This is a genomic window from Streptomyces sp. R818, assembly GCF_056172735.1.
Window position 1 is genome coordinate 505,959 of sequence record NZ_JAOCNE010000014.1, and the last position, 111,651, is coordinate 617,609.

General features: G+C 72.5%; 113 protein-coding genes, 1 pseudogene and 1 riboswitch (2 of these 115 running past the window's edge). Of the genes and pseudogenes, 65 read left to right on the forward strand and 49 right to left on the reverse strand.

Annotation, left to right across the window (positions count from 1 at the left end; genetic code table 11):
* From N5I75_RS33960 to N5I75_RS33975, 4 genes are all read right to left on the reverse strand, one after another.
* Positions 1-311, reverse strand: partial view of a beta-N-acetylhexosaminidase gene (locus tag N5I75_RS33960; RefSeq protein WP_476683987.1) — the 5' portion only. The gene continues 1,219 nt to the left of window position 1, outside the view; 311 of the gene's 1,530 nt are visible here — the first part of the coding sequence; the start codon lies at positions 309-311; its stop codon lies off the left edge, out of view.
* Between the two features lie 64 nt (positions 312-375).
* Positions 376-1,224, reverse strand: a complete 849-nt coding sequence (locus N5I75_RS33965) for a carbohydrate ABC transporter permease (protein ID WP_476683988.1) — start codon at positions 1,222-1,224, stop codon at positions 376-378.
* Positions 1,221-2,189 (reverse strand): carbohydrate ABC transporter permease, encoded by a 969-nt coding sequence (locus tag N5I75_RS33970; protein ID WP_476683989.1) that lies wholly within the window; start codon positions 2,187-2,189, stop codon positions 1,221-1,223. Before N5I75_RS33970 ends, N5I75_RS33965 begins: the two co-directional genes overlap by 4 nt.
* A gap of 54 nt (positions 2,190-2,243) precedes the next feature.
* Entirely contained in the window at positions 2,244-3,512 is a 1,269-nt protein-coding gene (locus N5I75_RS33975) for an extracellular solute-binding protein (protein WP_476683990.1), read from the reverse strand.
* 195 nt (positions 3,513-3,707) lie between these two features.
* On the opposite strand from N5I75_RS33975, the gene N5I75_RS33980 reads away from it, so the two are divergent.
* Positions 3,708-4,583, forward strand: a complete 876-nt coding sequence (locus N5I75_RS33980; protein ID WP_476683991.1) for a GntR family transcriptional regulator — start codon at positions 3,708-3,710, stop codon at positions 4,581-4,583.
* A gap of 19 nt (positions 4,584-4,602) precedes the next feature.
* Complete coding sequence (locus tag N5I75_RS33985) at positions 4,603-5,043, forward strand: OsmC family protein (RefSeq protein ID WP_476683992.1); 441 nt, start codon at positions 4,603-4,605, stop codon at positions 5,041-5,043.
* 12 nt (positions 5,044-5,055) lie between these two features.
* On the opposite strand, the gene N5I75_RS33990 is transcribed toward N5I75_RS33985, so the two are convergent.
* The 4 genes from N5I75_RS33990 to N5I75_RS34005 form a co-directional block, all read right to left on the reverse strand.
* Positions 5,056-6,036: a GlxA family transcriptional regulator gene (locus tag N5I75_RS33990; protein WP_476683993.1), complete on the reverse strand. Its 981-nt coding sequence runs from the start codon at positions 6,034-6,036 to the stop codon at positions 5,056-5,058.
* Complete coding sequence (locus tag N5I75_RS33995) at positions 6,033-6,680, reverse strand: HD domain-containing protein (protein ID WP_476683994.1); 648 nt, start codon at positions 6,678-6,680, stop codon at positions 6,033-6,035. The genes N5I75_RS33990 and N5I75_RS33995 overlap by 4 nt, the downstream gene beginning before the upstream one ends.
* Positions 6,681-6,844: 164 nt before the next feature.
* Positions 6,845-8,554 (reverse strand): chitinase, encoded by a 1,710-nt coding sequence (locus tag N5I75_RS34000; RefSeq protein WP_476683995.1) that lies wholly within the window; start codon positions 8,552-8,554, stop codon positions 6,845-6,847.
* A gap of 190 nt (positions 8,555-8,744) precedes the next feature.
* The gene (locus tag N5I75_RS34005; protein ID WP_476683996.1) at positions 8,745-9,245 is read right to left on the reverse strand and encodes a mycothiol transferase; all 501 of its coding nucleotides are present in this window, start codon (positions 9,243-9,245) and stop codon (positions 8,745-8,747) included.
* Between the two features lie 193 nt (positions 9,246-9,438).
* On the opposite strand from N5I75_RS34005, the gene N5I75_RS34010 reads away from it, so the two are divergent.
* On the forward strand, positions 9,439-9,852 hold the full coding sequence (locus N5I75_RS34010) for a hypothetical protein (protein ID WP_476683997.1): 414 nt from the start codon (positions 9,439-9,441) through the stop codon (positions 9,850-9,852).
* A 21-nt stretch (positions 9,853-9,873) separates the two neighbouring features.
* On the opposite strand, the gene N5I75_RS34015 is transcribed toward N5I75_RS34010, so the two are convergent.
* The gene (locus N5I75_RS34015; RefSeq protein WP_476683998.1) at positions 9,874-11,106 is read right to left on the reverse strand and encodes a GNAT family N-acetyltransferase; all 1,233 of its coding nucleotides are present in this window, start codon (positions 11,104-11,106) and stop codon (positions 9,874-9,876) included.
* Positions 11,107-11,382: 276 nt separating this feature from the next.
* Between N5I75_RS34015 and N5I75_RS34020 the strand changes: the two genes are divergently transcribed.
* Positions 11,383-12,420 carry a MerR family transcriptional regulator gene (locus N5I75_RS34020; protein ID WP_476683999.1) on the forward strand — a complete coding sequence of 346 codons (1,038 nt, stop codon included), beginning with the start codon at positions 11,383-11,385 and terminating at the stop codon, positions 12,418-12,420.
* Here the strand turns inward: N5I75_RS34020 and N5I75_RS34025 are convergent.
* Positions 12,395-13,768: a cryptochrome/photolyase family protein gene (locus N5I75_RS34025; protein WP_476684000.1), complete on the reverse strand. Its 1,374-nt coding sequence runs from the start codon at positions 13,766-13,768 to the stop codon at positions 12,395-12,397. The two genes, N5I75_RS34020 and N5I75_RS34025, sit on opposite strands and share 26 nt — an antisense overlap.
* Positions 13,769-13,919: 151 nt before the next feature.
* On the opposite strand from N5I75_RS34025, the gene N5I75_RS34030 reads away from it, so the two are divergent.
* Both N5I75_RS34030 and N5I75_RS34035 read left to right on the forward strand, forming a co-directional pair.
* Complete coding sequence (locus N5I75_RS34030; RefSeq protein WP_476684001.1) at positions 13,920-14,090, forward strand: hypothetical protein; 171 nt, start codon at positions 13,920-13,922, stop codon at positions 14,088-14,090.
* Between the two features lie 183 nt (positions 14,091-14,273).
* On the forward strand, positions 14,274-14,723 hold the full coding sequence (locus N5I75_RS34035) for an ATP-binding protein (protein ID WP_476684002.1): 450 nt from the start codon (positions 14,274-14,276) through the stop codon (positions 14,721-14,723).
* A 27-nt stretch (positions 14,724-14,750) separates the two neighbouring features.
* On the opposite strand, the gene N5I75_RS34040 is transcribed toward N5I75_RS34035, so the two are convergent.
* On the reverse strand, positions 14,751-15,599 hold the full coding sequence (locus tag N5I75_RS34040; protein WP_476684870.1) for a SigB/SigF/SigG family RNA polymerase sigma factor: 849 nt from the start codon (positions 15,597-15,599) through the stop codon (positions 14,751-14,753).
* A gap of 97 nt (positions 15,600-15,696) precedes the next feature.
* Here N5I75_RS34040 and N5I75_RS34045 point away from each other — a divergent pair, with 97 nt between their 5' ends.
* From N5I75_RS34045 to N5I75_RS34055, 3 genes are all read left to right on the forward strand, one after another.
* Positions 15,697-17,127, forward strand: a complete 1,431-nt coding sequence (locus tag N5I75_RS34045) for an FAD-binding oxidoreductase (RefSeq protein WP_476684003.1) — start codon at positions 15,697-15,699, stop codon at positions 17,125-17,127.
* Positions 17,128-17,307: 180 nt separating this feature from the next.
* Complete coding sequence (locus tag N5I75_RS34050; RefSeq protein ID WP_476684004.1) at positions 17,308-18,627, forward strand: polysaccharide deacetylase family protein; 1,320 nt, start codon at positions 17,308-17,310, stop codon at positions 18,625-18,627.
* Between the two features lie 65 nt (positions 18,628-18,692).
* A complete protein-coding gene (locus N5I75_RS34055) occupies positions 18,693-19,568 on the forward strand; it encodes a universal stress protein (protein WP_476684005.1) in 876 nt (291 codons plus the stop codon).
* A gap of 3 nt (positions 19,569-19,571) precedes the next feature.
* On the opposite strand, the gene N5I75_RS34060 is transcribed toward N5I75_RS34055, so the two are convergent.
* Together N5I75_RS34060 and N5I75_RS34065 are read right to left on the reverse strand one after the other, a co-directional pair.
* The gene (locus N5I75_RS34060) at positions 19,572-19,769 is read right to left on the reverse strand and encodes a ferredoxin (RefSeq protein WP_476684872.1); all 198 of its coding nucleotides are present in this window, start codon (positions 19,767-19,769) and stop codon (positions 19,572-19,574) included.
* A gap of 5 nt (positions 19,770-19,774) precedes the next feature.
* Complete coding sequence (locus N5I75_RS34065) at positions 19,775-21,013, reverse strand: cytochrome P450 (RefSeq protein WP_476684006.1); 1,239 nt, start codon at positions 21,011-21,013, stop codon at positions 19,775-19,777.
* A 740-nt stretch (positions 21,014-21,753) separates the two neighbouring features.
* On the opposite strand from N5I75_RS34065, the gene N5I75_RS34070 reads away from it, so the two are divergent.
* The 3 genes from N5I75_RS34070 to trpS all read left to right on the forward strand — a co-directional run bounded on the left by N5I75_RS34070 (position 21,754) and on the right by trpS (position 25,361).
* Entirely contained in the window at positions 21,754-22,794 is a 1,041-nt protein-coding gene (locus N5I75_RS34070; protein ID WP_476684007.1) for an NAD(P)-dependent alcohol dehydrogenase, read from the forward strand.
* Positions 22,795-22,930: 136 nt separating this feature from the next.
* The gene (locus N5I75_RS34075) at positions 22,931-24,154 is read left to right on the forward strand and encodes a cytochrome P450 (protein ID WP_476684008.1); all 1,224 of its coding nucleotides are present in this window, start codon (positions 22,931-22,933) and stop codon (positions 24,152-24,154) included.
* A gap of 184 nt (positions 24,155-24,338) precedes the next feature.
* Complete coding sequence (gene trpS / locus N5I75_RS34080; protein WP_476684009.1) at positions 24,339-25,361, forward strand: tryptophan--tRNA ligase; 1,023 nt, start codon at positions 24,339-24,341, stop codon at positions 25,359-25,361.
* 21 nt (positions 25,362-25,382) lie between these two features.
* Here trpS and N5I75_RS34085 read toward each other — a convergent pair whose 3' ends face one another.
* The 5 genes from N5I75_RS34085 to N5I75_RS34105 all read right to left on the reverse strand — a co-directional run bounded on the left by N5I75_RS34085 (position 25,383) and on the right by N5I75_RS34105 (position 29,772).
* Entirely contained in the window at positions 25,383-26,660 is a 1,278-nt protein-coding gene (locus N5I75_RS34085) for a cytochrome P450 (RefSeq protein WP_476684010.1), read from the reverse strand.
* Entirely contained in the window at positions 26,657-27,271 is a 615-nt protein-coding gene (locus tag N5I75_RS34090) for a GTP-binding protein (protein ID WP_398206748.1), read from the reverse strand. The genes N5I75_RS34085 and N5I75_RS34090 overlap by 4 nt, the downstream gene beginning before the upstream one ends.
* A complete protein-coding gene (locus tag N5I75_RS34095) occupies positions 27,252-27,611 on the reverse strand; it encodes a DUF742 domain-containing protein (RefSeq protein WP_476684011.1) in 360 nt (119 codons plus the stop codon). The genes N5I75_RS34090 and N5I75_RS34095 overlap by 20 nt, the downstream gene beginning before the upstream one ends.
* Complete coding sequence (locus N5I75_RS34100) at positions 27,608-28,027, reverse strand: roadblock/LC7 domain-containing protein (protein ID WP_476684012.1); 420 nt, start codon at positions 28,025-28,027, stop codon at positions 27,608-27,610. The genes N5I75_RS34095 and N5I75_RS34100 overlap by 4 nt, the downstream gene beginning before the upstream one ends.
* A gap of 101 nt (positions 28,028-28,128) precedes the next feature.
* Positions 28,129-29,772: a sensor histidine kinase gene (locus N5I75_RS34105; protein WP_476684013.1), complete on the reverse strand. Its 1,644-nt coding sequence runs from the start codon at positions 29,770-29,772 to the stop codon at positions 28,129-28,131.
* Positions 29,773-30,489: 717 nt separating this feature from the next.
* Between N5I75_RS34105 and N5I75_RS34110 the strand changes: the two genes are divergently transcribed.
* Together N5I75_RS34110 and N5I75_RS34115 are read left to right on the forward strand one after the other, a co-directional pair.
* A complete protein-coding gene (locus N5I75_RS34110) occupies positions 30,490-30,987 on the forward strand; it encodes a peptidylprolyl isomerase (RefSeq protein ID WP_476684014.1) in 498 nt (165 codons plus the stop codon).
* 180 nt (positions 30,988-31,167) lie between these two features.
* Complete coding sequence (locus N5I75_RS34115) at positions 31,168-32,496, forward strand: S28 family serine protease (protein ID WP_476684015.1); 1,329 nt, start codon at positions 31,168-31,170, stop codon at positions 32,494-32,496.
* A 6-nt stretch (positions 32,497-32,502) separates the two neighbouring features.
* Here the strand turns inward: N5I75_RS34115 and N5I75_RS34120 are convergent, their stop codons facing one another.
* A complete protein-coding gene (locus N5I75_RS34120) occupies positions 32,503-34,683 on the reverse strand; it encodes an FUSC family protein (RefSeq protein ID WP_476684874.1) in 2,181 nt (726 codons plus the stop codon).
* A 226-nt stretch (positions 34,684-34,909) separates the two neighbouring features.
* Positions 34,910-36,553 carry a penicillin-binding transpeptidase domain-containing protein gene (locus N5I75_RS34125; protein ID WP_476684016.1) on the reverse strand — a complete coding sequence of 548 codons (1,644 nt, stop codon included), beginning with the start codon at positions 36,551-36,553 and terminating at the stop codon, positions 34,910-34,912.
* A 190-nt stretch (positions 36,554-36,743) separates the two neighbouring features.
* On the opposite strand from N5I75_RS34125, the gene N5I75_RS34130 reads away from it, so the two are divergent.
* The gene (locus N5I75_RS34130; protein ID WP_476684017.1) at positions 36,744-37,991 is read left to right on the forward strand and encodes an alpha/beta hydrolase family protein; all 1,248 of its coding nucleotides are present in this window, start codon (positions 36,744-36,746) and stop codon (positions 37,989-37,991) included.
* Between the two features lie 11 nt (positions 37,992-38,002).
* On the opposite strand, the gene N5I75_RS34135 is transcribed toward N5I75_RS34130, so the two are convergent.
* Positions 38,003-38,875, reverse strand: a complete 873-nt coding sequence (locus N5I75_RS34135) for an SGNH/GDSL hydrolase family protein (RefSeq protein WP_476684018.1) — start codon at positions 38,873-38,875, stop codon at positions 38,003-38,005.
* Between the two features lie 166 nt (positions 38,876-39,041).
* Positions 39,042-39,203: a hypothetical protein gene (locus tag N5I75_RS34140; RefSeq protein ID WP_476684019.1), complete on the reverse strand. Its 162-nt coding sequence runs from the start codon at positions 39,201-39,203 to the stop codon at positions 39,042-39,044.
* 335 nt (positions 39,204-39,538) lie between these two features.
* Here N5I75_RS34140 and N5I75_RS34145 point away from each other — a divergent pair, with 335 nt between their 5' ends.
* The 3 genes from N5I75_RS34145 to N5I75_RS34155 all read left to right on the forward strand — a co-directional run bounded on the left by N5I75_RS34145 (position 39,539) and on the right by N5I75_RS34155 (position 41,988).
* Entirely contained in the window at positions 39,539-39,748 is a 210-nt protein-coding gene (locus N5I75_RS34145) for a hypothetical protein (protein WP_476684020.1), read from the forward strand.
* A gap of 31 nt (positions 39,749-39,779) precedes the next feature.
* On the forward strand, positions 39,780-40,262 hold the full coding sequence (locus tag N5I75_RS34150; RefSeq protein ID WP_476684021.1) for an N-acetyltransferase family protein: 483 nt from the start codon (positions 39,780-39,782) through the stop codon (positions 40,260-40,262).
* Positions 40,263-40,455: 193 nt separating this feature from the next.
* The gene (locus N5I75_RS34155; protein ID WP_476684022.1) at positions 40,456-41,988 is read left to right on the forward strand and encodes an MFS transporter; all 1,533 of its coding nucleotides are present in this window, start codon (positions 40,456-40,458) and stop codon (positions 41,986-41,988) included.
* A 206-nt stretch (positions 41,989-42,194) separates the two neighbouring features.
* Here N5I75_RS34155 and N5I75_RS34160 read toward each other — a convergent pair whose 3' ends face one another.
* The gene (locus N5I75_RS34160) at positions 42,195-43,007 is read right to left on the reverse strand and encodes an alpha/beta fold hydrolase (protein ID WP_476684023.1); all 813 of its coding nucleotides are present in this window, start codon (positions 43,005-43,007) and stop codon (positions 42,195-42,197) included.
* Positions 43,008-43,144: 137 nt separating this feature from the next.
* On the opposite strand from N5I75_RS34160, the gene N5I75_RS34165 reads away from it, so the two are divergent.
* Positions 43,145-43,969, forward strand: a complete 825-nt coding sequence (locus N5I75_RS34165) for a Cof-type HAD-IIB family hydrolase (RefSeq protein WP_476684024.1) — start codon at positions 43,145-43,147, stop codon at positions 43,967-43,969.
* An 18-nt stretch (positions 43,970-43,987) separates the two neighbouring features.
* On the opposite strand, the gene N5I75_RS34170 is transcribed toward N5I75_RS34165, so the two are convergent.
* Positions 43,988-44,509 carry a hypothetical protein gene (locus tag N5I75_RS34170; RefSeq protein WP_476684025.1) on the reverse strand — a complete coding sequence of 174 codons (522 nt, stop codon included), beginning with the start codon at positions 44,507-44,509 and terminating at the stop codon, positions 43,988-43,990.
* Between the two features lie 135 nt (positions 44,510-44,644).
* On the opposite strand from N5I75_RS34170, the gene N5I75_RS34175 reads away from it, so the two are divergent.
* The 5 genes from N5I75_RS34175 to N5I75_RS34195 all read left to right on the forward strand — a co-directional run bounded on the left by N5I75_RS34175 (position 44,645) and on the right by N5I75_RS34195 (position 49,433).
* Positions 44,645-45,139: an HIT family protein gene (locus tag N5I75_RS34175; RefSeq protein WP_476684026.1), complete on the forward strand. Its 495-nt coding sequence runs from the start codon at positions 44,645-44,647 to the stop codon at positions 45,137-45,139.
* Positions 45,140-45,417: 278 nt separating this feature from the next.
* A complete protein-coding gene (locus N5I75_RS34180) occupies positions 45,418-46,572 on the forward strand; it encodes a S1 family peptidase (RefSeq protein WP_476684027.1) in 1,155 nt (384 codons plus the stop codon).
* 37 nt (positions 46,573-46,609) lie between these two features.
* Positions 46,610-47,413, forward strand: a complete 804-nt coding sequence (locus N5I75_RS34185) for an NPP1 family protein (protein WP_476684028.1) — start codon at positions 46,610-46,612, stop codon at positions 47,411-47,413.
* 217 nt (positions 47,414-47,630) lie between these two features.
* Positions 47,631-48,956: a lipase family protein gene (locus tag N5I75_RS34190; RefSeq protein ID WP_476684029.1), complete on the forward strand. Its 1,326-nt coding sequence runs from the start codon at positions 47,631-47,633 to the stop codon at positions 48,954-48,956.
* A gap of 66 nt (positions 48,957-49,022) precedes the next feature.
* Entirely contained in the window at positions 49,023-49,433 is a 411-nt protein-coding gene (locus N5I75_RS34195; protein WP_476684876.1) for a RidA family protein, read from the forward strand.
* A gap of 20 nt (positions 49,434-49,453) precedes the next feature.
* Here the strand turns inward: N5I75_RS34195 and N5I75_RS34200 are convergent, their stop codons facing one another.
* The 5 genes from N5I75_RS34200 to abc-f form a co-directional block, all read right to left on the reverse strand.
* On the reverse strand, positions 49,454-50,932 hold the full coding sequence (locus tag N5I75_RS34200; RefSeq protein ID WP_476684030.1) for a SulP family inorganic anion transporter: 1,479 nt from the start codon (positions 50,930-50,932) through the stop codon (positions 49,454-49,456).
* Positions 50,929-51,507 (reverse strand): carbonic anhydrase, encoded by a 579-nt coding sequence (locus tag N5I75_RS34205; RefSeq protein WP_476684878.1) that lies wholly within the window; start codon positions 51,505-51,507, stop codon positions 50,929-50,931. Before N5I75_RS34205 ends, N5I75_RS34200 begins: the two co-directional genes overlap by 4 nt.
* Positions 51,508-51,596: 89 nt before the next feature.
* Complete coding sequence (locus N5I75_RS34210) at positions 51,597-51,944, reverse strand: hypothetical protein (protein ID WP_476684031.1); 348 nt, start codon at positions 51,942-51,944, stop codon at positions 51,597-51,599.
* Between the two features lie 197 nt (positions 51,945-52,141).
* Positions 52,142-53,776: an ABC-F family ATP-binding cassette domain-containing protein gene (locus tag N5I75_RS34215; RefSeq protein ID WP_476684032.1), complete on the reverse strand. Its 1,635-nt coding sequence runs from the start codon at positions 53,774-53,776 to the stop codon at positions 52,142-52,144.
* On the reverse strand, positions 53,769-55,415 hold the full coding sequence (gene abc-f, locus N5I75_RS34220; RefSeq protein WP_476684033.1) for a ribosomal protection-like ABC-F family protein: 1,647 nt from the start codon (positions 55,413-55,415) through the stop codon (positions 53,769-53,771). The genes N5I75_RS34215 and abc-f overlap by 8 nt, the downstream gene beginning before the upstream one ends.
* A 326-nt stretch (positions 55,416-55,741) precedes the next feature.
* On the opposite strand from abc-f, the gene N5I75_RS34225 reads away from it, so the two are divergent.
* The 3 genes from N5I75_RS34225 to N5I75_RS34235 are packed head-to-tail and all read left to right on the forward strand — an operon-like array spanning position 55,742 to position 59,658.
* On the forward strand, positions 55,742-56,614 hold the full coding sequence (locus N5I75_RS34225; protein WP_476684034.1) for an ABC transporter ATP-binding protein: 873 nt from the start codon (positions 55,742-55,744) through the stop codon (positions 56,612-56,614).
* The gene (locus N5I75_RS34230; protein WP_476684035.1) at positions 56,611-57,585 is read left to right on the forward strand and encodes an ABC transporter substrate-binding protein; all 975 of its coding nucleotides are present in this window, start codon (positions 56,611-56,613) and stop codon (positions 57,583-57,585) included. Before N5I75_RS34225 ends, N5I75_RS34230 begins: the two co-directional genes overlap by 4 nt.
* A 3-nt stretch (positions 57,586-57,588) precedes the next feature.
* Entirely contained in the window at positions 57,589-59,658 is a 2,070-nt protein-coding gene (locus N5I75_RS34235) for an iron ABC transporter permease (RefSeq protein WP_476684036.1), read from the forward strand.
* Positions 59,659-59,678: 20 nt separating this feature from the next.
* On the opposite strand, the gene N5I75_RS34240 is transcribed toward N5I75_RS34235, so the two are convergent.
* On the reverse strand, positions 59,679-60,155 hold the full coding sequence (locus N5I75_RS34240; RefSeq protein WP_476684037.1) for a peroxiredoxin: 477 nt from the start codon (positions 60,153-60,155) through the stop codon (positions 59,679-59,681).
* A gap of 84 nt (positions 60,156-60,239) precedes the next feature.
* On the opposite strand from N5I75_RS34240, the gene N5I75_RS34245 reads away from it, so the two are divergent.
* Positions 60,240-60,437: a hypothetical protein gene (locus tag N5I75_RS34245; protein WP_476684038.1), complete on the forward strand. Its 198-nt coding sequence runs from the start codon at positions 60,240-60,242 to the stop codon at positions 60,435-60,437.
* 14 nt (positions 60,438-60,451) lie between these two features.
* Here the strand turns inward: N5I75_RS34245 and N5I75_RS34250 are convergent, their stop codons facing one another.
* Both N5I75_RS34250 and N5I75_RS34255 read right to left on the reverse strand, forming a co-directional pair.
* Complete coding sequence (locus N5I75_RS34250; RefSeq protein WP_476684039.1) at positions 60,452-60,679, reverse strand: ribbon-helix-helix domain-containing protein; 228 nt, start codon at positions 60,677-60,679, stop codon at positions 60,452-60,454.
* A 120-nt stretch (positions 60,680-60,799) separates the two neighbouring features.
* Complete coding sequence (locus N5I75_RS34255; RefSeq protein WP_476684040.1) at positions 60,800-61,546, reverse strand: IclR family transcriptional regulator; 747 nt, start codon at positions 61,544-61,546, stop codon at positions 60,800-60,802.
* A gap of 190 nt (positions 61,547-61,736) precedes the next feature.
* Here N5I75_RS34255 and N5I75_RS34260 point away from each other — a divergent pair, with 190 nt between their 5' ends.
* The 11 genes from N5I75_RS34260 (at position 61,737) to N5I75_RS34310 (ending at position 68,699) form a co-directional block, all read left to right on the forward strand.
* The gene (locus tag N5I75_RS34260) at positions 61,737-62,867 is read left to right on the forward strand and encodes an amidohydrolase/deacetylase family metallohydrolase (protein ID WP_476684041.1); all 1,131 of its coding nucleotides are present in this window, start codon (positions 61,737-61,739) and stop codon (positions 62,865-62,867) included.
* 73 nt (positions 62,868-62,940) lie between these two features.
* Complete coding sequence (locus N5I75_RS34265) at positions 62,941-63,342, forward strand: hypothetical protein (protein WP_476684042.1); 402 nt, start codon at positions 62,941-62,943, stop codon at positions 63,340-63,342.
* A gap of 23 nt (positions 63,343-63,365) precedes the next feature.
* Entirely contained in the window at positions 63,366-63,734 is a 369-nt protein-coding gene (locus N5I75_RS34270) for an SFCGS family glycine-rich protein (protein WP_476684043.1), read from the forward strand.
* Positions 63,731-64,066, forward strand: a complete 336-nt coding sequence (locus tag N5I75_RS34275; protein ID WP_476684044.1) for a DUF4312 family protein — start codon at positions 63,731-63,733, stop codon at positions 64,064-64,066. The genes N5I75_RS34270 and N5I75_RS34275 overlap by 4 nt, the downstream gene beginning before the upstream one ends.
* 4 nt (positions 64,067-64,070) lie before the next feature.
* Positions 64,071-64,859 (forward strand): DUF4311 domain-containing protein, encoded by a 789-nt coding sequence (locus tag N5I75_RS34280; RefSeq protein WP_476684045.1) that lies wholly within the window; start codon positions 64,071-64,073, stop codon positions 64,857-64,859.
* Between the two features lie 13 nt (positions 64,860-64,872).
* Positions 64,873-65,616: a DUF4310 family protein gene (locus N5I75_RS34285; protein WP_476684046.1), complete on the forward strand. Its 744-nt coding sequence runs from the start codon at positions 64,873-64,875 to the stop codon at positions 65,614-65,616.
* Between the two features lie 37 nt (positions 65,617-65,653).
* Positions 65,654-66,763: a DgaE family pyridoxal phosphate-dependent ammonia lyase gene (locus N5I75_RS34290; protein ID WP_476684047.1), complete on the forward strand. Its 1,110-nt coding sequence runs from the start codon at positions 65,654-65,656 to the stop codon at positions 66,761-66,763.
* Entirely contained in the window at positions 66,760-67,023 is a 264-nt protein-coding gene (locus N5I75_RS34295) for an HPr family phosphocarrier protein (protein WP_476684048.1), read from the forward strand. Before N5I75_RS34290 ends, N5I75_RS34295 begins: the two co-directional genes overlap by 4 nt.
* Positions 67,020-67,625 (forward strand): bifunctional 4-hydroxy-2-oxoglutarate aldolase/2-dehydro-3-deoxy-phosphogluconate aldolase, encoded by a 606-nt coding sequence (locus N5I75_RS34300; protein ID WP_476684049.1) that lies wholly within the window; start codon positions 67,020-67,022, stop codon positions 67,623-67,625. The genes N5I75_RS34295 and N5I75_RS34300 overlap by 4 nt, the downstream gene beginning before the upstream one ends.
* Before the next feature lie 77 nt (positions 67,626-67,702).
* Entirely contained in the window at positions 67,703-68,224 is a 522-nt protein-coding gene (gene msrA / locus N5I75_RS34305; protein WP_476684050.1) for a peptide-methionine (S)-S-oxide reductase MsrA, read from the forward strand.
* Positions 68,225-68,288: 64 nt separating this feature from the next.
* Complete coding sequence (locus tag N5I75_RS34310; RefSeq protein WP_476684051.1) at positions 68,289-68,699, forward strand: hypothetical protein; 411 nt, start codon at positions 68,289-68,291, stop codon at positions 68,697-68,699.
* A gap of 74 nt (positions 68,700-68,773) precedes the next feature.
* Here the strand turns inward: N5I75_RS34310 and N5I75_RS34315 are convergent, their stop codons facing one another.
* Positions 68,774-70,138 (reverse strand): FAD-dependent oxidoreductase, encoded by a 1,365-nt coding sequence (locus tag N5I75_RS34315; protein WP_476684052.1) that lies wholly within the window; start codon positions 70,136-70,138, stop codon positions 68,774-68,776.
* 192 nt (positions 70,139-70,330) lie between these two features.
* On the opposite strand from N5I75_RS34315, the gene N5I75_RS34320 reads away from it, so the two are divergent.
* A complete protein-coding gene (locus tag N5I75_RS34320) occupies positions 70,331-70,987 on the forward strand; it encodes a maleylpyruvate isomerase N-terminal domain-containing protein (RefSeq protein WP_476684053.1) in 657 nt (218 codons plus the stop codon).
* A 16-nt stretch (positions 70,988-71,003) separates the two neighbouring features.
* Positions 71,004-71,759: an SDR family NAD(P)-dependent oxidoreductase gene (locus N5I75_RS34325; RefSeq protein ID WP_476684054.1), complete on the forward strand. Its 756-nt coding sequence runs from the start codon at positions 71,004-71,006 to the stop codon at positions 71,757-71,759.
* Positions 71,760-71,779: 20 nt separating this feature from the next.
* Here N5I75_RS34325 and N5I75_RS34330 read toward each other — a convergent pair whose 3' ends face one another.
* Entirely contained in the window at positions 71,780-72,604 is an 825-nt protein-coding gene (locus N5I75_RS34330; protein ID WP_476684055.1) for an aldo/keto reductase, read from the reverse strand.
* Between the two features lie 274 nt (positions 72,605-72,878).
* On the opposite strand from N5I75_RS34330, the gene N5I75_RS34335 reads away from it, so the two are divergent.
* The 3 genes from N5I75_RS34335 (at position 72,879) to N5I75_RS34345 (ending at position 74,051) form a co-directional block, all read left to right on the forward strand.
* Positions 72,879-73,076, forward strand: a complete 198-nt coding sequence (locus N5I75_RS34335) for a hypothetical protein (RefSeq protein ID WP_476684056.1) — start codon at positions 72,879-72,881, stop codon at positions 73,074-73,076.
* A 66-nt stretch (positions 73,077-73,142) separates the two neighbouring features.
* The gene (locus N5I75_RS34340) at positions 73,143-73,697 is read left to right on the forward strand and encodes a DoxX family protein (RefSeq protein WP_476684057.1); all 555 of its coding nucleotides are present in this window, start codon (positions 73,143-73,145) and stop codon (positions 73,695-73,697) included.
* A 36-nt stretch (positions 73,698-73,733) separates the two neighbouring features.
* On the forward strand, positions 73,734-74,051 hold the full coding sequence (locus N5I75_RS34345) for a hypothetical protein (RefSeq protein WP_476684058.1): 318 nt from the start codon (positions 73,734-73,736) through the stop codon (positions 74,049-74,051).
* A gap of 66 nt (positions 74,052-74,117) precedes the next feature.
* On the opposite strand, the gene N5I75_RS34350 is transcribed toward N5I75_RS34345, so the two are convergent.
* Both N5I75_RS34350 and N5I75_RS34355 read right to left on the reverse strand, forming a co-directional pair.
* The gene (locus N5I75_RS34350; RefSeq protein ID WP_476684059.1) at positions 74,118-74,555 is read right to left on the reverse strand and encodes an SRPBCC family protein; all 438 of its coding nucleotides are present in this window, start codon (positions 74,553-74,555) and stop codon (positions 74,118-74,120) included.
* 30 nt (positions 74,556-74,585) lie between these two features.
* Positions 74,586-75,350, reverse strand: a complete 765-nt coding sequence (locus N5I75_RS34355; protein ID WP_476684060.1) for a hypothetical protein — start codon at positions 75,348-75,350, stop codon at positions 74,586-74,588.
* A 295-nt stretch (positions 75,351-75,645) separates the two neighbouring features.
* Here N5I75_RS34355 and N5I75_RS34360 point away from each other — a divergent pair, with 295 nt between their 5' ends.
* Positions 75,646-77,658, forward strand: coding sequence for a SpoIIE family protein phosphatase (locus N5I75_RS34360; protein WP_476684061.1), 2,013 nt, complete (start codon positions 75,646-75,648; stop codon positions 77,656-77,658).
* Positions 77,659-77,672: 14 nt separating this feature from the next.
* Here the strand turns inward: N5I75_RS34360 and N5I75_RS34365 are convergent, their stop codons facing one another.
* The 3 genes from N5I75_RS34365 to N5I75_RS34375 all read right to left on the reverse strand — a co-directional run bounded on the left by N5I75_RS34365 (position 77,673) and on the right by N5I75_RS34375 (position 79,574).
* On the reverse strand, positions 77,673-78,179 hold the full coding sequence (locus tag N5I75_RS34365) for a hypothetical protein (protein ID WP_476684062.1): 507 nt from the start codon (positions 78,177-78,179) through the stop codon (positions 77,673-77,675).
* 240 nt (positions 78,180-78,419) lie between these two features.
* Positions 78,420-78,497, reverse strand: a complete 78-nt coding sequence (locus tag N5I75_RS34370; protein WP_370443954.1) for a 50S ribosomal protein bL37 — start codon at positions 78,495-78,497, stop codon at positions 78,420-78,422.
* A 105-nt stretch (positions 78,498-78,602) separates the two neighbouring features.
* On the reverse strand, positions 78,603-79,574 hold the full coding sequence (locus N5I75_RS34375; RefSeq protein ID WP_476684063.1) for a sporulation protein: 972 nt from the start codon (positions 79,572-79,574) through the stop codon (positions 78,603-78,605).
* A gap of 182 nt (positions 79,575-79,756) precedes the next feature.
* Between N5I75_RS34375 and N5I75_RS34380 the strand changes: the two genes are divergently transcribed.
* The 4 genes from N5I75_RS34380 (at position 79,757) to N5I75_RS34395 (ending at position 84,254) form a co-directional block, all read left to right on the forward strand.
* Entirely contained in the window at positions 79,757-81,121 is a 1,365-nt protein-coding gene (locus N5I75_RS34380) for a hemolysin family protein (protein ID WP_476684064.1), read from the forward strand.
* A gap of 5 nt (positions 81,122-81,126) precedes the next feature.
* A complete protein-coding gene (locus N5I75_RS34385; RefSeq protein ID WP_476684881.1) occupies positions 81,127-82,155 on the forward strand; it encodes a hemolysin family protein in 1,029 nt (342 codons plus the stop codon).
* A gap of 62 nt (positions 82,156-82,217) precedes the next feature.
* Positions 82,218-82,793 (forward strand): TerD family protein, encoded by a 576-nt coding sequence (locus N5I75_RS34390; RefSeq protein ID WP_476684065.1) that lies wholly within the window; start codon positions 82,218-82,220, stop codon positions 82,791-82,793.
* A gap of 255 nt (positions 82,794-83,048) precedes the next feature.
* Entirely contained in the window at positions 83,049-84,254 is a 1,206-nt protein-coding gene (locus tag N5I75_RS34395; protein ID WP_476684066.1) for an alanine--tRNA ligase-related protein, read from the forward strand.
* Here N5I75_RS34395 and N5I75_RS34400 read toward each other — a convergent pair.
* Entirely contained in the window at positions 84,251-85,015 is a 765-nt protein-coding gene (locus N5I75_RS34400; protein ID WP_476684067.1) for a DUF4097 family beta strand repeat-containing protein, read from the reverse strand. The two genes, N5I75_RS34395 and N5I75_RS34400, sit on opposite strands and share 4 nt — an antisense overlap.
* 159 nt (positions 85,016-85,174) lie before the next feature.
* Between N5I75_RS34400 and N5I75_RS34405 the strand changes: the two genes are divergently transcribed.
* Positions 85,175-85,588 (forward strand): hypothetical protein, encoded by a 414-nt coding sequence (locus N5I75_RS34405; protein ID WP_476684068.1) that lies wholly within the window; start codon positions 85,175-85,177, stop codon positions 85,586-85,588.
* A gap of 10 nt (positions 85,589-85,598) precedes the next feature.
* Here N5I75_RS34405 and N5I75_RS34410 read toward each other — a convergent pair whose 3' ends face one another.
* Positions 85,599-86,327: an aspartate/glutamate racemase family protein gene (locus N5I75_RS34410; protein ID WP_476684069.1), complete on the reverse strand. Its 729-nt coding sequence runs from the start codon at positions 86,325-86,327 to the stop codon at positions 85,599-85,601.
* A 28-nt stretch (positions 86,328-86,355) separates the two neighbouring features.
* Positions 86,356-86,455: riboswitch (TPP riboswitch) on the forward strand.
* Between N5I75_RS34410 and N5I75_RS34415 the strand changes: the two genes are divergently transcribed.
* The 5 genes from N5I75_RS34415 (at position 86,454) to N5I75_RS34435 (ending at position 91,888) form a co-directional block, all read left to right on the forward strand.
* Complete coding sequence (locus N5I75_RS34415; RefSeq protein WP_476684883.1) at positions 86,454-87,854, forward strand: purine-cytosine permease family protein; 1,401 nt, start codon at positions 86,454-86,456, stop codon at positions 87,852-87,854. (Overlaps the previous riboswitch by 2 nt.)
* A gap of 30 nt (positions 87,855-87,884) precedes the next feature.
* On the forward strand, positions 87,885-88,616 hold the full coding sequence (locus N5I75_RS34420; RefSeq protein WP_476684070.1) for a response regulator transcription factor: 732 nt from the start codon (positions 87,885-87,887) through the stop codon (positions 88,614-88,616).
* The gene (locus N5I75_RS34425) at positions 88,603-90,540 is read left to right on the forward strand and encodes a sensor histidine kinase (protein ID WP_476684071.1); all 1,938 of its coding nucleotides are present in this window, start codon (positions 88,603-88,605) and stop codon (positions 90,538-90,540) included. The genes N5I75_RS34420 and N5I75_RS34425 overlap by 14 nt, the downstream gene beginning before the upstream one ends.
* A 181-nt stretch (positions 90,541-90,721) precedes the next feature.
* Positions 90,722-91,186 carry an LPXTG cell wall anchor domain-containing protein gene (locus tag N5I75_RS34430; protein WP_476684072.1) on the forward strand — a complete coding sequence of 155 codons (465 nt, stop codon included), beginning with the start codon at positions 90,722-90,724 and terminating at the stop codon, positions 91,184-91,186.
* Positions 91,187-91,411: 225 nt separating this feature from the next.
* A complete protein-coding gene (locus N5I75_RS34435; protein WP_476684885.1) occupies positions 91,412-91,888 on the forward strand; it encodes a class F sortase in 477 nt (158 codons plus the stop codon).
* 1 nt (position 91,889) lies between these two features.
* Here the strand turns inward: N5I75_RS34435 and N5I75_RS34440 are convergent, their stop codons facing one another.
* Together N5I75_RS34440 and N5I75_RS34445 are read right to left on the reverse strand one after the other, a co-directional pair.
* A complete protein-coding gene (locus tag N5I75_RS34440; RefSeq protein ID WP_476684073.1) occupies positions 91,890-93,053 on the reverse strand; it encodes an epoxide hydrolase family protein in 1,164 nt (387 codons plus the stop codon).
* A 127-nt stretch (positions 93,054-93,180) separates the two neighbouring features.
* Positions 93,181-93,447 carry a GlsB/YeaQ/YmgE family stress response membrane protein gene (locus tag N5I75_RS34445; RefSeq protein WP_476684074.1) on the reverse strand — a complete coding sequence of 89 codons (267 nt, stop codon included), beginning with the start codon at positions 93,445-93,447 and terminating at the stop codon, positions 93,181-93,183.
* A 303-nt stretch (positions 93,448-93,750) separates the two neighbouring features.
* On the opposite strand from N5I75_RS34445, the gene proP reads away from it, so the two are divergent.
* The gene (proP, locus tag N5I75_RS34450) at positions 93,751-95,313 is read left to right on the forward strand and encodes a glycine betaine/L-proline transporter ProP (protein WP_476684075.1); all 1,563 of its coding nucleotides are present in this window, start codon (positions 93,751-93,753) and stop codon (positions 95,311-95,313) included.
* Positions 95,314-95,416: 103 nt separating this feature from the next.
* On the forward strand, positions 95,417-95,827 hold the full coding sequence (locus tag N5I75_RS34455; protein WP_476684076.1) for an ATP-binding protein: 411 nt from the start codon (positions 95,417-95,419) through the stop codon (positions 95,825-95,827).
* A gap of 15 nt (positions 95,828-95,842) precedes the next feature.
* On the opposite strand, the gene N5I75_RS34460 is transcribed toward N5I75_RS34455, so the two are convergent.
* From N5I75_RS34460 to N5I75_RS34470, 3 genes are read right to left on the reverse strand one after another with little or no spacing between them, the layout of a single operon-like run.
* Entirely contained in the window at positions 95,843-97,951 is a 2,109-nt protein-coding gene (locus N5I75_RS34460; protein WP_476684077.1) for a xanthine dehydrogenase family protein molybdopterin-binding subunit, read from the reverse strand.
* A 60-nt stretch (positions 97,952-98,011) separates the two neighbouring features.
* On the reverse strand, positions 98,012-99,001 hold the full coding sequence (locus tag N5I75_RS34465; protein WP_476684078.1) for an FAD binding domain-containing protein: 990 nt from the start codon (positions 98,999-99,001) through the stop codon (positions 98,012-98,014).
* Positions 98,998-99,531: a 2Fe-2S iron-sulfur cluster-binding protein gene (locus tag N5I75_RS34470; RefSeq protein ID WP_476684079.1), complete on the reverse strand. Its 534-nt coding sequence runs from the start codon at positions 99,529-99,531 to the stop codon at positions 98,998-99,000. The genes N5I75_RS34465 and N5I75_RS34470 overlap by 4 nt, the downstream gene beginning before the upstream one ends.
* A 487-nt stretch (positions 99,532-100,018) precedes the next feature.
* Between N5I75_RS34470 and N5I75_RS34475 the strand changes: the two genes are divergently transcribed.
* The 8 genes and pseudogenes from N5I75_RS34475 to N5I75_RS34510 all read left to right on the forward strand — a co-directional run bounded on the left by N5I75_RS34475 (position 100,019) and on the right by N5I75_RS34510 (position 107,386).
* Positions 100,019-100,354 (forward strand): hypothetical protein, encoded by a 336-nt coding sequence (locus N5I75_RS34475; protein ID WP_476684080.1) that lies wholly within the window; start codon positions 100,019-100,021, stop codon positions 100,352-100,354.
* A 103-nt stretch (positions 100,355-100,457) separates the two neighbouring features.
* Positions 100,458-101,711 (forward strand): ABC transporter substrate-binding protein, encoded by a 1,254-nt coding sequence (locus N5I75_RS34480; RefSeq protein ID WP_476684081.1) that lies wholly within the window; start codon positions 100,458-100,460, stop codon positions 101,709-101,711.
* Entirely contained in the window at positions 101,708-102,643 is a 936-nt protein-coding gene (locus N5I75_RS34485) for a carbohydrate ABC transporter permease (RefSeq protein WP_476684082.1), read from the forward strand. The genes N5I75_RS34480 and N5I75_RS34485 overlap by 4 nt, the downstream gene beginning before the upstream one ends.
* Complete coding sequence (locus tag N5I75_RS34490) at positions 102,643-103,506, forward strand: carbohydrate ABC transporter permease (RefSeq protein WP_476684083.1); 864 nt, start codon at positions 102,643-102,645, stop codon at positions 103,504-103,506. The genes N5I75_RS34485 and N5I75_RS34490 overlap by 1 nt, the downstream gene beginning before the upstream one ends.
* A 234-nt stretch (positions 103,507-103,740) precedes the next feature.
* Positions 103,741-103,905, forward strand: coding sequence for a hypothetical protein (locus N5I75_RS34495; protein WP_476684084.1), 165 nt, complete (start codon positions 103,741-103,743; stop codon positions 103,903-103,905).
* Positions 103,906-103,958: 53 nt separating this feature from the next.
* On the forward strand, positions 103,959-105,176 hold the full coding sequence (locus tag N5I75_RS34500) for a Gfo/Idh/MocA family protein (RefSeq protein ID WP_476684887.1): 1,218 nt from the start codon (positions 103,959-103,961) through the stop codon (positions 105,174-105,176).
* Between the two features lie 115 nt (positions 105,177-105,291).
* Positions 105,292-105,630, forward strand: a pseudogene (locus N5I75_RS34505) (PRC-barrel domain-containing protein); the annotation flags it as partial.
* A 247-nt stretch (positions 105,631-105,877) separates the two neighbouring features.
* A complete protein-coding gene (locus N5I75_RS34510) occupies positions 105,878-107,386 on the forward strand; it encodes an aminotransferase class I/II-fold pyridoxal phosphate-dependent enzyme (RefSeq protein WP_476684085.1) in 1,509 nt (502 codons plus the stop codon).
* Positions 107,387-107,420: 34 nt separating this feature from the next.
* On the opposite strand, the gene N5I75_RS34515 is transcribed toward N5I75_RS34510, so the two are convergent.
* The 3 genes from N5I75_RS34515 to N5I75_RS34525 all read right to left on the reverse strand — a co-directional run.
* Complete coding sequence (locus tag N5I75_RS34515) at positions 107,421-109,454, reverse strand: CocE/NonD family hydrolase (RefSeq protein ID WP_476684086.1); 2,034 nt, start codon at positions 109,452-109,454, stop codon at positions 107,421-107,423.
* A gap of 21 nt (positions 109,455-109,475) precedes the next feature.
* Positions 109,476-110,774, reverse strand: coding sequence for an ATP-grasp domain-containing protein (locus tag N5I75_RS34520; protein ID WP_476684087.1), 1,299 nt, complete (start codon positions 110,772-110,774; stop codon positions 109,476-109,478).
* A 64-nt stretch (positions 110,775-110,838) separates the two neighbouring features.
* On the reverse strand, positions 110,839-111,651 hold the 3' end of the coding sequence (locus tag N5I75_RS34525; RefSeq protein ID WP_476684088.1) for a thiamine pyrophosphate-requiring protein. 984 nt of this gene lie beyond the right edge of the window; 813 of the gene's 1,797 nt are visible here — the last part of the coding sequence; its start codon lies beyond the right edge, outside the window; it ends in the stop codon at positions 110,839-110,841.

Sequence of the window (111,651 nt, forward strand, 5' to 3'; positions counted from 1 at the left end):
GTCTGGATCCCGCGCAGCAGCCCCGTCGGATGCGCGGCCCGTAACAGCACCGCGTCCGGCGCCACCGTCAGGCCGTACCCCTCCTCACCGAGCCCGCCGAGCTGCGGGTCGAGGGCGAGCACGAACGAGCCGTCGGTGGAGGTGGCGAGCGGAAGGCCGGTGGCCGGGGCGAGGAGCGTACGGAGCAGGGCGGCGGCGGGTTCGGCGCCGGGGGAGACCCGGACCGTCGTGCCGGGCTCGATCGTGAAGTGGCCGGGGCGGTGGGAGAGCTGGGTGGGCAGGGGGAGCAGCGAGGGGCGGTGAGCGGGCACGGCGGACCTCCGGGCGACGGGGGAGGGAGGGGAGCACGGGCGGGCGTTCGAGGAGGGGCGGCGCTCAGCCCTTGACGGCGCCGGCCGCGAAGCCGGACGTGACGTGCCGCTGAAGGAGCAGGAAGATCACCAGCGCGGGCAGCGCGAACAGGGTGGAGGCGGCCATCGTGGCGCCCCAGTCGGTGCCGAACGTGTTGTGGAACGAGGACAGCCACACCGGCAGCGTCCGGTGGTCCTGCTGCTTGATGATGAGGAAGTTGGCGTACGCGAACTCGTTCCAGGCGGTGATGTAGCCGAACAGCGAGGTCGCCATCAGGCCCGGCGCGAGCAGCGGGAACGCGATGTGCCGGAAGGCGCCGGCCCGCGTGCAGCCGTCGACCTGCGCCGACTCCTCCAGCTCGGCCGGGATCGTGGCGATGAAACCGCGCAGGACCACGATGGTGAACGGCAGCGTGATCATGAAGTAGACGAGGGTCAGGGTCGGCAGCCGGTCCAGCATCCCGGTGTCGCGGGAGATGATGTAGATCGGGATGATCAGCGACTCCCACGGCGCCATCTGCGCGATGAACACCATCAGCATGAACTGCCGCCGCCCGTGCCAGCGCATCCGGGCCACCGCGAACGACGCACCGAGCGCGACGAGCAGGGCGAGCAGCACCGCGCTGAGCGTCACCAGCACGCTGTTGCGCCAGAACAGGCCGAACCCGTCGGCGTCGACCGCCCGCCGGAAGTGGTCGAGCGTCCAGCTCTGCGGCAGGAGGCGCGGGTGGTCGGACTGGATGTCCCGGTTCGGCTTGAACGCCGTCGTGACCATCCAGTAGACGGGGAAGAGGCAGACGACGATCGTGGCCGTCGCGGCGAGGTGCAGCGGGAGGCGGCGCAGGGCGCGCCCGGTCGGGGTCGTCGCGGTCACAGCTCGCCCTCCTGACGGAACATCTGCCGGAAGTAGGCGACCAGGACGCCCGACATGAGGAGCACCGTCACCATCGAGGCCGCGGAGCCGAGGTCGTAGCGCTGCCCGGAGAGGGCGGTCTGGACGGCGTACACCGGCAGGATCGTGGTCGCGTCGCCGGGGCCGCCGCGCGTCATCACCCAGATCTGCACGAACGCCTTGAACGTCCAGATCACTTCGAGCGAGAGCACCAGCATGAAGATCGGCCGCACGATGGGCAGCGTCACCGAGCGGAAGATGCGGAGCCCCGACGCGCCGTCGATGCGCGCGGCCTCGTACAGCTCGGACGGGACCGTGGTCAGCGCCGAGTAGAGGGTGATCGCGGCGAACGGCACCGACTGCCACACCACGAGCGTGACGAGGATGGCGAACGCGGCCGGGCCGTGCGCCAGCCACGGGTACCCCTCGAAGGACGAGAACCCGAGGCCGGTCAGGGCGTGGTTGACGATGCCGAACTCCGAGTGGAACAGCCACTGGAACACGGTCGTCGCGGCGACCACCGGCATCGCCCAGGTCAGCACGAGCGCGCTGAGCACGGCGGTGCGCCAGGCGCGGCCGAGCCGCTCGACCATGAGCGCCACGAGCGTGGAGATCCCCATGATCAGGACGACGTTGACCGCCATGAACAGGAACGTGCGGCGGACGACGGTCCAGAACCGGGGGTCGGAGAGGAGCGTCGTGTAGTTGTCGAACCCGGTGAAGTGCGCGTCACCGAGGATCAGTTGGCGCAGGCCGAAGTCCTGGAAGGAGATCAGGACCGCCCGGCCGAGGGGATAGACCAGCAGGTACAGCATGCCGAGGACGGCGGGCGCCACGAGCAGGTACGGCCAGACGCCGGACATGGTGGCGCGTCGGGACGGGCCCTCGGGGCGCCGGGGCGGCCGGGTGAGGGGGCGGGGCGCGGTCCGCTCGCGGACGACCGACACGGCGCACACTCCTTTCGTGTTCTTACCGAGGGTTCGTTCTGTCGAAGTGGCGGTTCAGGAGCCGGAGTTCATCGCCGACGTGATCGCCTCGGACGCCTTCTTCGCCTCGTCGGCCGGATTCCCGCCCGCGAGGACCGCCGTCATGTAGTCCTTGATCGGGTTCTTCGCCTCGACGGCGGCCCAGCCGGGGGTGTTCGGCGTCGCGTGCCCCTCGGCCGCGCCGACCGCCATCGCGGAGGCGCCCGGATCGGTGGCGACCGCGCTCGCGAGCGTCGTCTTGTTCGGTACGTAGCTCATCGCGACGGCGAGCTTCTTCTGCCAGGCGTCGCCGGTCAGCTCCTTGACGAAGGTGTAGGCGGCGTCGTGGTGCTGCGACACCGTCGGGATGACGAGGTCGGAGCCGCCGGTGAAGACCGCGCCGGGCTTGTCCGCCGTCTTGCCCGGGATCGGGAAGAAGCCGAGCTTGCCCTTGAGCGCGGCATTGCTCTGGATGACGACGTTGGCGCCGCCCGGCGAGCTGATGACCTGCGCGACCTGCCCCTTCGCCATGACCTCGGCCTGCGGCGGCTGCGCCTCGTCGGAGTCCTTCGGGCCCTTGCCGAGCGCTTGCAGCCGCTTGTAGAAGGCCATGCCGCGCAGCGCCTCCGGTGTGTCGAGGGTGCCCTTCCACGTGTCCCCGGACTCGGTGGCGAGGTCGCCGCCCTCGTCCCAGACGAAGCCGGAGTACGTGTACCAGTTCTGGCCGGGCAGATAGATCCCTTGCTGCGCGCCCTTGTTCAGCTTCTTCGTCGCGGCGATCCACTGCTCACGGGTCTTGATCTTCGCGGCGTCGACGCCGGCCTTCTTGAACAGGTCGGTCCGGTAGATGACGACGCGGTTGGCGGCGTAGTACGGGATGCCGTACTGCTTGCCCTCGTACGCGCCCGGCTCGGCGAGGCCCTTCAACCAGTCCTCGCCGCCGAGTTCGCCGACCTTGTCGGAGAGGTCGAGCAGGCCGCCGCTCTGGGCGAACTGGGCGACCTGCGTGTTGCCGGTCTCGATCACGTCCGGGGCGTCGTTGCTGGCGAGGGCGGCCGTGACCTTCTCGCCGATGCCGTCCCACTCCTGGATCTGGATGCGCACGTCGATGTCCGGGTGGGCGGCCTCGAAGCCCTTCTCGAACTCCTTCTGGAAGTCGGCCGAGACGCTGTCGCGCATCAGCCACACGTCGATGCCGGTCCGCCCGCCGTCCCCGGCTTTCCCGTCGTCGGAGGACGAACTACAGGCGCTGAGCCCGGCGACCGCGACGAGCGCGGACAGACCGGCGAGCATTCGGAGCTTCACGGTTCACCTCTGGGAGCCGGACCTGACCAGTTGACCAACTGGTCAGGTGACCTCTGGTGGTGGAGAAAGCTGGCATAGACCACTGGGCGCGTCAACCCCCTGGGAAATGCGGACCAGTTGGGAAGTTGTTGTCGATCAAGGCTGCCCCGTGGTCAACTGGTCAGGTAACTGGTTGTACGGGACGAGGGGGCGGCAGTGAACGCCGACGGGACCATCGAGAACCCCGCCGCGCCGGGGGCGGTGCTCAAGAGGGAACGGGTGCGCGACCACATCCTGGAGCTCATCGAGTCGCAGCGCCCCGGTGACGCGATCCCCTCCGAGCGGACGCTCTGTGCCCGCTTCGGGGTCTCCCGGCCCACGCTGCGCGCCGCCGTCGACGAACTGGTCGCGTCCGGCCTTCTCGTCCGCGAACACGGCCGGGGGATGTTCGTCGCCCCGGAGAAGATCACGCAGGAGCTGGTCGCGCGGGAACAGGCACTGTCCGTGCCGCAGGCGGCCGGTGCCTGGTCGAGTCGGCTCCTGGAGTTCACCACCATCCAGGCGGGCGCCCGCGTCGGCCGCAAGCTGCGGCTCTCCCCGGCGGCGAAGATCGTGTACGTGGCCCGGCTGCGGCTCGTCGACGGGGCGCCGATGGCCATCGAGCACCTGCACATCCGCGCCGATCTGGTCCCGGGGCTGAGCGCCCAGGAACTGGAGAGCGGTGACCTCTACGCCCATCTGCGCGAACATCACGACGTTCACGTCCGCGAAGCCGTCCAGGCCATCGAGCCGACGGTCGTGACCCGGGCCGAGGCGGACCTCCTCGACGTGCCCGAGCTGTCCCCGGCGCTGCTCTTCGAGCGGCTGACCTCCGACACGTCGGGGCAGCCCGTCGAGTACGTCCACTCGCTCTACCGCGGCGACCGCTACCGCATCGTCTCCCGGCTCACGCTCGGCCCGGCCGCGACCAGCGCCGGGACGAGCGCCGCCGGGCCGTCCGCCGGGCACCACCCGGGCATCCCGCCCGGCGACTTCGCGCACGGCGACACGGTCGCCTCGTCGACGCGCGGCGATGTGCAGCAGGCGCCCTGAAGGTCGTTACGGTTCCGCCATGGCCGACTACCGCATCGAAACCGTCCGCAACGGCGAGCGCGACTGGACCGCGCGCAACGCACGCGGCGCCGAGGTCCGCATCGCCCCCGCCGACGCCGAGGGCGCGCAACCCTCCTTCACCCCCGTCGAACTCCTCCTCGCCGCGCTCGGCGGCTGCGGCGGCCTCGTCGTCGACCGCACCGCCCGCACCGCCGACCACGACGACCTGCGCATCGTCGTCGAGTCGGTCTCCCGCCCCGAGGACGACGGCCGCGTCGGCACGGTCCGCGTCTCCTACGAGATCGACCTCCCCGAAGGCGACACCCGCACCGCCGAACTCCTGGAGAAGGGCATCCGCCTCACCCACGACAAGTACTGCACGGTCAGCCGCACGGTGGAGCACGGGGCGCGGGTGGAGGCGTGGGGGCCGGACGGGACGGTGCTTTTCATGGGCGGGTGATAGGCGGGCTGTTCAGCCCGACCCCTCCCTCGTCGTGCGGAAGCGCGCCCGGTACTCCGTCGGGGGTACCCCCAGTGTCTGCTGGAATGCCCTGCGCATCGTTTCCGCCGAGCCGAAGCCCGCTGCTCTCGCCACCGACTCGACCGGGGCCGTGTCGCCTTCCAGCAGGGCCCGGGCCGCTTCCAGGCGTACTGATTCGACGTACTGGCCCGGCGTCATCCCCGTCTCCGCGCGGAACAGGCGGGTCAGGTGGCGGACGCTGACGCCGGCGGCGCGGGCCACGGCGTCGAGACCGGACGCGGCGGCCGGGTCCGCGCCGACCGCGTCCATCGCCGTACGGACCGCCGGATGCCGGGCGGAGACCGGGCCGAGGCGCGCGCTGAACTGGGACTGGCCGCCGGGGCGGGCCATGAAGACGACCAGTTCGCGCGCCACGTCCCGGGCGACGTCCGCGCCGTGGTCCTCCTCGACCAGGGCGAGCGCCAGGTCGATGCCCGCCGTCACCCCGGCCGACGTGATCACGGCGCCGTCCCGGACGAACACCGGGTCGTCCTCGACCGTGACCGCCGGATACGCCGCCGCCAGCTCCGGCGCGAGCCGCCAGTGCGTGGCCGCGCGGCGGCCGTCGAGGACCCCGGCCTCGGCCAGCAGGAACGCGCCCGCGCAGACCGACGCCGTCCGCCGGGCCCGGTCGGCGACGCGGGACGTGAACGCGATCAGGTCCGTGTCGTGCACGGCCCGCCGCCAGTCGGAGCGGCCCGGCACCACCACCGTGCCGACCCGGCGCGGCAGCCCGTCGAGGCCGCCGTCCACGCCGACCCGCACCCCCGACGAGGTCCGCACCTCCGCGCCGTCCGGCGACACGATCCGTACGTCGTAGGCGGCGCCGTACAGATTGGCGGTGGTGAAGACCTCGGCGGGGCCGGTCACGTCGAGCAGCTGCACCGCGTCGAAGGCGACGATCGCCACCACTTGGGAGGCGGTCGCGCTCACTGCTCCCACTGCGAGTCCAGGATCGTCCGGACGAAGTCGCCGCGCTCGAACCCCGGCACGTAGTGCGCGAGGACGTCCGCCTTCACGTTCCCGAACGTCGTCCCGGGCTTCGGCGCCACCCCGTCGGTGAACGCCTGGAGAATGCGCCGCTTGAAGTCGGGGCGCGGGTGCAGCGCCACGATCTCCGCCCGGTCGGACGCCGACAGGTCGTCGTAGCCGATGCCGAGCACGTCGTACTCGACGCCCGCCGTCACCAGCGCCACCTCGGGCTCCATGAACTCGGGCACGCCCGGCGTCGTGTGCAGCGCGATCGCCGTCCAGACCCGGCGCACGCTGTCCTCGGGGACACCCCGCGCGGCGAGGAAGCGGCGTGCCTCGTCGGCGCTGTCCACCTCGAAGCGCCGCCCGCTGGCGTGGAACCGCTCGGACAGCCCCAGATCGTGGAAGAGGGCGCCGACGTAGAGGAGTTCGGGGTCGAAGGACAGGTCGCGGTTGCGGCCCCGCAGCGCCCCGAAGAGGAAGACGCGCCGCGAGTGGTGGTAGATCAGCTCGCTGGTCGTGTCGCGCACCAGCTCGTCCGCCTCGCGCGCCAGCCTCGTGTCCGGCACCCGTACGCCCGCGACCGTCTCCGTGTTCCCGCTCACCGTGCTCACCGTGTTCACCTGGCCCTTTCGCCATGTCGCCCGACAGCCGAGAAGTGCCGCCGGATGATCCGGCGGCACTCCTCAGCTTCCGCCTCCGCCGAGACGGACGCCATGTCCGTGGGGCCAGGTGTCCCACAGATACGGACATCGGGGCAGGGCGCCCGCTACGGCAGGCTGTGCACCTTCGGCCCGACCGCGTTCGACCAGGCGTTGCCGGCCGTCGCGTCCCAGTTCGTCGACCAGGTCATCGCGCCCCGCAGCCCCGGGTAGGTCTTCGCGGGCTTGAAGGAGCCGCAGCCGGTGCCGCGCGTCAGGCAGTCGAGCGCGTTGTTGACGATGGTCGGGGAGACGTAGCCGCTGCCCGCGCCGCGCGTCGACGCCGGGACGCCGAGGCCGACCTGCGACGGGTCGAGACCGCCCTCCAGCTGGATGCAGGCGAGCGCGGTGAGGAAGTCCACCGAGCCCTGGCTGTAGACCTTGCCGTCGCAGCCGAGCATCGAACCGCTGTTGTAGTACTGCATGTTGACGACCGTGAGGATGTCCTTCACGTTCAGCGCGGTCTTGAAGTACTCGCCCGACGTGGACTGCATGTCGATCGTCTGCGGCGCCATCGTGAGCACCAGCTTCGAGCCCGCCTTCGCGGAGAGCTGGCGCAGCGCCTTCGTCATGTAGGTCGAGTTGAGGCCGTTCTCCAGGTCGATGTCGACGCCGTCGAAGCCGTACTCCTGCATCAGCGCGTACGCGCTGTTCGCGAAGGCGGTCGCGGAGGCGTCGCTGTTGACGGAGATGCTGCCCTTCTCACCGCCGACCGAGATGATCACGGACTTGCCGGCCGCGTGCTTGGCCGAGATGTCCGCCTTGAAGTCGGCGGCGGAGGCGTATCCGACGGCCGGGTCGAGGTTGAAGGTGATCTGCCCCGGCGTGGTCGTGGCGTCGGCGAAGGAGACCGCGATGATGTCGTACTGCGACTGCACGTCCCGCAGCTTCTGGACGGTCGCCCCGTTGTCGAAGTTCTGCCAGTAGCCGGTCAGCGCGTGCTTGGGCACGGAGCCGCCGCCCGGGTTGCCGCCGGTCGCGGCCGTCTTCGCGGTCACGGCGGCCGACTTGGCCGACTCGCCGGCCGAGTTCACGGCGCTGACCTGGAAGCTGTACGAGGTACTGGCCGCGAGCCCGGTGACGGTGGCGGAGGAGCCGGTGACCGAGGCGACCTTCGTGCCGTCGCGGTAGACGTTGTAGCCGCTCGCCGTGGACGCCGGGGTCCAGGACAGGTCGACGGACGTGGAGGTGGTCGCGCCGACGGTGAGCCCCGCGGGCACCCCGGGTATCTCGACCGGGTCGCTGCCGCCGCCCCCGTCGGGCCCGTAGACGCTCAGGTCGTCGACGTAGTAGGCGCTCTGCCCGTACCAGCCGTGCGTGTAGACCGTCACCGACGTCGTGTTCGCGCCGGTCTTGAAGCTGGTGGTGAGCTGCTGCCAGGAGGAGCTGCCCGGCGTCCAGGTGGAGACGTCCGTCGTGCCGGTGCCGCTCGCGCCGAGGTAGGCGTAGCCGCCCTGCACCCAGCTGCTGAGCGTGTACGTCGAGTTGGGCTTGACCGCGACGGTCTGCGAACACTTGGCGTTGTCCTGGCCCGCCGGGGTGGCCCTCAGCGCCTTGGCGCCGCCGTGCACGGGCGAGGAGACGGCCGCGCCGCTGCCTCCGGTGCAGGTCCAGTTGGCCAGGTCCGCCTCGAAGCCGGCGTTCTTGGCGACGTTGACGTCCGCGGCCTGCGCGGGAGCGGCGAGGGCGGTGATGCCGAGCGCCGCGGCCGAGGTGACGGCGAGCGCGCCGCCGAGCAGGCGACGAACGCCGGGTCTGCCATGACGTGCACGGTCCACGGGGTGCCTCCGGGGGAAGAGGTGGGGAAGGGGAAGTGAACGGTGGCCACCGCTGTGCGCCAAAGCTGGTCCAGACCAATCGAGTTGTCAAGACCTTTGGCACGCCTTGCCCCTCGCCCCGTGCCCCGGACGCGCGAACGGCGCCGGACGAGGCGTCCGGCGCCGTTCGCGTGCAGGTGAGGGGCGGCCGTCAGAGCAGCCCGCGTACGTAGGCGGCCTGGCCCGCGTGCTGGAGGTCGTCCGAAAGCACGCTGACGAGCCGCGCGCCGAGCGAGACCGGCGGGTCCCAGTTCTCGTCGACGATGCGGCCGAGATCGTCGTCCTTCAGGCCGCCGAGGAAGCCGAGCGTCCGCTCGTGCACCGCGTCGTAGTAGCCGAGCAGCAGCTCGCCGGAGTCCACCCGCACCTGGCCGACCTGTTCCGGCGTGTGGCCGTAACCGGTGTCGGCCACGGGCAGCGGCAGGGCGAAGCGGTCGGCCCACCCCTCGGGCCCCCAGACCTGCTCGCCGCCCGACGCGTCGGCGACGTGGTCGTCCTGCACGCGCGTGAGGTGCCAGATCAGCCAGGCGATGGAATTCGCGCCGTCACCGGGCCTTTTGTGGAGATCGTCGGGGGAAAGCCCCTCGACGACGGCGTGCACGACTTCCCTGATCCGGCCATAACCTTCGATGAGTACGTCATGTGAGCGCATGGAGTGCAGTTTCGTCCACCCCGCCTGTTTCGGCCAACGGCGCGCCGGAATGCGGGGCGAGACTGGCGTGAAAAGCGTGGTGACAGTGCGTTCGAAGTGCCGATACTTCACAGGAGAGACGGTTGAATTTTGTTCGAAAGCTGATCAATTTCCGCCCGGCGTCCTTTCGCGGCTCCGGGCAATGGGGGAGATCGTGCACGACGAATTCCTGTGCCACGTCACCGCATACGGAATCTGCGGCGGACGACGCGTCGGAGTTCCCCTCGGCACTTATCGCGCGCCCACGCTGCCGCTCGCTCTGTGGTGGCTGCGCGACCGCGCCACCTGGATCGCCGAACGCCTCGATCCGCACCCCGGCCTGTCGCACGTGCCCGAGGGCGCCCTGATGCCGCTCACCGACGACACCACGGACGTGCCCGCCCTGCTGCGCGCCTGGTGCGCGGACACCGTCCAGCAGCAACGCGTCGCCGAGGAGCTGGCGGGCGGCCGGCTCGTGCGCGTGGCCACCCGCGACGAGACCACCGAGTACGAGCTGCTCGCCGAGTCCGTGGACGCGCTGCGCATGGCCCGTACGACCGCGCACAGCCACGCCCACGCCTCGGTGTGAGGGACCGCCCGCGAGAGGCGCTCAGAACCCGTCGACCGTGTGCGGCAGCAGCTCGGTCCGCAGCGCGGCGTCGAGCATCGCCGCCGCGTCCTGCTTGTACTCGCCGACCAGACCCGCCCGCACCAGGGCCTGGACGGACGTGGCGCCCATGTAGACCGTCGCGAGGTCCCGCGCCTCGACGACGAGATCCGGGTCGTCCCCGGTCGGCGCGTACGAGAAACCGTCCGGCGACGCGATGAGCCGGAACCTGCCCGCGTTCGCCGCCACCCGCTCGTCGCGGACCGCGAGGACGAGGTCGACGGGTGCGGCCCAGGTCCGGGCCTCGAGGGCGGCCCGTACGTCGACCAGGCGCACCCACAGCGCGGGGAACATCTCCGTGACCCGCACCTGGTCCGGATCGGCCGCGAACAGCGGCAGCGGGTCGTCGACGGGCCGGCCCCAGGACCGTACGGTGCCGGTCAGATCGATGGCGGTCAGATAGCTCCACAGCGTGGCGGCCGCCTCCGGGGTGTCGGCCTCCAGGTCGTCCACCCGGACCAGACCCGGTGTACGGGCCTCCTCGTCCCCGGACTTGGTGCGGTAGACCGCGTACCCGGCGACCGGGTCGCCGAGCGCGACGACGCGCGGCGGCGACAGCTCGTCGTCGTCCTCGTCCTTCTCGACGAGCCACTCCTCGCGCCACCACGCCTCCGTACGGGCCGGACGGCCCGCCCGCCGCGTGCGCGTCCGCTCGTAGTACGGGCCGAGCAGCGCGGGTGCCTCCGCCGGGTCGACCAGGCGCAGCGGGCGGGGGTCGGGCGCGATCCGCAGCGCCAGGGGGCGCCGCGAGTCGATCCGGACGCTCGCGCCGTACGTGCCCGGGCCGAAGCCGAACCGGCCGTAGATGGACGCCTCCGACGCCCACAGGGCGACGAGCGGGGCGCCCTCGCGCGCGCAGCGGGCGAACAGCTCGTCCACCATCCCGGAGAGCACACCGCGGCGCCGGTGGGTGGGCGCGACCGACACGAACGTCAGGCCGGGGCAGGAGAGTTCGCCGCCGCCGGGCACGGAGACGGAGAAGCGGTGCGCGGCCGCGAAGCCGACCAGCTCCGAACCGTCGTAGGCGCCGATGCGCAGGAGACCGGCCAGGGACTCGCGGTGGTGCTTGCGCCGCTCGTCCGGCGGTGACTCGTGGAAGACCAGATAGGCGAGCGCGAGGGCGCGTTCGATGTCGGACTCGGGCAGCTCACGGATCTGGACGGATCGGGCACTCATGATCACAAACCCTAACCGGACCCTGACCGCGGGGCGCGGCGCGCGCTTCCGGGATGTCGCCGTGGACGGCGCCGGGCGGGGCGCCGTCCACGGGACGATCCTCGGCGGCGCCGACACCGTCGAGGACGTACAGGAGATGACGCGTTCGGACGGAACCAGCGGCGAACCAGAGGCAACCGGGCGGATCGGCGCCGTCCCCGTCCGCGGAGCGGTCATCTTCGGCATACTCGCGGTCGAACCGAAACTCGCATCGTTTGTGCGTCGTATCGTGGGCCGATGGACGTGGAGCGGGACGAGCAGGGCACGAACGGCGCGGTGCCGACAGTACCGGGGGTCACCACCGGTGCCCTCGCCCGGCGCCTGGGGGTCGCGCCGACGACCCTGCGCACCTGGGACCGGCGCTACGGGCTCGGGCCCGCCCAGCGCGCCGACGGCCACCACCGGCGCTGGTCGGTGGAGGACGTGGCGGTCGTCGAGGAGATGTGCCGCCTCACCGCGACGGGCCTGCCGCCCGCCGAGGCCGCGCGGCAGGCCGCCGCCCGGCGCGGCACCGGCGTCCTCCCGGTTGCGCTCCCGGCCCAGCGCCGCACGCCGGAGCGCCCCTCGCAGGCCACGCTCGAACGCCAGCACCGCGGCCTGTCCCGCGCGGCCACCCGGCTCGACGCGCCCGGCGTGCGGTCCCTGCTCACCGAGGCCGTGGAGCGGCACGGCATGGTCCACGCCTGGCAGGACGTGATGGTGCCGGTCCTGCACGCGATCGGCCGCAAGTGGGAGGAGGCGGGCGACCGTTACGTGGAGGTCGAGCACTTCCTGTCCTGGCACGTCTCGGGCATGCTGCACCGCGGCCCCGTCGCGCCCGTCACCCTGGCCGTGCCGCCCGTCGTCCTCGCCTGCGTCCCCGCCGAGCAGCACTCGCTGCCGCTCGAGGCGCTCAGCGCGGCCCTCGACGAGGTCGGCCTTCCGCAGCGGATGTTCGGGGCGGCCGTGCCCGTCGAGGCGGTCACCGCCGCCGTGCGCCGCACGGGCCCGCGCGCCGTCGTGCTCTGGGCGCAGGCCCGCTCCACCGCCAACCTGCCGCTGGCCCGCCAGCTCGCCGAGAGCCGGTGGGGCGTGCGCGGCGCCCGCGGCGGGCCCGCCGTCGTGCTCGGCGGGCCCGGCTGGGCGGGGCGCACGGTGCGCGGCGCGCTGCGCCCCTCGACGCTGCCCGAGGCGCTGGCCGCCATCGAGCGGCTCTACCCGGAGCTGGGCGCGCCCCGGTTCGGCGCGCCCGGGCCCGGCGCGGCTCAGCTCAGCTCAGGCTCCGGGCGCGTTTGAACCGGGCGAGACCGTCGGGGAGTTCGAGCAGCGGCTCCGGATAGTCGTACGCGGCCCGCTCCTTCGCCGGCAGCTTCCACGGCTCGTGCACGGCGGAGCCGGAGAGCCCGGCGAGCTCCGGCACCCACCGGCGCACGTACGCCCCGGACGGGTCGTACCGCTTGCCCTGCGTCACCGGGTTGAGCACCCGGTTGGGCCTGCTGTCCGTGCCCGTGCCCGCCATCCACTGCCAGTTCATCTGGTTGTTGGCGATGTCCCCGTCCACGAGCAGGTGGAGGAAGTGGCGGGCGCCGATCCGCCAGTCGACGTACAGCGTCTTGGCGAGGAAACTCGCGGTGAGCAGGCGGGCGCGGTTGTGCATCCACCCCTCGTGGCGCAGCTGCCGCATCCCCGCGTCGACCACCGGATAGCCCGTGCGCCCCTCCTGCCACGCCCGGATCTCCTTGCGCGCGGAACGCTCCGAGCGCCAGCGGTCGTGGTGGGTGCGGTAGTCGTCGTGCGCGGCCGCGGGCCGGGCGGCGAGGACCTGGCGGTGGAAGTCCCGCCAGGCGAGCTGCCGTACGAACGCCTCGGCGCCCGGACCGCTCGCCTTCCTGGCCCGCTGCACCGCCTCCGTCGGGCTGATCGTGCCGAAGTGCAGGTCGGGGGAGAGCCGTGAGGTGGCGTCGCCCGCCATGTCGTCGTGCTGGTCCTCGTACTGGCCGATGCCCGAGCGCAGCCAGGCGGCCAGGCGCGCCCGGCCCGCCCGTTCGCCGCCCTCGGCGAGCGCCGGTGACACGCCCTCGACGGCGCCGCGTTCGGGCAGCTGCTCCGAGCCGATGTCGTCCGGCACGGTGACCTTGCGCGGCGCCCGGCCGACCTCACGGGTGTGCTGCTCGGCCCACTTGCGGTGGTAGGGCGTGAAGACGGCGAAGTGGTCCTTGCCCGCCGGGGTGAGCGCGCCCGGCGTCACGCACGTCACCACCGCGTCGTGGACGACCAGTTCGCATCCGGTGCCGTCGAGCGCCGCGCGGAGCCGGTCCTCGCGGCGGTGGGCGTAGCCGCTGACGTCGCCCGCCAGGTGCACGGCGCTCGCGCCGCATTCTGTGACGACCTTCGCGACCTCCTCCGCCACGGCGCCGGAGCGCAGCACGAGCCGCCCGCCGCGCTTGCACAGGGCCGCGTCGAGGTCGCGCAGGCAGTCGGCGAGGAACGCCTCGCGGTTCGGCGCCACGTACCCGGTCGCGGCGATCCCGGTGTCCCGGACGAACAGCGGCACCACCGCGTCGGCGGCGCTCAGTGCGGCAAGGAGCGGTGGATGGTCGTGGACCCGCAGGTCGGCGGTGAAGAGGACGACATGGACACGCACGGAGCGGCTCCCGGCTGAGCGGTGACATTGCGACGTCCTAGAGGTACTGCATGTGCGCCGCAAAAGCGGGCAAGCGGAGTGCAGGGAGGACGGACGGTCACCGAGTGAGAACCGTCCGTACGGTGGAGACGGGCGTGGAGGTGTCGGCGCTATGCGGACAACGGTGTTGCGGCGATTTCCCGCGGGGGCGCCCCGCGGTTCCTGGCCGGCGGAGGAGTACGCCGCGCAGCTGCGTGCTCAGGGACGGTCCGCGACGGTGGTGATGGACCTGGATTCGGACGCGTTCCTGGTGGTCACCGGCGACAACGAGGTCCCCGGCTGACCCGGCCGCCGGCCGCGCCAGGGCAGCGCGAGGCGCCGGCGAGCCCTGACTGTGCCCCGTCCTGAAGGGCGGGGCGCAGTGCTGTCAGTCACATCGGAAGCCGTAGGACTGCACTGCCCCACTCGGGGTATCAGCATGGCTGCGGGGGCCTGACCACCTCAGGCCCGGTCGAGAGAGACGCGGATGACCGAGTATTTGGACGGGGCAGTGATCCCTATTGGCTTCGACACGCCTGTCGAACCGCTGCGGCGGATGAGCCACTACTCCGGGGAGGCGGGCTGCATAGCGCAAGCCCGGAGTTTTGCCGAGACGTTTCTGGCGCAGCTGACCCAGGAGTGGTGTGTCGACGTCGACCGCAGGATCGCGGGCGACGTCCTCCTCGTCGTCAGCGAACTGGTCACCAACGCGGACCGGCACGCCCACGGTCCGTACGTGCTGGAGCTGGAGGGGACCGCGCGGCAGATCACCGTCGCGGTGTACGACAGCAGCGGCACCGTCCCGCGGCGCTACCCACGGGACCCGGGGCGCATCGGCGGCCACGGTCTGGAGATCGTGAGCATGCTCGCCGACGTCACCGTCGAGCGGGTGCCGGTCGGCAAGCGAGTGAAGGCCGTACTGACGCTCCCGGAGTAGCGTGGTCGGCTTGTCCGCTCCGGCGCCTCAGGTCTGAGCGAGCATCCCGGACCTCAGCCGGGTCACGATCCGCGTGATCAGCCGTGAGACGTGCATCTGGGAGCAGCCGAGGCGTGCGCCGATCTCCGCCTGGGTCAGCTCCTCCACGAACCGCAGACGCAGCAGCCTGCGGTCGCGCTCGGACAGCCGGGCGAGGAGCGGGGCGAGCGTGTGGAAGTCCTCCACCAGCTCCATGGCCGGGTCCTCCGCGCCGATGAAGTCGGCGAGGACCGACTCGTTGTCCTCGTCGTCGAGGGAGCCGAGCGCCGCGTCGAGGGACGCCGACGTATAGCCGTTCGAGGCCAGCCGGGCCTCGCGGACGTCGGTCTCCGGCAGGTTCATGAGCACGGCCAGCTCGGCGGTGGTGGGCTCGCGGTCCAGGCGGGTGCGGAGCTCCTCGCGGGCCTTCGCCAGCTCCAGGCGCAGCTCCTGCAGGCGCCGCGGCACGTGCACGGCCCACGTCGTGTCGCGGAAGAAGCGCTTGATCTCGCCGCTGATGTACGGCAGCACGAACGAGGTGAACTCGACCTCGCGGGAGATCTCGAACCGGTCGATGGCCTTGATCAGACCGATCATGCCGACCTGGACGACGTCCTCCATGTCGTCGCCGCGGTGCCGGTAGCGCCCCGCCGCGAAGCGGACGAGCGACATGTTCATCTCGATCAGCGTATTGCGGGTGTACTGGTACTCCCGCGTGCCCTCCTCCAGCTCCGCGAGGCGGCGGAAGAAGAGGCGGGAGAGCTCCCGTGCGTCCTGCGGTGTCACGCGCGTGGGGTCGGGGACGCGGGGGAGCGCCGTCCCCTCGTCCGAGGCGTGCGTCGCGTGCGTCCCCCTCATGGTGGAGCCCATCGTCCCTCCCGGCCGTTCGGCGGCGCGAAGCGCTGTCCCATCATGGTGTCCGGGGGTTACCCGGCGATCCGCCGGTCATGCGGACATGTTCTGGAGGTACGACATCAACACGGCAGGAACAGCAGGCACGGTGCGCGAACTCGTGGACGCGCTGCCCGGCTCCACCCTGGTCACCGACGCGGACGTCCTCGCGACGCTCGGCCGCGACGACGCCGAGTGGGCGCCGGTGGGCCGCCCGCTCGCGGCGGTCCGCGCCACCTCCACCGAGGAGGTCCAGGCAGTGGTGCGGGCCTGCGCCGAGCGGCGGATACCCGTCGTCACACGCGGCGCGGGCACCGGACTGTCGGGCGGCGCCAACGCGGTCGACGGCTGCGTCGTCCTCGACGTCTCGAAGATGAACCGCGTCCTGGAGATCGACACCGAGAACCTGCTCGCCGTCGTCCAGCCCGGCGTGGTCAACAACGACCTGAAGGCCGCCGTCGCCGAGCACGGCCTGTGGTACCCGCCGGACCCGGCCAGCGCCCCCTGGTCGACGATCGGCGGCAACGTCTCGACCAACGCGGGCGGCCTGTGCTGTCTCAAGTACGGCGTCACCCGCGACTACGTCCTCGGCCTCGAAGTCGTCATGGGCGGCCCGGCGGGCGAGTACGGCAGCCGCGTCCGGCTCGGCCGGCGCACCACCAAGGGCGTCAGCGGCTACGACCTGACAAGCCTGTTCGTCGGCTCCGAGGGCACCTTCGGCGTCATCACCGAGATCACCCTGCGCCTGCGGCCCGCGCCCGCCGCCGAACCGCGCACCGTCGTCGGCGCGTTCGACAGCCTGGTCGCCGCCGGTGCCGCGGTCGCCCTCGTCACCAAGCGCGGCCTCGCCCCCGCCGCCCTCGAACTCCTCGACCGCGCCTGCATGGAGGCCGTCGAGGAGTGGAAGCACCTGGGCATCGAGCCGGGCGCCGAGGCCATGCTGCTCGCCCGGATCGACGCGGCGGGCGACGCGGGCGCCGCGGAGGCCGCCGCCGTCGCCGACGCCTTCCAGGAGGCCGGCGCGCTCTGGGCCGAGCAGTCCACCGACGCCGTCGAGGCGGAAGCCCTGTTCGACGTACGACGGCTCGCCTATCCCGCGCTCGAACGGCTCGGCCCCGTCCTCACCGAGGACCTCTGCGTGCCCCGCTCGGCGGTGCCCGGGATGCTCGCCACCATCGAGGAGATCGGCCGCCGGCACGGGGTGCGCATCGCCACCATCGCGCACGCGGGGGACGGCAACCTGCACCCCCTGCTGATCACCGAGCCCGGCGACGAGGCGGCCCGGGTCGCCGCGCAGGCCGCGTTCGAGGAGCTGCTCCGGGCGGCGATCGCCGTCGGCGGCACCGTCACCGGCGAGCACGGCGTGGGCCTGCTCAAGCGCGGCGGCATGCGCGCCGAGCTGGGCCCCGAGGTCTGCGCGATGCAGCGCGCCGTGAAGCGGACGCTCGACCCGCTGGACCTGTTCAACCCGGGCAAGGTAGTCGGCGAGGACTGACCGACCCGGCATCCGCCCCTCCCCACCCCTCCTTCTCACCCGTTGGCGCATCCCCTCACCCGTTCGCCCGGCGCGTCGCACCAAAAATCCGTTTCGTCCGTTTATCGGATTTACGGTGCGAAGGTCGATGTCAAGGGGGGACACACAACGCGCCCTCGCCCGGCGCGGATGGGGATGCGCATGAGTGGAATCAGCCGCAGAGGAGCAGCACGCCTGGGGCTCGGGATCGGTCTCGGCGCCGCGGCCACGGCCCTCACCGGATGCGGCCGCGGCGAGTCCGGTGGCCGGCCCCCGGCGGGACCGGGGCAGCGGCAGGAAGGGCCCGAAGGGGCGCCGAAGAAGGTCGCGCCGCGGCTGATCGGCGACGGCTCGACCTCGTACACCGGCAAGCAGCCGCGCCAGCCCGCCGCGGCGACGCCCCTGGAGGCGGGCGAGCAGCCACCGCAGTTCGTCGTCTTCTCCTGGGACGGCGCGGGCGAGGTCGGCAACGGCCTCTTCCCGCGCTTCCTGGAGCTGGCCCGCGAGCACGACGCGCACATGACCTTCTTCCTCTCGGGCCTCTACCTGCTGCCCGAGGAGCGCAAGCGCCTCTACCGCCCGCCGAACAACCCGGTCGGCGCCTCCGACATCGGCTACCTGACGAACGAGCACGTCAAGGAGACCCTGAAGTACGTGCACCAGGCGTGGCAGGAGGGCCACGAGATCGGCACGCACTTCAACGGGCACTTCTGCGGCGGTGCCGGATCCGTCGGCAACTGGAGCGCCGCGCACTGGCGCAGCGAGATCGAGCAGGCCCAGGCGTTCGTCAAGACCTGGCGCTCCAACACCGGCTGGCACGAGCACCCCTCCCTGCCCTTCGACTACGACCAGGAGCTGATCGGCGGCCGCACGCCCTGCCTGCTCGGCCAGGAGAACCTGCTGCCCGTCGCCCGCGAACTCGGCTGGCGCTACGACGCCTCCTCGCCCGGCGGCGAACAGCGCTGGCCCGACAAGAAGCACGGGGTGTGGGACCTGCCCCTGCAGGCCGTCCCGTTCCCCGGCCACCGCTTCGAGGTCCTGTCGATGGACTACAACATCCTCGCCAACCAGTCCAAGAACTCCACCCGCGCCCCGTCCTACAACTACCCGGGCTGGCGCACCCAGGCGACGCAGGCCTACCTGTCCGGCTTCCGGCGGGCCTACGAGACGAACCGGGCCCCGTTCTTCATCGGCAACCACTTCGAGGAGTGGAACGGCGGCATCTACATGGACGCCGTCGAGGAGACGCTCAAGCGCGTCGCCGACCACAAGGACGTACGGCTCGTCTCCTTCCGGCAGTTCGTCGACTGGCTCGACGCGCAGGACCCCGCGGTCCTCGCCAAACTGCGCGGCCTGGACGTGGGGGAGCGGCCGCCCGGAGGCTGGAACCGCTTCCTGCGCCCCGACAAGCCCGGGAAGAGGGGTGAGCGCGAGAAGTCCGACGAGCCCGCCGGGGCCACCGGCGCCCGCGTCGCCACGTAGGGCAAGATCGGCGGTGGACGGCGGCGGCAGCACGGCGCGGCCACGGACTGTGAGGAGGCCCCACCATGACCCGGCCGATCACCGCGGGAGTGGACGGATCACCCGAGAGCGAGGCCGCGGCGGCCTGGGCGGCGCGCGAGGCGGTGCGGCGCGGGACGCCGCTGCGCCTGGTGCACGTCGGCACGCCCGCGCCGGAGCCGCTCGCGCTCGCCGCCGACGCGGACACGCAGGCCCGCTGGGCCCGTGACCTCCTGGAGGAGACCGAACAGGAGATCGCCGAGCGCCACCGCGGCCTCGCCGTCACCACCGACGTCCTCGACGCGGACGGCGCCGCCGACGCGCTCCTCGCCGTGGCCCGGGACGCGGAGCTGCTCGCGCTCGGCTCGCGCGGGCACGGTCCGCTCCTCGGTTTCCTGCTCGGCTCCGTCGGCCAGCAGGTCATCGCCCGCACCGAGCGGCCCGTCGTCCTGGTCCGCGCGGACGACAAGGCGTTCACCGAGGCGGCCGGGCACGAGGTCGTCGTCGGGCAGGAGGGCGAGCCGGAGGACAGCGCCGCGGCCCTGGGGTTCGCCTTCCGCACGGCGGCGGCCCGCGGCGCGAGCGTCCGCGCCGTGCGCGCCTGGAGTCTGCCGCCGGTCTTCGCGTACAGCGCCGCCTCCCTCGAACTGCTCGACGAGGCGGGCGGCATGGAGCCGTACGAGAAGAAGGCGCTCGGCGCGGCCCTCGCCCCGTGGCGGGAGCGGTTCCCCGACGTGCACGTCGTCGAGCACGTCGAGATCGGCAGCGCGGGGCAGGTGCTGCTCTCGGTGGCGCCGCGGGCGCAGCTCCTGGTCGTCGGCCGCCGCGCCCGCCGCACCGCCGTCGGCGCCCGCATCGGCTCGGTCGCCCACGCGGTGCTGCACCACGCGCCGTGCCCGGTGGCCGTGGTGCCGCACCTGTAGGGATCACTCCTGGGTGACGGAGACCGCCCCCACCGGGCAGGCCCGCACCGCCTCCTTGACCATCGGGTGCTCCCCGGCGCGTTCGGCGCCGCCGGGGAGCACTTCGCTGAACCCGTCGTCGTCCTGGGTGAACACGTCAGGGGCGGTGAGCGCGCACATGCCCGCGCCGACGCAGCGCTCCTTGTCGACCTCGATCCGCACGGCGCTCACCACGCCACGGGCAGTTCGAGCATGCCCTGAATGGTGTCGCCGGGTTTGAACGGGATCTCCTCGGCGGGCGCCGCGAGGCGGAGCCCGGGCAGCCGGTCGAAGAGGGTGCGCAGCGCGATGTCCAGCTCGGCGCGGGCGAGGTTCTGGCCGAGGCACTGGTGGATGCCGAAGCCGAACGCGAGGTGGTGGCGGGCCGAGCGGTCCCAGTCGAGGTCATCCGCTCCCGGGAACGCGCCCTCGTCCCGGTTGATGAGGGACGTCGAGAAGACCACGCCCTCCCCGGCCCGGATGATGCGCCCCTCTACCTCCAGGTCCTCGCGGGCGACGCGCAGCAGCCCGTCCGCGATGGAGAGGTAGCGCAGCAGCTCCTCCACGACGACGGCCGTGGTCGTCTGCCCGGACCGCAGCGCGGCGAGCTGCTCGGGGTGGCGCAGCAGCGTGAACGTGCCGAGGGAGATCATGTTCGCCGTCGTCTCGTGGCCGGCGATGAGCAGGATCACCGCGTAGGCGATGAGCTGGTCGCGGTCGGGCGGTCCGTCCGGCCCGTCCCGGTGGATCAGTTCGTCGAGCAGTCCGTCGCCGGGCTCGCGCCGCTTGCGGTCGATCAGGTCGCCGAGGTAGCCCTCAAGATCGACCCTGGCCCTCTCGACATCGGCCGCGGCCGGTCCGCGGAGGAGGCGCCGCGAGCGCTCCTCGAAGAACTCGTGGTCGGCGTAGGGCACGCCGAGCAGCGAGCAGATCACCATCGACGGCACCGGCAGGGCGAACGCCGAGACCAGCTCGGCCGGTGGCCCCTGCCGCTCCATCGCGTCGAGGAGCCGGTCCACGGTCTCCTGGATGCGCGGGCGCAGCGCGGCGATCCGCTTCACGGAGAAGCTCGGGATCAGCAGGCGGCGCTGGGCGTTGTGCTCGGGATCGTCGACGCCGAGCAGCGCCACCCGGCGCGCCTTGGTCTGCGCGAGCCGCTCGGTCGTCGCCGGGAAGTCGTCCCGCGTCCGGTCGCTGGAGAGCCGGGGGTCGGCCAGGAGCTGCCGGGCCAGGGCGTGCCCGGTGACGACGTGGGCCGAGGTGCCGTCGAAGAGGGTGATCCGGCCGAGGGGGGCCGTCTCGCGCAGCGGCGCGTACGCGGTGGGCGGGTGGTAGGGGCAGCCCCGGTCCTGCGGGAAGGCCACCTGGGCCGCGGTGGCCGGGGGGTGCAGGTCCTGGCGGGCCGGTTCCGTCGTGGATTGCGTCATGGATCGGATCGCCTCGCAGTGCTCGTCCGTGCGCGCGGAGCTGGTCGTTCCGCGCTCCACCACCATTGGATGCCTGAGGCATCTACCCGGTCGACGGGAAGACCGGCCAGTTCCGCCGGACGGGGGAACTGGCCGGTGCCTTTCGCACACGTTCGACCGGGGGCGGCGTCCGCCCGGAACCGCCGCCCGCCGTCGCGGCACTCGCGGGGGACGCCGACGCGAGCGTTGTCGGCAGGCGCGGTCGGTCCCCGGATCCGCAGGTCATGCCGGTCCACCGGCGCACGGTCGGCGCGCGGCGAGCCGGGCGGCGCGGTGCGCTGGTGTGGCCGCCGGCAGTCCGGGCGAAAGGGGCGAAGGCCGTGGCCGACGGCGGCGCGTGCGCCGTGCCCTCGGCCGGTTACGGACGGGGCGGCGGCCGGATCACCCCGGCACACCGACCGGAATCATGCCGTCCGTACGGGCCTCCGCTGCGTCCGCGGGGTGGTCAGGGTCCGCATCGGGAGCGATATGCGGCCGATGTTCCTGTGTGTCCGACCTCACGCGGCACACCTTGATCGCGTGTACCGGACGCCGTTGGTTCGCTGTTAAACTTATGAGCGAGGCCCCGACCGTTCTCCCCCGTACGGTCGGGGTCTTTTTATGTCGTCGTGCGTGTCCCATCGGGACATGTGTCTCATTGGGACGCGAAAGAGTTACGGTGGAGGCGCGGGGGACCGCGAGAGCGACGAAGGAGTCGAGCCATGAAGGCGCTTCAGTACCGGACCGTAGGGGCAGCACCCGAGGTCGTCACCGTCCCCGATCCCGAGCCCGGCCCCGGGCAGGTCCTTCTGAAGGTCACCGCCGCCGGTGTCTGCCACTCCGACATCGCGGTCATGAGCTGGCCCGCCGAGTCCTTCCCGTACGAGCTGCCGCTCACCCTCGGCCACGAGGGCGTCGGCACCGTCGCCGCGCTCGGCGCGGGCGTCAGCGGCCTGGAGGAGGGCGACTCCGTCGCCGTCTACGGGCCCTGGGGCTGCGGCACCTGTGCCCCCTGCGCGCAGGGCAAGGAGAACTACTGCCTGCGCGCCGACGAGCTCGGCATCCGCCCGCCCGGCCTCGGCGCCCCCGGCTCCATGGCCGAGTACATGCTGGTGGACGACTCCCGCCACCTCGTGCCGATCAACGGGCTCGACCCTGTCGCCGCCGTCCCGCTCACCGACGCGGGCCTCACCCCGTACCACGCGATCAAGCGCTCGCTGCCCAAGCTCGTGCCCGGCTCGACCGCCGTCGTCATCGGCACCGGCGGCCTCGGCCACGTCGCCATCCAGCTCCTGCGCGCCATGTCCGCGACGCGCGTCATCGCCCTCGACGTCTCCGAGGACAAGCTCGCCCTGGCCCGTACCGTCGGCGCGCACGAGGCGATCCTGTCCGACGCCGGGGCGGCCGGGAAGGTCAAGGAGCTGACCGGCGGCATCGGCGCCGAGGCCGTCTTCGACTTCGTCGGCGTCCAGCCCACCGTCGAGCTGGCGGGCGCCGTCGCCGCCATCGAGGGCGACGTCACCATCGTCGGCATCGGCGGCGGCACCCTGCCCGTCGGCTTCGGCGCGACCAACTTCGAGGTCAGCGTCACCGCCCCGTACTGGGGCAGCCGCGGCGAGCTGATCGAGGTCCTCGACCTCGCGCGGGCCGGCGCCGTCTCCGTGCACACCGAGACCTACTCGCTCGACGAGGCACCCCTCGCCTACGAGCGCCTGCACGAGGGCAAGGTCAACGGGCGCGCGGTGATCCTGCCCAACGGCTGACATCAGCCGCCATGCCGTCAGTTTTCGGCCACGCACTTCGTGTAACCGTCAACTGACGGCGTGGAGGGGGCTGTTCCGGGTGGCGGGCGATCCCTAGCCTTGGCGGGATCGTCCGTTCACCCACTCAGGGAGCTCCATGTCCACCGCGCAGGTCCCCGACATCCTCTCGCCGGAGTTCGCCGAGAACCCCTACCCCGCGTACCGCGAGATGCGCGCGAACGCGCCCCTCTTCTGGCACGAGCCCACCCAGAGCTGGATCGTCTCGCGGTACGCCGACGTGGAACGCGTCTTCAAGGACAAGGCGGGCCAGTTCACCACCGACAACTACGACTGGCAGCTGGAGCCCGTCCACGGCAAGACGATCCTCCAGCTCAGCGGCCGTGAGCACGCGGTGCGCCGCGCCCTCGTCGCCCCCGCCTTCCGCGGCAGCGACCTCCAGGAGAAGTTCCTCCCCGTCATAGAGGCCAACTCCCGCGCGCTGATAGACCAGTTCCGGCACACCGGCGCCGCCGACCTCGTCCACGACTACGCGACCCGGTTCCCGGTCAACGTCATCGCCGACATGCTCGGCCTCGACAAGGCCGACCACGCCCGCTTCCACGGCTGGTACACCGCCGTCATCGCCTTCCTCGGCAACCTGTCCGGTGACGCCGACGTCACGGCGGCGGGGGAGCGCACCCGTGTCGAGTTCGCCGAGTACATGATCCCGATCATCCGGGCGCGCCGCGAGAACCTCGGCGACGACCTGCTCTCCGCGCTGTGCGCCGCCGAGGTCGACGGCGTCAAGATGAGCGACGAGGACATCAAGGCGTTCTGCAGCCTGCTCCTCGCCGCCGGCGGCGAGACCACCGACAAGGCCATCGCCAGCATTTTCGCCAACCTCCTCGTCAACCCGGAGCAGCTGGCCGCTGTGCGCGAGGACCGCTCGCTCATCGAGCGCGCCTTCGCGGAGACGCTGCGGTTCACCCCGCCCGTCCACATGATCATGCGTCAGTCGGCGGTCGACGTGGAGGTGTCGGGCGGCACCATCCCCGCCGGGGCCACCGTCACCTGCCTGATCGGCGCCGCCAACCGCGACGAGGACCGCTACGCCGACCCGGACCGCTTCGACCTCTTCCGCACCGACCTGACGGCCACGACCGCGTTCTCGGCCGCCGCCGACCACCTCGCCTTCGCACTCGGCCGGCACTTCTGCGTCGGCGCGCTGCTCGCCAAGGCGGAGGTGGAGATCGGCGTCAACCAGCTCCTCGACGCCATGCCCGACGTCCGTCTCGCCGACGGCTTCGACCCGGTCGAGCAGGGCGTGTTCACGCGCGGCCCGCAGTCGCTGCCGGTGCAGTTCACGCCGCTGGCACCCTAAGAGCCTCACCGGCGGGTGTTAAGCTCGTCGTATGTCCGACTTCTCGTGTCTGTGCTGGTGGCGCCTCACTTAGAGGCGGCCACAGCCATGCACGAACCAAAGGGCCGTCCCCGGACGGCCCTTTTCTCTTCCTCCAGTGAGGTCATGCCGTCCCGAGGGCGCCCATGACCTCAGGGAGAGACCCATGACCAGCACCGAAGAACTCATCCGCAAGGAGCCCGGCCGCTACCGCGTCCTCACCGGCGACCGCCCCACCGGACGCCTCCATCTCGGCCACTACTTCGGCACCCTGCACAACCGCGTCCGCCTCCAGGACCTCGGCGTCGAGACCTTCGTCCTCGTCGCCGACTACCAGGTCCTCACCGACCGCGACGTGGCCGAGCACCTCAAGGAGTACGTGGAGGAGCTCGTCCTCGACCACTTGGCCATCGGCATCGACCCCGACCGCTCCACGATCTTCGCGCACAGCGCCGTGCCCGCGCTCAACCAGCTCCTGCTGCCGTTCCTCAGCCTCGTCTCCGTCTCCGAGCTGAGCCGCAACCCCACGGTCAAGGACGAGATCGCGCACTCCCGGCAGGCGGCGGTCAGCGGGCTGATGTTCACCTACCCGGTGCACCAGGCCGCCGACATCCTCTTCTGCAAGGCGAACGTCGTCCCCGTCGGCCAGGACCAGCTGCCCCACCTGGAGATCACCCGCACCGTCGCCCGCCGCTTCAACGAGCGCTACGGCCACGGGGAGCAGGTCTTCCCGCTGCCCGAGGCGCTGCTGTCCACCGCGCCGCTGCTGCTCGGCACCGACGGCACGAAGATGAGCAAGAGCCGGGGCAACGCCATCGCCCTGTCCGCCGACGCCGACGAGACCGCCCGCCTCATCCGCGGGGCCAGGACGGACGCCGAGCGCCACATCACCTACGACCCCGAGGGGCGGCCCGAGGTCTCCTCGCTCGTCCTGCTCGCCGCGCTGTGCGAGGGCGCCGACCCGCTCCAGGTCGCGGAGGAGATCGGCGCCGGGGGAGGGGCCGCGCTGAAGCGCCGCGTCACCGACGCCGTGAACGGGTACCTCGCGCCGATCCGGGCCCGCCGCGCGGCCTACGCGGAGGACCGCGGCTACGTCAGAAAGGTGCTGCGGGCCGGGAACGAGCGGGCGAACGCGATCGCCGACGCCACCTTGCGGGACGTGCGTGCCGCGATGCGCGCCGATTACTGACGCCGCGGCACGCACCCCGGGTCACTGCACGACCGGCGTGAAGCTGACCGGCAGCTCCGTGAGGCCCCGCATCCAGATCGAGGGCCGCCACTTCAGCTCCGCCGGGTCCACCGCGAGGACGAGGTCCGGCAGCCGGTCGAGGAGCGTCTCCACCGCCGTACGGGCGATGACGTCGGCGAGCAGGGGAGCCGGGTAGGGGCAGCGGTGCTCGCCGTTGCTGAACGACAGGTGCGCCGCGTTCTCCGCGCCCACGTGGGACTCGGGCCAGATCTGCGGGTCGGTGTTGGCGGCGGCGAGCCCGAGGACCAGGCAGTCGCCCGCGCGGATCTGCCGCCCGCCGAGCTGCGTGTCGCGCACCGCCCAGCGGCCGATGAAGTTCTGCGTCGGGGTGTCCAGCCACAGCACCTCGTTCAGCGCCTCGCCGACGCTGAGCCGCCCGCCCGACACGTTCAGGGCGAACCGCTCGTCCGTGAGGAGCAGGCGCAGGGTGTTGCAGATCCAGTTCGCCGTCGGGTTCTGGGCCGCCGCGATCACCGAGATCAGGTCCTGCACGATCTCCTCGTCGGTCAGGCCCGCCGGGTCCTGGATCATCCGCGAGGTGACGTCGGCGCCCGGCCGCTCCCGCTTCTCCTTGACCAGCTGCGTGATGCGCTCGCCGACGCGGACGTACGCGGCCACCGGGTCGTCGCCCTCGGCCGCGTCCAGGGAAATCTTCAGGTCGTCGACCAGGTCCTGGGTCTCGGTGCCCGAGAGCGGCATCCCGCACATCCGCACCGCCGCGAGCATCGCCAGGGCGTGCGCGAACGCGTCCATCAGCTCGGCCTGGCCGCTGCCCGCGAAGGCGGAGATCAGCCGGTCGGCGATGAGCCCGCACTCCCGGGCCAGCTCGAACTGGTCGACCTGTTCGAGGGCGTTCGTGATCACGCCCGCGCGCCGCCGGTGCTCAGCGCCCTCGGTGAAGAGCACCGAGGGCTGGTAGCCGACGAACGGCAGGAGCGGCCAGTCGGCGGGGATGTGCTCCCACTGGTTCCAGCGCCGCGAGTCCCGCGCGAACAGCTCGTCGTGCGCGGTCACGTAGCTCACCTCGGAGTAGCCGAGGACCAGCCAGGCGGGCACGTCCCCGTCGAGCAGCACCGGCGCGACCGGGCCGTGCTCGCGCCGCAGCGCCCGGTAGAGCTGGGACGGCGTCTGCTGGTACTCCAGGCCGCTGAGCGGCACGGCGCCCGCGTGGGCGGGGCAGCCGGGGGGCGCGGCGCCGGGGGCGGCCTCGGTCGAGGGGAGCGGGCTCTGCTCGGTCACGGTGTCGTCTCCTGGGCCATGGCCAGTGCGTAGAGGTGGTCCACGAGGGTGATGAGCACGTCCTTGCCCGACGAGCGGACCCGGGCGTCGCAGTCGATCATCGGCACGTGCTCCGGCAGGGCGAGGGCCTGCCGTATCTCGTCGAGGGAGTGGCGCACGGGCTCGTCGTCGAACCGGTTGACGGCGACCACGAACGGCGTGCCGTGGTGCTCCAGGCGGTCGATCGCGTACCAGGAGTCGTCCATGCGGCGGGTGTCGACGAGGACGACGGCACCGAGCGTCCCGGAGAACAGCCGGTCCCACAGGAACCAGAACCGCTCCTGTCCTGGCGCGCCGAACAAGTACAGGACCATCCGGTCGTTGAGGCTGATGCGGCCGAAGTCGAAGGCGACCGTGGTCGTCGTCTTCGACGCGACGCCGGTCGTCTCGTCGACGCCGACCCCGGCCTGCGTCATCACCTCTTCGGTGTTGAGCGGCCGGATCTCGCTGACGGAGCGCACCAGCGTCGTCTTGCCGACGCCGAACCCGCCGACCACGACGATCTTCAGGCCGGTGTCCGCGAGGGCGCCGAGCGGCGTACGGGCGGGCAGTTCAGAGGTTGCGGAGCCCACTGAGCACCTCCTTGAGAAGGTCGGAATCGGGGAGCGAGGCGACGGTGGCGGCCGCGCGCGGATGCCGGGCGGTGACCTTGCCACCGGCCAGGAGATCGCCCAGGAGGATCCGGACGACCGTGATCGGCAGCTTCAGCTCGGCCGCGATCTCGACGACGGCGGCGGGGCGACGGCACATCTCCAGGATGCGGACGTGCTCGGACTGCATCCCCGCGACCGGCTCGCACTCGCTGACCACGAGCGTCACCAGGTCGAACGACTCGTCGTCGACGCGGCTGCGGCCCCCCGTGACCGTGTAGAGCCGGTCCGGGTCGCCGGTGTCGACCGGCCGCCGCGTCATGAGGCGCCGCCCCCGGGCGCCGACTGGCGCGGCTCGGCCCGCAGGTGCTCACCGATCTGCTCGACCAGCTCCGTCATCTGGTGCCCGACGACGCCCGGGTCGGCGTCCTCGTCGGCGACGACCGCCAGGTGCGCGCCCTCACCCGCGTCCACGATGAACAGCAGCCCGCCGTGGAACTCCGTCATCGAGTGCCGCACGCCGCCGCTCCCGTCGCCGAACTCGACCGAGGCGCCCTGGGCGAGCGCCTGGATGCCGGAGCAGATCGCCGCGAGCTGGTCGGCCTGGTCGAGGGTGAGGTGCTCGCTCCAGCAGAGCTTGAGCCCGTCCCGGGACAGGACGAGGGCGTGCCGGGTGCCGGGGGTGCGCTGGAGCAGGCTCTCCAGGAGCCAGGTCAGGCTGGTGTCAGTGGTCTGCATGGCGGGGTCGGGCGGCTTGTCGTCCGGCGGGGCCGGACACCGCCCGTGCCTCCAATCTCACGGTGTCGAGCGGGGGGTTACGAGATGTCGGGGGGCGCGGCCTACTCGGGGGTGTCGGCGTCCTTGCCCTTGCGGCCGCGGTGGAAGGCGCCGAAGCGGGTGCCCGCGTCCCGCCCCGGCGGGGTCGCCCGGTCGGCGGCGGGTTTGGCGGACTGCCGCCCGCGCTCCTGCTCGGCGGCGGCCATGGTGCGGCCCGGCGGCCGTACCGGCAGCCCGTTCGGGGTGGCCGACGCGGGCTCGGCGGGCCGGGGTTCGCCCGGCCCCGGGAGCGCGGCGGGTTCGGCGGCGCGCTCGTGGGTCTCGGCCGGGGCCGGGCGCGGCGCGGGCAGTCCGGGGGACTGCACGACGTCGCGCTGCTGGGCCATGAGCTGGGGCGGCAGCAGGACGACGACGCCGGTGCCGCCGCGCGAGGAGGGGCGGTAGTTGACGTCGATGCGGTACTTCGCGGCGAGCCGGCCGACGACGGCGAGCCCGAGCCGGGTGCCCTGCAGCGAGGCGAGGTCGGTGAGCTGCCCGGACACCGCCTGCTCGGCGCGGCGCATCGCCGCGTCGGCCATCTTCAGGCCGCTGTCCTCGATGGTCACGACGAGCCCGGCGGAGCGTTCCTCCACGTAGACGTGGACCTCGTCGATGGGCGGTGAGAAGTTGGCCGCGTTGTCCATCAGCTCGGCGAGCAGGTGCATGACGCCCTCGGCCGCGAACCCGGCGATCGCCGCGTCCGTCGCGCAGTGCAGCCGCACCCGCTGGTAGGCGGCGATACGGCCGACGGCGCCGCGCAGCACGCTCTCCATCACGATCGGCTTGTTCCAGGCGCGGCTGGAGCGGCCGCCCATGAGCAGCGCGAGCCGGTCGGTCAGGAGGCCGAGCTGGGACGTGGCGTGGTCCAGGCGCAGCAGGTCGCCGAAGACCTCCTCGCCGTGGCGCTCCTGCATCGAGCGCAGGTCGGCGAGCATGCTGACGGACTTCGCCTGGACGCGGCTGAGCGCCTTGGCCGAGGCCGCCTGCGCGGCGGCCGATCCGCGTTCACTGACGGCGAGTTCGCGCAGGAACGCCTCGGCGGGGACGCGGAGCAACGGGCTGCGCGGCCAGTCGAGCTCGGCGAGGACGGTGTCGGCGGACGAGCCCTCGCGCAGCCGGGCGACCGCGGCGGGAAACGTTTCCGCGGTCAGCCGCCGCACCTCCCGCCCCGCGTGCTCCAGTTCGCCCCGGGCGGTGTCCCGCTCGGCCGCGGCGTGCGCGGCCTCCCGGACGGACGTCTCGACGGCGGCGATGAACTCGTCCAGTATCCGGCGCAGTTGCGGGTCGGAGGGGGTCGTGACCGGGCCCGGGGTCGCCGTCTCCCGCAGCTGGCGCAGGACGCCGGGCAGCGTCACGTTCACGAGCTGCGCCGACTCGGCCGCCTGCTGGGTCAACCGGCCCTGCGCCTGCGCCAGTTCGGCCCGGGCCCGGGCGCCGGAGCGTCGGGCGCGGCCGAGCAGGACAGTGCCCGCGACGACGGCGACGGCCAGGCACACCCAGGCGACCGCGGCCGTCCACACCGCCCAGGTGCGGGCGGCCGACGGGGCGAGGGCCGCGGCGGCGCCGGCGGCGGCCGCCGCCACCACGAGCACGGCGAGCGCCGGGCCGAGCGGGGAGCGTTCCGCCTTGGCCATCGCGTGCGGGCTGGGGGGTGCAGGCACTGACATTCCGCGGGTCCCTCGGTCCTTGAGTGGGAAGCGACGAGCCGACCGGTCGAGTCGGCTGCGGGTCCGGCCGGCGGGCGCCGAAAGGGACGCCGATCTTCCGGACCGTACGGCGTTCATGCTAGTCATGCCGTCGGCCGAGCAGACCGGACAAGCCGGATAGTCCGCCTCACCGGTGACTTCGTCGTGAAGTCGCCGTCGGGCGGCCGGGGCGTGCTACCCCCTGAGCCGCCCGTTCCGACCTCGGAAACCCGGCGATTCCGGGCCGTCCGCGGCGGCGACGCGCCCCGCCGAGCGCACCTGATCACGCCCGGCGGGCGCCGTGACCCAGTCGTGACCGAACGGTTTCGGCCATCGTCGGCGGGCCTGCGGCGCCTCCTGACCCCACGACCGGGCGGCCGGTGTCGGAACCCGCGAAAAAATTCCGCGGAAGTCGTGCATGTACCCGCCGAACCGGGGCACCCGCAGGGTGAGCGGCTCCAGCACCCCAACCCCCCGGGCGCTCGAGTCTGTGGCCCCGTCGCCTCCTCTCCCCCCCTGTGAGGCGACGGGGCCTTCTCATGGGACCGTGGCCGTGGCCGCAGGCCGGGCCGGCGTGGCGTCCGCGTGCTCCTTGCCGATCTGGCACTCTCCGCGCATCATGCGTCACACGGTGTACGGACACGGCCGCATTGCCGGGGCGAATCGGCGATCCGGGGGTCGTGATGCAAGGATTGCGCCATGGCTATCCAGACCTACTTCGACATCACGATCAACGACGAGCCCGCCGGGCGGATCACGTTCAACCTCTTCGAGGACGTCGTCCCGAAGACCGCGGAGAACTTCCGCGCCCTCTGCACCGGTGAGAAGGGCTTCGGCTACGCGGGCTCCTCCTTCCACCGCGTCATCCCGCAGTTCATGCTGCAGGGCGGCGACTTCACCGCCGGCAACGGCACGGGCGGCAAGAGCATCTACGGCGAGAAGTTCGCCGACGAGAACTTCCAGCTCAAGCACACCAAGCCGGGCCAGCTCTCGATGGCCAACGCCGGCCCGAACACCAACGGCTCGCAGTTCTTCATCACGACCATCGTCACCGACTGGCTCGACGGCAAGCACGTCGTCTTCGGTGAGGTCGCGGACGAGAAGAGCATGGAGCTCGTGAAGAAGATCGAGGCCCTCGGCTCCCGTTCCGGCGCCACCTCGGCCAAGATCACCATCGCCGCGTCCGGCCAGCTCTGACCGGCTGCCGCTGACACGACGCCCGGAGCCGGGACCCGCCGCACAGGCGGGTCCCGGCTCCGGGCCTTTTCGCGCGCCGTTTATTCCGCGCGACCCCAACTCCCTCCTGCGCCGCTCGGGTTAAGGTCTCGGTCACCGCACCAGAGATCCACTCCACTCGTCCCGACCCGGGAGGCCTTCGTGCGTCTGCGCACCCTGCCCACGCTGCTGTTGTCCGCCGCCCTCACCGCGGGCGCCCTCGCCGCGACCGCCGCACCGGCGAGCGCCGCGACCCGCGCCACAGCGTCCTTCGAGGACCGGCTGCGGGCGATACCCGGTGTCACCGTCACCGGCGTCACGGACAAGGAGGGCTTCCCCCTCTACTCCCTGTCGATCACCCAGCCGATCGACCACGACCACCCCCGCGCGGGCACCTTCCAGCAGCGCTTCACGCTCTGGCACAAGTCGGCCGCGAAGCCCGTCGTCTTCTACACCGGCGGCTACGGCCTCTCCTCGACGACCCGCGAGCCCACCACGCTCCTCGACGCCAACCAGCTCAGCGTCGAGCACCGCTTCTTCGGCCCGTCCGTCCCGGCCGGCGGCACCCCGTGGAAGAAGATGACCGTGCAGCAGGAGGCCGCCGACGAGCACGCCATCGTGCGCGCCGTGCGTCCCCTGTACGAGAAGTCCTCGAAGTGGCTCGCCACCGGCGGCAGCAAGGGCGGCATGACCGCGACCTACCACTACCGCTTCTACCCGCGCGACTACGACGGCGTCGTCGCCTACGTCGCCCCGAACGACGCGGACAACCGAGACGACAGCACGTACGACCGCTTCTTCAGAACGGTCGGTACGAAGGAGTGCGCCACCGCGCTCGACGCCGTCCAGCGCGAGATGCTCGTCCGCCGCGACACGCTCCTGCCGAAGTTCGAGAAGACCGCGCAGGACGCCGGGTACACCTTCACCCACACCCTCGGCACCACCGACCGCGCCTACGAGTTCGCCGTCCTGGACCAGGTGTGGAACTTCTGGCAGTCCGGGACCATCGACGACTGCCCGACCGTCCCCGACGCGAGGACCGTCTCCGACGACGACCTCTACCAGTGGTCCCTCGACCACGGCCTGTCCATCTACGAGGACTCCACCCTCGGCGCCAACGGCTCCGGCCCCTACTACCGGCAGGCCGCCGCCCAGCTCGGCTGGGCCGACCTCGCTTTCAAGCACCTCAAGGGCGTGCGCCACTACCCGGACATCTACCAGCCGAACTCGGTGCTCCCCGCCGACATGCGCACGAGCTACGACGGCGCGGTCGTCAAGGGCGTCGACAAGTGGGTGCGGACGCAGTCCCAGCGGATGCTGTTCGTGTACGGGCAGAACGACCCGTGGAGCGCGGAGCAGTTCAGCCCGAGCAAGCGCGACTCGTACAAGTACATCGTGCCGAACTCCAACCACAACGCCCGGATCTCCGCGCTCCCGGCGGACCAGCGGGACGCGGCGACCGCGACCATCAAGCGCTGGGCCGGGCAGTAACGGCCGCTACTTGCGCGGCCCCACCGGCACGTCCAGCGGCCTGGCCAGACCGGTGATGCCCTCGTCGAGGCGTTGCAGGTGACGCAGGACGCGGAAGGTGACGGTGTTCGCGGCCGGGACGCCGAGGCCGTCGGTCTCCAGCATCGCGGCGATGCTCGCCCCCGATTCGACGCTGCCCGTCGTGTCCGTCTCGTTGACGTGCGCGACGAGCACGTCGATGTTGTGGGCGATACGGCGCGCGGCCCGGCCCAGGCGCGGGTCGGCGCCGACGCGCTTGCTGTACGGGACCAGCTCGGCGGTGGCCGCGAGGGAGCGGGCGTGGTACGCCGAGGTCTCCAGGAGCGCCACCAGATAGCGGACGGTCTGGCGGCGCTCCCGCAGCGGCGTGATCGGGTGGGTCAGGGGCCGGGTGGAGCCCCGGAGGTCGTCGAGGGCGGTGTCCAGGTCGCGCGCCTTGTCCAGGAGATCGGCCGCGGGCCCGCCGCTGAGCTGGCTCACCGCGCCCGCGACGACGTCGCCGAGGCGTTCGAGGACGGTGGCGAGCAGTTCGTCGGTGCGGCTGTCGGTCTTCACCGGGAGGACGAGGACCGCCGCGATGATGCCGCACGCCGCGCCGAGGGCCGTCTCCTCGATGCGCAGGATCAGCACGTCGAAGCTGTAGGTGTTCAGGAGCGTGTAGAGCAGCCCGAGCATCGCCGTCACGAAGAACGACATCAGCGCGTACGACAGCGGCGCCGTGAAGAACATCGCGAACACGCAGAGCAGGACGAGGACGAACGCGAGCCAGGTGTGGTTGCCCACGGCGCCCGCGAGCACCACACCGGCGACGACGCCGAGGACGGTGCCGAGCAGGCGCCGGTAGCCCTTGACGACGATCTCGCCGGTCGACGCGGTGTTGAGGAAGACGACCCAGCACGTCAGGACGGCCCAGTACCAGCGCTGGCTGGAGAGGAACTCGCCGCCGACGATGGCGAGCGCCGAGCCGACGGCGACCTGGAAGGCGGCCCGGGTGGTGGGCCGCCGCAGCCCCTTGGGATCCTCGGCCTCCTCGGCGGCCGGGGCCTCCTTCTCGGCCGTTATCGACACGTCCTCCGCGTCGAACTCCTCGCGCGAACGCGTCGTGGCGGGGGAGTCGTCGGACTCGTCCTGCGGCCCGTCGAGCGCGAGGCGCAGGCCCAGCACGGCACGGGCCGCCTCACCGATGCCGCGGAACACGTCCTGCACGGCGAGGGTGGCGCCCGGCGGGATGGCCTCCTCGTCGCGGTAGCCGAGCAGGCGGTTGCGGACGTGGGCGACGGCGGTGCCCCGGTTGGCGTCGGCAGGGCGCGACGCCAGCAGGTACAGGGCCGCGAGGTCGCGGCGGAGCGTGGCCGTCGCCTCGTCCTCGCGGGGCAGCAGCGATCCGGCCGCCGGGACCGGGGCGCCCGGCAGGTGCAGCGTCAGGGTGTCGGCGCGCTCGGCGCTGCGGGCGTTCAGGAGCAGCATCCCGAGGCGCTCGGCGGCGACCTCGGCGTCGGCGACGCGGCGCTGGATCAGCGCGGCGGTGGCGTCGTCGCGGGCGCCGTCCTCCAGGCGGGCCTGGATCATCAGTGCGGCCTCGTGCAGCCGCGCGGTGTGGCGGCGCAGATCGTCCAGGACGTCGTCGAGCTCACCGGGCGGCGCGTCGAGGAGCCGGGTCTGCGCGGTGACGAGCTGGCCGAGCCGGGCCCGGAACGCCTCGCGCAGGCGGCCGAGGACCCGCTGCGGCGTCTCCGGGACGAGCACGAAACGGGCCACCGCGCTGCACGCGAAGGCGATCGACAACGTGCCGAAGAGGCTGGGCAGTTGACCGGTCGTCGCGTTCACGAACAGGGACACGAAGTAGACCTGGAAGCCGATCAGGCCGAGCGCGGTGCCCCGGTCGCCGAATCTGCGACTGTAAACCGCGGCGAAGATCAGCGCGACGAAGAACAGGTCACCGGCGACGACATGGCTGTGCAGGAGCGCGCCGAGCGACATGGCCACAAGGGCCATCGGAAGGCCGAGCGCGAGCGTCACCGCCTGCCCGCGCACCGTCTTCTCGCGGATCGCGAACGTGCCGACCATCGCCGTCATCGCGCCCGCGACCATGTGCGTGACCTGGGTCCCGGCCAGGCCGAGCACCGCGAGGGCGAGCCCGATCGCGGCGACCGTCCGCAGTCCGGCCATCAGCCGCAGCAGTCCGGGGTCGGACGCCACGAAGCGGTCCCACGTACCGGCCCGGCTGGGCCGTCGTGCCACCTGGGTCACCTGAGTCACTCCAAGATCGATCCGACGTTCGTGCCCCCGAGCATACGAGGATGCGAACGCGGCCTTGGCGTGAGCATGGCCTGGGGTTTCGCGCCGGGCCCCGGCCGCCGTCCGCCGGGCTGTGCGATGTTCACGGACCTGAATCTCAGCGCCCGGCCGGCGGTGCCTCCCCGCCGGCCGACTGCAGCACCGCCGCCACGAGCGGGCCCGAGGACTCGCCGCCCCGGCCGCCGCGCACCATCACCGCCGCCGCCGCGAGGTCGCCGCGCCAGGCCGCGAACCAGCCGTTGGGCTTCTCCTGCCCGGTGACCTCCGCCGAGCCGGTCTTCGCCCCGATGTCCCCGCGCAGCCCCGCCATGGCGCCCGCGGCGGAGCCGGACGTCGCCGTCGTGTGCAGCAGGTCCCGCAGTTGTGCGTGCGCGCGCGGCGCCAGGGTGCGCCGCGCCGTGGCGAGCCCGCGGTGGTCGACGGACGGTGCGACGAGGTACGGCTGCCGGAACCGTCCCGTCCGGGCCGTCGAGACGACCGACGCCATGGTCAGCGGGTTCATCCGCACCCGCGCCTGCCCGATGAGGGACGCCGCCTTGGACGCGGCGTGCTCCACCGGCACCGCCCCGTCGAACGCGTCGGCGCCGACCGACCAGCCCGTGCCGATCCCGAAGACGTCGCGGGCCTGCCGGGAGAGGTCGTCGTCGGCGAGCTTGCCCGCCTGCGAGACGAAGGCGGTGTTGCAGGACGCGGCGAAGCTGTCCCGGAAGGTGCCGCCGCTGATGTCGAAGTCGTCGACATTGTGGAACCGCCAGCCGCCGTAGGAGGCGGTCTTCGGGCACGGATGCGGCTTGTCCGGCTCGGCGATCCTCTTCTCGAGCAGCAATGAGCCGGTGATCATCTTCATCGTCGACCCGGGCGCGAGCCGCCCTTCGAGCGCCCTGTTGCCGTCACCCGCGCCCGAGTTCGCGACCGCGAGGATCTCCCCGGTCGACGGTTTGAGCACCACGACCGAGGCGTCGGCGCGGCGCGCGACCTCCCGCTCCGCCGCCTTCTGCACGCGCGCGTCGAGCGTCGTCCGCAGCCGTCCGGCCTTGCCCTCCGGGACCGAGAGCACCGGCGTGCCGCCCGGCGGTTTCGCGTGCGCACCGGCCGCGCCCGCCGCCGCGATCCGCAGCTCGACGCCCGGCGTGCCGCCCGCGGCTTTCCCGTACGTCCGCCGCAGCCCGTCCACGAGCGGGCCGAGCGAGGGGAGCGCCCGGGTGTCGAGGGTGCGCCCGTCCCGGTCGAGGGCGCGGACCGGCGCGTCCCCGGCCCGCCGCGCGACCAGCCGCCCGCCCTGCCCGAGCCCGGGGTGCAGCACGCGCGGCTCCCAGCGCACGACGGCCTTCCCGTCCCCGGCACGGCGCACGACGGTCAGGCCGCTCTTGTACGTCAGGGGGGCGCGGGCCCCCTCGTAGGCGAATTCGGCCCGCACCGAGAACGGCACGCGCGCGCCCGCCGGGGTGCCCGGGCGCAGGTCACGCGCCGCGAGGTGGGCGCCCTCGCGGTAGTCGCGCAGGGCGGCACCGGCCGCCCGCGCGTCGTCCGTGCGGTCCGCGGCCCCGGCCGTGTCGCCGCCGGCCCAGGCGCCGAGGAACCCGTGCGCGGCCGAGCGGACCTCCGCCGCCGACAGGGGCCCGGTCCGCGGGGCGGCCTCGTGCCCGCCGAACACGGCCCAGGCACCGGCCCCCGCCCCCGCGAGGCCGAGCGCTGCCGCGCCCGCGATCCAGAGGTGCCGTCTCCTGCGCTCGCCGCTCACGGGTCTCCGCCCTGCCGCCTGCCATGTCCGGAGTCTCCGGAATTCTCACCGTAGGGCGGGCGAGGGGCGCGCTCCCTGTCGGAGTGCGCCGTTCAGGGCGTCGGCGGGACGGTTCTGGGGGGCTGCCCCCAGAGAGCGAGGAGGGCCAGCCGGATGGTGCAGCGCACCCCCGCTCGACGAGCCTGGACGCATGGACGATGACGAGATCACCGCACCCTTTTGGCCCGCCCGGCGCTCCCTGCTGACGGTGGGCGCCGCCCTGTTGACGCTCGGCGCGACCCCGGCGGCCGCCACCGCGCGGACCCGCGCGAGCGAGCGCGTAGGGCTGCGGCTGCCCGCGCCGACGGGCCCGTACGCCGTGGGCACGACCCGCCTGCACCTGGTGGACAAGGCCCGCCGCGACCCGTGGACGGGCGACGGGGCGCGCGAGGTGATGGGGGACGTGCGCTACCCGGCCCGCTCGGTGACCGGTCATCCGCGCGCCGCGCAGATGACCGCGCGGGAGGCGGCGGGGTTCGACCGGCTCAACAACTTCGCAGGGCTGCCCGCGGGCCGTGTCGACTGGGCCGCCACCCGCACCTTCGCCCACCGCTCCGCGCCCCTGGACCGCACGGCGCCGCACCCGGTGGTGCTGTACTCGCCCGGTGTCCTCGACCCGCGCACGCTCGGCACCACCCTGACCGACGAACTCGCCTCGCACGGCTTTGTCGTGATCGCGCTCGACCACCCCTACGACGTGTCGGCCGTCGAACTCCCGGACGGGCGCCTGGTGTCGAGCCGGCTGCCGGCGGAGTTCGCCGCCGCGCAGCAGGCTGGTCAGGCCGCGGTGACCGCCCTCCTGGAGAAGACCACCGCGGTCCGGGTCGCCGACCTCCGCTTCGTCCTGGACACGGTGGAGCGCGCCTTCGACGAGGGGCGCCTCCGCCGGGCGCCCCTCGGCGCGTTCGGCCAGTCCGCGGGCGGTTTCGCCGCTCTCCAGGCGCTCCACGACGACCGGCGCCTCGCCGCCGCGGCCGACCTGGACGGGGTCCTCGCGTACGTCCAGGAGGACCAGGACGAGGGCCACTGGTCCACCGTCGCGGCCGAGGGCACGGACCGCCCGGTGCTCCTGATGGGCAGCGACGGCAACGACCGCACCACCGTCCCCTCGTGGCGCGAACTGTGGCGGCACAGCACCGGATGGCACCGCGACCTCACCCTGCGCGGCTCCCGGCACGCCACCTACACCGACGCGGCGACGCTGCTCCCGCAGATCGCCGCGCGGCTCGGCCTGGACCGCGCGACGCTGACCGGCTGGGTCGGCACGGTGCCGGCGGCCCGGGCGGTCGCGGCCCAGCGCGCGTACGTGACCGCCTTCTTCGACCGGCATCTACGGGGCCGGGACCGCGGCCTCCTCGACGGCCCGTCGGCGCACTTCCCGGAGGTGGACTTCGTCTAGCCGCCCGTCTCCTACAGCCCGAGGGCGTCGATCGCGAGGTCCGCCATCGCCGCCTCGCCCCGGGCGTTGGGGTGGACCGGGACGAAGTTCGTGCCGAACAGCGCGGGCTCCACCCAGCGGGTCCCGGCCGTCTGACAGGCGTCGTGGCCCTCCGACGCCTCGGACAGGTCCACGTAGGTCGCGCCGGTCTCCGCGGCGGCGCGCCGGATCGCGTCGTTGAGGTGCGTCTGGATGTCGCGCACGTACGGTACGTCGCCGGAGGCGATCGGCATCTTCAGGAAACAGCCCGCCTTCGCCGTCGGCGGCATGATCCACGGGTAGCCGAGGATCGCGACGCGCGCCTGCGGCGCCTTGTCCCTGGTCGCCTGGAGGGCCGCCTTCACCGCCGGGTAGGTCTTGTCGTCGATGTCGTCGGTGAACGTGTCCCCGTACAGGGTCGAGCACGGATGCCCCTGCCCGGCCGTGGCGATGCCCGCGGAGGCGCAGGCCAGGATGGTGCTGATGAAGGTGTTGTTGTCGTTGCCGCCTATCGTCATCGTCACGAGGCGGGTGTCGGCGCCGAGGGCGTCGAGCTGCGGGGGGACGCCGGGGTACTGCGACCCGGCGTAGTCCTTCGTCTGGGCCGCGCCGCAGGTCACGTCCTTGAGCGTGGCGCCGGTGCGCTGGGCGAGGACGTGCGGGTAGTTGGCGGTCGAGCGGGCGCAGAGCGGGCTGGCGGACGGGTCGAGCGGGAGGACGCCGGACGCGGCGCTGTAGCTGTCGCCGAGTGCGACGTACGGCAGGGGCTGCGGCGCCGCCTGCGCCGGGGCCGTGAGGCCGAGGCCCGCCAACGTCGCCGCAGCGGCCACGGTGGCGCAGTGCTTCACGAACGCGCGAATCGCCATCTGTTGCTCCTTCGAAACCTTCTCGGCGCACGGCCAAGTTCCGGATGAGACAGGGGATTTCAGCGCTGACAGTTGAAGCTACCGACGAGTTCGAATTTGCGTCAATAGGCGTGCACGCGGTCGTCCCGCGAGGCGTGGGGGGCCACGGGGAGATGCCGGCGTGCGCTCAGCCGTTCTGCGCCGCGTCCTGGGGGATGTCGAAGTCGAGGACATCCTCCGCGGTGCGCTCGGTCTGCTGCGCCGCTTGGCGCACATCGGCGAGCACGTCACCCTGCTCGTCGACGAGACGGTCGTAGATGGGCGCCGGGGCGGTGGACGGTGCGGGCACGGTACGAAGCTCCTGATCTTGTGACATGGCTGTCACCTGGTGGTTCGAGTCAGAAGGGGACCCTACGCGTCCGCTTTCGGCGCGGGTCGGGCGGGGTGCGCCCCGGACCTACGGGCGGCCTGGCCGAAACGCGCGGCGGTCCCCGAAGGGCTGGGGCGCCGGGTCAGCGGAGTGGTGGGCGAGTGCGGGGATGTCGGGGCAGGGTTCGCATTCCGGTCGGGTTCGGGCCAAGTGCGGGCAAGTCCGGGACGGCGGGAGCGCGGGGCCGCTACACAGAAGTGGGGGAGCGCGATGGACCGCAGTGGGGAGCACGGTGGACCGGGGAGGGCCGAGACGTGGTCACCATCGATGTCGCAGTGATCCTGGCGATCATCGCCATCCTGCTGCTGCGCCGCCCGGTCGCCCCGAGGAAACGGGGGGACACGGTCCTCGTGATGATCATTCTCCTCGTCCTCGGCGTCCTCATCGCCCCGACCGCGCTCGGGCAGGCGATCACGGAGATGATGGGCGAGCTCTCGAACGCGCTCACCTCGCTGGGCAACTGACCCCACGCGGCCGCGTGCCAGACTCGGGCGCATGAAGATCAGAGACGCCCAGGACGAGGACTGGGAACGCGTCTGGCCGTTCTGGCACCGGATCGTCCGCGCCGGGGAGACCTACACCTGGGACCCGGACACCACCGAGCCCGAGGCCCGCGCGCTGTGGACCGGCCCCGGGCGCCGGGTGTTCGTCGTCACCGACGACGACGGGGATGTCGTCGCGAGCGCCTACGTCAAGGCCAACTACGGCGGACCGGCGGCCGGTGTCGCCAACGCCGGGTTCATGGTCGACCCCGAGCGGTCCGGGCACGGCTACGGCCGCGCCCTCGCCGAGCACATCCTGGCCGAGGCCCGGGCGGACGGTTTCCGCGCGATGGTCTTCAACGCCGTCGTCGAGACCAATCCGGCCGTCGCGCTGTGGCGTTCGCTCGGTTTCACGATCCTGGGCACCGTGCCGGAGGCGTACGACCATCCGCGCCATGGCCGGGTGGGGCTGCACGTCATGCACCGTGCGCTCTAGGAGCGGTCGCATGGGCGGCGAGGGCAGTTGCATGGGCGCCAGGGGCAGTTATATGGGCGGCGAGGGCAGTTGCATGGGCGCCAGGGGCAGTTACATGGGCGGCACCTCGCGGGTTAGGGTTACCTAACCAGTCGGCTTCCCGGATCGCGGGCGCCGCTTGCCGTGTCCCGCGCCCGCCCCTGAAGGAGCCCGCATGACGGCGACGACCGCCGCCGAGATCCAGCAGCCCGCCCCCGGGGCCAGGGACCCGCGCCGCTGGCTCGTCCTCGGCGTGATCTGCCTCGCGCAACTCGTCGTCATCCTCGACAACACGATCCTGAACGTCGCGGTCCCCACCCTCACCGACGACCTCGGCGCGGGCACCTCCGGCATCCAGTGGATCATCAACGCGTACGTCCTCGTGCAGGCCGGGCTGCTGCTCACGGCGGGCGCCGCAGCCGACCGCTACGGCCGCAAGCGGCTCCTCCTCGCCGGGCTCGTCGTGTTCGGCGCCGGTTCCCTCGCGGCCGGACTCGCGCACAGCACCGGCCAGTTGATCGCCGCCCGCGCGGGCATGGGCGTCGGCGGCGCCCTGCTCCTGACCACCACGCTCGCCGTCGCCGTCCAGACCTTCGACGAGGACGAACGGGTCCGCGCCATCGGCATCTGGGCCGCCGTCAACGCCCTCGGCTTCGCCGCCGGGCCGCTCGTCGGCGGCGTCCTCCTCGACCACTTCTGGTGGGGCGCCCTCTTCCTCGTCAACCTGCCCGTGGTCGCCCTCGGCCTCGCCGCCGTCACCTTCCTCGTCCCCGAGAGCAGGGCCGAACAGAGCCACCGCCCCGACCTGCCCGGCGCCCTGCTCTCGATCGTCGCCATGACCGCGCTCGTTTACGCCGTCGTCAGCGGCCCCGACCACGGCTGGTCCTCGCCCCACGTCCTCCTCGGCGCGGCCGTCGGCGGCTGCGCGCTGGCCGGGTTCGTCCTCTGGGAGCGCCGCGTCCCGGACCCGATGCTGGACATGAGCTTCTTCCGCAACCGCACGTTCACCGGGGCCGTGTTCGGGGCGCTGCTCATCACCTTCGGCAGCGGCGGCGCGCTGTTCCTGCTCACGCAGCAGTTGCAGTTCGTGCTCGGCTACGGCCCGTTGGAGGCCGGGCTGCGCACCGCGCCCTTCGCCCTGACCGTCGTCCTGCTCAACTTCACCGGCGTCTCCGCACGGCTCAGCACCCGGCTCGGCATCCCGGGCTCCGTCGCCCTCGGCATGACGCTCCTCTCCTGCGGCCTCGCCGCCGTCGCCCTGGCCGGGCGGGTCGTGGACGGATACGGCGGGCTGCTCACCGGGCTCGTCCTCATGGGCGTCGGCTGCGCGTTCGCCAACCCGGCGATGGCCGTCGCCGTCCTCGGCTCCATGCCGCGCGAGAAGGCGGGCGCCGGTGCGGGCATCGAGGGAACCGTCACCGAGTTCGGCAGCGGCCTCGGCGTCGCGGTCCTGGGCGCGGTCCTCAGCTCCCGCTTCTCGGCGCTGGTCCCGGTGACGGCCGCCTCACTCCCGGCCGCCCTCGCCGCGGCGGACTCGCCGGAGGAACGCCACACGGTGACCCGGGCGTTCGGCTCGGCCCTGGAGACGGGCCAACTCGTGGGCGCGGCGGCGGTGTTGACCGGCGGCCTGATCGCGGCGACGCTGCTGCGCCGGGCGGAGCGCGACACGGTGGCGCCGGCCGCGCCCGTCGCGGATGCGGCGGCGTGAGCCCTGCCAGGTCGTCGCAGGTACGGGCGGCGGCGCCCGACTCCGTCACCGATGCGGCGGCGTGAACCCTGCCAGGTCGTCGCAGGTACGGGCGGCGGCGCCCGACTCCGTCACCGATGCGGCGGCGTGTGCCCCGCCTGTTCGTCGCAGGTTCGGGCGGCTGCGCCCGGCTCCGTCACCGATGCGGCATGGGCCCCGCGGGCGCCCTACGGCGTCGGGCAGCGGTCGTGCAGCCAGGTGAGCAGCGCGCTGTTGAAGTGTTCGGGCTGTTCGGCGCCCGGGAGGTGGCCCGCCTTCTCGATGACGACCAGCGTCGCGTCCGGGACGAGCCCGGCGATCGACTCGGCCTCGGCGACCGGCGTGAAGACGTCGTCGGCGCCGACCACGACGAGTGCGGGCACGTGCGCGGACGCGAGGCTTTCCCGGTAGTCGGGCCGCTCGGCCCGCCCGCGCAGCGCGGCCGCCGCGCCGCGCGGGTCGGTGGCGCGCATCAGGCCAAGGACGTGCGCGGCGACGTCCGGCAGCGCCGCCACGTTGTAGGCGGCCAGCATCTTGCCGATGACCTCGTCGGCGTACCCGGCCATGCCCTCCGCGAGGAGCCGGTCGGCGAGCGCGTTGCGGAACGCCTTGCCCTCGGCGGTCTCGGCGGGCGCGGAGGTGTCGGAGAGCACGAGGGCGCGGGTCAGCTCCGGGTGGCGCAGGTGGAACTCCATGGCGATCTGCCCGCCCATGGAGACACCGCCGACCACGGCGCGCTCGACCCCGACGTGGTCGAGGAGCGCGGCGGCGTCGTCGGCGAACCGGGACAGCAGGACGCTGCCGGGCGTCACGTCACTGGCGCCGTAGCCCCGCAGGTCCGGCGTGAGCACCCGGTACCCGGCCGCGGCCAGCGCCTCCGCCTGCGGACGCCACAGGGTCCGGTCGAACGGGTGCCCGTGCACCAGGACGACCGCGACCCCGTCCGCCGGGCCCGCGTCGTCGTACCGCAGCGTGGCGCCGGCCGCCGTGAACTCATGCATTCAGCACTCCTGACGCTAGGGCCGCCGCGACCGGCGGTCCCGGCCGCACGGTAGGCCGGGCCGCCCGCCGCGATCAAGAGCACGACCAGCCCGGACACCTCCCTAGACTGGACGCGTACCCGTACTGAGGATCGATTGTGAACACGCACCACCAGCCGGACATCCGCCTCGTCGTCACCGACATGGACGGCACCCTCCTGGACGCCGAAGGCCGCGTCCCCGACTCCCTGTGGCCGCTCCTCGCCGAGCTGAACCGGCGCGGCATCGTCTTCTGCCCCGCGAGCGGCCGCCAGTACGCGACGCTGGCCGACCAGTTCGCCGCCGTGGACGACGGCGGCATGGTCTACATCGCCGAGAACGGGACCTACGTGGTCCGCGGCGGCGTCGAACTCAGCTCCGACCCGCTCGACGCCGAGACCGCGTCCTGGCTGGTGAAGGCGGTGCGGCAGCTCACGGAGCAGGGCGTGGACGCGGGCGCCGTCGTCTGCGGCAAGCGGTCCGCGTACGTGGAGCGGTCCGACGAGGCGTTCATGACCGAGGTGCGCAAGTACTACCACCGGCACGAGATCGTCGAGGACGCCACCGCCGTCGACGACGAGGTGATCAAGGTCGCGCTCTTCGACTTCGGCCGCGCCGAGGAGACCACCGCGCCCGCCCTGAGCGTGCTCGCCGACTCCCACCAGGTCGTCGTCTCCAGCGAGCACTGGGTCGACGTGATGAACCCCGCGGCCAACAAGGGCGAGGCCGTCCGGGGCCTCCAGCGGGCGCTCGGCATCACCGCCGCCCAGACCATGGTCTTCGGCGACTACCTCAACGACCTGGAGATGCTCGACACCGCCGACTGGTCCTACGCCATGGCCAACGCCCACCCCCATGTACGCCACCGCGCCCGCCACCAGGCCCCGCCGAACACGGAGAACGGGGTCGTGCGCACGATCAAGGAGGTCCTGGGCCTGAAGTGACCCGGTGGGGGCGCCGGCTCAGTGCCCAGCCACCAGCTTCACAGCCACCACCCCCACACCGATGACGGCGTTGAGCGCACCGGTGACCAGGGCGCCGACCCGCCCCGCGCCGACCCGTCGCCCGCCGGTCACCCCCCACGCCGCCAGCGCCGCGACCTCGCTGCCGACCGCGATCCACAGCGCCGTGGTCAGCTCCACGACGCCCAGCGCGGACAGCCCGATCACCAGGAGCGGCCCGACCGCGCTGGTCAGCAGCGGGCTGCTGGTGAACACCGTGTGCCGGATCTCCGCCGGCCGGGGCATCCGCCCGTGTGCCACGGGGTGCGCCTGCAGATCCGCGACGAGCGTCGCCAGCCACAGCCCGAGCGCCGTCACCGCGACCGACACCGCCGCCCCCGCATGCCGCGGATGCCCGCTCTGCGCCTGCCCCACCAACACGGCGAGCAGCGTGAGCGAGGCATAGATCCGCTCCTTGAGCCGCTCCCGCACCACATCCGCGTGCTCCTGGACCACCGCAATCGGCGACATGCCTTCCGTCATGGGGCCAGCGTAGGCGGGCCTTCCGGGACGAGCCGGGCAGCCTGATCCGGTGCCGCGAGGGCTGCATGCCTCAGCGCCAAGTGGGCATACCCAGCATCCCCATCCCCGGACGCGACTTCGCGGCACAGTTGCCGCATGACACCGCATCCGACGCCCCCGGCCGCCGACCGCGCCCGACGCGACTGCCACGCCTGCGCCGCCGAAGCCCAGTTCGCCGATCTGCCGCCGCGTGAGCACATCGTCTCGGACCCGCGGTGGCGCGTCGCCCACGCCTTCGGCACAGCGCTTCCCGGCTGGCTGGTGCTTCTGCCCCGGCGCCATGTCACGGCCGTGCACGATCTGACCGACGAGGAGGCGGCCTCGCTCGGCGTGTGGCAGGTCCGGCTCTCCCGGGCGCTGCGGGAGGTGACCGGGTGCGCGAAGACGTACGTCGCCCAGTTCGCGGAGGCCGAGGGCTTCGCGCACGTCCACTTCCACGTCGTCCCGCGCATGGCGGACCTCGCGGCGGACCTGCGCGGGCCGCGCGTCTTCGGCTACCTCGGCGGCCCCGCGGCGGAGCAGGTGACCCCCGCCCGGGCGGACGCCGTGGCGAGAAGGCTACGAGGGTGCCTCGCCCTCGCCACGGAGTGACGCCGCGCCACCGCCCGACGGCGTGATCAAGACAACCCGCCCGTGCGCCGCACCCCGCGCGTTCCCCCCGACGCCCGTCCCCGAAACCGCAGTTCACGGGCGACCCGCCGAGCCCGGCCCCCGTTCGCACAATGCCCGGAACACATCGCTCCATTGGCATGGACCTGCTCATGATCACTCGCTACGCTCCCCATGACATGCCGCACGAGCGCACCCCGCGTGCCGTTGCACCCCTGTGCCAACCCCACACCACACGGGAAACGACGAAGGGCCGACCCATGCGACGTACCAGACCCATACGTGCCGTCCTGACCGCTCTGCTGGTCTCCGGAGCCTGCGCCACCGCCGGGTTCCTCCCGGCCCAGGCGGCCGGCGCCGATACCCCGCGGGCCGAGCGCCCCGCCGCCTCCGAGGGCCTCCTCACCGCCATGCAGCGCGACTTCGGCCTCACCGCGCCGCAGGCCAAGGCGCGGATCGCGGCCGAGAAGCAGGCCACCGCCACCGAGAAGCAGGCCCGGAAAGCGGCCGGTTCCGCCTACGCCGGTTCCTGGTTGACCCCCACGGACCAGGAGCTGACCGTCGCCGTCACCGACCGCGACAAGGCCGCCGCGGTACGGGCCACCGGAGCGACCGTCAAGCTCGTCGGCCACAGCGCCGCCCAGCTCGACGCCGCGAAGAAGCGCATCGACGCGCTGAGCGCCCCGGCGGGCGTCAGCAGCTGGCGCGTCGACTGGCAGTCCAATCGTGTCGTCGTCGAAGTCCTCGCGGACCAGCGATCCGACAACGATGTCAAGGCGTTCCTCGCCCGAGCGGGCAAGGCAGGGCCCGTGACCGTCCGCACCACCACGCACGCGCCGAGCACGTTCGCCGCGGGCACCGTCGGCGGCGACCCGTACTACACCGGCAACGTCCGCTGTTCCATCGGCTTCTCCGTCCACGGCGGCTTCGTCACCGCAGGCCACTGCGGCGGCGCCGGACAGAGCGTCAGCGGCTGGGACCGCTCCTACGTCGGCAACTTCCAGGGCTCGTCGTTCCCCGACAACGACTACGCCTGGGTCAACGTCGGCAGCGGCTGGTGGACCGTCCCGGTCGTCCTCGGCTGGGGCACGGTCTCCGACCAGCTCGTGCGCGGCTCGAACGAGGCCCCGGTCGGCGCCTCCATCTGCCGCTCCGGCTCCACCACGCACTGGCACTGCGGCACGGTCCTCGCCAAGAACGAGACCGTCAACTACAGCCAGGGCGCCGTCCATCAGATGACGAAGACGAGCGTGTGCGCCGAAGGCGGCGACTCCGGCGGTTCGTTCATCAGCGGCGACCAGGCCCAGGGCGTCACCTCGGGCGGCTGGGGCAACTGCTCCAGCGGCGGTGAGACCTGGTTCCAGCCGATCAACGAGATCCTGGGCCGCTACGGACTGACCCTGCACACAGCCTGACCATCCGGAACGCGGGGCACGGCATGATCCGCACGTCATGCCGTGCCCCGCGCCGACGCGCGCAGGAGACCCCGTGACCCCGTCCAGAACCATCCGCCGCGCCGCCCTCACCACCGGCGGCGCCCTCGCCCTCGTCATCGGCTTCGCGGGCAGCGCCCTCGCCGCGCCGCCGCCCGCCCTGCCCGGCAACGCCGACGCGACCGAGCAGACGTACCAGCCCGCGTACGACTACGACACCGACGGCTGCTATCCGACGCCCGCCATCGGGCCCGACGGAACGATCAACGGCGGTCTGAAGCCGAGCGGCGCGCTCAACGGGCAGTGCCGCGACGCCCCGGACCTCGACAACACCAACGGTTACTCGCGTACCAAGTGCAACAACGGCTGGTGCGCCGTGATGTACGGGCTCTACTTCGAGAAGGACCAGGCGCTGGCGGGCAGCGGGCTCGGCGGGCACCGCAACGACTGGGAGCACGTCGTCGTCTGGGTGCACGACGGGCAGGCCGCGTACGTCGCCACCTCCGCCCACGGCGGGTTCACCGTCCACCCGCGCGACCAGATCCGCTGGGACGGCACCCACCCCAAGATCGTCTACCACAAGGACGGCATCAGCACCCACTGCTTCCGGCCCGCGACCGCGAACGACGAGCCGCCGGAGAACCACAAGGGCACCTGGCAGTTCCCGACGCTCGTCGGCTGGAACGGCTATCCGGCGGGGCTGCGCGACAAGCTGAGCGCGTACGACTTCGGCAGCGCCAACTTCGGCCTCAAGGACAGCAGTTTCGCCAGTCACCTCGCCGCCGCGCTGCCGTCGGGGGTGCCCTTCGACGTCAACGCGTAGGCAGCCCGCGCACCTCTCCGTGCACGTTTACGCGCAAGTAAGTTACTGAAACGTAACCCTCCGAGTGCTACCGGCGGTAACTCCGTCCTGGATACCGTCCCCGCGATGCGTGGGGACGGTGGGACGACCGGGCCGCACGCACCGTCGGCCTGCCCCACGCCGGCCGGTCCCCGCCAGGTCCGGAGCCCCGGCTCCGCCTGCACTCTGGAGGTTTGCCATGCCCGCTCCCGCCCGCCTGCTGGCCGCCGCGGTCACCGTGGCCGCCTGTGTCGGCGCACAGGCCCTGCCCGCCGCCGCGGCGGCCGGCTCGCAGAACGTGGTCTCGCGCGGCGTCACGATCCCCGAGTTCTACAACCCGCCCGCCGAACTGCCGGACGCCAACGGCGCGCTGATTCGCAGCGAGCCGCTCAAGCTGGCCCTGAGCCTGCCCACGCTGCACGGCCCGCTGCCCGGCAAGGCGACCCGCATCATGTACCGCACGACCGACTCGACCGGCGCCCCCGCCGCGGTCACCGGCGCCTACATCGAGCCGACCGCGAAATGGCGCGGCACCGGACCCCGCCCGCTCGTCGCCGTGGCGCCCGGCACCATGGGCCAGGGCGACCAGTGCGCCGCGTCGCTCGGCCTGGAACACCCGCTGAACCTCAACGGCGAGACGGTGTCGGTCGGTTACGAGGACCTGTCGATCTACCGGCTGCTCGCGGAGGGCGTCGCGGTCGTCGTCACCGACTACGTCGGCCTGGGCGCCACCGACCGTCTGCACACCTACGTCAACCGGCTCGACGGGGGCCACGCCGTGCTCGACGCGGTCCGCGCCGCCCGCGCCCTCCAGGGCTCGACGGCCACCGACGCCTCGCGCGTCGGCCTGTTCGGCTACAGCCAGGGCGGCGGCGCCACCGCGGCCGCCGCCGAGCTCCAGCCGTCGTACGCGCCGGAGATCACCCTCGCCGGTACGTACGCGGGGGCGCCGCCCGCCGACCTGACCGAGACGACCAAGGGCATCGACGGCACCGACCTCGCGGGCGCCCTCGGCTGGTCGCTCAACGGGTTCCTGCAGTCCGACCCGGAGCTGCGGCCGATCGCCGAGGCCCACCTCAGCGACAAGGGCCGGGCCGCCCTCGACGACCTGTCGACCATGTGCGTGGGCGACACCATCTTCCGCTACAACTCGGTGCGCAGCGAGGACTGGACGAGCGACGGGAAGTCCCTCGCCGAGATCATCGAGTCCGAGCCGAAGCTCCAGGCGTTCCTCGCCGAGCAGCGCATCGGCACGATGAAGCCGGCGGGTCCGGTCCGGGTGGCGACCGGTGTCAGCGACAACCTCGTCCCGCACGGGCAGGCCCGGCAGATGGCCGTCGACTGGTGCGGGCGCGGCGCCCAGGTCACGTACAAGCCGGTGATCCTGCCGAACGTGGGGCGCGCCCTGCTCAACCACTTCGCGCCGCTCCTGACCGACCAGGGCAGCGCCATCGACTGGCTGACCGACCGCCTCAACGGCAAGGCGGCCGGAAACAACTGCGCGACCATGCGCATCCAGCCGTGATCTGATGGGGCGGCGCGCCGGGAGCGCGCCGCCCCTGTCCGCCGCGTCCAAGGGATGTCCAGCCTCATGGTCCGTGCCGTCACCCTCATCCGCTCGGACGCGCTGTCCGACGTCGCCGAGTACGCGTACGCGGCGACCGCGCCTGCCGGGGCGCGGCTGATCTTCCTCGCCGGTTCCTGCCCGTTGGAGAAGGACGGCTCGACCGCGGCGGCCGGTGACTACGCGGGCCAGGCGGCCAAGTGCGTCGAGAACCTGCGCACCGCCCTCACCGCGGCGGGCGCGGACCTCCAGGACGTCATCAGCACCCGTGTGCTCGTCGCGTCGACGCGGCAGCCGGATCTGGTGACGGCCTGGGAAGTGGTCCGCGACGCCTTCGGCGAGCACGACGTGCCGAGCACCCTGATGGGGGTCACGGTGCTCGGCTACCACGACCAGCTCGTCGAGGTCGAGGCGGTCGCCGCCGTGCTCGACGACTGACAGCGGGCCCGGAGCCGGGGTCAGGCGGTGGTGACCTTGACCGGTTCCGTCTCGGCGGAGCTGTGCCGCTCCGCCCAGTTCTCCAGGGCCGTCCTGCACGCGTGGTCGAGGTGGTGGACCCCGGACAGGTGCAGCTCGACGGGCCGGTTCTGCGGCAGCGCCTCCAGCTCGTCGAGGATCTTCGGCAGCCGCAGGAACGTCGCGTTGCCCGTCAGGTACGCCTGCACCGGACCGGCCCCCTTGTCGAAGACCTCCAGCTTCACGTGCGAGGCGTCCCAGGCCGTCTTGGCGACGGACAGGGCGATGCCGACGAGGACACCCTCGAACATGCTGACCGCGACGATCGACACCGCGGTGACGACGAGGATCAGCGCCTCTCCGCGGTGCTCGCGCCACAGCCCCACGAGCGAGCGCGCCGGGATCAGCTTGGCCCCGGCGTGCACCAGGACACCGGCGAGCGCCGGGAGCGGGATGAAGGCGAGGACGCTCGGCAGCAGCGCCGCGAACAGCAGCAGCCAGACGCCGTGCAGCACGCGGGACGCCTTGGTGCGGGCGCCCGCCTGGACGTTGGCGGAGCTGCGCACGATCACCGCGGTCATCGGCAGTGCGCCGAGCACACCGCACACGGCGTTGCCCGCGCCCTGTGCCATCAGCTCCTTGTCGTACGCGGTCCGCGGCCCGTCGTGCATCCGGTCCACGGCCGCCGCGCTGAACAGGGACTCGGCGGACGCGATGAGCGTGAAGGCCACGATCGTGCCGAGCAGGCCGATCCCCGCTAGTTCGCCGAAGGCGTCCATGGACGGCGGCTGGATCGACCCGAGCAGCCCGTTGACCTCGACGGTGGCGACGGGCGCGGAGAGCACGACCGAGGCGGCTGTCGCCAGGCCGACCGCGGCCAGCGGCCCGGGAACCACCCGCACGCGCGCGGGCAGGCGCTTCCACAGCACCAGGACGGCGACGGTGCCGGCGCCCAGCGCGAGGGAGGCGAGCCCCTCGGTACTGCCCGCGACATCGACCAGCGCCTCGGGCAGCCCGGCTATCTTGCCGATCCCCGACTCCGGGGCCTTCGCGTCCAGGACGGTGTAGAGCTGGCCCGCGATGAGGACGAGCCCGATCCCGGCCAGCATGCCCTCGACCACCGAGACCGAGATGGCCCGGAACCAGCGGCCCACCTTCAGGGCGCCCATCCCGATCTGGAGCAGCCCGGTCGCCAGGACGATGACACCGAGCACCGGCAGACCGAACTCGTCCACGGCCTCGTACACGAGGACGGTGAGCCCGGCGGCCGGGCCCGACACCTGGAGGCTGCTGCCGCGCATCAGCCCGGTGACGATACCGCCGACGATGCCGGTGACCAGGCCGAGTTCGGCGGGGACGCCCGAGGCGACCGCGACGCCCACGCACAGCGGCAGCGCGACGAGGAAGACGACGAGCGAGGCGGTGAAGTCGGCCTTGAGGTGGGGGTACTTGCGCGCCTGCGCACGCACGGGGGCGCTCACAGCGCCTCGAAGGCGTCGGTCGCGGAGCGGTGCGCGAGGACGCCGCCGGTGTGGACCTCGTAGTACCAGCCGTGCAGGCGCACACGGCCGTCCGCGATCCGCCGCTGCACGCACGGGTAGGCGCGCAGCCGCTCCAGCTGGGCGACGACGTGTCCCTGCACGGCGGCCGCGACGGTCGGGTCGTCGGGGTCCGGTGCGGCAGGTGCCGCCGCGGCGTGCGCGAGCCAGTCGCGGACGTGGGGCACGGCCGTGAGGTCGTCGCCGCGCACCAGCGCGCCGACCGCGCCGCAGTGCGAGTGCCCGCACACGACGATGTCCTGGACGCCGAGCACCTCGACGGCGTACTCGATGGTGGCGGCCTCTCCGCAGGGGCCGCAGGACGGGTCGGGGACGATGTTGCCCGCGGTGCGCAGCTCGAAGAGCTCCCCCGGGCGGGCGCCGGTGATCAGCGCGGGCACGACCCGCGAGTCGGAGCAGGTGATGAACAGGGCCTGGGGGGACTGGCCTTCGGCGAGCCCGGCGAACTCCTCAGGGCGTTGTCCGAACGAACGGGCGTGGTCGATGAGGGGCTGCATGGTGTGGGGCTGCATGACGTGACGTTTCCTCCTGGCGCGCCGTGGGGGCGCGTCGGACTGACAGGACGGTGGGGGGTGGCAGCCACCTGTCAGCAGAGGAAGACCTGGAGTGCGGCGGGGGTGAGGTCCGGCACGGAGCGGCACGGGCGGGCGCGCGCGTCCGTGAGCGGCAGGAACGGGGCGAACGCGGGGTGCCGCCGCCTCGCCGGAAGCGGGGCGGGGCCGGGGGACTGGGCGCTGCCGGAGGCCGCGCGGTGCCGGTCCCGGGTGCGCAGCACCTCGACCGGGTCGTGGGGGCGCGGCTGCCCGGGTCCGGCGACCGGAACCCGCTCGGCGACGGCCGCCACCGTCCACGGCCGCGGCTCATGTGCGGGAGCGAACGCGCGTGCGAAAGTGAAGGAGGACAGGGCGAGGACGGCCGCGACGGCCAGCGTCACCCCTGTACGAGCCCTCCCACCTCGCAACGCGCGCCCCCTCCCCGCAGTGTCCAAACTTCAAGACAAAACCAATGGTTGGTCAACCAAAGGTCAAGAAGAAGATTAGCTGTGCAAGGGTGATCGCTGGGTTAACAGCACGTTGCGGGTATGAGGAAGCGTGAAAAGTGCGGTCTATTGGCGAAAAATGAGCACGGAGATCAGCTCCGGTCCGCGCCGAGCCGTAGCTCCCTGTCCTGCCAGCGGCCACGCAGCCAGCGGTCGTGGCTGGCGACCACGATCGCGCCCGGGCCCGCGCCCATGGCGTCCTCCAACTCGTCGCACAGGCGCGGGGACAGGTGGTTCGTCGGCTCGTCCAGGAGCAGCAGCGCGGGCGGGGCCGCCACGAGCAGGGCGAGCGCGAGCCGCCGCCGCTGCCCGACCGAGAGCTGCCCCACCGCCTTGTCCAGGTCGGCCTCGTGCAGCAGACCGAGGGAGCGCAGCGGCACCGCGTCGGCCCGCTCGAAGCCGAGCGCGCGCGTGTATGTTTCCCGCGCCGTCCGCTCCGGCCGGGCGAACGCGGAGTCCTGCGCGAGCAGTCCCACCGTCGCGCCCGCCCGGTGACGCACCTCGCCCCCTGCGACGGGCAGCCGGCCCGCGAGCACGGCGAGCAGGGTCGACTTGCCGCTGCCGTTGACCCCGGTGACCAACAGCCGGTCGGTGTCGGACACATCGAGCCGGTCCAGCGTCAACCGGCCCTCCACGCGCGCGTGGCGCAGCGTCACCAAGGGCTCGGCGGTGTCGGTCGTGCCGGTCGCGCCGAGCGCGGCCGGCCGGAACCGCAGCGGGCGCGGCGGCTCCCCGACCTGGCGGCGCTCCAGGTCGTCGAGGCGGCGGGTGGCGTTGCGCACGCGGCGCGCGATCTGGCTCTGCACCCGGTTCGCCCGGACGCCGTACCCCATCTTCTCGTTGTCGCGCATGCCCCGGTCGGGCGCCACCCGGTGCGCGGTGACCCCGGCCGAGGTCCGCAACTGCTCCAGCTCCTCCTGCTCCTCGGCGTACCGCCGCTCCCAGCGTTCGCGCTCGGCCCGCCTCTGCGCCAGGTAGTCGCTGTAGTTGCCGCCGTAGCGCACGGGCCCGTCCACCGCGGGATCGAGGTCGATCAGGTCGGTGCAGACGGCGTCGAGGAAGGCACGGTCGTGGCTGGCGAGGATCACCGCGCCGGGCAGCGCCCGCAGTTGCTCCTCCAGGAACCGGGCCGCGCCGTCGTCCAGGTGGTTCGTCGGCTCGTCAAGGAGCAGCGCGGACGGGCGCCGTACGAGGAGCGCGGCGAGGGCGAGGCGGCCGCGCTGCCCGCCGGAGAGCGAGCCGAGGGTCCGGCCGTGCTCCAGCGCGTCGAGGCCGAGCCCGGCCAGGACGAGCGCGGCGCGCCGGTCGGCGTCCCAGACCTCGCGCGCCTGGGCTCTCTCCAGACGCCGCCCGTAGGAGTCGAGCAGCTCCGTGTACGAGACGTCGTCCTCGGGTGTGCGGGCGAGGAGATCGCCGAGGCGTTCGAGCTCGGCGAGGTCGGCGCGGGCCTCGCGCAGCGCGTCGTCGAGGACGTCGGCGAGGGTCGCCCCGGCGTCGTACTCCATCTCCTGGTGGAGGAAGCCGAGGTCGCGGGGGCGTTCGACGGTGCCCGCGTCAGGCGTGTCGGCGCCCGCGAGCAGCCGCAGCAGCGTCGATTTGCCGACACCGTTCTCGCCGATGAGCCCGATGCGGTGGCCGGGGGCCGCGGTGAGGGAGACGCCGTCCAGGACGCGCCGGGTGCCGAGCGTGCGGACGAGGTCGTGGGCGAGCAGGGCGGGTTCAGGCATCGCCGCCCACCTCCCGCACCGCGATGTCGGTCAGGCGGCCGTCGGCGAGGCGCAGCGCGCGGTCGACGCCGATGTTGGCGAGGAAGCGCTCGTCGTGGCTGACCACGAGGAACGCGCCCTTGTACGCGGTGAGCGCGTTCTCCAGACGGGCCACGCCCGCCAAGTCCAGGTTGTTCGTCGGCTCGTCCAGGAGGAGGAGCTGCGGCGCGGGTTCCGCGCACAGGACGCAGGCGAGGGTGGCGCGCAGGAGTTCGCCGCCGGACAGGACACCGGCGGGCAGGTGGGCGCGCGGCCCGCGGAAGAGGAAGCGGGCCAGGAGGTTCATGCGCTCGGCCTCGGGGCGCTCCGGCGCGAACTCGGCGAAGTTCTCGGCCACCGTGCGCTCGGGGTCGAGCAGGTCCAGGCGCTGGGAGAGGTAGGCGATCCGGCCGTCGGCGCGCCGGACGGTGCCCTCGTCCGGCTCCAGGTCGCCGATGACCAGCCGCAGCAGGGACGTCTTGCCCGTGCCGTTGGGGCCGGTCAGCGCGATGCGTTCGGGTCCGCGCACGGTCAGGTCGACGCCGTCGCCCGCGAACAGGTCCTGCTCGCCGCGCTTGAGGCGCAGCCCCTCGCCGTGGAAGACGGTCCGCCCGGCGGGCACGCGGGTGTCCGGCAGGTCGAGGGCGAGGGTGGGCTCGTCGCGCAGCTCCCTCTCGGCCGCGTCGAGCCTGGCCTGCGCCTCGCCGACCCGGTTCGCGTGCGTCTGCCCGGCCTTGCCCGCGGCCTCCTGCGCGCCGCGCTTCATGTTTCCGGCGAAGATGCGGGGGAGTCCGGCGTTCTTCAGGTTGCGGGCGGCGTTGGAGGCGCGGCGGTCGGCGCGTTCGCGGGCCTGCTGGAGCTCGCGCTTCTCCCGTTTGACCTCCTGCTCGGCGTTGCGGACGTTCTTCTCGGCGACCTCCTGCTCGGCGCGTACGGCTTCCTCGTAGGCGGTGAAGTTGCCGCCGAAGAAGCGGAGTTCACCAGCGTGCAGCTCGGCGATGCGGTCCATGCGGTCGAGCAGCGCGCGGTCGTGGCTGACCAGGAGGAGCGTGCCGTGCCACTGTTCGAGGACGTCGTAGAGGTGGTGGCGGGCGTCGAGGTCGAGGTTGTTGGTGGGTTCGTCGAGGAGCAGCACGTCCGGGCGCTTGAGCAGTTGTGCGGCGAGGCCGAGCGAGACGGCCTGGCCGCCGCTGAGCGTGGAGAGGCGGCGGTCGAGCGCGATGCCGCCGAGGCCGAGGGCGTCGAGCTGGGCGCGGGTGCGCTCCTCGATGTCCCAGTCGTCGCCGATGACGGTGAAGTGCTCCTCGGCGACGTCGCCGGACTCGACGGCGTCCAGGGCGCGGATCACGGCGTCGACGCCGAGGACCTCGGCCACGGTCAGGCCGGCGCTGAGCGGGAGGGTCTGCGGGAGGTAGCCGAGGGTGCCGTGGACGGTGACCGAACCCGCGGTGGGCTTCAGGTCACCGGCGACGAGCCGCAGCAGGGTGCTCTTGCCGGAGCCGTTCGGCGCCACGAGGCCGGTGCGGCCGACGGGCACGGTGAACGACAGGGAGTCGAGCACGGGCGTGTCGTCCGGCCAGGAGAAGGACAGGTTCGAGCAGATGACAGACATGTCGGGCATGGGAGACCTCATGGATGAGACGGGCGGCCGAAAACAGGCCACCCGGGACATGGGAAAAGGGGACGACTCAGAGGCCATGACGGCGTGCGGTGCTCCATTGCGTGCGCGACATGCGCGACGGGCGTGGCACCGGCCGATGGCCTGTCAGGTCCGGATCTCATCCGGAGATGTCGTCGTCACCCACCATGTTCGGCTCCTCGAATCCACTCGGAAGGTCCGAGAACATTACCACCCGCCCCTGCTGTCACGCAGGGGGAGACCGGGTCCGCGTGTTCACAGGTGAGGGGTGGTTTCGCGCCAGATAAGGTTAGGCTAACCTTCGATTTGTGAGATCTGGTGAACGCGCAGGCAGCGCCCCACGTCCGCGCGGTCACGAGCTGTCGGCCGCGCAGGTGACCGTGTCGTACGACGGCGTCGACGTCGTGCACGACGCGGCCCTCGTCCTCCGGCCCGGCGAAGTGACCGCCCTGGTCGGCCCCAACGGCAGCGGCAAGTCGACCTTGCTGCGCACGATCGCGCGGCTGCAGGGCGCCCGCACGGGCACGCTGACCCTTGATGCCGGCACGACCGACGCGACCGACGGCTTCGACCTCACGGCCCGTCAGTTCGCCCGCAGGGTCGCCCTGTTGACCCAGAGCAGGCCGACACCCGCCGGGCTCACCGTCCGCGACGTCGTCGAGTTCGGCCGCTATCCGTACCGTGGCCGCTGGGGACGCACCGACCCCGACGGCGCCGCCGTCGTCGACCGCGTGCTCGCCATGACCGGCGTCGCCGGGCTCGCCGAGCGCGGCGTCGACCAGCTCTCCGGCGGCCAGTTGCAGCGGGTGTGGCTCGCGGGCTGCCTCGCCCAGCAGACCGGCGTGCTCCTGCTCGACGAACCCACCACCTACCTCGACCTGCGCTACCAGGTCGAACTCCTCGACCTGATGCGCGATCTCGCGGACGACGACGGCATCGCCGTCGGCGTCGTCCTGCACGACCTCGACCAGGCCGCCGCCGTCGCCGACCGCATCGCCCTGCTCAGCGCCGGGCGCATCATCGCCGACGGCACGCCCGAGGACGTGCTCCGGCCGGAGCGGCTCTCCGAGACGTACGGCATCCGCATCGACGTCGACACCGACGCCCTCACCGGCCGGCTGCGCACCCGCGCGATAGGCCGCCACCACAGCAGAAGCGAAAGGCTCCACAGCACGCCATGAGACGACTCCTGATCACCGCGGCCACCGCCACCGCGGCAGCCCTCGCCCTGTCCGGCTGTGGTTCGTCCGAGCCCGCCAAGGCCTCCGCCGACACCAAGTCCGAGAAGATCACCGTCACCGACGCGAACGGCGCGAAGGTGACCCTCGACCACACGGCGACCAAGGTCGTCGGCACCGAGTGGAACGTCGTCGAGTCCCTGGTCACCCTCGGCGTCGACCCCGTGGGCGTCGCCGACGTCAAGGGCTACACGGCGTGGGACAAGGCCGCCCCGCTCACCGGTTCGCCCAAGGACATCGGCACCCGCGGCGAGCCCAGCATGGACACCATCGCGGGCCTCGCCCCCGACCTCATCGTCGCCACCACCGACCTGTCGGCGTCCGCGATCAAGCAGATGAAGAAGATCGCCCCGGTGCTCCAGGTCAAGGCCGCGAACGGCGCCGACCAGATCGGGCAGATGAACGACACGCTCGACGTCATCGCCAAGGCGACCGGCAAGGAGAGCGAGGCCGAGGCCGCCAAGACGGAGTACGAGGCCAAGATCGCCGCAGGTAAGAAGGCGCTGAAGGACGCGGGCCTCGCCGGCAAGGAAATCGCCTTCGCCGACGGCTACGCCGCCTCCAACCAGGTCTCCGTGCGCGCCTACACCAGCGCCTCCCAGATCGGCACCGTCAACGAGGCGCTCGGCCTGAAGAACGCCTGGAAGCTCAAGGGCGACAAGGACTACGGCCTCGCCACCACCGACGTGGAAGGGCTCACCGGCCTCGGCAAGGACACCCAGTTCCTCTACATCGGCAACAAGTCCGAGACCGACGTCTTCACCAAGGACCTCGCGGACAACTCCGTCTGGAAGTCGCTGCCCTTCGTCAAGTCCGGTGACGTGCACCGCCTGGACGACGGCATCTGGATGTTCGGTGGGCCGAAGTCGATGGAGCAGTACATCGACGCGGTCGTCAGCACTCTCACGAAGTAGGCCATGACCGTCACCGCAACCCCCGCCGCCACGCCCGAGCGCACGGCCTCGTCCCCCTCGGGCGCGGTCGCGGTGACGGTCGGGCTCCTCCTCCTCCTCGTCCTCGCGCTGGCCGTCGTCGACATCACGCAGGGCACCGCCTCCGTCGGCGCGAGCCAGGTGTGGAAGGCGCTCACCGGCCGCGCCGAGGAGGGCGACGCCTCCGTGGTCATCGCCTCCCGGCTGCCGCGCATGGTCGCCGGGATCCTCGTCGGCGTCGCGCTCGGCGCGGCCGGCGCCGTCCTCCAGGCCGTCAGCCGCAATGTGCTCGCGGCCCCCGACACCCTCGCGGTCAACGCCGGTTCGTACCTCGCCCTGAGCGTGCTCACCGTCACCGGTGTCAGCCTGCCGATGCTCGCGTCGTCGTCGGTCGCGTTCATCGGCGGGCTCGCGGCAGCCGCCGTCGTCCTCGGGCTCGCCGGACGCGGCGCCGGATCCGTACGGCTCGTCCTCGCGGGCAGCGCGCTGACCCTCGGCCTCAACGCCGTCGTCGAGGCGCTGCTCCTGCTGTTCCCCGAGTCCACCGACGGCATCTACCAGTGGGCCCAGGGCAGCATCAGCCAGAACGGCTTCGGCGGCATCGTCCGCATGGCCCCGGTCGTGCTCGCCGCCCTGATCGCCCTCGCCCTCCTCGCCCGGCGCGTCGACGCCCTCGCCCTCGGCGACGAGGCGGCGCGCGGCCTGGGCGTCCCGGTCCGCTCCACCCGCATCACCGCGGTCGTCCTCGCCGCGCTCCTGTCGGCGGCGTCGGTGACGCTCGCCGGGCCCATCGGCTTCGTCGGCCTGTGCGCGCCGGCCCTCGTCCGGCCGCTCGCGCGCCGGGTGCGTCCGCTGGTACGGCACCGGCTGCGCATCCCCTTCGCGGGGCTCGTCGGCGCGGCGCTCGTGCTCGGCGCGGACGTCCTGCTGCGCACCGTGACGTCCGCCGAGACCGCCGTGACCGTGCCGACCGGCGTCGTCACCAGCGTCATCGGCGCCGTCTTCCTCGTCGTCATGGCGGTGCGGATGCGGGACGGCGACGCCGCCGCCGCGCAGGAGCACCTGCGCATCCCGAGCCGGGCCGCGTTCACGCTCACCGTGCTCGTCCTCGTGGCCGTCCTCATCGGCGCGACCATCGCCGGGGTCCTGGTCGGCGACAGCACGCTCCTCCTCGGCGACGTCACCAACTGGCTGACGGGGCAGGCCGGGCAGGCCGTCAGCTTCGTCCTCGACACCCGGGTGCCGCGCGTCCTGGCCGCTCTCACCGCGGGCGCGGCGCTCGCCCTCTCCGGCACCCTCGTCCAGTCCGTGAGCCGCAACCCGCTCGCCGAACCCGGCACCCTCGGCGTCTCCGGCGGCGCGGGGCTCGGCGCCGTCCTCCTCGTCACCACCGCGCCCGGCGCCGGGGCGTGGGCCATCGCGGGCGCGGCGCTGGCGGGCGCCGCGCTCAGCTCCTCGCTCGTCTTCGGACTCGCGGCGAAGGGCGGCTACCAGCAGAGCAGGCTCGTCCTGATCGGCATGGGCGTCGCCACCGGCACGACCGCGCTGATCAGCCTCCTCATCGTGCTCACCGACCGGTTCAGCGCCACCAAGGCCCTGATCTGGCTGTCGGGTTCGACGTACGGGCGCACCGGCACCGACGTGCTGCCGGTGGCCGCGGTGCTCGTGATCGCCACCGCCGTCACGGTCGTCCGGCGCAGGGAACTCGACCTCGTCTCCCTCGACGAGGACACCCCGCGCCTGCTCGGCCTCGACCTCGCGCGCGGCCGGCTCGGCTTCCTCGTCCTGAGCGTGCTGCTCAGCGCCACGGCCGTCGCCGCGGCGGGCACGATCGGCTTCGTCGGCCTCATCGCGCCGCACGCGGCGCGCGCCCTGGTGGGCCGCAGACACGTCCGGGTCGTGCCCGTCGCGATGCTGCTCGGCGCGGTGCTGGTGTGCGCCTCCGACCTGCTCGGACGCACGGTGATCGCGCCGGCTCAGCTGGGCGCCGGGCTGATGACAGCGGTGATCGGGACGCCGTACTTCGTGTACCTGCTGGTGCGCAGCCGCCGGTAGCCGCTTCGGATGCAAAGGGACTAACGGGCGTCGGCCGCGCGCAGAGCGGCCAACGCCTTGTCCGCGTGGGCGCTCATCCGGAACTCGCTGCGGACGATCTCCAGGACGCGGCGGTCCGTCCCGATGACGAACGTGGCCCGCTTGGTCGGCAGCGGCGCGAAACCGCGGGCCACGCCGAACCGCCCGCGCACCGCGCCCTCCGGGTCCGAGAGCAGCGGGAAGCCGAGCGTGTGGAGCCCCGCGAACTCCTGCTGCCGCTCCACCGCGTCCGCGCTGACCCCGACGGGGCGGGCGCCGACCTCGGCGAACTCGGCGGCCAGGTCGCGGAAGTGGCAGGCCTCCGCCGTGCAGCCGGGGGTCATCGCGGCCGGGTAGAAGAACAGCACGACCGGGCCCTCGCCGAGCAGGGCGGACAGGGACGTGGGCGTGCCCGTCTCGTCGGGCAGGGTGAAGTCCTCGACGACGGATCCGACTCGGATGCGGGGGGACGCTGACACGGGAGGCTCCTGACGGACGCGGCGGACGGACGAAGAGGGTGCGTACGGGCACTGAGCCGCGCCCCGCTGGGTAGGGGCGCGACCATGAACTCGCATGATCGGAACGTGGAGACGGCTGCGGCGGCCGCGGAGTTCCTGGCCGGGCAGCAGGTCACGGAGAAACAGTGCGGAGGCTGCGGCACCGTCGTCGCGGGCATCAACGGCCGCTACGCGTGCGGCGCCTGCGGCTGGATCAATCACTGGTCCGACGGTGACACCCGGCTGCCCGGCACGGACGGGTGAGGCCCCGCGCACGCTCAGAGGATGTGGATGCGCTCCAGCTCCCCGTCCGCCCTGCGGATCATGAGCTCGTGGCCCGCGGCCCGCTCCCGCTCGACGAAGCCGAGCAGCAGCACGGCGCGGTTGATGACGTCCGCCTTGCTGACGCCGCCGGTCTCGGCCAGCTCGTTGACCGCGACGACGGCGGGCGGTGCCAGCGTGACGGAGAAGCGCTCGCTGGGCGGGTGGTCCGGATGTCCTGCCATGGGTGGGCTCCCTCGTCGGTAGGGCTGCGGTGGTAGGGCTGCGGCGGTAGTAGGGCCACTGACCCATCGAGTGAACCACAACCGACTCCGAAACGCACCACATATGCACCACTCGGCGGGTCACAATCTGCGGGACACGTCCTCCGCCGCCTGCCGCACCGCCGGCGCGAACGCCGCCAACTGCTCCTCCGTGACCAGGAACGTCAGGGACGAGACGGACACGGCGCCGACCGCGGTGCCGTCGGCGTCGAGCACCGGGGCGGCCAGGGAGCAGATGGAGGCGTCCGCCTCCTCGTAGTCGGTGGCGTACCCGGTCTCCCGGATCGCCGCCAGCTCCTCGGTCAGGGCGGCCCGGTCCGTGTGGGTGCGCGGGGTGCGCGCCGGAAGGCCGGTACGGCCCAGGATCTCCGACACCTCCTCCGGTGGGAGGTGCGCGAGCAGCGCCTTGCCCGCCGCCGTCGCGTGCAGGGGGAGCGGGGTGCCGACGTCGGTGGCGATGCGGTACGCGTGGCCCGGGTCGACCTTGTGCGTGTACGTGGCGTGGTCGCCGCTGAGGACCGCCAGGTGGACCGCCTGCCCGAGCCGCTGTTGCAGGGCGCGCAGGACGGCGTCGATGCCGACCGCGTCGTCGGCGAGCACCTGTGCCGCCAGCGCGCGCAGCTGGACCCCGCAGCCGTACCGGCCCTCGCCGTCGGGCGCGGCGTAGCCCTCCTCGACCAGGGTGGCCAGAACCCGGTGGGTGGAGGCCTTGGAGACGCCGGAGCGCTCCGCGATGTCGCCAAGCCGGTGCGGCCCGTCGGCGCGGGCGACCGCGTGCAGCACCCGTAGCGCCTTGACGACGGAATTCGCGGGCTTGCTCGGTTCCATTGACCCTCCGGGGAGAAGCGGGCTATGTTGCCAATCGATCCGTACAACGGAACGTCATTCTACTGTACGGAACAGATTCGGGATTCTCCTCCAGGTGCGAGCCCGGCCACCTTCCCCCCGGCCGGTGCGCGGGCACCACTCTCACGCTCGGGAAAGGCGGCCGTCCATGGCTGTACACGGATCTTCTTCCGTGCGCCCGCAACGATTCGATCTCGTCATCGCGGGCGGGCTCCTCGCCGATCCACTGCGGCCGGAGGCCGAGCCGGGCGATCTCGCCGTCCAGGACGGGAGGATCGCGGCCGTCGGCGCCCCGGGCACGCTCGACGGCGCCGAGCGCCTGGACGCGACCGGGCTGCTCGTCGCGCCGGGCCTGATCGACCTGCACACGCACGTCTACGACCCGGGCACCGACCTCGGCGTTCCGGCCGACGTGATCGGCGTCGACCAGGGCGTCACCACCGTCGTCGACGCGGGCAGCTGCGGCAGCGACCACTGGGACGACTTCGCCGATAACGTTGTCCGGCCCGCCACCACCCGCGTCCTCAGCTGGCTCAACATCTCCCGCCACGGCCTCGCCCACGGCCGCAAGGAGCTCTCGCGCGGCCCCGACGACATCGACGAGGCCGCCACCGAGAAGCGCTTGCGGGCGCACCCCGACCGCATCCGCGGCATCAAGATCCGGATGAGTGCGTCGGTCCTCGGCAACAGCGGGCTCGCGCCCCTGAAGGCGGCGAAGCGCGTGGCCACACGGGTGGGTGTGCCCGTCATGGTCCACGTCGGCAACGAGCCCCCGCACCTCGGCGACGTGCTCGACCTGCTGGGCGACGGCGATGTCGTCACCCACGCCTTCCACGGCAAGCCCGGCGGTCTCTTCGGCAGCGAACCGCAGGCCCGCGCCGCGATCGAGCGGGGCGTGCGGCTCGACGTCGGGCACGGCAGCGCCAGCCTCAGCTTCGCCGTCGCCGAACGGGCGATCGCCGCCGGGTTCACCCCGCACACCATCAGCACCGACCTGCACAACCGCAACGTCGACGGGCCCGTGCACTCCCTCGTCACGACCCTCACCAAACTGCTCGCGCTCGGCCTGACCCCGCAGCAGGTGATCCGCTGCTCGACGCTGCACGCCGCGCAGGTCATCGGTCTGGCGGAGGAGTTCGGCACCCTGCGGGCCGGTTCGGGGGCCGACCTGACGCTGCTGCGGCTCTCCGAGGAGCCCACGACGCTGACCGACGCCGACGGCGCCACCCGTACGGGGACGAGCCGCCTCCAGGAGGTCGCCGTCGTCCGCGCCGGAATCGCGCGGCGCCTCCAGGCCCCGTAGCCCCACCGCGTTCGCCCCACCGAACCGAACCACTGGACAGAACCACCGGACAGAACCACCGAAAGGCCCGTGCATGACCACCCCCCTGATCGAGCGGCTCGCCGCGACCGTGCAGGACACCGCGCGCCCCGTCACCGACGCGGACCGGGCCGACCTGACGGCGTTCCTCCCGCTCGCCCAGGTCTACGCGGAGACGTGCGGGATCGCCTTCGACGAGACGCGGTCCCTCGCGCTCGCCGTCCACGCCCTCGCCTTCGTCCGCCGGGTCCGCGACGCGGAACACCTCGACGCGCTCGACGACCAGCTCGCCGCCGAGGTCGCCCCGGGCCGGATGGCCGCCGTCCGCACCCTCGTCGACACCTACTGCACCCCGCGCGGTTTCGCCGCGCGGGACACCGAAGTCCTGCTGCTCGCCCTGCACTTCGAGGCGGCCGCACAGCTCCAGACCCAGCACCAGCCCACCGCGCAGGCATGACCGACCCCTCAGGGAGCACCGCCATGACAGTCAAGATCGTGATCGGACACCGGCTCGGCAAGGGCCACGCCGTCGCCGAGGGCATCCGCGCCGCGGGCGGCGAGCCCATCCTCATCCCGGGCCCCGGCGCCGACATGAAGGTGGGCGACGTGATGGCCGCCGAAGGGGCCGACCTCGGCATCTCGTTCTGCGGCAGCGGTGGCGCGGGCGCCGTCACCGCGAAGGCCAAGTACGGGCACGAGATCGAGTTCGGGATGCGGTCCGCGCAGGCCGGGGTGACCGCCGTCGAGCAGGGGCGGACCGTCCTCGGGTTCGGGTTCCTCGACAGCGAGGAGCTGGGCTTCAAGGTCACGGAGGCGCTCCTGAAGAAGCTCGGCAAGGAGGCGGCGTGAAGCAGGAGCGGCACACGTTGCGGCTCAGCGGCTCGGGGCCCACCCGCGAGAAGGCGTTCGCGACCGCCATCGGCCAGGTGCAGTCGGCCGTCGGCAAGCGCACCGACGGCGTCTCCTTCCGGGTGGAGCCCCTGGAGCTGGATGTCGTGGGCGCGGTGGAGCATCGCTGGACCGAACGGTTCCTCGGGCTCTTCTTCCCCCGCACCCGGCAGCGCTTCGAGATCACGCTGCGCATCGAGGTCCAGGTGACCTCACTCGACCTGGACGCCCTCGACTTCACGGTGCGCGAGGAGCGGCTCACGCCGCTCCAGCACGCGCTGCGCATGAGGTGACCCGATGAACCACACCCTCACCGTCCTCCTCGAATCCCTCGTCATCGGCGGCCTGATCGGCTTCGGCGCGAGCGCGGGCGTGGCCCGTATGTTCCACGCCCCGAAGGTCCAGGGCATGGGCGCCTTCCGTACCCTCGGCGAACTCAACGCCTGCCAGAACGACCCCGTCGCGCACTTCTCCTTCGGCCTCGGCTTCCTCTTCAACGCATGGTCGACGGCGGTCGGCACCGGCGCCCTGACCGGCGACGTCGACCACCGCATCGTGCCGCACTGGACCGCGTCCGCCGCGATGATCAAGAACCGCAACCTCGCGGAGACGCTGCACAACCCGCGGCGCATGGCCCTCACCGGCACCGTCGTCGGCATGCTCCTGATCACGCTGCTCAACACGACCGCCGCCTCCATCCCGCACTCCCTCCAGGACGTCGCGGCGAAGGTGCTCGGACCGGCCTCGGAGTGGCTGATCAACCCCGTCATGCCGATCATCTTCTGGATGGCGGCCGTGGACGCGGGCCGCCGCACCGGCGCCTGGGGCACCGTCCTCGGCGGCCTCGGCCACCTCGTCATGGGCAACGCCGTGCCCGGCATCGTGCTCGGCATCGTCATCGGCAAGGGCGTCGACGACCTCGGCTGGACCAAGGTCACCAAGTCCCTGGCCACCGCGGTGGTCGTGCTCTTCGCCGCAAGCGCCTTCCTGCGCGGCACCGACCTCACCCTGCTCACACAGATGAAGGTCGACATCCCGCACTGGCTCCTGCAGTTCCACGACGCCACCGGCACCAAGCCCCAGTGAGGCAGGCAGCGACATGACCGACTCATCCACCACCGCGCCCGCCGCCGGCGGCATACCCGAACAGAGCACCGGGTCAGGAGCGGCCAAGGGCGGCTTTCTCAGCAAAGTGCCCGGCGAAGGCAGCTTCTGGCTCTCCGAATGGGCCTTCCCCGTCTTCGTCGCCTGCCTCGCCGCGGGCATCTTCACCGGCACGCACCTCTACTACGTCTACGACACCGGCGTGTTCAACGAGGTCGCCGTCGCCTCCATGCTCAAGGCCGGGATGGAGGGCGGCAGTTACGGCGCCGCCGCCGCGTTCGGCGCGGGCTTCCTCTTCGCCCGCATCATCGAGGGCCCCATGGTCGGCATCCTCGACATCGGCGGCTCCCTCCAGACCGGCGTCGGCATCGGCATCCCCGCCATGCTGCTCGCCGCCGGGTTCACCGCCCCGCTCCAGCACTTCTGGCTCGCGATCCCCGTCGGCGCCGTGCTCGGCGCGCTCATCGGCATCGCCATCCTCGTCATCCGCCGGGCCACGGTGAACTCCACGGGCGGTACGTCGACGTTCGGCGCCGACGTGATGATGGGCGCCGGAAACTCCGCAGGGCGCTACCTCGGCCCGCTCGTCATCATCTCCGCCGCCACCGCCTCGCTCCCGGTCGGCCTCGGCTCCACCATCGGCGCCGCCCTGTTCTACGCCTGGAAGAAGCCGCTGACCGGCGGCGCGATCATCGGCGCGATGGTCGCCGGGTTCTTCTTCCCGATCCCCGGCAAGTGAGCGCCCCATCCGTTCCGCTCCAGTGCAAGGACATCACGTGAGCACACTCCACCAGGACCTCGGCGTCCCGCCCGCGATCAACGCCAGCGGCAAGATGACCGCCCTCGGCGGCAGCGTCCTCGGCGAGGGCGTCATCGCCGCGATGGGCGACGCGGCCCGCCGGCACGTCGTCATGGACGACCTGATCGCCGCCGTCGGCCGCGAGATAGCCAGGGCCACCGGCACCGAGGACGGCTGCCCCACCACGGGTGCCGCCTCCGGTGTCGCCATCGCGGTCGCCGCCGTGATCGCGGGCACCGACCTGTCCCGGATCGAGGCACTGCCCGACGCCCGGGACGCACCCTGCGAGGTGATCCTGCCGCGCGGGCACTCCGTCCACTTCGGCGCCCCGATCCGGCAGATGATCGCCCTCGGCGGCGGCATGCCAGTCGAGGTCGGCTCCGCCAACAAGGTCACCGCCGCCCACCTCTCCGGCGCCATCGGCCCCCGTACGGCGGCGCTCCTCCATGTCCAGTCGCACCACGCCGTGCAGAAGGGCATGGTCGGCCTCGCGGAGACCGTCGAGGTCGGCCGCCGCCACGGCATCCCCGTCATCGTCGACGCCGCCGCGGAGGAGGACCTGAAGCGCTGGCCCGCCACCGGCGCCGACCTCGTCATCTACAGCGGCGGCAAGGCCGTCGGCGGGCCCACCTCCGGCATGATCTGCGGCAGCGCCGAGCACATGGCCGCCTGCCGGGCCCAGTACAACGGCGTCGCCCGCCCGATGAAGGTCGGCAAGGAGACCCTGTTCGGCCTGGTCCAGGCGCTCCGCGAGTACGGGAGCGCCGCACCGGGCGACCACCGCGCGCGCATGGAGAGGCTCGCCGCGCGCCTCGCCGAACTCCCCGGCATCACCACCCGCGTCACCGCCGACGAGGCCGGACGCGCCATCCACCGCACCGAACTCACCGTGCACCCCACGGTCGCGGGACGGGACGCCACCGCTCTGGCCGCCGAACTCGCCGCTCACGGCATCCACCTGCGCGACCACCATGCGAGCACCGGCCGCCTCTACATCGACCCGCGCCCCTTGCGCCCCGACGAGGAGGAGCAGCTCGTGGACCAGTTGACCGCACTGCTCTCAGGTACCGAAGGAGAAGGACGTTGACCGTCGTAGAACGCCGCCTGGTCGTCACCGAGGAGGCCGGGCTGCACGCCCGTCCGGCCGCCGCGTTCGCCCAGACCGCCGCCCGCAGCGAGGCCGAGGTCACCGTCGCCCGCGAGGACGGCCGCGAGGTCCCCGCCCGCAGTGTCCTCTCCCTGATGACGCTCAACATCCGCTGCGGCGACGCCATCGTGCTCCGCGCCAGCGGCGCCGACGCCGAATCCACCCTGGACGCCCTCGCCGCCATCGCGGACCCGGCATGACGGGGCCCGCCGCCACCGAGGTCATCGAGCGGCTGCGCGTGGCCCGGGTGACGCCCACCGTCCGCGAGGCCGACGCCGACACCGCCGACCGCGTCGCCCGGGCGCTCGTCGACTGCGGCATCACCGCGTTCGAGTTCACCGCCACCACGCCCGGCTGGGAGAAGCTGGTGGAGAGCTGGTCGCGGGAGGCGCCGCACATCACCCTCGGGCTCGGCACCGTCACCTCGCCCGACATCGCCGAGCGTGCGCTCGCGGCCGGGGCGCGGTTCCTCGTCAGCCCGTTCCAGGTGCCCGACGTGCGCCCCGTCGCGGACAAGGCCGGACGGCTCCTGGTCGAGGGCGGCCTCACACCCAGCGAACTCCGTACGGCGGCCGGCCGGGGCGTGGCGAAACTGTTCCCCGCGCACGTCGGCGGCGTCACCTACCTGAAGTCGGTGCTCTCGGTCCTGCCCGGCGCCCGGATCGCGGCGACCGGCGGCGTCACGGTCGACAACGCGGCAGACTGGCTGGCCGCCGGAGCCTTTCTCGTCAGCATCGGCAGCGACCTCACCAAGGGCGACGTCGCGGCCAACGTGGACCGGCTGCGGAAGGGAATCGGCTGACCCCGTCGTGCGTTACAGCTCCTGCGGCCCGAACAGCGAGAACGGGCCGTCACCACCGATCTGGGCAGGAGTTTCGCATGACCGTGGGAACCGAGAAGGCTGTGCTGGCCGGAGGCTGCTTCTGGGGCATGGAGGACCTGATCCGCAAGCAGCCCGGCGTGGTCTCCACGCGCGTGGGCTACAGCGGCGGTGACACCCCCAACGCCACCTACCGCAACCACGGCGACCACGCCGAGTCGATCGAGATCGTCTACGACCCGTCGGTGACCAGCTACCGGGACGTCCTGGAGTTCTTCTTCCAGATCCACGACCCGACGACCCGGGACCGGCAGGGCAACGACATCGGCCGCAGCTACCGTTCGGCCATCTTCTACGCCGACGAGGCGCAGCGCGCCGTCGCCGAGGACACCATCGCCGACGTCGACGCGAGCGGTCTGTGGCCGGGCAAGGTGGTCACCGAGGTCGCGCCGCTCGGCGACTTCTGGGAGGCCGAGCCGGAGCACCAGGACTACCTGGTGCGCTACCCCAACGGCTACACCTGCCACTTCCCCCGCCCGAACTGGAAGCTGCCGAAGCGCGCGGAGTCGGCCACCGGCTGACCTCGGGCGCCGCGGCGGGCGGTAGCGTGCTGCGGTGGACGGGGCGCGTGGGAGGGAGCCGGCGATGGTGGAGTGGAGACAGATCGGACGGGGCGTCCGGCAGGTCCCGGAACCGTGGGCGACCCCGCTCATATGGACCGCCGCCTACCTGGGCGCCTTCGCGCTCGTCGCCCTCCTCGACGTGCTCGGCTTCCTCGACCGTACGGGCCTCGCGCTGCTCGTGCTGATGCTGCTCGCGGCGCTGCTGGGCCTGCGGGGCCGCTTCATCGCGGCGCCCGGCACGGCGCTGCTCTGCTGGACGGGTCTCAATGTGCTCGGCACGGAGCCGGCCGGTGAGCTGTCGTGGGCCGGGCACCGCGATCCGGGCTGGATGGCGTGCCTGCTCGCGGCGGCGGTCGTGGGCACGGTCGCGGGCCGGGTGCTACACGCGCGGGCGGCGTACCACCGGGTGACACCGTTCGACGAGACGGCCTGACAACGACGGAAGGCCCCCTCCGCACACTGTGCGGAGGGGGCCTCCCGTCGTTCAGCGGGGTTCAGTGGGCCGGTTCAGGCGCCACTGGCGTCGAGCATGGCGTCGCGCTCGACGATCTTCACGCGCTCGCGGGACTGCGGCTCGCCGAGCGCCTTCTCGGCGGCGTCGAGCTTGTACCAGCCGTCCCAGGTGGTGTACCGGACGCCGTGCTCGCCGAGGAACGCCTCGACGGCCTCGGGGTCGGGGGAGGCGGGGGCGGGCAGCCGGCCGCTCTCGAAGTCCTCCAGGAGGTTGGCGACGGTCTCGTTGGCGTCGCCCTTGGTGTGGCCGATCAGGCCGATCGGGCCGCGCCGGATCCAGCCGGTGACGTAGGTGGAGGGCAGGTGCTCGCCGTTCTCCTGGATCACGCGGCCGCCCTCGTCGGGGACGGTGCCGGTGGCGACGTCCCAGGGCAGCTTGGGCAGCTCGTCGGAGAGGTAGCCGACCGCGCGGTAGACGGCGGTGACGTCCCACTCGGTGAAGTTCCCGGTGCCCTTGACGTTGCCGGTGCCGTCCAGCTCGGTGCGCTCGGTGCGCAGCGCGGTGACCTTGCCGTCCGCGCCGAGGATCTCGGTGGGCGACTCGAAGAAGTGCAGGAACAGTTTGTGCGGGCGCTCGCCGATGTCGCGGATCGCCCAGTTCTCCAGGGTTTTGGCGACCATGTCGGCCTGCTTGTTGGCGCGGCGGGTGGCGATCGAGCCCTCGTCGTAGTCGATGTCCTCGGGGTTGACGATGACCTCGATGGTGGGCGAGTGGTCCAGCTCGCGCAGCTCCATCGGGCTGAACTTGGCCTGCGCGGGGCCGCGGCGGCCGAAGACGTGGATCTCGCGCGCCTTGTTGGCCTTGAGGCCCTCGTGCACGTTCGGCGGGATCTCGGTGGGCAGGAGTTCCTCGGCGGTCTTGGCGAGGATGCGGGCGACGTCGAGGGCGACGTTGCCGACGCCGAGGACGGCGACCTTCTCCGCGTCCAGCGGCCAGGTGCGGGGCACGTCCGGGTGGCCGTCGTACCAGGACACGAAGTCCGCGGCACCGTAGGAACCGTCGAGCTCTATGCCCGGGATGTCGAGGTGGCGGTCGGCGGTGGCGCCGGTCGAGAAGACGACCGCGTCGTAGAAGCTGCGCAGGTCGTCGAGGTCGATGTCGCGCGGGTAGTCCACGTTGCCGAAGAGACGGATCTGCGGCTTGTCGAGAACCTGGTGCAGGGCGGTGACGATGCCCTTGATGCGCGGGTGGTCGGGCGCCACGCCGTAACGGATCAGGCCGAAGGGGGCGGGCATGCGCTCGAACAGGTCGATGGACACGCCGGGTTCGGTGGCCACTGCGGACTTCAGCAGAGCGTCGGCGGCGTAGATGCCGGCGGGGCCCGCTCCGACAATGGCGACCCGCAGAGGGCGAGGCATGTTCAGGTTCCCTTCGAAGGAAAGAGTCGTACTCCCCCTGATCTTAAAGTAAGGCAAGCCTTAGTTGGCAGGCGGGTCCGGTCTATGGGCTCATAAGCAAGGTTTATGGGATGTCATAGAGCTGCTTTGGGGGTGCGGGGCGGGCCCCGGAACGCGCTTGTACGGGCCGCGCCCGGCGCCTAGCGTGCCCCCGTGGATGCCTTCACGCGGTCATGGGCGGCCCTGCGCGCGGCCGTCGCGGGCCTCGCCGACGAGGACTACGAGCAGCCGTCGGGCTGTGCCGGATGGCTCGTCCGGGACCTGGTGTGCCATCTGGTCATCGACGCCCAGGACGTGCTGATCACCCTGGTCACCCCGGCCGACGAGGAGCCGACCGCCGACGCCGCCGGGTACTGGGACCTCCTCGCGGAGCCCCCGTCCGGTGACGATCCCCTGGACGCGCTGATCCCGCGCCTCGCCGCGGCGTACGGCGCACCGCACCTGCTCGCGTTCCACCTCGACGACGTCGGCTCCGCCGCCGGACGCGCCGCGGAGCTCGCGGACCCGGCCGCCCGCATCGCCACTCAGGACAAGGTGCTCACGGTCGGCGACTACCTGGCGGCGTACGTCCTGGAGTGGACCCTGCACCACCTGGACCTGATCGCCCACCTGCCCGCGGCCCCGCGGCCACCCGCCGAGACGCTCGCCGTGGCACGCGCCGCGCTGGAGACGATCGCGGGGGCCCCGTTCCCGGCCTCGTTCACGGACGCGGACGCGCTGCTCGTCGGGACGGGGCGCCGGGCGCCGACAGCCGCCGAGACGGCCGCCCTTGCCGAGTTCGCCGCGCGGCTTCCCCTGATTCTCGGCTGACCCGTACGTTGACGCCATGACACATGGAACAACCCCTGGTACAGCCTTGATCACCGGTTCCTCGCGCGGCCTCGGAGCCGTCATCGCCCGGCGCCTCGCGGACGACGGGCATCCGGTCGCCGTCGTCTACCGGTCCGGCGCGCAGGCGGCCGAGGCGGTCGTCGCCGACATCCGCGCGAAGGGCGGGACCGCCGAGGCGTTCGCCGCCGACGTGACGGACGAGGGCGCGGTGGCGGCGCTCGTGACCGACGTCGCCGACCGGCTCGGCGCCGTCACCACCCTCGTCGTCAACGCCACCGGACCGCAGCCCGAGGTCGATCCGACCGCGGTGACCTGGCAGGACCACCTCGACCAGCTCACCTTCTTCGTCAAGAGCCCCACCCTGCTCATGCAGGCCGTGCTGCCCGCGATGCGGGAGCGCGGCGGCGGCCGCATCGTCCAGATCGGCTCCGACGTCATCGAGCGCGTGCTGCCCGGCATGTCCGCGTACACGGCCGCCAAGGCCGCCCAGCACAGCCTCACCGAGATCTGGGCCCGCGCGCTCGGCCCGGACGGGGTCACCGTGAACACCGTGGCCCCGGGCTGGATCCCGGTCGAGCGGCACGCGGACGCGCCCGCCGACGCGCTGGCCGCCTACGCCGCCGACGTTCCGCTGCGCCGCATGGGGAATCCGGACGACATCGCCGCCGCCGTCTCCTACCTCGTCTCCCCGCAGGCGGCCTTCGTCACGGGTGAGCGCATACGGGTCAACGGCGGCCACGCGCTCGGCTGACACGGCCGTGCGGCACGGGCTCAGTTCAGGGTGTCGGGGTCCGGGCCCGTGCGCAGGCCGCGGTCGGAGGCGGCGAGCGCGTCAAGATCGTCGGCGGACAGCTCGAAGTCGTAGACGTCGAGGTTCTCGCGGATGCGGGACTCGGTGACCGACTTGGGGATCACCACGTTGCCGGTCTGGAGGTGCCAGCGCAGGACGACCTGGGCCGGGCTCTTGCCGTGGCGCGCGGCGATCGTGGTGACGGCCTCGTCCTTGAGGACGGCGCCCTGGGCGAGCGGGCTCCAGGCCTCGGTGACGATGCCGTGCTTGGCGTGGAAGTCGCGCAGCTCGCGCTGCTGGAGGCCCGGGTGCAGCTCGATCTGGTTGACGGCCGGGACGACCGAGCCCTCGGCGAGCAGGCGCTCCAGGTGGGCCGGCTGGAAGTTGGAGACGCCGATGGCGCGGGTGCGGCCGTCGGCGTACAGCTTCTCCAGGGCGCGCCAGGTGTCGGCGTACAGGTCGCGGGCCGGGGTCGGCCAGTGGATGAGGTACAGGTCGACGTGGTCGAGGCCGAGCTTGTCGAGGGAGGCGTCGAAGGCGGCGAGGGTGGCGTCGTGGCCCTGATCGGCGTTCCACAGCTTGGTGGTGACGAACAGCTCGTCGCGGGCGATGCCGGAGTCGGCGAGCGCCCGGCCGACGCCGCGCTCGTTGCCGTAGATCGCTGCGGTGTCGATGGAGCGGTAGCCGGCGTCGAGAGCGGTGGCCACGGCGGCGGTGGTCTCCTCGTCGGGCACCTGGAAGACGCCGAAGCCGAGGCGCGGCATGGTGACGCCGTTGTTGAGGGTGACGGTGGGGATGGTGGACATGTGCTCGTCCCTTGCCTTACTGCCGTGCGGTCGCGCCGCGCGAGGATGATGCGCGAGCGCCTTACGAGCGACAACAATAGTTGCGTACGCGGGTTAATTGCAAACGCGGGTAGTGGTGAGCCGGTGGGGCTGGAGGGGCGGGTGGCCGAGAGGCGCCCACCGGAGCAAATGCCGTGAAATGGGCGTTGCGGAGTCTTCCCATCACCGGGACGCTGGGCGCGTCGCCCAGGGGCGGTCGGGACCGCTACGGGACGCCGCGAGGAGGACGCTGCCGATGCTGGTTGTCGCTCTTTTGCTCTTGCCGGTCATGGGGCTCCTGGTGATCGCCATGGACCGGATCGAGGATCTGCTGAACAAGGAGGCGCGCCCGCCGGCCGGCCGGCGCGTACGCCATCTGCGCCTCGTCCCCACCGGACGCCGCGCGGGCCGCCACCGGGCACCGGCCGCCGACGATCACGCCCGCGCTGCCTGAGTGCCCATTGCTCCTGACGGGTACGGACGCGGACTGAGCACGCCCGGCCGGGGAAGACGTGCGGACATGACCGTACTGAGGAAAGCCGCACGTCCGATGCTCGCTTCGGTCTTCGTGACCAGCGGCGTGAGCACGCTGCGCGACCCGGCGCGGGTCGCGCCCGCCGCCGAACCGGTGGCCATGCCCGTCGCGCAGCGCATTCCGCGCCTGCCGGAGGATCCCGAGGAACTCGTCAGGATCAACGCCGCGGTGCAGGTCGGCGCCGGACTGCTGCTCGCGACCGGCAGGCTGCCGCGCGTCGCCTCGCTCGCGCTCGCCGGTTCGCTCGTGCCGACGACGCTCGCGGGCCACGCCTGGTGGAAGGAGAAGGACCCCGAGCGTCGCGCGCAGCAGCGGACGCAGTTCATGAAGAACCTCTCCCTGATCGGCGGACTGCTCATCGCCGCCGCCGACACGCACGGGAAGCCGTCGGTCGCCTACCGCACGCGGGGCGCCGTGGCCAGCGGCCGCAAGACCGCCCGGCGCGCGGGCAAGGACGCCGCGGGGACCCTGCGGGGAGCGTCCGACGCCGTGCGCGTGCTTCCGTCGAACGCCCGGAAGGCCGTCGCCGAGCATCTGTGAGGCGGCGCCGAGAGCAGAGAAACGGAGAACCCTCTCGTGACCACATTTGTCATCACCATCCCGGGGACGTTCCTGCGGGACGCGGACGCCCGCGCGCGGGCGGACATCGCCGAACGCCTGCGGCCCGTCGACCCGAACCAGACGGAGCTGGGGCGCGAGGAGGACCTCGACCTGCTCACCGTCAACGACGACAACACCTTCAGCATGCGTCTGGAGGTGACCGCGGGCGCGGGCGAGGAGGCCCAGCACAAGGCCGAGCGGACCGCCGCGGAGGCGCTGCGCGCCGCGGGCTTCTCCGCGGAGGACGCCCCGCTCGGCCCGCCGGCCGTCACCGGGATCGACAATCCGGCCTGATGGCGCCGCTCGCGCGAGGCGCCCGCCCCCTCGGGGGACGGGCGCCTTCGCCGTGAGCGGGCGGTGTCAGACCTGCCCGCGCTCGCGGGCGGCCGTCTCGGCGAGCTTCTGGAACTCGCCGAGGTCGTAGTTGGCCAGCGTCGAGTCGAGGTTGGTGAGGGCGCCCAGGCGCTCCACGAACCCCTTCGGGTCGTACTCGATCTGCAGCGTCACCCGGCTCGTGGTGTCGCTCAGCCGGTGGAAGGTGACCACTCCGGCATGGTCGACACCTTCGACGGTGTGCCAGGCGATCCGGTTCTCCGGGACCACCTCGGTCAGTTCGGCGACGAAGTTCTTCTCCGCCCCGGGCAGCTCGAGCTGCCACGCGAAACGCCGCCCGTCCATCGGCTCGACCAGGCGTACGTGGCTGAGGAAGGCGGGCCAGCGGGAGACGTCGCTCCACAGCTCCCAGGCGACGGAGACGGGGGCGTCGAGGTCGACGGACTCGAGCAGGGACGCGGACATGGGCACCTCTTTCCGATTCGTTCTCCGGGGTCAGGCCTTCTGCCCGGACGCGGCCAGTTCCTTCAGGTCGACGGTCTCGCCGGCCTCCGGCGCCTGCGGGCGGACCGGCTTGCCGTAGTCGCTGAACGTGGCCGTATTGGGCTCCTTGCCGCCGCTCGTCGTCGTACGCAGGATGTACGGCTTGCCTTCCGTGGCCACGTACAGGGTGAGCGTCTCGCCGCCCGACGCCTTCTTCGTCAGCTTGATCGCCTCGGCGCCGTCGACGGTGGTCGTGCCGCCCTTCTCCATCCCCTGGCGCTCCGACTTGTTCTCGTCCATGGACGCGACGAGCCCCTGCTTGTCGCACAGGCCCTGCGTCATCGCGTCGTCGGCGGGCGCCTTCACCCACTTGTCGGCAACCTTCGGTACGACCTTCTCGCCGCCCGGCCGGCTCTTGAGCGTGTTCTGCCAGTACTTCTCGTCGCCGCGCAGGTACAGCGTCGCGTCCGTGTGGCGTACGTCCGCCTTCGCGCCGCCGCTGCTGATGGTGCCCTCGCAGTTCTTCTCCTGGTCCACCGACAGGTCGACGGTGACCACGGCGTCCGAGGCGGCCCCGGCCTGGCGCACGGTGCCCTTCATGTGCAGCGAGTCGGCCTGCTTGGTGGCCTCCACCGCGTCCGCGGCGATGTCGTCGGCGCTCTTGCCCGCGAAGGGCTTGTCGTCACCGCTGTCGCTCCCGCACCCGGCCAGCGCGGCCAGGGCCGCCCCGGCGACCGCCGCCGTCATCGCCCTGCCGACCCTCGTGCCGACCCTCATGATCGCGCTCCCCTCTCGAAGACGTCCGAGGACATCTGCGCCCCCGTCCGGACCGCGGCCGTCAGGGCCGCGGAACGCCCCCCTTACCCCAAGTGTCCGAAGGGTCACCGGAACGTCGCTTGCCACTTTCCGCGCACCGTGCCCGCGCGCATCGCCCGCCGGGCGCTTACGGTGAACGAGCGGCAGACCGGAGACAGCGATGACGTCAGCCAGGAAGCCAAGGAAGCCAAGGAAGCCGAGCCAGCCGAGCCGGCCAGGAAAGCCGGGGAAGACCCCCATCGGTCTGGAACAGCGCATGTCCCTGACCGGCACAGGAACCTTCGACTGGGACCTGGACAGCGGCGAGGTGAGCCTCGACGCCAGCTCCCACGACCTGCTCGACCTGACCCCGGACGAGTTCGACGGCACCATGGCCTCCCTGCGGGAGCGGGTGTCCTCGGAGGAGATCGTCCGGATGACCTTCGCGGTCACCGAGGCGATCACCTCGGGCGCCGACTGCTACGGGGTCTACTTCCGCGCCCACCGCCGGGGCGGCGCCCTGCACCTCATCCACGCGCGCGGGCGCATCCTGCGCGACAGGGACGGCCGCCCCGTGCGCGTCGTCGGCGTGATCCGCCCGGCCGCGGGGGACGGGGCGGAGCTCGCGGCCGTCGATCCCCGGGAGGAGCACCGGCAGGGCATCGCGCTCATGGTGCAGGGCACCACCGACGCCCTCTCCCGTGCCGTCACCGTGGACGACGTGGTGGCCGTGCTCTCCGGGGCGAGCGGCCTCGACCGGTTCGCCGCCGACGGCCTCGTGCTCGGCCTCGTCGAGGGCGACCACCTGAAGCTGATCGCGCTCGTCGGACAGACGATGCGGGCCCTCGACGAGCTGAAGCTGCACAAGGTCGACGAGTCGGTGCCGCTCGCCCAGGCCGTCACGACCCGACGCCCCCGCTTCATGGGCTCCCTGTCGAGCCCCGCGCGCGAGTACACCCGCCTCGGGCCCTACATCGACGAGATGCGGCTCGACTCCGCGGCGTTCCTGCCGCTGGTCGCGCAGGACCGCGCGATCGGCGGACTCGCACTCTTCTACAAAGGGCGCAAGGAGTTCACCGACGCGGACCGCAACCTGTGCATCGGCCTGTCCGGCATCGTCGCGCAGTCCCTGCAGCGGGCCATGCTCTTCGACGAGGAACGCGACATCGCCAAGAGCCTCCAGGCGACCATGCTGCCGCGCGGCGTGCCCGAGGTCGCCGACACCGAGGTCGCCGTGCGCTACCACGCCGCCTGGGGCGGCCGGGAGGTCGGCGGCGACTTCTACGACGTCATCGCCCTGCCCCGGGGCCGCATCGGCGTGGTCGTCGGCGACGTCCAGGGCCACGACACCCACGCCGCCGCCATCATGGGCCAGCTCCGCATCGCCCTGCGGGCCTTCGCCGGGGAGGGCCACTCGCCCGCGACCGTCCTCTCCCGCACCTCACGGTTCCTGGCCGAGCTGGACACCGACCGCTTCGCCACCTGCACCTACGCCCAGTTCGACCCCGCCACCGGCATCGTGCGCGCCGTGCGGGCCGGGCATCTGCCGCCGCTGGTCCGGCACGTCGACGGCCAAGTCGGCGTGCCCCGCGTCCGGGGCGGGCTGCCGCTCGGCCTCGCCAGCGAGTTCGGCATGGAGGACTACCCCGAGGTACGGCTCGACCTCGTGCCCGGCGAGACGCTGGTGCTCTGCACGGACGGGCTCGTGGAGGACGCGGGTCTCGACCTCGACACAGGCATCGAGAACCTCGCGGAGGTCCTGCGCACCGGCCCCGAATCCGCCGAGGAGCTGGCGGACCATCTCTCGCGCGCGCTGTGGGAGCGCTGGGGCAGCAGTGACGACGTGGCGCTCCTCGTGCTGCGCCGCCTCCCCGACCCCGGCACCCCGCAGGAGCCGCGCATCCACCGCTACGTCCACCAGGCCGACCCCGAAGGGCTCGCCGACACCCGGGCCGCGCTCCGCGACCACCTCGCCTCGTGGGGCCTGCGCTCCGTCGCCGACGACGTCGAACTGGCGGCCGGTGAACTCCTCGTCAACGCCCTGGTCCACACCGAGGGCGGCGCCATCCTCACCCTGGAGGTGCTCACAGGGCCGCCCCGCCGCGTCCGCCTCTGGGTGAAGGACCGCTCCAGCTCCCGGCCCCGCCGCCGGTCCCCGGGCGAGACGGCCACCAGCGGGCGCGGCCTGCTCCTGGTGGAGGCGGTCGCGTCGTCCTGGGGCGTGGAACCGCGCGGCGAGGGCAAGGCGGTGTGGTGCGACTTCAGCGCCGACGACCGCGCCGACGACTGACCGCCGCCGCGGCTTCAGTCGGCCGGGGCCAGATCCGTGATCTTCCGGGTCTGCAGATCCGACCGGACCTTGATCTTCGTGACGTCCGGATTGCTCCCGTCGTTCCACGTGAGCGTCACGAGTGCCGTGGAATGCCCGGCCCCGGAACCGGTGTACTTCACCGCCCACTTCACCGGAACGTTTTGCGCGAACAGAATTCCGTCCGCGTGTTCCCTTTCCTCGTAGGCGGCCACCTTCTTCCGCAGCGCGGGGGAGAGGTAGAAAGCGCGCAGAGCCTTCGCGTCGGCGGCGGATCCCGGATCCTCGTTGTCCCAGACGGCGTCGATGTAGGCGCCGTAGAAATTGGCCACGCGCGTGGTGGTGTTGCGGGGATCGCCCTGCGAGGCGGGGGCCGCGGCGGCGGTGCGGGTCCCGCCGGCGGCGGGGGACGGGCCCGCCAGGGCGGGTGTGACGGCTGCCAGCGCCAGTACGGCGGCGACGCCGCCCGCGGCGATGTAGCGGGTGCGAAGGATCTTGCGCATCGGTAGTGCCTTCCCCGTGTACGTGCTGTGGTTCGAGCTCGGTCACAAGAGAAGATGGCGAATTCCTGGCGGCAGTTCCAGGAATCCCGAAGAATTCCCGCCGGAGTCGCTGCCGAGTGGCGTAGCCAAATGGTTGTACGTCGAAAAGAAAAGAACCGGTAAAGGTGCTCGGGCGGCCCGGCGGCGCGAAAAGGGGCGGCACACGGGGTGCCGCCCCTCTCTATGTGCTCCAGCGCGCCCTCAGGACTGGGGGCGGCTGCCGTGGTTGGCGCCGTTCTTGCGGCGGGCCTTCTTCTTGCGGCGTCGCTTCGAGGACATCGCTACCTCCCAGGGTCGGTGCTTCTTGTGGATCTCCCTGGAATGTCCAGGCGAGCACGGGCCCGCCTACCCGGCCACACGCGCCTCATAGTGTGACGCCCGTCACTATTCGTCCTCGTCGTCACCTTCGAAGAAGTCCCCGACCTCGTCGACGACCTCGGCCGCGACCATGCCCCCGACGACGCCGACGGCGAGCCCCGCCGCGCCCACGGCGACCGCCGTGCCGACGCCGGGCCCGGAGCGGTGGCCCTCCTCGTGGAAGCCGCCGTGGTCCTGCCCGTACCCGGCGTGGCTGCCGTACGCGGACCGGTGTTCGATGACCTGTCGCACCCAGCCGTCGACGAGCGCGTTCCAGTCCTGGTGGTGGACGGCGTCGTGGCCGACCGTGAACCGGGTGACGGCGTCATGGCCGGACGAGAAGAGTCCGCCGCGCTTGTCCGCCTCCAGGACGACCTCCATGGAGGCGGGCGTGGCGAGGAAGGTCACCTCGATCTCGTTCACCTCGTGCGCGTACCGCGGCGCCGGGGTCAGCTCGATCTCCTGGTAGAAGGGCAGGCTCTGCCCGGTGCCGCCGATCCGCCCGTACTCCAGGTCCGCGGAGCGGAAGCCGAAGCCGAGCTGTCCGAACGCCTCCAGGATCGCTTCCTGCGCGGGGAGCGGCCCGACGGCGAGCTGGTCCAGGTCGCCCCGGTCCTTGGCGCCGGCGACGGAAAGCTCCGTGCGCACCCCGAGGGCGATGCCGAGCTGCTGCCCGTACAGCTCGGTGACCGGTGTCTCCCAGGGCAGGACCACGCTGAACGGCACGCTGTGCTCGGCGCCGTCCGCGAGCCGGAAGCCGCCGCCGACCACGAACCGGTCGAAGACGACCACACCCTCGCTCTCGCCCTGCTCGTGCTCGGCCTCGACGCGGGCGACGAGCTCGAGCGTGATCTGCTCGATGGTGAAGTCGCCGCTGCCGCCGCGGAGATGGACCTGGCCGGAGAGGCTGCCGCCGGGGACCGCGGCCCCCGGGGCGAGGACGGTGTCGACAGTGGGGCCGCCCACGCCTAGCGAGCTGAGCAGTCGTTTGAACACCATCGAAGCGTTCACTTCCTTGTCTGCGGGGTGGTGCGGAAGGGATCGGGAACACGGGTGGCGTTCCCTTCGTTCTGCAAGTCCTGCGAGTATTTCTACAAGCACGTAGAAGTTACCGCGCGCGGACGTCGCAGCGCGTGCAAGGTACCCGACATCCCCCGAACGAGAAGGAGTCACAGCCCGCGATGGGTGCGCCTCTCCTTGGCCAAGTCCTGCTCCTGACGCTCGCCTTGGCCCTCACACTCGCCTGCGCCCTCTTCGTGGCGGCCGAGTTCTCCCTGACGACCGTCGAGCGCGCCGATCTGGAGCGCGCCGCGCAGGCGGGGGAGCGGGGTGCGAGCGGCGCCCTGAAGGCGGTGCGCCGCCTGACGTTCCAGCTGTCCGGCGCGCAACTGGGCATCACCGTCACCTCCTTGGTGATCGGTATGCTCGCCGAGCCCTCCCTCGCCGCGCTCCTTCGCGGCCCCCTGAAGGCGGCCGGACTGGGCGGCGCCGCCTCCTCGGTGGCCTCCGTCCTCGGCGTCGCCCTGTCCACCGTGCTCCTGATGGTCATCGGTGAACTGGTGCCGAAGAACTGGGCGATCGCGCGCCCGGTCGCCGTCGCCAAGGTCGTCGCCGGGCCGCAGCGCGGTTTCACGGCGGCGTTCGGCCCGTTCATCCGCCACCTGAACAACACGGCGAACCGGTTCGTGCGCCGCTTCGGCCTGGAGCCCGCCGAGGAGCTGGCCTCGGCCCGCACCCCGCAGGAGCTGGTCGCGCTCGCCCGGCACTCCGCCGCCGCGGGCGCCCTGGAGCCGGACTCCGCCGAACTGTTCGTGCGCACCCTGCACCTGGGCGAGCTGAGCGCGGAGAACGTGATGACGCCGCGCGTCGACGTACAGGCCCTCGAAGCACACGCCACGGCGGCCGACACCGCGAACCTCGCCCATGCCACGGGCCTCTCCCGCTTCCCCGTCTACCGCGACAGCCTCGACGACGTCATCGGCACCGTCCACATCCGTGACGCCCTCGCCCTGGAACCGGAGAAGCGGCAGCTCACGCCGGTCACCGAACTCGCCACGCCGCCGCTGCTCGTGCCCGACAGCCTCCCCGCCGACCGGCTGCTCCAGCGGCTGCGGGAGAGCCGCACCATGGCCGTCGTCATCGACGAGTACGGGGGCACGGCCGGGGTCGCCACGGTCGAGGACATCGTGGAGGAGGTCGTCGGCGAGGTGCGCGACGAGCACGACCCGGCGGAGGCGCCCGGCCTGCGGCCCGCCGAGGCGCGCACGGACGGCCGCGCCGTCTGGGAGGCCGACGGCGGCGTCCGCATCGACGAACTCGCCGCGATCGGCTTCGCCGCCCCCGAGGGTCCGTACGAGACCGTGGCCGGACTCGTCGCGACGCGGCTCGCCCGGATTCCCGTCGAGGGCGACACGGTCACCGTCGAGGACTGGGAGCTGGCCGTGCTCGACGTCGACCACCACCGGGCCGACCGCGTCCGGATCACCGGACCCGACCCGGCCACCGCCGCCGACACGACCGCGCAGCTGACGGGAGAGGCCCGATGAGCACCCTGTCCGTCCTTCAACTCGCCATCGGCGCGCTCACCCTGCTCACCAACGCCTTCTTCGTCGGCGCCGAGTTCTCGCTCATCTCCGTACGCCGCGACCAGATCGAACCCCGCGCCCAGGAGGGCGAGAAGCGGGCCCGCGCCACGCTGTGGGCCCTGGAGCACATCTCCGCGATGCTGGCGACGGCCCAGCTCGGCATCACCGTCTCGTCGCTGGTCCTCGGCGCGGTCGCCGAGCCCGCCATCGCCCACCTCCTCGAACCCGCCTTCGAGGCCGTGCACGTGCCGCACGCCGCCGTGCACCCGATCTCGTTCGTCATCGCCCTGACCGTGGCGACCTACGCGCACATGCTGTTCGGCGAGATGGTCCCCAAGAACATCGCGCTGGCCGCGCCCGTGCGCACCGCGCTGCTCCTGGCCCCGCCGCTCGTCGCCGTCACCCGCCTGGTCAAGCCGGTCGTCTTCGGCATCAACTCCTTCGCCAACAGCCTGCTCCGGCTGCTGAAGGTGGAGCCGAAGGACGAGGTCGACGCCGTCTTCACCGACGACCAGCTCGCGCGGATGGTGCTCGACTCCAGCGAGGCAGGGCTGCTCTCCTCGGCCGACGGCGAACGGCTGCGGGACGCCCTGGAGCTGGGCACGCGGCCGGTCGGCGAGATAGTCGTGCCCGCGCAGCGCATGCGGACCGTCCCCGCGGACATCACGCCCGCGGGCCTGGAGCGGATCGCGGCGGGCGCCGGTTTCTCCCGCTTCCCGGTCACCGGCCAGGACGGCACGGCGCTCCTCGGCTATCTGCACATCAAGGACACCCTCGGCCGCGCCGACCGCGACCTGCCCTTCCCGCGCGCGGCCCTGCACCCGCTGACCCGGGTCCGCATCGACACCCCGCTCGACGACACGCTGACCGCGCTGCGCGCCCAGGGCAGCCACCTCGCCGCCGTCACCGGCGACAAGGGGACGGTCATCGGCTTCGTGACGATGGAGGACGTCCTGTCGGAGCTGGTGGGGCCCGCGGCACCGACCGGCGCCTGAAAGGTATGCTTCATTCATTGCGCAAGTAAGTAAGTGATCAGCAACGTATTGGAGGCAGTTCCGTGGGTCTTTCGCTGGCCAAGGGTGGCAACGTTTCCCTCAGCAAGCAGGCGCCCGGCCTGACCGCCGTCCTCGTCGGCCTCGGCTGGGACGTGCGCACCACCACCGGAGCCGACTACGACCTCGACGCCTCGGCGCTGCTGTGCGGCGCGGACGGCCGGGTCCTGTCCGACGGCGACTTCGTCTTCTACAACAACCTCAAGAGCCCCGACGGCTCGGTCGAGCACACCGGCGACAACCTCACCGGTGAGGGCGAGGGCGACGACGAGTCGGTCAAGGTGAACCTGGCGGCCGTGCCCGCCCAGGTCGACAAGATCGTCTTCCCGGTCTCCATCCACGACGCCGAGTCCCGCGGCCAGAGCTTCGGCCAGGTCCGCAACGCCTTCATCCGCGTCGTCAACCAGGCCGACAACCAGGAGATCGCCCGCTACGACCTCTCCGAGGACGCCTCGACCGAGACCGCCATGGTCTTCGGCGAGCTGTACCGGCACGGCGCCGAGTGGAAGTTCCGCGCCGTCGGCCAGGGCTACGCGTCCGGGCTGCGCGGCATCGCCCTCGACTACGGCGTCAACGTCTAGGGCGCACGACAATTCACGGGCGCCGCTTGCGGCGGCGCGTTACCGTGGCTGGCATGAACGTCAAGGGCCTGTGCACCACCGCGGCGACCGCGCGAGCGACCAGCTCGCCGGTTGCCGCCGCCTGACGTTCTTCCTCTCATCCATCGGCGACCGGAGACGGCCCGCCGATGGATTTCTGGTCCCGGGACCAGTTCCCGCCGGATCGCGCGGGCCCGTGTCCGGTGCCTCCCGCTCATCCGAGAAGGAGCCACCCCCGTGAACACGCAGCACACGCTCACCACCGACAGCGTCATCCGGACGTTCGTCGACTTCTACGAGGACCGCGGCCACCGGCGCATCACCGGCTCCACCCTGCTCCCGCCGCCCGGCGACCCCGTGCTCTTCACCACCTCGGGCATGCACCCCCTCACCCCGTACCTGGAGGGGCGGCCGCATCCCCAGGGGCGGCGCCTGGTCAACGTACAGCGGTGCCTGCGCACCACCGACGTGGACGAGATCGGCGACCCCACCCACCTCACGGTCTTCGAGATGCTCGGCACCTGGTCGCTCGGCGACTACGAAGGCCCGCAGAGCCTCACCTGGGGATACGACCTGCTCACCGAAGGGCTCGGCGTCGATCCGGGCCTGCTGCACGCCACCGTCTTCGGCGGTGACGAACAGGTGGGACGGGACACCGGCTCCCTGCGGGTCTGGCAGGAGCGCGGAGTGCCGGTGGAGTGCACCGTCGAGGACAACTGGTGGGACAACGGGCCGACAGGACCCTGCGGACCCGACTCGGAGATCTTCCTGTGGACCGGCGACACCCCGCCGCGCTCGACGCCCACCCGGGACGAACGCTGGGTCGAGGTGTGGAACCACGTGATGATGCGCCACCGCCGCCTGCCCGACGGCTCCCTCGTCCCGCTGCCGCAGCGCAACGTCGACACCGGCCTCGGCCTGGAACGCCTCGTCTCCCTCCTCCAGGGCAAGGACTCGGTCTACGAATGCGACGTGTTCGACCCGTGGCGCCGTGAGGTGCCGGGCGTGTGGCAGCTCGACGAAGCCTCCTGGCGCCTGGTCACCGACCATCTGCGCTCGGCCGTCGTGGTCGTCGGGGACGGTGTGCGGCCGGGCAGCACCGGCCGCGGCTACGTGCTCCGCCGCCTGCTGCGCCGCGCCCTCACGGTGCTGTGGCGCGACGACGCCCCGCGCGAACTGGGCGACCTGCCGCAGGAGTTGGTGCGCCACACCCTCGATCACTTCCGGCAGCCGACGGACCCGGACGAGGTGCGGCGGGTCCTCCTCGACGAGGAACGCCGTTTCGGACAGCTGCTGACCCGCGGCCGCCAGGTGCTCGCCCGGCCCCGCTTCCGGGGCCCGCTCGACGAGGAGGACCTGCACTACCTGCACGACACGCACGGCCTGCCGCGCGACCTCGTGCTGAGCCTGCGGCGGCAGGAAGGCTCGCCGCAGGAGGGCTAGAGGCGGTCGGCCCGTACGTCGCCGTTGACGGTCGCCAGCGTCATGGTGCGCGCGGAGCCGTCGTCGGCGGCGGGGAGGGCGATCGCGGGGTGGCCGTTGTCCGTCGTGGCGTCCACCCGGTAGCCGGGGGCGTCGTGCGGGACGGCGACGTCCACCGAGCCGTTCACGGTCCGCGCCGACACCCGGCGCGGGGCGGTGGCGCAGTCGAGCGTGACATCGCCGTTGACCGTGCGCACGCCGAGCGCCGAGGCGCGTACGGAGGTGGTGTGCACGGAGCCGTTGCGGGTCACGAGGCGCAGCGAGGCGTCGTCCGCGCCGGAATCGGCCACCGTGACGTCACCGTTGACGGTGGTCAGGTCGAGGGGACCGGTCAGCCCGGCGGCGTCGACGCCCGCGTTGCGGGCGGTGACCGTCACGGCGGTTCCCGCGGGGACGTCGATCTCCGGCATCCGCGGACACGGCCGGCCCGAGGGGTCCTGGTCGCGGCAGTCCAGGTCGAGGACGCGGGTGTCGTCGTGGCGCGACCAGTGGTGGGCGACGGCCTTGTCGACGCCCACCACGTCGCCGTCGGTGGGCCGCAGCCGCACCCCGTTCTCCGTGGTGATCGTCAGCCGGAGTCCGGAGGCGGCCAACTCGGCGCCGGGCGCCGCGTCATGCCCGTCCCCGTCGTTCCCGCCGCACCCCGCGAGGACGGGGATCATCGCAAGGCCGATCGCCGCGGCCGCCAGGCGCCGGGCGGCTGGATTCGTCGCTGCTCTCATTCCGGCCGCTTGCCCCGCACCGGGGACGGCACGCGCCTGTCCCGGAGCTTCCGGTGCGTCGCATGATGGGGGGCGTGCGCTGTGCGGGCCGGGGTAGGCGCCCCGCACACGAGCCGCCGCCGACGCGCGGCCCGAGGACCGAGGGACCGAGGGACCGAGATGGAGCGAGCGCGGGTGACCTTCCCGGCGCGGTGGACCGCCGGTGACGTCCTGGTCGTCGACGTGGCCGGGGCGTTCGACGACGCCGGGACGTTCGACGACGCGGTGGCGGCCGAGCTGTGCGGCCTCTTCGCGCGGATGGCACGCACCGGGCACCGGCTCTTCGCGGTGGACTTCCTGGGCGTCGAGCGCTGCACGGCGGGCGCGGTGCGGCAGTTCGTCGCGACGGGGCTGGAGACGGAGGGGGAGCCGGACGGCGGCTGCGTCGCGCTCGTCGCGAACGGCGCCGCGCGCTCCGCCCTGCGCGCCGCCGGAGCGGACCGTCTCACGGGCGGCCTCCACGCCACCGTCACGAACGCCGTCAAGGCCCTCCACCCGGCGGCCCCGGAGGAGCTGGGGGAACCGGCGCCCTGAGCCGGAGATGTCAGGACGTAGGGTCGCGCAGCGGATCTCGGCTCGTGCTGTCGCCCAGCGCCTCCCGCACCGCCGCCTCCGCGTGCAGCCGCGCCGTCGGGAAGACGGGGACCGGGCTGTCCTCCGCGCCGATCAGCAGCTCGATCTCCGTGCAGCCCAGGACGATGCCCTGCGCGCCCGCGGCCACGAGCCCGGCGATGACCTCCTGGTACGCGGCGCGCGAGGTGTCACGGACGATGCCCAGGCACAGCTCCTCGTAGATCACGCGGTGCACGAGGGCGCGGCCCGCCTCGTCGGGCACGAGCACGTCGAGGCCGTGGCCCGCGAGGCGGCCGCGGTAGAAGTCCTGCTCCATCGTGAACGCGGTGCCGAGCAGCCCGACCCGTTGCGCGCCCGCCGCGCGGACCGCGTCCGCCGTCGCGTCGGCGAGGTGCAGCAGCGGGACGGATGTGGCCGCCTGCACCGCGTCGGCGACCTTGTGCATCGTGTTCGTGCAGAGAAGGAGGAGATCGGCGCCGGCCGCCTCCAGACTCCGGGCCGCCGCGCCGAGGACCCGCCCTGCCTCGTCCCAGTCGCCCGCGACCTGCAACCGCTCGATCTCCGCGAAGTCGACGGAGTACAGCACGATCCGCGCCGAGTGCAGGCCGCCGAGCCGCTCCCGCGTCAGCTCGTTGAGCAGCCGGTAGTACTCGGCCGTGGACTCCCAGCTCATGCCGCCGATCAGGCCGATGGTCCTCATGGGCGACAGGGTATTGTGCGCTCCGGTACTGCCCGACACGGGGTGCCCCGCGCCATGACGGGGCTGAGATCACACCCGTAGAACCTGAACCAGTTAGCACTGGCGGAGGGATGTCAGCGAATGTCGATGCCGCATGTTTCCACGGATGCGCACGCTTCCACGGAACCGCACGCGTCCGCCTTCGACGGGCGGATGCCCGCCGCGCCCGGTGACTGGCGGCCCGAGGCGCGGGGCATCGCCCCCGTCCCCGAGAGCCACCGGTACGGCGGCGCCGGACGGCTGTTCACCGTGTGGTTCGCGCCCAATCTGACGATGAGCGGCGTCTTCACCGGCACCGTCGGCATCGCCCTCGGCCTGGACTTCGCCACCGCGCTGGCCGCCGTGGTCCTCGGCACGGTGCTCGGCGCCGTACCGACCGCGTACCTCGGTACGTGGGGGAGCGCCACCGGCGCCGGTCAACTGCCGCTCGCCAGGCTGGCGTTCGGCCGGGGTGTCGTCGTCCCCGGCACCCTGCAGTGGCTGTCCTCCATCGCCTGGGACGCGCTCATCGGACTGTTCGGCGGCGACGCGCTCGCCCGGCTCTGCGGCTGGCCGTTCTGGCTCGGGGCGCTCGTGATGATGGCCGCCCAGGGCGCGTTCGGCGCGCTCGGCTACGAGGCGATCCACCGCCTGCAACAGTGGATGACGGCCGTCCTCGCGGTCGCCTTCTGCGCCCTCGCGCTGCGTCTCGCGCACGCGGGAGTCACCCCGGCGGACCACGGCAGCGCCCACGGGGCCGACCGCATGGGCGCGTTCGCGCTGACCACCACCATCGCGCTGAGCCTGGCCATCTCCTGGGCGCCGTACGCGAGCGACTTCAGCCGCTATCTGCCGCGCGCCACGTCCCCGGTCCGGATGTTCTGGTGCATCCTCGCGGGCGTCGTCGTCTCCTTCACGGCCGTGCAGGCGCTCGGGCTGTGGGGCGCCTCCGTCTTCACCGACCAGACCGCGCAAGGCGTCGACACCCTGCTCGGCGGCAGTGTCCTCGGCTCGGTCGGCCTCCTGGCCGTCGCGCTCGCCGCGCTGTGCAGCAACGCCATGAACGACTACAGCGGCTCGCTCGCCCTCCAGACCATCGGTGCCAGGCTGCCCCGCCCGCTCGCCGCGGCCCTCGCCGCCGCGCTCGGCTTCCCGCTCGTGCTGTGGATGCACGCCGCCGACACCGCCGCCCGCTTCCAGAACGTCCTGCTGTTCGTGGGCTACTGGATCCCCGGGTTCGTCGCGGTCGTCCTCGTCGACTGGCGCGCCCGTGCCCGCGTGCGGGGCGGCGCCCCCGTCGACCTCGCGGCGGAGGAGACCCGGCGGCAGCCGCTCCTTCCCGCCTTGGTCGCGTTCCTCGCCGCGTTCGCCGCCACCGTCCCCTTCATGAACACGTCGCTGTACGTCGGACCGGTGGCGGAGGCGCTGCACGGCGCGGACCTCGGCTACTACGTGGCGTTCGGCACGGCCCTGCTCGTGTACGCCCCGTTCCGGCTGCGCCGAGGCTGACCGGACGCCTGTTCGCCTGTCTCGCCTACGATGCGCCGGGTGTGCGCAAACGTCATGGTCGCCGAAGACGACGAGAAGCAGGCCGAGCTGGTCCGCCGCTACCTGGAGCGGGAGGGCCACGCCGTCACCGTCGTACGGGACGGGCGGCAGGCCATTGAGGAGGTCCGGCGCAGGGAGCCCGACCTCCTCGTCCTCGATGTGATGATGCCGCGGACCGACGGCCTCGACGTCGTACGGGTGCTGCGGGCCGAGGCGCGGGAGGTGCCCGTCCTGATGCTGACCGCGCGCTCCACCGAGGACGATCTGCTCCTCGGCCTCGACCTCGGCGCCGACGACTACATGACGAAGCCGTACAGCCCGCGCGAGTTGATGGCCCGGGTGCGGACCCTGCTGCGCCGCACGCGCCGGGGCGCCGCCGGGGGTCCGGTGTCCGCGCGGCTCACCGTCGGCTCGCTCGTCGTCGACCCCGACCGGCACGAGGTGGCCGTCGACGGGGCGGCTGTCGAGTGCACGCCGGGCGAGTTCCGGCTGCTCGCGGCGATGGCGGCCGAACCCGGCCGGGTCTTCAGCAGGGAGCTGCTCCTCGCCGAACTGCACGGCTTCGACCGGTACATCAGCAATCGCACGGTCGACGTCCACGTCATGAACCTCCGCAAGAAGATCGAACCGGAACCGCGCTGCCCCGTCCGGCTGCTCACCGTCTTCGGCGTCGGCTACAAGCTGACGGACCCGGCGAAGGGCGCCCGCGATGCGTCGGCGTAGGACCGTCGACGGGCCGCGGACGGGCCGGCCCCCGCTGCGCAAGAGCCTGCGCGGACGGCTCCTCGGTGTCTCCGTCCTCGTCGCCACCTGCTCGGTGGCGGCGACGGCCTGGCTCGCCGTGCAGACCACGTCCGGCGCCATCAAGCAGGAGCAGGGCCAGAACCTCGCCGACGACACGAGGATCTACGACACCCTCCTCGGCTACGCCGCCACGCACCCCCGCTGGGACGGCGTCGACAAGGTCGTCCGCGACCTGGCCGACACCACCGGCCGCCACATCACCCTGACCACGCAGGCCCGCGAACCCCTCGCCGACTCGGCCGGGCACACGCCCGCGGTGACTTTGCCCGCGCAGGCGTCCGCGACCGTCGACCCGCTCTCCGTCGACACGGCGCTCGCCTCCGCCGGCACCGGGGCACAGGACGCGGCGGCGGACCGCATCGACGCGCGCGCGGTCGGCCCGTTCGCGCTGCCCGCCGCGGAACGGACGACGCTGCGCGGCATCGCCGAGCGGAACAAGGCGTGCCTGCGCTCGCTCGGCATCGCCGCCGACGTCATTGTGGGCCCGAGCGGACGCCCCAAGGTCCAGCCGGTCGGTTCGGCCGCCGAGGAACTCGGCTACGACAAGTGCGTGACGGGCGCGCTCGACGAGCCGACCAGGACCGAGGCCAAGGCGCTCACCGCGTTGACCCGGCTCACCAACTCCTGCCTGAAACGACAGGATCACGACCGCGTCGACCTCGCCCTCGACCTCACCTGGCAGCAAGGGCCGCGCGCGGTCGCGGCCAAGCGGCTGGCCGCCGAGGAGGCGGCCCGCTCCACGGCCCCGCGCCCGGTGCCGTCCCCCGCTCCGGCCGAGACCGCGCGGGACGACCGCACCGTCGCCACCTGCGTGGGCACGGCCCGGCGCGAACAGCTCACCTCGTACGTCGCCGCGCCCGTGCTCCTCTTCATCGGCGACCAGGGCGGCGCCACCGTCCCCGGCTTCGACCTCTCACCCCGCAACACCGCGAAGATCGCGGGCGTCGCCGCCCTCGTCCTCGCCCTGACCGTCGGCGCGTCCGTCCTGGCGGGCAGGCGCCTGGTCCGCCCGCTGTACGCGCTGACCGGCGCGGCCCAGCGGCTCAAGGACGGGCACGAGACCCAGCCGGTGCCGGTGACGACGGACAACGAGATCGGCAGGCTCGCGGCGGCGTTCAACGACATGTCGGCGCACCGCACCCGCCTGGAGGAGCAGCGCAAGGCGATGGTCAGCGACGTCGCCCACGAACTGCGCACCCCGCTCAGCACCATCCGGGGCTGGCTGGAGGCGGCGCAGGACGGCGTCGCCGAGCCCGACCCCGCGTTCATCGACTCACTCCTCGAAGAGGCCGTCCAGCTCCAGCACCTCATCGACGACCTCCAGGACCTGGCGGCGGCCGACGCGGACGCGCTGCGGCTGCACCCGCGAGCCGTGCGGGTCGAGGAGCTGCTCGGCCAGGTCGCCGCGGCGCACCAAGTCCGCGCGGAGACGGCCGCCGTGACCTTGTCGGTCGATCAACCGTCCGCGCCGCTGCCGGAGTTGCGCGCCGACCCCGTACGGCTGCGCCAGGCCGTCGCCAACCTCGTGTCGAACGCGATCCGGCACACGGGCCCCGGCGGCACGGTCACCCTGCGGGCCCGCGCGGACGGTGCCGACGTCGTGGTGGAGGTCGCGGACACCGGCAGCGGCATCTCCGCGGCGGACCTGCCGTACGTCTTCGACCGGTTCTGGCGCGCGGACAAGTCCCGCAACCGGCGCACCGGCGGCAGCGGACTCGGCCTGTCGATCGTGCGCAAACTGGCGCAGGCGCACGGGGGTTCGGCCGGCGCGGTCAGTACGGAGGGCGAGGGTTCGGTGTTCACGCTGCGGCTGCCGGTCGCGGGCCCGGCCGCGAGGTCCTGAACCTCCCCGAATCCCTTTCTGAACCCGGCCCTGAACCTCCCTGATGCGATGACCACAGCGGTCTGACAGCTTCTTCACAACTCCGCGCGAGCCTGAGGCTGCCGGTCAAGGGCGGACGCCGCCCGACGGTCGGCAGGGCGCGGCCGACCGGTCGCGCGCGTCCAGGAACGGAGTTCACACGATGTCCCACCGAGGTTCCCACCGCCGGCCCCGCCGCTCCGCCGTCCGCACCGCCGCCGTCGCGGCGGCCGTGACCGCCGGGGTGCTCGCCCCGGCCGGTGCCGCGCTCGCCTCCGACACGACGCCGAAGCCGGTGGCGAGCGAGGCCGCCGCCGCGGAGAAGGCCGACAAGGCGTCCCCCGTGCCGTCGACGCGCGAGGACGAGGTCGCGCGCAAGCGGGCGGCCGCGGAAGAGGCGGAGCGGGCCGACAAGACGAGCCCCGCCCCGGCGGCGCCGGGCAGCGACGAGGCGCGCAAGCGCGCGGCCGCCGCGGCGGCACCGCGCGGCGCCGTGGCCGCGGGCGAACGGCCCGTCTCCGACACCGGCACCGACTCCACCACGCTCGCCACGTCGCTCTCGGCGGCGGCCCTCCTGGCGGGCGCGGGCACGCTGGTGCTCCGCCGCCGGGCCTCGCAGCAGCGCTGACACCGGTCCCTTCCGGGTGGCGCCGCCGCCGGCCGTACGGAGACGGCGGCGCCACCACCCTGCTTTCCGCCCCAGGAGTCACTTGTGCACCAGTCGACGCGGCGCGCGGTCGTCGCCCTGCCTCTGCTCGCTCTGTTCATTCCGCTCGCGGCGTGCGAGTCCGGGACCGGCGCCCGGGTCAGCGGGGACGCCCGCGGCGTCGAGTCGCCCGCCGGACAGGCCCCCGTGGCCGAGGAGTCCGCGCCCGGGGGCCCCGCTCCCAGCCGGGTGACCATCCCCTCCCTCGGCGTTGACAGCGCGCTGCTGCCGCTCGGCCTGAACCAGGACGGCACCGTCGAGGTCCCGCCCGCCGAGCAGGGCATGACCGCCGGCTGGTACACGGGCGGCCCGGTGCCGGGCGAGCGCGGACCCGCGGTGATCATCGGGCACAACGACACGAGGTTCGGCAAGGCCGTCTTCCACGACCTGCACAAGCTCCGCGAGGGCGCGGACATCACGGTCCGCAACTCCGCCGACAGGACGGCCCACTTCACCGTCACGGCCACCGAGACCGTCAGCAAGAAGGCCTTCCCGACGCGCAAGGTCTACGGCGCCACGAACACCCGCGCCCTGCGTCTGATCACCTGCGACGGGACCTTCGACGCGCAGGGGCACCCGGTGGACAACCTGATCGTGTACGCCGAACTGGACCCGGCGGCGTAGCTCACCGGAACGGCCGGAAGAAGGCCCGCAGTTCCTCCGCGTACCGCTCGGGCTCCTCGAACGCCGCGAAGTGGCCGCCGCGCTCCGGTTCCGTGAAGCGGACGAGGTTCGTGGTGCGTTCGAGCCAGGCGCGCGGCGGGCGGACGACGTCGCCCTGGAAGATCGAGAAGCCGGACGGCACCTCGACCCTGCGGGTGCGCTGCTCCGTGTCGATCGCGGCGTTCGCGTGGTACATCCGCATCGACGAACCGATCGTGCCCGTCAGCCAGTACAGCGTGACGTTGGTGAGGATCTCGTCCTTGGTGAAGCTGCGTTCGATGTCACCGCCGCCCCCGCTCCAGGCCCGCATCTTCTCGACGATCCACGCGGCGAGCCCGGCGGGGGAGTCGGTGAGGCCGAACGCGGCGGTCTGCGGCTTGGTGCTGTGCATGGCGCCGTAGGCGCCCTCGCGCGCGCCCCACACCCTGACCTCCTCGAACCAGGCGCGCTCCGCCGGCGTCAGTTCGGCCGGGTCGCCGGTGAGGACGGGCAGCCCGCCGTCCGTGCGGTGCACGGCCACGACCCGGTCGGGATGGTCGAGCGCGAGGTAGCGGCTCACGTGGCTGCCCAGATCGCCGCCGCAGGCGCCGAACCGCTCATAGCCGAGTACGGACATCAGCTCGGCCCACAACCCGGCGACCGCGATCGTGTCGAGCGGCGCCCCGGCGGGGCGGTCGGAGTAGCCGAAGCCCGGGTTGTCGGGGACGACGACGTCGAACGCGTCGGCGGGGTCGGCGCCGTGCGCCCCTGGGTCGGTGAGCAGCGGAATCACCTTCGAGTACCGCCAGAAGGAGTCCGGCCAGCCGTGGCTGAGGACCAGCGGGAGGGCAGGACCGTCCGGGGCGACGGCCCGCGCGTGCACGTAGTGGATGCCGAGGCCGCCCAGGCGTACGCGATAGCGGGGCAGCCGGGCGAGGGCCTCCTCCTGGGCCATCCAGTCGAAGCCGTCGGCCCAGTGGGCGACCAGTTCGCGCAGGTAGTCGAGGTCGGTGCCGAGCGACCATCCGGCGTCCTCCGGCGCGTCCGGCCAGCGCGTGGCACGCAGCCGCGCGCGAAGGTCATCGAGGGCGCCGGGCTCGGTCTCGGGGATGAAGGGTTCCGGGCGGGGCGAAGTCTCCGACGGCATGGGCCGCATGCTAACCGGCGCCCGCCGGGCCGGCTGCGGAGTGGGGGATCGCCCGTCTCGGAACGGACCGCGCCGGGCTGCTCGGTGTGAGCAGCCCGGCGCGCGGTCGGCCGTGTGAGGGGCGGGGTCAGCGAGCTGTCCGGCCCGTCACCAGGCGGTAGATCACCAGCACGATCACCGATCCGACGATCGCCGCGATCCATGTGGAGAGGTGGAAGAACCCGTTGATGGAGTGGACCCCGAAGATGACCTTGCCCAGCCAGCCGCCGAGGAGTCCGCCCACGATGCCGATCAGCATGGTGACGAGGCAGCCGCCGGGGTCCTTGCCCGGCATGAGTGCCTTGGCGATCGCTCCCGCGATGAGCCCGATGAGGATCCAGGCGATGATGCCCACGAGATGGTCCTTCCGTTTCGTTTCACGTCGTCCGTGCCGTCGATATCTGCGGTGCGAAAGCCGCCGGGTGAGTCTGTCCGCCCCGCCGATCGGCTCCAGCATCCGTTCTTATGTCCCCGTTCGCCCGTCGTACACAGGACGAAAGTCCCGCCCGGTTGCCGCGCCATTACGGCCGACATAATTTTGCGCCGAGGCGACTTTCAGGGCTGACGGCCAAAAGCGGCACCCGGCACAGGGAGACAAAGCCTGATGGTGAAAGGCTCTCCGCACGAAACACGCAGGTCCAGCGCTGCGACGGACCGTATGGTGCGCACCGTTCTGCGGCGCCGCAAAAAAGCGCTCAGCGCCGAGGACGTGACCGTCTCGGACCGTCCAGCAGTGCGGCGCGCGGTGACGGCGGCCGCGCTCGGCAACACCATGGAGTGGTTCGATTTCGGGGTCTACGCCTATTTGGCGGGCACCATCGGTAAAGTCTTCTTCCCTTCCAGCTCGCCGGGCGCCCAGGTGGTCTCCACGTTCGCCACGTTCGCCGCGGCATTTCTCGTCCGGCCGCTCGGCGGACTCGTCTTCGGACCGCTCGGCGACCGTATCGGCCGCCAGCGCGTGCTCGCCGCCACCATGATCATGATGGCGATCAGCACCTTCGCCGTCGGCTGTCTGCCGACGTACGCCTCGGTCGGCTTCGCCGCCCCGCTGCTGCTCCTCGTGTGCCGCCTCGTCCAGGGCTTCTCCACCGGCGGCGAGTACGCGGGCGCCACGACGTACATCGCCGAGTACGCGCCCGACCAGCGCCGCGGGTTCCTCGGGAGCTGGCTCGACTTCGGCACCTTCGTCGGCTACTCCCTCGGCTCGGGCCTCGTCACCGTCCTGACCCTGACCCTGGGCACCGACGGCCTGGAGAGCTGGGGCTGGCGCATCCCCTTCTTCGTCGCGGGGCCGCTCGGTCTCATCGGCCTCTACATGCGCATGAAGCTGGAGGAGACCCCCGCGTTCAAGCAGGAGGCGGCCTACGCGGCGGCCGAGGGCGAGGACGGCGACGGCGAAACCGACCCCGTCGAGGCGGCCCGCCAGTCCGGCAAGGGACGCCTCAAGGAGATCTTCACCCAGCACTGGCAGGCCGTGCTCATCTGCATGGGCCTCGTGCTGCTCTACAACGTCACGAACTACATGGTGACGTCCTATCTGCCGACCTACATGACCGTGACGCTGGGCGAGAGCGACACCACCGCCCAACTCCTCGTCCTCGGCACCATGCTGCTCGTGGTGCTCACCATCACCGTCGTCGGCCGCAGCTCCGACCGGTGGGGCAGGCGCCCCATGTTCATGGGCGGCTCCATCGCGATGATCGTCCTCGCCGTCCCCGCGTTCATCCTGATCAGGGAGGGCGGCATCCTCTCGCCCGCCTTCGGCTGCGTACTCCTCGGCCTGCTCCTCGTCGTCTTCGCCGGAACCTCCGCGTCCACTCTCCCGGCTCTGTTCCCGACCCGGTTGCGCTACGGCGCCCTGTCCATCGCCTTCAACATCTCGGTCTCCGTGTTCGGCGGCACGACTCCGCTGTTCGCCTCCTTCCTCGTCGACACGACCGGCAACACGCTGGTGCCCGCGTACTACCTGATGGTGGCCGGAGCGGTCGGGCTCGTCTCCACGTTCTTCCTGCACGAGACGGCGGGCCGGCCGCTGCGCGGCTCCGGGCCGATGGTCGAGACGGCCGCGGAGGCCCGCGCGCTCGTGGCCCGCAGCCGCACCGACGCGGGGCGGCACGCCCGCGACGTCTGGCTGCGCGTACGGCACCCGCTCGGCGGCCGGAGCCGCGCCAGGAAGTCCGACGGCAAGGACCGCAAGGACCGCAAGGACCGCAAGGACTGACGTTCGAGCGTGCGGCTGTCGGGAACGGGCCGTCTCATCCGGCGTTTAGCGGGCACACGGTGGGGACCTCCGAAAATGACCTCACAGCCATGGAGCCCTGACGATGGACGATTCCTCCCTGCGCGCGGTCGGGTGGGCCCGCTCCCTGCCGCTGAGCAGCGGTGTGAAGGCGGCCCGGGACTGGACCCGCGACCACTTGCGCGCGCTCGGCTGGCTGGACGACGCGCCGGACACGGTCGACGCGGTCCTGCTCGCCGTCTCCGAGCTCGTCACCAACGCGCACGTGCACGCCAAGAGCACCGCCCTGCTCGTCCTGACCTGGGACGGCGACTGCCTGCACGTCACCGTGCACGACTCCTCGCCGAGCCCGCCCAAGCCGCGCACCCCGGACGAGGACGCCCTCGGCGGCCGCGGCATGCTCCTGATCGACGCGCTCGCGGAGACCTGGGAGGCCCATCCGTGCCCGCGCGGCAAGGACGTCACGGCCTGCTTCCGGCCGGACTTCGTGGCCTGACCGGCCCCCGCCCGGTCACGCCTCGTCGCCGGTCAGGATGCGGTCCGGCGTCAGCGGCAGCTCCCGGAACCGGATCCCGGTGGCGTGGTGGACGGCGTTGCCGATGGCCGCGGCCGTGCCCACGATGCCGATCTCCCCGATGCCCTTGCTGCCCATCGGATTGACGTGCGGGTCGTCCTCCTCGACCCAGTGCGCCTCGATCGCGGGGACATCCGCGTGTGCGGGCACGTGGTACGAGGCCAGGTCGCACTCGGTGAAGTCGCCGAACGCCGCGTCCATGGTGCTGTGCTCGGTGAGCGCCATGCCGATCCCCATCGTCATGCCGCCGATGAACTGGGAGCGCGCGGTGAGCGGATTGAGGATGCGCCCGGCCGCGTACACGCCGAGCAGGCGGCGCACCCGGACCTCCCCGGAGACGGAGTCGACGGACACCTCGGCGAAGTGGGCGCCGAAGGAGTGCCGGGCGTAGTCGGTGTCCCGGTGGTCCGCGTCCGCCGTGCCCTTGGTGTCGGCCGTGACGCCGACGCCCTCCGCCGGCAGCGGCTCGCCCCGCCGCCGGGCCAGGGTCTCGGCCAGCCGCTTCCCCGCCTCGTGGACGGCCCAGCCCCAGGACGCCGTGCCCGAGGAGCCGCCCGCCAGCGGCGCGTCCGGCAGATCGCTGTCGCCGATCTCGATGCGGACCCGCTCCAGCGGCACGGCCAGGGCGTCGGCGGCGACCTGCGCCAGCACCGTACGGGCGCCGGTGCCGATGTCGGTGGCGTTGATCCGGATGTCGTAGCTGCCGTCCGGGTGGGCGTGGGCGCTCGCGCGGCTCGGGGACGCCATCGCCGGGTATGTCGCGGCGGCCACCCCCGTACCGATGAGGAGGGACCCCTCGCGGTGCGAGCGGGGCCGCGGGTCGCGCTCGGACCAGCGGAAGCGCCGGGCGCCCTCGCGCAGGCACTCGGCGAGGTGGCGGCTGCTGAAGGGCTTGCCGCTGTCCGGCTCGGTGTCCGTGTCGTTGCGCAGGCGCAGCTCGACGGGGTCCATGCCGAGGGCCGAGGCGAGTTCGTCCATCGCGGACTCGAGCGCGTACATGCCCGGGGCCTCGCCCGGGGCGCGCATCCAGGAGGGGCTCGGCACGTCCAGCGCCACGAGGCGCTGGGTGGTCCTGGCGTGCGGCGAGGGGTAGATGACCCGGGTCGGGGCGGTGGCCGTCTCGGGGAACTCCTTGATGCGGGAGGTGTGCGAGGTGACCTCGTGCACCACGGTGGTCAGGGTGCCGTCGGCCTCGGCGGCGAGCCGCAGCCGGTGCAGGGTGGGGGAGCGGTGGCCGACCACGGCGGGCAGATGGCGCCGGTGCAGGGCGAGTTTGACGGGCCGTCCGGTCACCTTCGCCGCCATCGCGGCGAGCACCGGCTGCGGCCGGGGCGTCCCCTTGGAGCCGAAGCCGCCCCCGACGTGGTCGGAGATGACCGTGATCCGCTCCTTGTCCAGGTCGAACAGGTCGCCGAGGGTGTCGCGCACCTTGGTGGCGCCCTGGCTGGAGTCGTGCACGGTCAGCCGCCCGTCCTGCCAGACGGCGGTCGCGGCGTGCGGCTCCATGGGGTGGTTGTGCAGCGGCGGCACCCGGTACGCGACGTCGACCCGGAACGGCGCGGCGGCGAACGCGTTGTCGGCCTCGCCGCGCAGATGCTCGCCCGACGTGCCGTCCGTGTCCTCGGGCACGTACGCGTCGGGGTGGTCGGCGCGCAGCTCCACGTCGTACGGCTCCTCGGCGTAGGTGACCCGTACGGCGGCCGCCGCCTCCCGCGCCCCTTCCAGGGTGTCGGCGACGACGAGCGCCACGAACCAGCCCCAGTGCGGGACCCGCGCGTCCTGGAGCACGGCGAGCGTCGCGTCCTCCGGCTCGGTCAGGCGCGGCGCGTTCTCGTGGGTGAGGACGCCGACGACCCCGGGGAGCGCGAGCGCCGCCGAGGCGTCGATCTCCGTCACCGTGCCGCGCGCCACCGTGGCGGGGACGGGCCAGGCGTAAGCGCAGTCCGGAGGCGTGTGTTCCGCGGCGTAGCGGGCGGCGCCCGTCACCTTGGCGGGGCCTTCCCTGCGCCCGGCGGGCGAACCGAGTGCGCTGACCGTGTCCGGCATGATGTCTCTCCGTGAAGTCCGTTGAATCTGTGAAATCCGTTCAGTCCCGTTCAGTCCTGTTCAGGCGGCGGGTTCGGCCAGACGGCGCAGCACGTCGCAGGCGAGGTTGCGGGCGAGCGGCACCTTGAAGGCGTTGTCCCGCAGCGGTTCGGCGGCTTCGAGTTCGAGGTCGACCGCGCGGCGGAACGCCTCCTCCGTCGCGGGCCCGCCCCGCAGCGCCTCCTCGGCGCGGAGAGCGCGCCAGGGCCGGTGCGCGAGCCCGCCGAACGCGATCCTGACCTCGCGGACCGCCGCGTCCCGCACGTCGAGCGCCACCGCCACGGAGGCGAGCGCGAAGGCGTACGAGGCCCGGTCGCGGGCCTTGCGGTACACGGAGGGCAGTCCGGCGGCCGAGGCGGGCAGGAGCACACCGGTGACGAGTTCACCGGGCTCGATCTCCGTGTCGCGCTCGGGCCGGTCGCCGGGCAGCCGGTGGAACTCCGTCATCGGCACGGAGCGCGGGCCCTCGCCGCCGCGCAGCTCCACCCGGGCGTCGAGCGCGGCGAGCGCCACCGCCATGTCGGAGGGGTGCGTCGCGATGCACTGCGGCGAATGGCCGAGCACGGCGTGGTCGCGGTGGACGCCGTCGCGCGCGCCGCACCCCGATCCGGGCTCCCGCTTGTTGCAGGACTTCGCCGTGTCCTGGAAGTACGGGCAGCGGGTGCGCTGGAGCAGATTGCCGCCGGTCGTCGCCATGTTGCGGAGCTGGCCCGACGCGCCCGCGAGCAACGCCTGCGAAAGCAGCGGGAAGCGGTCCCGGACGAGGGGGTGCGCGGCCAGGTCGCTGTTGGGCACGGTCGCGCCGACGCGCAGCGAGCCGTCGGACAGCTCCTCGACGAAGTCGAGCGGCAGATCGGTGACGGAGACCAGGTTCTCCGGCCGCTCCACACCGAGTTTCATCAGGTCGACGAGGTTGGTGCCGCCGCCCAGATAGCGGGCCCCGGGCCGGCCCGCGTGGGCCGCGGTCGCCTCTTCGACGGTGCGGGCGCGTACGTACGCGAAGGGTTTCACCGGATCACGTCCTCGACGGCTTCGACGATGTGCGGGTAGGCGCCGCACCGGCACAGGTTGCCGCTGAGCCGCTCGCGGATCTCGTCCCGTGTCAGGTCCACGGGCGCGCCGGCGGCGGCGCCGGGCGGGGTGACGTGGGAAGGGTGGCCCGCCGCGGCCTCCGCGAGGGCGCCGACGGCGGAGCAGAGCTGGCCCGGCGTGCAGTAGCCGCACTGGAACGCGTCCCGCTCGATGAAGGCCTCCTGCAAGGGGTGGCGTTCATCGTCGGCGCCGCCGCGCAGCCCCTCGACCGTGGTGATCTCGGCGCCGTCGTGGGCGACGGCAAGCAGCAGGCAGCTGTTCGCGCGCCGCCCGTCGACCAGGACCGTGCACGCGCCGCACTGGCCGTGGTCGCAGCCCTTCTTGGCGCCGACGAGCCCGAGGTGTTCGCGCAGGGCGTCGAGCACGGTCGTGCGATGGTCGAGCGGGAGGCAGTACGGGCTGCCGTTGACCGTCAAGGACACTTCCGAACGGAAGTCGTCGGTGGGCATGGTGCCTGCTCCTCGGGTGACGCGTCGGCGGGGACTCCGGCTGGTACGGACGTGGCGTGTACCCAGCCTGTGCCAGACGAGACGGGGCGGCATGTCGACGCGGGGCGCTGCGCGGCTGGGTGGGGTGCTGGGGAGCGGGGCTGAGCGGGTGCGCTGTCCGGTGCGGCGGTGCGGCGGTGCGGCGGTGCGGCGGTGCGGCGGTGCGGCGGTGCGGCGGTGCGGCGGTGCGGCGGTGCGGCGGTGGGCCGATGGGCCGGTATGGCGGTGTGGCGGTGCCGCGGTGGGCCGGTGCGGCGGTGGGCCGGTAAGCCGGTGGGCCGGTACGGCGGTGTGGCAGGGTGCTCGTGTGGGCGCCCCGGGCGGAGGCGGTGTCGCCGTGTGGGCGGGCTGCCGTGCTGAGGGGATGGTCCGTGGGGAGGTAGGTCAGGGGCGGGCGCCCCGGCCCTCGTACCCGTTCGGCCCAGCGATACCGTCACCCGGAGGCCCCGTGCCCGACGCCTTGCCCGCCGCCTGCGACCACACCCACCTCTTCGCCGGGGCCCGCTGCCGGGTGGAGGGGCTGGCCGATCCCTCCGCCTTCGCCGCGTCGCCCGTCCCGATCGGAATGGACCTGCGCTTCTCCGACGGAACCACGGTCCCCGCCGAGCTCCTCCTCTCCGAGCGGAGCGACCTGGCCCTGACCGTCGCGCCGTACACCACGGCCGCCGGTACGCGGATGGGGGAGCGGCTCTGGGGCGTGCGGGAGGTCCGCGCCGACGGGGACACGGCGGAACTGGTGATCGGCCGCCGCCAGGAGAGCGCGGACCGCGACACACGCCTGTAGTCCCCTCGTCGAAAACCCCGTGCAGGGTTGATCGTTGGGCGGCCTGGAAAAGCACATCAGGTTCGCACACTCAGACGACCGACCGAGACTGGGGACAAGCGTCATGACCATCAGCCGCAGGGGACTGCTCGCCACCGGTGCCGCCTTCGGGCTGCTCACCGCGTGCGGGTCGAACACGGGCCGCGACGAGGGGGACGCGTCGGGGAGCGGCCCCGAACTGTCGCAGTGGTACCACCAGTACGGCGAGCAGGGCACCGAACAGGCCGTGAAGAAGTACGCCGCCGCGTACAAGAAGGCCCGGGTCGGCGTCCAGTGGCGGCCGGGCAACTACGACCAGCAGACGGCCGCGGCCCTGCTCACCACGTCAGGACCCGACGTCTTCGAGGTGAACGGCCCCTCCCTGGACCAGATCCAGGGCAAGCAGGTCGCCGACCTCACCGACCTCTTCGACGGCGTCAAGGACGACTTCAACCCGGCGGTGCTCGCCCCGAAGACGCACGACGGCAGGATCTGGGGCATCCCGCAGGTCATCGACATGCAGATGCTCTTCTACCGCAAGAGCATGCTCGACGACGCCGGGGTACGGCCGCCCGGCACGCTCGACGAACTCGTCGACGCGGCAGCCGAGTTGACCGACAAGAAGGTCAAGGGGCTCTTCCTCGGCAACGACGCCGGCGCCGGTGTCCTCGGGGGCACCCCGCTCTACGCCGCCGGTCTCTCCCTCGTCACCGAGGACGGCAAGGTCGGCTTCGACGATCCCGCCGCCGCCCGCGCCCTCGGCAAGCTGCACCGGCTCTACGCGGACAAGTCCCTGCTGCTCGGCGCGCCCGCCGACTGGTCGGACCCGTCGGCGTTCACGCAGGGCCTCACCGCCATGCAATGGTCGGGGCTCTGGGCGCTGCCCGCCGTGCGGATGGCGCTCGGCGACGACTTCGGTGTGCTGCCGTTCCCGAAGGACGGCACGGGCGGCGCCCCGTCCGTACCGGTCGGCGCCTACGCGGCGGCCGTCTCCACCCGCAGCAGGCACCAGCAGGCGGGCAAGGACTTCCTCAAGTGGCTGTGGATCGACCGGACCGACTACCAGGAGGACTTCGCCCTCGGCTACGGCTTCCACATCCCCGCCCGGATCTCTCTCGCCAAGAAGGCGGAGAAGCTCAAGGACGGCGCCGCGGCGGACGCCGTCCGCTTCACGACCGACCACGGCTACGCACAGCCCCTGTTGTGGACCCCGGCGTCCCAGACCGCGTACCAGGACGCCCTCAACCGGATCATCAAGGACGGCGCGAACCCGGAGAGCGAGCTGAGGTCGGTCGTGCGCAAGGTCTCCGCGGAGCTGGCCCGCGTGAACGCCGAGTGAGCGCCGCGCGGCCGCACCCGGCGGCGAAGCGGGTCGCCCGCCACCGCGCGGGCTGGTTCTGGGTCTTCGTCGGCCCGTTCGTCCTCGGCCTCGGCCTGTTCACGTACGTCCCGCTGGGCTGGAGCGTCTGGCTGAGCTTCTTCGACGCCCACAACACGGTCACCCCGGACCACTTCGTCGGCCTGGACAACTACACGGCGCTCCTGCGCGACGAGGCGTTCCGCAGCAGCCTGTGGACGTTCTGCGTCTTCACCCTCTTCATCGTGCCGACGACCTACGCGGCCTCGCTCGCCCTCGCCCTCATGGTGAACCGGCTCAAGCGCGCGCAGGCGTTCTTCCGCTCCGTCTTCTTCCTCCCGGCGGCCTGCAGCTATGTCGTCGCCGCGCTGATCTGGAAGATGTCGCTCTTCAACGGCGTGCGGTTCGGACTCGCCAACACCCTGCTCGCGTACGCCGGTTCGGACTCCGTCGCCTGGCTGTCGACCACGGATCCGCCCTGGTACTGGCTGGTCATCGTCACCGTACGCCTGTGGCTGCAGGCCGGGTTCTACATGATCCTGTTTCTGGCGGGCCTTCAGCGGATCAGCCCGACGCTGTACGAGGCCGCCGCCGTCGACGGGGCGCGGCCCGGCTGGCAGGTCTTCCGGCACATCACGTTCCCGCAGTTGCGGGCCACGTCGGTGGCGGTCGTGCTGCTGCTCGTCATCAACGCCTTCCAGGCGTTCGACGAGTTCTACAACCTGCTCTCCGACGCCCGCGGCTATCCGCCCTACGCGCGCCCGCCGCTCGTCTACCTCTACTACACGGCTCTCGGCCAGGGCCAGAACCTCGGGCTCGGCAGCGCGGGCGCCGTGCTGCTCGCGCTGATCATCGCGGTGGTCACGGTCGGGCAGGCCCGCTGGTTCGGGCTCGGCAGGAAGGAGGCCGACTGATGCCACCGCTCCACAGGAACCCCGTCGACCAGGGGGACGCTCTGGTCCGCACCGGCCGCGCCCTCCGTCTCGTCCTCCTCATCGCGCTCGCCGGGCTCTTCCTCATCCCCTTCTACCTGCTCGTCCGCAACGGCCTCGCCACCGAGCAGGACATCACCTCGCCCGACTGGACGTTCTTCCCCTCCGACGTGCAGTGGGGCAACCTGCGCGAACTCTTCGACGACACCTCGGTCCCCTTCACGCGCTCCCTGCTCAACTCGGCGGCCATCGCCGTCGCGACGACCCTCGGCACGCTGCTGCTCGCCTCGCTCGCCGGATACGGGCTCGCCCGCATCCCGTACCGCCATGCGAACAAGGTGTTCTACGCGATCCTGGGCACCCTCATGGTCCCGGCGGCGGTGACGTTCGTGCCGACGTTCGTCCTGGTGTCGTCGCTCGGCTGGGTCTCGACGCTGCGCGGGCTCGTCGTCCCGACCCTGTTCTCCGCGTTCGCCTGCTTCGTCTTCCGTCAGTTCTTCCTCGGCTTCCCCGGGGAGCTGGAGGACGCGGCCCGCGTCGACGGGCTCGGCTACTGGCGCACGTACTGGCTGGTGGTCGTCCCGAACGCCCGGCCGGTCTTCGCGGCCGTCGGCACGATCGTCTTCATCGGCGCCTGGAACGCCTTTCTCTGGCCGCTCGTCATCGGCCAGGACCGTGACGCGTGGACGGTGCAGGTCGCCCTGTCCTCGTTCACGACCTCCCAAGTGGTGCGGCTGCACGAGCTGTTCATCGCGGCGGCCGTCTCGATCGTGCCGCTGCTCGTGGTGTTCCTGCTGTTCCAGCGGTGGATCGTGGCGGGGGTGGAGCGCTCGGGCATCGACTGACTCCGGCCCTCGCACGCGGCCCACCACTTCGCATCGGATGCGCAAAGCTGCTTCAAACAATCATTGACGCGTCATCTTCAAGCAAATAGCGTCTGGGTATTCCGGTCCGGCCCGACCCAGGAAGGCCCCGCGTGCGCAGACGTTCCCTCCTCACGGCCGCCGCCACGACGCCGGCGGCGGCCCCGCTCGCGGCGGGCTGCGGCTCCGCGTCCGGCCAAGCGCGCGGCCCGCGAGATGCCGCTGTCGGCCGGGCTCGCCACCCTCCGGGGCGGCCACCTGACCGCATACCCGGGCCTCGTGGCCGGGTCCCTCCTCGCGACGCTTCCGGTGATCGTGGTGTTCGTCGCCATGCGGCGCCAGTTCATCCAGGGCATCGCCTTCTCCGGCATGAAGGGCTGAGCCGCGTGACCGACACCACCACCACCTCCACCCCCACCTCCTCACCGTCCACTCTGTCCAGCGCACCGTCCGGCAGCGGTGCGCACACCCGCGACCTGCGCCTCGGCGTCGTCGGCCTCGGTCTGCGTGCCACCCTCGCGCAGGAGGCCCACCACCCCGGCGAGGGCTCCGCCGTGGTCGCCGTCGCCGACACCGCGCCCGCCATGTTCAACCGGGCCCGCTCCTGGTTCGGCGACGACGTCCACACCTACGCGGGCCACCGGGAGATGATCGCCGCCGAGGACCTGGACGCCGTCTTCGTCATCACCCCCGACCACACCCACGAGGCGCTCGCCGTCGACCTGCTGCGGGCCGGTGTCGCCGTCTTCGTGGAGAAGCCCCTCGCCATCACGACGGAAGGGTGCGACCGCGTCCTCGAAGCCGCGCGCGAGGGCGGCGCCCGCCTCTACGTGGGCCACAACATGCGCCACATGCCCGTGGTCCGCGTCATGCGCGACCTCATCAAGCGCGGCGAGATCGGCGAGGTCAAGGCCGTCTGGTGCCGCCATTTCGTCGGCCACGGCGGCGACTTCTACTTCAAGGACTGGCACGCCGACCGGCGCAACACCACCAGCCTGCTCCTGCAGAAGGGCGCCCACGACCTCGACGTCATCCACTGGCTGGCCGGCGCCTACACCGAGCGGGTCAGCGCCCTCGGCGGCCTCACCGTCTACGGCGACATCGCCGACCGCTCCGGACAGGCGGCCGGGACCGTCATGCCGGACTGGTACGACCCCGAGAACAACTGGCCGCCGCTCTCCCTGACCGGGCTCAACCCCGTCGTCGACGTCGAGGACCTCTCCATGATGGTCATGCGGCTCGAAGGCGGCGTGCACGCCAGCTACCAGCAGTGCCACTACACGCCCGACTACTGGCGCAACTACACCGTCATCGGCACCGAGGGCCGCCTGGAGAACTTCGGCGACCACGGAGAGACGGCGGAGGTACGGGTCTGGAAGCGGCGCAGCGGCTACCGGGCCGACGCCGACCTCGTCGTCCCCATGCCGGCGCCCGGCGACGGCGGGCACGGCGGCTCCGACCCGATGCTCGTCGCCGAGTTCCTGCGCTTCGTCCGCAGCGGCGGCGCGACCGACACCAGCCCGGTCGCGGCCCGCGAGGCCGTCGCGGCGGGCGTCGCGGCGACCGAGTCCCTGCGTGCCGACGGCCGCCCGGTCACCGTCACCCGCGTCGACCCGGACCTCGCGCGGTGGTTCGAAAACGGCCGACGGTGACCCGGCCCGTTTAGCGGCACGGCCGCCGGATAGTCGGGTGGAGTCGCCGGACGGGACGCACGGTGCGGCCCCGCACCGCCTGCCCGGCACCGACACGAGGACGGAGGGAAGCACTATGACCGAGAACATCTGGAACTACCCGGCCAGTGCTGGTCACACTCCGAACGCCGACCTGACGGGTTACAAGGTCGAGGCCACCGACGGCCACATCGGCAAGGTGGACAAGCACTCCAACGACGTCGGCTCGCAGTACATCGTCGTCGACACCGGTGTGTGGATCTTCGGCAAGGAGGTCCTGCTGCCCGCCGGCACCATCACGGGCATCGACGCCGAGGCGAAGACGATCCAGGTCGCGCGCACCAAGGACGAGATCAAGCACGCGCCCGAGTTCGACAAGGAGAAGCACCTGGGCGACGCCGGGTACCACGAGTCGCTCGGCTCGTACTACGGCTCGACCGGCGTCTCCCGCACCCCCGGCACCCCGGGCACACCCGGTGTCTCCGACACACCCGGCACCCCGCGCACCCCGGGCGGCGGCACGTCGGCGACCGGCCGCCCGGTGATCTGACGGCCGGACACGTGTGAGAGCCAAGAGCACAAGGAACGGGCCGGGCCGCACACGTGCGGCCCGGCCCGCACACGTATGACCTCCGCCGTGGCCCCAGGTGGGAAAAGCGGCACTTCGGGGAACACGTCCGTGCATGCCCAAGGACCACACGCACCGTACGGACCACACGAAAGCCCCTTTCCTGGAAGCCGTCGACGCCTACCGCGAGGCGGAGATGCTGGCGTTCACCCCGCCCGGCCACAAGCAGGCGCGCGGCGCCGACCCGGAGACCCGGAGGATCCTGGGTGACGCCGTCTTCCTCGGCGACATGCTCGCCTCCGGCGGCCTGGACGACCGGCGCCAGCGCGGCCAGTACCTCCAGGACGCCGAGGAGCTGATGGCGGACGCGGTGCACGCGACGCACACCTTCTTCACCACCTGCGGCAGCTCGCTGTCGGTCAAGGCGGCGATGCTGGCGGTGGCGGGCCCGCACGAGAAGCTGCTGATCGGCCGGGACGCCCACAAGTCCGTGGTGTCCGCGCTGATCCTGTCCGGCATCGTGCCCGTGTGGGTCGAGCCCCGCTGGGACGCCGAGCGCCATCTGGCCCATCCGCCGTCCCCGGCGGACTTCGAGGCCGCCCTGGAGGCCCACCCCGAGGCCAGGGGAGCCCTGGTCACGAGCCCGACCCCGTACGGCGCGACCGCTGATCTGCAGGCCATCGCCGACGTCCTGCACCGCAGGGGCAAGCCGCTCGTCGTCGACGAGGCGTGGGGCGCGCACCTGCCGTTCCACCCCGACCTGCCGACCTGGGCGATGGACGGGGGAGCGGACGTCTGCGTCACCAGCATCCACAAGATGGGCAGCGGCCTCGAACAGGGATCGGTCTTCCACCTCCAGGGCGACCTCGTCGCGCCCGACGTCCTGAAGAACCGCGCCGACCTGTGGGGCACGACGAGCCCCTCGGTGCTCATCTTCGCGGGCCTCGACGGCTGGCGCCGGCAGATGGCGCTGCACGGCCGCGAGCTGCTGACCCACGCGCTCGACCTCGCCGCCGAGGTGCGCGCGGAGATCGAGACGATCGACGGCATGCACGTCAACGACCGCGACGACTTCTGCGGCCCGGGGCTCGCCGACGACTTCGACCCGCTGCCCGTCGTCATCGACCTGGAGAACCCCGCGCTCTCCGGCTACCGCGCCGCGGACTGGCTGCGCGAGCACAAGAACATCAACGTCCACCTCGCCGACCACCGCCGCATCAACGTGCAGATCACCTACGCCGACAGCCACGAGACGACCCGGCCGCTCGTGGCGGCGCTGCGGGACCTCGCCGAGGCCGCGCGCGACTGGGACCCGGCGCCCGAGGTGCGGGTCCCGGACCCGGGCGCGCTGCGGATGGAGCAGGCGTGCCTGCCGCGGGACGCGTTCTTCGCCCGGACCGAGGACGTGCCCGTCGAGAAGGCCGCGGGCCGGATCGCCGCCGAGATGGTGACGCCCTACCCGCCGGGCATCCCCGCGGTCCTGCCGGGCGAGCGGCTGACCGAGCCCGTGCTCGCCTATCTGTCCTCGGGTGTCGAGGCGGGGATGAACCTCCCCGACGCGGCCGACCCGGGCTTCCGCACCGTGCGGGTGACCGCCGATGAGGAGCCCGGGTCGGCGGACTGACCGGAGCAGACGTCCACAGGCGCCTTCCGGGCGCCTACAGGGCGTCGCGGGGGAGCGTCTCGTTCCAGGTCCGCGAGAAGACGCGGCGGTCGGACTCGTACGCGTCCAAGACCGCGTCGACCTGGAACGAGGTGGCGTCGCAGCGCAGCGTCGTGCTGGTGACCACCCGTACGTCCCAGTCGTCGCCGCGCCGGAACCGCATCGTCCACGTCGTCTCGCCCGCGGGTGAGGTGAAGTCGTCGGCGGTGGAGGTGTACTTCTCCACCGCGCGGAGACCCACGTCCAGGTCGATCGCGTCGAAGTGGACGATGCCCCGGTCCTTCACGATCTGCAGGGTCGAGCCGTAGTCGACCAGGTCACGCGTGACCTCCCAGCGCTCCTCGGGCTGGGTGACGGCGTGTGTCGTGAGCGGCCGGGTGCCCTCCGGGGCCTCGAACGGGGCCGGCGTCGTCGCCGGGTCGTCGTCGCTGTCGGCGGGCCGCACCGGAAGGACCAGGCGGCACGTCTCCTCGTCCACCGTCAGCGACGTGGGGCACGGCGGCGGCCACGCGAGCGGCCAGTACGACGTGGACAGGGAGAGCCGGATGCGGTGGCCGGGCGGGAACGCCTGCGCCACACCGTTGAGTTCGAACGCGACCCGGTACGGCCGCCCCGGCTCGACCGGCACCGGTTCGTCCGTGCCCTCGCGGCGCGTCAGGTTGAGGATGCCGTACGTGACCCGGGTCGCGCGGCCGTCGGGCGCCACGTCGGAGATCCGGGCCGCGACCATCGCCACCGGCCGGTCCGCGCTCACCTCCAGCTCCACGCGCGGCGAGCCGAGCACCTCGACCCGCTCGGTCAGCGGCTCCGTCTCGTAGACCAGGGAGCCGCCGTCCTCCTCGCGCTGGTCGTAGGGCAGGTCCGGCGGCGCGTTGTACGAGGCCCACTTCCCCGCGAACTGCCCGACGGACAGCGGCGACTGAATGCTGGTCCGCTTCGTGACGGGCGCCTTCTCGGCCGGGGACGCGAGCCGCCCCGAACCGAGCCGGTACGCCGTCTCCTCGATGCGCGGCGACGGCAGCGACTCGCCGACCCAGCGCCCGGGGCGCTCCTCGTACGCCGTGGACGGCGGGACGCTCTCCTGCATCCACGCCCGCAGCATCGGGCCGTCCATCGCGCCGTTGTCCGCGTCCTTGAGCCAGTGGTCGAACCAGCGCACGACCTCCTGGAGGTAGCCGATCGCGGGGCCCGGCTCGCCCAGGTGCGGGTACTTGTGCGACCAGGGGCCGACCAGGCCCTTGCGGGGCACGTCGAGGCGGCTGAGCAGGCGGGACACCGCGTTCGAGTAGCCGTCGGCCCAGCCGCTGGAGGCGAGGACCGGGGTGCGGACGGCCGTGTAGTCCTCGCAGACCGAGGCGTGCCGCCAGTAGGCGTCGCGGCGCTGGTGGCGCAGCCAGTTGAGCACCCACGGCTCGACGGCCTCCAGACGCTCGCGCCACATGTCCCGCCAGGCGTCGCCGACCGTCGCCGGGTCGGGCGGGCAGGTGGAGTAGGCGAACATGGTGCCCGCCTCGCCGAGGTTGTCGGAGAGCAGGGCGCCGCCCATGTAGTGCATGTCGTCGGAGTAGCGGTCGTCGGTGAACGAGGAGATGACGATCGCCTTGAGGCTCGGCGGGCGGCGCGCGGCCACCTGGAGCGCGGCGAACGCGCCCCACGAGATGCCCATCATCCCGGTGCTGCCGTCGCACCAGTCCTGCCCGGCAAGCCAGGCGAGGATGTCCTCGGCGTCCGCCTGCTCGCGCTCCAGGTACTCGTCGGTGAGGACGCCCTCGGAGTCGCCGGTGCCGCGCAGGTCGACGCGGACGCACGCGTAGCCGTGCCCGGCGATGTACGGATGGTGGATCGAGTCGCGGACCGAACTCAGGTCCCGCTTGCGGTAGGGGATGTACTCCAGGACGGCGGGGACCGGGGCGGTGTCGGAGGAGACCGGGCGCCAGACGCGGGCCGACAGATGGACGCCGTCCGACATCGGGATCCGGACGTTCTCCTCTTCCTTCGTGGCGTGCGGGAGGTTCTCGACGTAGCGCATAGGTGTCTCAGGGGCTCGCTCTCAGGAGGAAGGGGCGGACGGGGTGTCGAACGTCAGGCGCAGCGCCGCCACGCACCGGTCGTACTTCTCACGCAGCTCCTCCTCACTGTCACCCCCGGTGAAAATGTGTGCCACCTCGTAGCTGTAGCTGTCCTGCTGCCCGATCTCGGAGAGCCGTTGCGCCTCCTCGGGCACGACGTCGATGCGCACCCCCGGGACGGACTTCTCGATCCGCGCGACGTCCTCGGCGGACGGGGTCCGGTGGACCACACCGTCGGTGAACCAGCGGTAGTACCACTTGGCGGCCAGCGCGTACGGGCCCGCGCGGTGCGGCAGCGCCGGGTCCTCGCCGAGGGCGAGCGCCAGCATGGCGTGGTGGTTGGGGACGCCGTCGACGTACTCGAACAGCTCGGCGTGGGACTGCGAGTGGCGCGGGTTGATCTCCAGGATCGCCACCGAGTCGGTGTGCGGGTCGTAGAAGAACTCGATGCTGAACGTCGCCCCGTCCATGCCGATCTGCCGCATGACGCGCGCGGAGACGTCCCGCAGCCGCTGCTGCACCGGAGCGGGGAGCGCCGAGGGGTACTGGTGGCGCAGGAAGCTGGTGGAGTCCGGGTAGTTGATCGAGTCGAGGACGCCGTACACGGTGACCTCGCCGTCGTGGACGTACCCCTCGACCGCGACCTGGAGCCCTTCCAGCGCCTCCTCCGCCAGGCACACCTGACCGCCCACACCCGCCATCTCCGGCGGGAGTTCGAGCTGGTCGAGGATGTACTCGAAGGGGCGGCCGACGCGGGCGATACCGTCCCGGACGCGCCCGACGGCCTCCCGGAACTCGTCGATGTCCTTGACGCCGAAGGCGAGTTCGGAGGAGTACGACAGCGCGGGCTTGAGCCACATCGGGAAGGAGACGCCCTCCGGCGGGCGCGGGTCGTCGGCGGTGAGGTCGACGCGGCCGAAGTTCGGGTGCTCCGAGACGACCTCCGCCTGCACGAGGCGGCTCCAGTACTTGTGCTCGCACTTGACGATCGATTCCAGGCTCGTGGCCCGGGTGCCGTACCGCTCGCCGAGGATCGGCACCAGGGTGCTGACCGGGAAGTCCCAGTAGCCGACGATCGCGTCGATCGGCCCGTCGAAGGCGTCGAGCACCTTGCGGGCGCGGTCGATGAGGTCGGGGACGTTGACCTCGCCCTCCTGCAGCTCCTCGATGGTCAGGAGCGGGTGGAAGGAGAGCGTGTCCGCGTGCGGAACGGCTTGCAGGGTGGGCAGGTTGGCGTCGTCGAGACCGAGTACGAACACGTTCTGGCGGCGCTGAGTCACGTGCGGCTCCTTACGTTGGGTGACCCGGGCCTGGGTACCCGGGAGCCGCACGCCGACACACCTGCTACTTGTCGTGCTTGCCGCCCGGCAGCATCTCCTGCACCTTCGCCTTGAACCCCTGCTTCACCACGTCGGCGGTGTCCGGGTCGCCCTTGAGGATCGCCGTCGCCGCCGCCTCGATCTGGTCCAGGCTCGCGTGCGGCGGGATCGGCGGCACGGCAGGATCGGTGCGGAAGTCGAGCACGAACGGCCGGTCGGAGGCGAGCGCCTGCCGCCACGCGCCCTCCACCTCGCCCGGCTTCTCCACCCGTACGCCGTTCAGGCCGATGGAGCGGGCGAAGTCCGCGTACGCGACATCGGGCAGCGCCTGCGAGGGCAGGAACTGCGGCGCGCCGGACATGGCCCGCATCTCCCAGGTCACCTGATTGAGGTCCAGGTTGTTGAGGACGGCGATGACCAGCTGCGGGTTGCGCCACTCCTTCCAGTACTTGGCGGCCGTGATCAGCTCGGCCATGCCGTTCATCTGCATCGCCCCGTCCCCGACGAGCGCGATGACCGGCCGCTCCGGATGCGCGAATTTCGCCCCGATGACGTACGGGACGCCCGGCCCCATCGTGGCGAGCGTGCCCGACAGGGAGCCGCGCATCGCACCGCGGAAGCGCAGATGGCGGGCGTACCAGTTGGCGGCGGAACCGGAGTCCGCGGCGAGGATCGCGTCGTCCGGCAGCAGGCCGTCGAGGGTGTGCACGACGTACTCCGGGTTGATCGGATCGGCCTCCACGGCGGCGCGCCGCTCCATCACCTCCCACCAGCGCGCGACATCCTTCTCGATCTTCTTGCGCCACTTGCCGTGCGACTTCTTACGCAGGTGCGGAAG

Coding starts and splice junctions, on each gene's coding strand:
- N5I75_RS34215 (WP_476684032.1), bottom strand. CDS start 53,776: ATGCCTGAACCCGCCCTGCTCGCCCACGACCTCGTCCGCACGCTCGGC.
- N5I75_RS34250 (WP_476684039.1), bottom strand. CDS start 60,679: ATGGCAGGACATCCGGACCACCCGCCCAGCGAGCGCTTCTCCGTCACG.
- N5I75_RS34070 (WP_476684007.1), top strand. CDS start 21,754: ATGAAGGCGCTTCAGTACCGGACCGTAGGGGCAGCACCCGAGGTCGTC.
- N5I75_RS34375 (WP_476684063.1), bottom strand. CDS start 79,574: ATGGTGTTCAAACGACTGCTCAGCTCGCTAGGCGTGGGCGGCCCCACT.
- N5I75_RS34510 (WP_476684085.1), top strand. CDS start 105,878: ATGCCCAAGGACCACACGCACCGTACGGACCACACGAAAGCCCCTTTC.
- N5I75_RS34425 (WP_476684071.1), top strand. CDS start 88,603: ATGCGTCGGCGTAGGACCGTCGACGGGCCGCGGACGGGCCGGCCCCCG.
- N5I75_RS34185 (WP_476684028.1), top strand. CDS start 46,610: ATGCCGTGCCCCGCGCCGACGCGCGCAGGAGACCCCGTGACCCCGTCC.
- N5I75_RS34400 (WP_476684067.1), bottom strand. CDS start 85,015: ATGAGAGCAGCGACGAATCCAGCCGCCCGGCGCCTGGCGGCCGCGGCG.
- N5I75_RS34280 (WP_476684045.1), top strand. CDS start 64,071: ATGAACCACACCCTCACCGTCCTCCTCGAATCCCTCGTCATCGGCGGC.
- N5I75_RS34310 (WP_476684051.1), top strand. CDS start 68,289: ATGGTGGAGTGGAGACAGATCGGACGGGGCGTCCGGCAGGTCCCGGAA.
- N5I75_RS34045 (WP_476684003.1), top strand. CDS start 15,697: ATGTTCTGGAGGTACGACATCAACACGGCAGGAACAGCAGGCACGGTG.
- N5I75_RS34030 (WP_476684001.1), top strand. CDS start 13,920: ATGCGGACAACGGTGTTGCGGCGATTTCCCGCGGGGGCGCCCCGCGGT.
- N5I75_RS34440 (WP_476684073.1), bottom strand. CDS start 93,053: ATGCCGTCGGAGACTTCGCCCCGCCCGGAACCCTTCATCCCCGAGACC.
- N5I75_RS34020 (WP_476683999.1), top strand. CDS start 11,383: ATGGACGTGGAGCGGGACGAGCAGGGCACGAACGGCGCGGTGCCGACA.
- N5I75_RS34170 (WP_476684025.1), bottom strand. CDS start 44,509: ATGACGGAAGGCATGTCGCCGATTGCGGTGGTCCAGGAGCACGCGGAT.
- N5I75_RS34155 (WP_476684022.1), top strand. CDS start 40,456: ATGACGGCGACGACCGCCGCCGAGATCCAGCAGCCCGCCCCCGGGGCC.
- N5I75_RS34050 (WP_476684004.1), top strand. CDS start 17,308: ATGAGTGGAATCAGCCGCAGAGGAGCAGCACGCCTGGGGCTCGGGATC.
- N5I75_RS34150 (WP_476684021.1), top strand. CDS start 39,780: ATGAAGATCAGAGACGCCCAGGACGAGGACTGGGAACGCGTCTGGCCG.
- N5I75_RS34325 (WP_476684054.1), top strand. CDS start 71,004: ATGACACATGGAACAACCCCTGGTACAGCCTTGATCACCGGTTCCTCG.
- N5I75_RS34075 (WP_476684008.1), top strand. CDS start 22,931: ATGTCCACCGCGCAGGTCCCCGACATCCTCTCGCCGGAGTTCGCCGAG.
- N5I75_RS34005 (WP_476683996.1), bottom strand. CDS start 9,245: ATGCGCTCACATGACGTACTCATCGAAGGTTATGGCCGGATCAGGGAA.
- N5I75_RS34100 (WP_476684012.1), bottom strand. CDS start 28,027: ATGCAGACCACTGACACCAGCCTGACCTGGCTCCTGGAGAGCCTGCTC.
- N5I75_RS34135 (WP_476684018.1), bottom strand. CDS start 38,875: ATGGCGATTCGCGCGTTCGTGAAGCACTGCGCCACCGTGGCCGCTGCG.
- N5I75_RS34265 (WP_476684042.1), top strand. CDS start 62,941: ATGACCACCCCCCTGATCGAGCGGCTCGCCGCGACCGTGCAGGACACC.
- N5I75_RS34205 (WP_476684878.1), bottom strand. CDS start 51,507: ATGCAGCCCCTCATCGACCACGCCCGTTCGTTCGGACAACGCCCTGAG.
- abc-f (WP_476684033.1), bottom strand. CDS start 55,415: ATGCCCGACATGTCTGTCATCTGCTCGAACCTGTCCTTCTCCTGGCCG.
- N5I75_RS34035 (WP_476684002.1), top strand. CDS start 14,274: ATGACCGAGTATTTGGACGGGGCAGTGATCCCTATTGGCTTCGACACG.
- N5I75_RS34130 (WP_476684017.1), top strand. CDS start 36,744: ATGGACGATGACGAGATCACCGCACCCTTTTGGCCCGCCCGGCGCTCC.
- N5I75_RS34480 (WP_476684081.1), top strand. CDS start 100,458: ATGACCATCAGCCGCAGGGGACTGCTCGCCACCGGTGCCGCCTTCGGG.
- N5I75_RS34120 (WP_476684874.1), bottom strand. CDS start 34,683: ATGGCCGGACTGCGGACGGTCGCCGCGATCGGGCTCGCCCTCGCGGTG.
- N5I75_RS34255 (WP_476684040.1), bottom strand. CDS start 61,546: ATGGAACCGAGCAAGCCCGCGAATTCCGTCGTCAAGGCGCTACGGGTG.
- N5I75_RS34380 (WP_476684064.1), top strand. CDS start 79,757: ATGGGTGCGCCTCTCCTTGGCCAAGTCCTGCTCCTGACGCTCGCCTTG.
- N5I75_RS34190 (WP_476684029.1), top strand. CDS start 47,631: ATGCCCGCTCCCGCCCGCCTGCTGGCCGCCGCGGTCACCGTGGCCGCC.
- N5I75_RS34270 (WP_476684043.1), top strand. CDS start 63,366: ATGACAGTCAAGATCGTGATCGGACACCGGCTCGGCAAGGGCCACGCC.
- N5I75_RS34370 (WP_370443954.1), bottom strand. CDS start 78,497: ATGTCCTCGAAGCGACGCCGCAAGAAGAAGGCCCGCCGCAAGAACGGC.
- N5I75_RS34495 (WP_476684084.1), top strand. CDS start 103,741: ATGCCGCTGTCGGCCGGGCTCGCCACCCTCCGGGGCGGCCACCTGACC.
- N5I75_RS34340 (WP_476684057.1), top strand. CDS start 73,143: ATGACCGTACTGAGGAAAGCCGCACGTCCGATGCTCGCTTCGGTCTTC.
- N5I75_RS34405 (WP_476684068.1), top strand. CDS start 85,175: ATGGAGCGAGCGCGGGTGACCTTCCCGGCGCGGTGGACCGCCGGTGAC.
- N5I75_RS34105 (WP_476684013.1), bottom strand. CDS start 29,772: ATGTCAGTGCCTGCACCCCCCAGCCCGCACGCGATGGCCAAGGCGGAA.
- N5I75_RS34415 (WP_476684883.1), top strand. CDS start 86,454: ATGCCGCATGTTTCCACGGATGCGCACGCTTCCACGGAACCGCACGCG.
- N5I75_RS34285 (WP_476684046.1), top strand. CDS start 64,873: ATGACCGACTCATCCACCACCGCGCCCGCCGCCGGCGGCATACCCGAA.
- N5I75_RS34055 (WP_476684005.1), top strand. CDS start 18,693: ATGACCCGGCCGATCACCGCGGGAGTGGACGGATCACCCGAGAGCGAG.
- N5I75_RS34410 (WP_476684069.1), bottom strand. CDS start 86,327: ATGAGGACCATCGGCCTGATCGGCGGCATGAGCTGGGAGTCCACGGCC.
- N5I75_RS33985 (WP_476683992.1), top strand. CDS start 4,603: ATGGCCGACTACCGCATCGAAACCGTCCGCAACGGCGAGCGCGACTGG.
- N5I75_RS34420 (WP_476684070.1), top strand. CDS start 87,885: ATGCGCCGGGTGTGCGCAAACGTCATGGTCGCCGAAGACGACGAGAAG.
- N5I75_RS34515 (WP_476684086.1), bottom strand. CDS start 109,454: ATGCGCTACGTCGAGAACCTCCCGCACGCCACGAAGGAAGAGGAGAAC.
- N5I75_RS34360 (WP_476684061.1), top strand. CDS start 75,646: ATGTCCCTGACCGGCACAGGAACCTTCGACTGGGACCTGGACAGCGGC.
- trpS (WP_476684009.1), top strand. CDS start 24,339: ATGACCAGCACCGAAGAACTCATCCGCAAGGAGCCCGGCCGCTACCGC.
- N5I75_RS34160 (WP_476684023.1), bottom strand. CDS start 43,007: ATGCATGAGTTCACGGCGGCCGGCGCCACGCTGCGGTACGACGACGCG.
- N5I75_RS34315 (WP_476684052.1), bottom strand. CDS start 70,138: ATGCCTCGCCCTCTGCGGGTCGCCATTGTCGGAGCGGGCCCCGCCGGC.
- N5I75_RS34065 (WP_476684006.1), bottom strand. CDS start 21,013: ATGACGCAATCCACGACGGAACCGGCCCGCCAGGACCTGCACCCCCCG.
- N5I75_RS34015 (WP_476683998.1), bottom strand. CDS start 11,106: ATGAGTGCCCGATCCGTCCAGATCCGTGAGCTGCCCGAGTCCGACATC.
- N5I75_RS34355 (WP_476684060.1), bottom strand. CDS start 75,350: ATGAGGGTCGGCACGAGGGTCGGCAGGGCGATGACGGCGGCGGTCGCC.
- N5I75_RS34300 (WP_476684049.1), top strand. CDS start 67,020: ATGACGGGGCCCGCCGCCACCGAGGTCATCGAGCGGCTGCGCGTGGCC.
- N5I75_RS34365 (WP_476684062.1), bottom strand. CDS start 78,179: ATGCGCAAGATCCTTCGCACCCGCTACATCGCCGCGGGCGGCGTCGCC.
- N5I75_RS34230 (WP_476684035.1), top strand. CDS start 56,611: ATGAGACGACTCCTGATCACCGCGGCCACCGCCACCGCGGCAGCCCTC.
- msrA (WP_476684050.1), top strand. CDS start 67,703: ATGACCGTGGGAACCGAGAAGGCTGTGCTGGCCGGAGGCTGCTTCTGG.
- N5I75_RS34430 (WP_476684072.1), top strand. CDS start 90,722: ATGTCCCACCGAGGTTCCCACCGCCGGCCCCGCCGCTCCGCCGTCCGC.
- N5I75_RS34180 (WP_476684027.1), top strand. CDS start 45,418: ATGCGACGTACCAGACCCATACGTGCCGTCCTGACCGCTCTGCTGGTC.
- N5I75_RS34460 (WP_476684077.1), bottom strand. CDS start 97,951: ATGCCGGACACGGTCAGCGCACTCGGTTCGCCCGCCGGGCGCAGGGAA.
- N5I75_RS34335 (WP_476684056.1), top strand. CDS start 72,879: ATGCTGGTTGTCGCTCTTTTGCTCTTGCCGGTCATGGGGCTCCTGGTG.
- N5I75_RS34195 (WP_476684876.1), top strand. CDS start 49,023: ATGGTCCGTGCCGTCACCCTCATCCGCTCGGACGCGCTGTCCGACGTC.
- N5I75_RS34490 (WP_476684083.1), top strand. CDS start 102,643: ATGCCACCGCTCCACAGGAACCCCGTCGACCAGGGGGACGCTCTGGTC.
- N5I75_RS34175 (WP_476684026.1), top strand. CDS start 44,645: ATGACACCGCATCCGACGCCCCCGGCCGCCGACCGCGCCCGACGCGAC.
- N5I75_RS34040 (WP_476684870.1), bottom strand. CDS start 15,599: ATGAGGGGGACGCACGCGACGCACGCCTCGGACGAGGGGACGGCGCTC.
- N5I75_RS34455 (WP_476684076.1), top strand. CDS start 95,417: ATGGACGATTCCTCCCTGCGCGCGGTCGGGTGGGCCCGCTCCCTGCCG.
- proP (WP_476684075.1), top strand. CDS start 93,751: ATGGTGCGCACCGTTCTGCGGCGCCGCAAAAAAGCGCTCAGCGCCGAG.
- N5I75_RS34330 (WP_476684055.1), bottom strand. CDS start 72,604: ATGTCCACCATCCCCACCGTCACCCTCAACAACGGCGTCACCATGCCG.
- N5I75_RS34245 (WP_476684038.1), top strand. CDS start 60,240: ATGAACTCGCATGATCGGAACGTGGAGACGGCTGCGGCGGCCGCGGAG.
- N5I75_RS34350 (WP_476684059.1), bottom strand. CDS start 74,555: ATGTCCGCGTCCCTGCTCGAGTCCGTCGACCTCGACGCCCCCGTCTCC.
- N5I75_RS34095 (WP_476684011.1), bottom strand. CDS start 27,611: ATGACGCGGCGGCCGGTCGACACCGGCGACCCGGACCGGCTCTACACG.
- N5I75_RS34110 (WP_476684014.1), top strand. CDS start 30,490: ATGGCTATCCAGACCTACTTCGACATCACGATCAACGACGAGCCCGCC.
- N5I75_RS34235 (WP_476684036.1), top strand. CDS start 57,589: ATGACCGTCACCGCAACCCCCGCCGCCACGCCCGAGCGCACGGCCTCG.
- N5I75_RS34470 (WP_476684079.1), bottom strand. CDS start 99,531: ATGCCCACCGACGACTTCCGTTCGGAAGTGTCCTTGACGGTCAACGGC.